Raw genomic sequence first — 114584 nt, forward strand, 5'->3', positions numbered from 1 at the left:
GTGCTGGCCCTGGCCGTCGTCTACGCGCTCTTCCAGTACGTCTTCCCCTGGGCGGAGCCGCTGCTCCCGTTCGGTGACGTGACGGTGGACGGCGAAGGCACCGGGGCGGGGGCGGCCCGATGAGCGCTCGCATCCTCGTCGTCGACAACTACGACAGCTTCGTCTTCAACCTCGTGCAGTACCTCTACCAGCTCGGCGCCGAGTGCGAAGTGGTGCGCAACGACGAGGTGACCACGGCACACGCCGAGGACGGCTTCGACGGGGTCCTGCTCTCGCCGGGCCCCGGCACACCCGAGCAGGCGGGCGTCTGCATCGACATGGTGCACCACTGTGCGAGGAGCGGCGTCCCCGTCTTCGGCGTGTGCCTGGGGATGCAGTCGATGGCCGTGGCCTACGGCGGAGTCGTGGACCGCGCGCCCGAGCTGCTGCACGGTAAGACGTCGCCCGTGCTCCACGAGGGAAAGGGAGTGTTCACCGGTCTCCCGTCCCCCTTCACCGCGACGCGCTACCACTCCCTCGCCGCCGAACCGGCCACGGTCCCGTCCGAGCTGGAGGTGACGGCGCGCACGGCCGACGGCATCATCATGGGCCTGCGCCACCGCGCGTTCGAGGTCGAGGGGGTGCAGTTCCACCCTGAGTCGGTGCTCACCGAGCACGGGCACCTGATGCTCGCCAACTGGCTGGAGCGGTGCGGGGACGCGGGTGCCGTCGCGAGATCGGCGGGGCTCGCTCCGGTGGTGGGCAAGGCCGCAGCGTGACCGCACGCCGACCCGAACCCGATGCCGGACAGGAAGGTCCGCACGCCCCGGGGGCGTACGAGGCCGACGGCACGTTCGAGTCGGCGGTGGAACGGCTGGCGGACCCGCTGAACGACCCGTTGCCGGGGCGGCACGCATCGCCCCGGTTCCGGGCGGAGACGCCGGCGTCCGGCCGGCTGGTCCATGAGGCGCCCCCGGCGGCGGCTCAGCAGCCCCCTCAGGGCCGCCGGCGGCGTCCGGAGCCCCCGGGCGAGTGGTACGACCCGGAGGGGTACGCACGGGACTGGTACGGGCAGCCGGGGCCGGAACCCGCCCCTCGGCCGTCACCGGGACCGGTCACGGCCCCGGCGGTGGCGGACGAGACCGTCGCTCTGCGGACGGTCGCCGCGCGTACGGCGCCCTTCCCCCAGGCGGGAACCTCCGCACCGGACGAGCCGGTCACGGCCGTCATGCCGGTCACCACCGTCACGCCCGACGTGCCGCTCCAGGACGACGCCGGCGCGCAGGACCCGGAGCCCCGGCCCGCCGAGCTCGCGCCCGAACCCCTGCCGACGGGTGGGCGGGCGGAGCGCCGCCGGGCCGCGAAGGGGCGCGGAAGACGGCGCGGGGAGACTCGGCGCCCGGCGGACGCCGGAGCGGCCCCCACGGCCCCCACGGGGTCCGCAGCGGAGCCCGCCGTACCGATGTCACGTCTGGAGGCCCGGCGCGCCGCCCGTGCCGCCAAGGACAGCCCGGCGGTCGTGGCCAGCCGGGTCGTCGGCGAAGTGTTCATCACCCTCGGGGTGCTGATGCTCCTGTTCGTCGCCTACCAGCTGTGGTGGACCAACGTCCGTGCCGATCAGATCGCCGGGCGCGAGACGCACAAGATGCAGGACGGCTGGGCGAACGGGGCCCGCTCGCCCGGGGTGTTCGAGCCGGGACAGGGGTTCGCCATCATGCACATCCCCAAGCTCGACGTGGTGGCGCCGATCGCCGAGGGCATCAGCAAGGAGAGGGTCCTCGACCGGGGCATGATCGGCCACTACGGCGAGGGCAAGCTGAAGACCGCCATGCCGTCGGCGAAGCAGGGGAACTTCTCGGTGGCCGGTCACCGCAACACCCACGGCGAACCGTTCCGCTACATCAACAAGCTGAAGCCCGGTGACCCGATCGTGGTGGAGACACAGGACGCCTACTACACCTACGAGATGACCAGCATCCTTCCGCAGACGTCGCCGTCCAACGTCTCGGTGATCGACCCCGTGCCGCGGCAGTCCGGTTTCACCGGCCCCGGCAGATACATCACGCTGACCACCTGCACCCCGGAATTCACGAGTACGTACCGAATGATCGTGTGGGGCAAGATGGTCGACGAGCGGCCGCGCAGCAAGGGGAAGCCCGACGCGCTCATCGGCTGACGCGGGCTGGACGACATCACGACAGGGGCGGGTGCGGTGGCAGCGAGGACCGAGCAGGAAGAGCGCACCGAGGAGTCGGCGCCGCCGGTGCGACGCGGGAGCCGCCGTCCCGTCGCGACGGTCGTGAGCTTCTTCGGCGAGCTGCTGATCACCGCGGGGCTGGTGCTGGGCCTCTTCGTCGTCTACTCGCTGTGGTGGACCAACGTCCTCGCCGACCGTGAGGCCGGCAAGCAGGGGGACACCGTCCGCGGCCACTGGGCCGAGGGCCGGGGCCCGGGCGAGCTCGACACGAAGGACGGCATCGGCTTCCTGCACGTGCCCGCGATGAAGAACGGCGAGGTACTGGTCAAGAAGGGCACCGATACCGAAACGCTCAACAACGGCATCGCCGGTTACTACACGGATCCCGTGAAGTCGGCCCTTCCCTCGGACGCCCAGGGCAACTTCACGCTCGCCGCCCACCGGGACGGCCACGGTGCCAAGTTCCACAACATCGACAAGGTGCGGAAGGGCGACGCGATCGTCTTCGAGACCAAGGACACCTGGTACGTCTACAAGGTCTACGCGGAGCTCCCCGAGACGTCGAAGTACAACGTCGACGCGATCGCCCCGGTGCCGAAGGAGTCGGGCGTGAAGAAGCCCGGCCGCTACATCACGCTGACGACCTGCACGCCCGTCTACACGTCGAAGTACCGCTACATCGTGTGGGGCGAGCTGGTGCGCACGGAGAAGGTGGACAGCGACCGCACGAAACCGGCGGAGCTGCGCTAGGCCGTGTTCCGAAAGTAGCGTCGTCTGCCCGGAGGGCAGGCCCGGCGGCGTCTGGTGCGTGTGATCGCAAGGCGGAGGGGCGTTCCGATACTGGATGTATCGGAACGATCCCGGCAACGCGGCGAGTGCGCGTACCAGGCGTCGCCGGGCAGGCGGGACTTTCGGAACACGGCCCAGGTCCGCCCGGGCGACGCTGTCGGGCGGAATGCGAGGGGCCCCGGTCACCGTGGTGGTGACCGGGGCCCCTGTCTGTCCCGGGACAACCGGCGGAACGTCCGCGCCGGCCCTAGTTCGACGGCCCGCCGAAGAAGCCGCCGCCCCCGCCGCCGTTGTTGCCGCCGCCGTCGCCACCGCCACCACCCGGCAGGGTCTGCACGGTGACCGCGCTGTTCTTGTCGACCATCTCACCCACGCCGGGCTGGAAGCCGAGGACGCGGGCCTGGTCGCTCTTGTCGCCCTGGACGTCGCCCAGTTGCAGACCCGCCTGGGCCAGCAGTCCCTTGGCGTCGGCAAGCGTCTTCCCCGTCAGGTCGGGGACCGCTACCTTCTCCGGCTCCGGCGGGCCCTTGGAGACCTTGAGGACGATCTGGACGTCCTTGGCCTCCTTGCCCGGACCGCTCGGCGTCTGCTCGACCACCGTGTCCTTGGGCTGCGTCGAGTCGACGTCGGTCCGCGAGACGTTCGTGAAGCCGATGCCCTTGAGCTGGGCCTCCGCGTCCGCGTAACTCCGGGTGCGTACGTCCGGCAGGTCCAGCAACGCCTGCTTGGCCACCGTCAGCGTGATCTCGCTGTCCTTGGCGACCTTGGAGCCGCCTTCCGGGTCCTGCTTGATGACCGTGTCCGGGGTCGCCTCGGACTCGGCCGAGGTGATGTTGACCGTGAAGCCCTTGTCCTCCAGCTCCTGCCGGGCGGTCTCCTCGGACTTCTCCAGGACGTTCGGGACCTCGACCTTCGGTGCGCCGGTGGAGACGACGACCTCTATGGTCTCGCCCGTCTTCATCTGACCGTCCGCCGGGGTCTGGCTGCAGATCTTGCCCTCGTCCTGGTTCTCGCAGGGCTCCTTCGCGCCGACCTTCAGGACGACCTCGGCGTTGTCCGTGAGCCGCTGGGCCTCCGGGACCGTGGAGCCGACCAGCTTCGGTACGTCGAGGGTGCCGCTGCTGCCCTCGTTGTCGCCGAAGACAGAACGGCCGATGAGGATCGCGCCGATCAGCACCAGGATGCCCGCGACGATCAGCAGGATCGTCGACGTGTTGTTCTTCTTCTGCTGGCGGCGGCGGCCGGGCCGGTCGTCGTGTCCGTAGCCGCCGTCGTCCGGGTTGACCGGGGGCAGCATGGAGGTCGGGGCGCCGCCCGGGTCCGTCTGGCGCAGGGCCGTGGTGGGCTGGTCGTTGCCGTAGCCGTCGTAGCTCCCGTAACCCGCCGCTCCCATGGCCGCCGTGGCCGCGACCGGCTGCCCGTCGAGGCAGGCCTCGATGTCGGCGCGCATCTCGTCGGCCGACTGGTAACGGTAGTCGGGGTCCTTGGTCAGCGCCTTCAGCACGATCGCGTCCATCTCGGGCGTGATCTCGGGGTCGAAGTTGCTCGGCGGCTGCGGCTCCTCGCGCACGTGCTGGTAGGCGACCGCGACGGGCGAGTCCCCGACGAACGGGGGCCGTACGGCCAGCAGTTCGTAGAGCAGGCAACCGGTCGAGTACAGGTCGGAGCGGGCGTCGACCTGTTCGCCCTTGGCCTGCTCCGGGGAGAGGTACTGGGCGGTGCCGATGACGGCGGCGGTCTGGGTCATCGTCATGCCGGAGTCACCCATCGCGCGGGCGATACCGAAGTCCATGACCTTGACCTGACCGGAGCGCGTCAGCATGACGTTCGCCGGCTTGATGTCGCGGTGGACGATCTGGGCGCGGTGGGAGTACTCCAGGGCCTGGAGGATCCCGACGGTCATCTCGAGCGTGCGCTCGGGCAGCAGCTTGCGCCCCGAGTGCAGAAGCTCTCTCAGGGTCGATCCGTCGACGTACTCCATCACGATGTACGGGATGGAGACCCCGTCGACGTAGTCCTCGCCGGTGTCGTAGACGGCGACGATCGCGGGGTGGTTGAGCGAGGCGGCAGACTGGGCCTCACGGCGGAACCGGGCCTGGAAGGACGGGTCGCGGGCGAGATCGGCCCGCAGTGTCTTCACGGCGACGGTGCGGCCGAGCCGGGTGTCGTGAGCGAGGTATACCTCGGCCATGCCACCACGGCCGAGCACCGAGCCCAGCTCGTACCGGCCGCCGAGGCGACGCGGCTCTTCCATAACTGATCCAGCCCTCTCCGTCAGTCCCGACCGCACCCGTGTGTGGTCCGGCGGTGCGCTGTTCGCACTCACGCTACCGGGCACGCCCGGCGTGATCGGCCCGCACCCGTCAGCTGATATCCGACCGGTATCCCAATGTGCTGGTGTGGACGGACGTTGTGACGAGTGTCACTTCTTTCCGTCGAGTACTGCCTTCATCACACTCTTGGCGATGGGGGCGGCCAGCCCGCCGCCGGAGATGTCGTCGCGGTTGGCGTTGCCGTCCTCGACGACCACGGCGACGGCCACGGGGGAGCCGCTGTCGGTCTTCGCGTACGAGATGAACCAGGCGTACGGCTTCTCACTGTTGTTGAGGCCGTGCTGCGCGGTTCCGGTCTTGCCCCCGACCGTCACCCCGTCGATCTGCGCGTTCTTTCCCGTGCCGTCCTCGACCACGGTCTCCATCATCTGCTGCAGCTTCTGGGCGTTCTCCCCCGAGAGCGGCTGGCTCAGCTGCTCCTTCTCGTGGGTGTAGATGACGTCCAGGTTGGGAGCCTGCCGCTGGGCGACCATGTACGGCTGCATGAGCTTGCCGTCGTTGGCGATCGCGGAGGCCACCATGGCCATCTGGAGAGGGGTGGCGCGGTTGGACGCCTGGCCGATGCCCGCCATCGCGTTCTGCGGGCGGTTGTCCTTCGGGTAGACGCTCGCGTCCGCCCGGACCGGTGTGAAGACCTCTTCGTTGAAGCCGAACTTGTCGGCCTGCTCGATCATCTTGTCGTTGCCGAGGTCGTCGCTCATCTTGCCGAAGACGGTGTTGCAGGACCAGCGCAGCGCCTCACGGAGCGAGGCGTCCTTGCACGGGATGCTGCCCTCGTTCTGCAGCAGGTTCGTCGACAGGGGGAGCCGCCAGGGCAGGGGCGAGTCGGTCTTCGCGTCGATGTCGGTGTAGAGGCCGTTCTCGAGCGCCGCGGCGGCCGTGACGACCTTGAACGTCGAGCCGGGCGGGTAGGTCTCCCGCAGGGCCCGGTTCAGCATCGGCTTGTCCTCGTCCTTCAGGAGCTTCTGCCGGGCGTCGGAGTCCTTGAGGGAGTTGCCGGCGAAGACCGAGGGGTCGTACGAGGGGGTGCTGGCCAGCGCCAGGATGGCGCCGGTCTGCGGGTCGAGCGCGGCGACGGCGCCCTTCTTGTCGCCCAGCCCCTCGAACGCGGCCTTCTGCGCGTCACCGTTCAGAGTGGTGACGATGTTCCCGCCGGTCTTCTTCTCGCCCGTGAACATCGAGAGCGTGCGGTCGAAGAACAGCTGGTCGCTGTTGCCGGTGAGGATGCCGTCCTCGATGCTCTCCAGCTGCGACGAGTCGAAGGCCTGCGAGGAGTAGCCGGTCACGGGCGCCCACATGGGGCCGTTCTTCCAGACCCGCTTGTACCGGAAGTCGCTGTCCTTGGTCTCGACGGAGCCGGTGACCGGTTCGCCGTCGACGATGATGTTGCCGCGTTCGTGCGCGTAACGCTCGATCTGGACGCGGCGGTTGTGTTCGTTGGCGTTGAGCTCGTCGGCCCTGACGTACTGCAGGTAGTTGGTGCGCACGAGCAGAGCCAGGACGAGGAGGCCGCAGAACATCGCGATGCGGCGGAGCGGCTTGTTCACGGTCGGACCACCTGGGTCATCTCGGCGTCCGGGGAGGGCGCGGGGGCCGGGGCGGGGCGTCGGGCGGTGTCGCTGATTCTGATCAGGATGCCGATCAGTGCCCAGTTGGCGATCACGGACGAGCCACCGGCCGCGAGGAAGGGCATGGTCATACCGGTCAGGGGGATGAGCCCCATGACACCGCCGGCGACGACGAAGACCTGGATGGCGAAGGAACCGGACAGGCCGATCGCGAGCAGCTTGCCGAACGGGTCACGGGCGGCCAGTGCCGTACGGACGCCACGCTCGACGATCAGGCCGTAGACGAGCAGGACGGCCATCATCCCTGCCAGGCCCAGTTCCTCACCGACGGTGGCGAGGATGAAGTCGGAGTTGGCTGCGAAGCCGATCAGGTCGGAGTTGCCCTGGCCGAGGCCCGTGCCGAGGGTGCCTCCGGAGCCGAAGGCCATCAGGGACTTGGCCATCTGTTCGCTGGCGGCCTCCTTGCCCCAGCCCGCGAACGGGTCGAGCCAGGCGGTGACGCGGTCCTGCACGTGCGGCTCGAACGTGGCCACGCCGACGGCCCCCGCGGCGGACATCAGCAGACCGAAGACGATCCAGCTGGTGCGCTCGGTGGCGACGTACAGCATGACGACGAACATGCCGAAGAACAGCAGCGAGGAACCGAGGTCCGTCTCGAAGACGAGAATGAGGATCGAGAAGGCCCACACCATGAGGATCGGCCCGAGGTCGCGGCCGCGGGGAAGGTAGAGCCCCATGAAGCGGCGGCTGGCCAGGGCGAGTGCGTCCCGCTTGACCATGAGGTAGCCGGCGAAGAAGACCGCGATGATGATCTTCGCGAACTCTCCCGGCTGGATCGTGCCGACACCGGGGATCTTGATCCAGATCTTGGCGCCGTTCACGGCGGGGAAGAACATCGGGAGGATCAGGAGGAACAGCGCCACCAGCATGGAGATGTAGGTGTAGCGCTGCAGGATGCGGTGGTCCTTGAGGGCGACGAGTACACCCACCATCAGAGCCACGCCCACGGCCGAGAACATCAGCTGCTTGGAGGCCGCAGGGGCGAACGTCGTCAGTGCCTGGAAGCGTTCCGACTGGTCCAGACGCCAGATGAAGGCCAGCCCCAGCCCGTTCAGCAGCGTGGCCAGCGGCAGCAGCAGCGGGTCCGCGTACGGGGCGAACCGCCGCACGGCGAGATGGGCCACTCCTCCGAGCAGGGCGAGGCCGAGTCCGTAGCCGAGCATGCCGGCGGGCAGTTCGCCGTTGAGGGCGAGGCCCACGTTGGCGTAGGCGAACACCGAGATCAGGACGGCGAACGCGACCAGCGCCAGTTCGGTGTTGCGGCGGCTCGGTGCGTCGATCGCGCCGATCGTGGTGGTGTTGGTGACAACGCTCATGGTACTGAAGGCCCCCTACGGCTTTACTGCTTACCGCACTGCGGGACCAGCTTCTTCTCTTCCTCCGAGAGGCTGGGGCCGGGAGTGGGGGTCGCGGTCTTCTTGTCGCCCTTGGCGGGGGGCGAGGCGGATGTGCTGTCTGCGTTCTCGTTCTGGTTCTTGGCGGCTTCCGCCTCGGCCGCGCGGCGCTGCGCGTTCTTCTTGCACGCGGAGGCCTGTGTCTCGAGCTCGCCGACCTTCTGGCGGGCGTCTGCGAGGTTGCCCTCGGCGATGGTCGCCTCCACCTGCTTGCGCTGGTAGGGCGGGAGGTACTTGAGTTCGATCTCGGTGCTCTCCTCGACCTCGGAGAGCGACACCCACGCGAGGTCCTGGCTGATGCCGCGGAACAGCGCGACGTTCTCGTCCTTCGTACCCACGTAGAACTGCGTCTGGGTCCAGCGGTAGCCGCCGTAGACGCCACCGCCGATGACGGCCAGCGCCAGCACGACGTAGACCGACCGCTTCAGCCACGTGCGGCCGCCGCGGGGCTTGACGAAGTCCTCGTCGGTGTACGCGTCGAGGGCGCTGTCCGGACCGGAGCCGTAGCCCATGTCGTCGCCGCTGCCGGGAGGGCCGAAGCCTCCGGAGGGTGGCGGGGCGGAGCGGCCGAGGCCCGCCGCGCGGCCTGCGGGCGTCTCCATGGCGCGGCCGTCGTTCTGTGCGGCCTGGTTCTCGGCGACGGCGCCGACGACGACCGGGGTGTCATGGAGCTGCCCGGCCAGGGTGTCGTTGCTGTCGACGTCCAGCACGTCGGCGACGATGCAGGTGATGTTGTCCGGGCCACCGCCGCGCAGGGCGAGCTGGATGAGCTCCTGGATCGTCTCCTGCGGGCCCTGGTAGCTGGCGAGGGTCTCCTCCATCGTCTGGTGGGAGACGACGCCGGAGAGACCGTCCGAGCAGATCAGGTAGCGGTCACCCGCGCGGACCTCGCGGATGGAGAGATCGGGCTCCACGTGGTCGCCGCTGCCGAGCGCCCGCATCAGCAGGGAGCGCTGCGGGTGGGTGGTGGCTTCTTCCTCGGTGATCCGCCCCTCGTCGACCAGGCGCTGCACCCAGGTGTGGTCCTGGGTGATCTGCGTCAGGACGCCGTCGCGCAGGAGATAGGCGCGCGAGTCGCCGACGTGGACGAGGCCGAGGCGCCGACCGGTCCAGAGCAGGGCGGTGAGCGTGGTGCCCATGCCCTCCAGCTGGGGGTCCTCCTCGACCATGACCCGCAGCTGCTCGTTGGCCCGCTGGACCGCCGTGCCGAGCGAGGTGAGGATGTCGGAGCCCGGCACGTCGTCGTCGAGCTGGACGAGCGTGGAGATCACCTCGGAGCTGGCGACCTCACCGGCCGCCTGGCCGCCCATGCCGTCGGCGATGGCCAGAAGGCGGGGGCCGGCGTAACCGGAGTCCTCGTTGCCCTCCCGGATCATGCCCTTGTGCGATCCGGCGGCGAAGCGCAGCGACAAGCTCATGCGCACCTCGCCCGTCGGCTCGCCGGTCGACTGTCGCGCCAGCCGGTCTCGAGCCACACTGCCCACCCTCCGGTCGGGAGCCGCACCGGGTCCTTCGTCAGGACCGCCGCGGCTCGCTCGCTCCGCTCGCTCATTGTCGTACTACTTCCGCAGCTCGATGACGGTCTTACCGATGCGGATCGGCGCGCCCAGCGGAACAGGTGTCGGGGTGGTGAGCCGGGTCCGGTCGAGATAGGTGCCGTTGGTGGACCCGAGATCCTCGACGATCCACTGGCCGTCACGGTCCGGGTAGATCCTGGCATGCCTGCTGGACGCGTAGTCGTCGTCCAGCACGATCGTTGAGTCGTGCGCACGGCCCAGCGTGATGGTCTGGCCCTGGAGCGCGACCGTGGTGCCGGTGAGCGTCCCCTCGGAGACGATCAGCTTGGTGGGGGCCCCACGCCGCTGGCGCCCGGGCTGCTGGCGCTGCTGAGGAGGTGCCGCTTGCTGTTGGCGGGCCTGCTGCGGGCGCGTGTCGGCGGCAGTGCGGCGTGAGCCGCGCTGCGTGACGCGCGTTCCGAACAGGTCGCTGCGAATGACCTGAACGGCCACGATTACGAATAGCCACAGAACAGCCAGGAAACCTAGCCGCATGACCGTCAGGGTCAGCTCTGACATTGCCCCCGCTTCACCCTTCGGCTTGCCGGTAAACGATGGTGGTGCTGCCCACGACGATCCGCGAGCCGTCGCGGAGCGTAGCGCGGGTGGTGTGCTGCCCGTCCACCACGATGCCGTTGGTGGACCCGAGATCCTGGATCGTCGAGGGCGTTCCGGTCCGGATCTCACAGTGCCGGCGCGATACGCCGGGGTCGTCGATCCGCACGTCGGCGTCGGTGCTTCGTCCCATCACCAACGTCGGGCGGGAGATCTGATGGCGGGTGCCGTTGATCTCGATCCAGCGCCGCACCTGGGCGTCCGCCCCGGGGCCGGACGCGGGCGGGCGCCAGTCGCCGGAAGGGCCGGCGGGACGCCCCGCGCCCGGCGGCGGGGCCGAGGGCATGGGCGGGGGGGAGGAGGCCGGGGGGTAGCCGTAACCGCCCGGTGCCTGAGGAGATGCGGGGCGGTTCGGCGGGGCGTAGGGCGCGGGACCGCTCTGCTGCCCCTGCTGTGACGTACTCGACGCGAGAGTCCGGCTGCGTACGCGGTAGAGCCCCGTGTCGAGGTCGTCCGCCTTCTCCAGATGCACCTTGATCGGGCCCATGAAGGTGTACCGCTGCTGCTTGGCGTAGTCCCGGACGAGGCCGGAGAGTTCGTCGCCGAGCTGCCCCGAGTAGGGGCTGAGCCGCTCGTAGTCGGGCGTGCTGAGCTCGACGATGAAGTCGTTGGGGACGACGGTCCGCTCGCGGTTCCAGATCGTCGCGTTGTTGTCGCACTCGCGCTGGAGCGCGCCGGCGATCTCGACCGGCTGCACCTCGGACTTGAAGACCTTGGCGAAGGTGCCGTTGACCAGACCTTCGAGACGCTGCTCGAAACGCTTCATGACTCCCATGGGGCACCTCCTCCGGTGTCGTCATCCCTGTACTGCTTACTGATCGTATCCACGCGTCGGGAAATCGGCTGGTTCCCCTTGTCTGCACAGTGGATGAGTGTCACCTCTCACACGGATCGTAGAGGTGCCCTCCCGACAGTGTCCCGCACTCCGCGTGTACTCAGGAGGAGTGGGGGCGGCCTCTTCGGGTTCCCGGTGCCCGTCGCGGGTTGCGCGAAACAACGGATGTGAATCCACCCTGTCCAGCGTGCTAATCTTCCGGATGTCGCCAGGCGCTCGCACCACACGGTGAGAGAGTCTGAAAACACCACTCATGCGCGAGTGGCGGAACGGCAGACGCGCTGGCTTCAGGTGCCAGTGTCCTTAGGGACGTGGGGGTTCAAATCCCCCCTCGCGCACAACGGGCGGTTGCTTGCAACTGCCGGGTTGGTTCGACAGAGCCCCCGCTTCGGAGAGATCCGAAGCGGGGGTTCTTCGTTGTGGCCCTTCAACTGCCCCCGGTGATGGCCTCCGGATGCCCGGCGAGGGACGGCCGACGCGGGAGTCCCGGCGCCTGCCTGTGCGAGCATCGTCCCGATCCACGGGTGGCGACCGCCCCGTGGGGCACCGGGGTCGCCGAGGCGCGGAAGGTCGTCACCGAGGTCGCTGCAGCCCGGGGCCGCCGCTCGAGGTGACGAATGTCGCGCCGCGGGCGGACGGCGGTCCGACCGGCCAGGGCTCCTTCTTGCCGCTGAGGGCTGACGGCTGACGGCATCGGGTCGGACGATGGTGGGCTTGAGCGGGTCGAGGATGCGCGGTGCGCTGAGGAGCGCGCACGCGTGTCGGCACTTCCCGCTCGGAGGCGTGGGCCGAGGGGACGCTCACGGCGCGGGAGCCTTCCGCGAAGGTGCCAGCTGGGGAGGTGTCCGCCGAGGGGGAGACGAGGGAGGCTGCGGCCGTCGGAGGCGGCCGGCAGGGGTCTCGGGCGAGGGCTGTCCGAAGGACGCTGTCCGACGGGTGCCCGGTGCCGACGGCACGGGCCGCGCGGGTTGTCCACAGGCCACGACGACCGGCGCGGCGCAGTTGTACGGTCGTGCGCAGGTGAGTTCGGCGGGACAGCGACAAGACGGGGGAGGCGGCGCTCCATGAGTGAGGCCGAGGTGACGGTGCCGGCGCGGAGTGCGGCAGCGGGAGGAGCGCGCATTCCGGTCGTGCCCGGATTCGCGCGGCGCGCGGCCGGAGGGCGTCCGGCGGAGGATCCCGGGAGATCACCGAAGGCCGCCGGCAAGGCGCTGCGGCACCAGGTGCCCCGCTCCGCCCATCGATCGCTGGTGCTGCCCGCCGGCCGGCCCGACGCGGTCCAGGCGGTGGAGGAGTCGAACCGGGGCCGCGTGCCCGCCCTGACGCCGATCCGGGTGGGGCGGATGGCCGCCACCCCGTTCGCCTTCCTACGCGGCTCGGCCGGGCTGATGGCCCACGACCTGACCGGCACACCGGTCACCGGTGTCGGTGCACAGCTCTGCGGTGACGCGCACGCGGCCAACTTCGGGCTGTACGGCGATGCGCGCGGCAATCTGGTGATCGATCTCAACGACTTCGACGAGACCGTGTTCGGCCCGTGGGAGTGGGACCTCAAGCGGCTCGCCACGTCGCTGGTCCTCGCCGGCCGCGAGGCGGGCGCGGACGAGGACACCTGCCGGCAGGGCGCGTACGACACGGTCGGTGCCTACCGGCGCACGATGCGTCTGCTCGCCGGACTGCCCGCCCTCGACGCGTGGAACGCCATCGCGGACGAGGAACTCGTCTCGCACACGGACGCGCGGGATCTGCTGGGCACACTGGAGCGCGTATCGGCCAAGGCCCGCAACAACACCAGCGCCCGCTTCGCCGCCAGGTCCACGGAGGAGTGCGAGGACGGAGGACGCCGCTTCATCGACGCCCCGCCCGTGCTGCGCAGGGTGCCGGACGCGGAGGCGGCGGCGGTCGCGGCCGGTCTGGAGGGCTACCTCTCGACGCTCTCGGAGGACCGGACCCCGCTGCTGGCCCGCTACGCGATCCACGACGTGGCCTTCCGCGTGGTCGGCACGGGCAGCGTCGGCACCCGGTCCTACGTCGTGCTGCTGCTCGATCACCGTGGTGAGCCGCTGGTCCTGCAGGTGAAGGAGGCGAGGCCCTCCGCCCTCTCCCCCTACCTCCCCCAGGCAGGTTTCGAGGTGCCGGAAGTGGCGCACGAAGGGCGCCGTGTGGTGCTCGGGCAGAAGCGGATGCAGGTGGTCAGCGACATACTGCTCGGCTGGGCCGAGGTCGAGGGCAGGCCCTTCCAGGTGCGCCAGTTCAGGAACCGCAAGGGAAGCGTGGATCCGACAGCGCTCGCGGCGGACCAGGTGGACGACTACGGGCGGATGACCGGTGCCCTGCTGGCCCGGGCTCACGCGCACAGTGCCGATCCCCGGCTGCTCGCGGGCTACTGCGGGAAGAACGCCGAGCTGGACGACGCCGTGGCCGATTTCGCGGTGCTCTACGCCGACCGTACGGAGGCGGACCACGCCGAGCTCGTGCGGGCGGTCCGCAGCGGTCGCACGGCCGCCGAACTCGGTGTCTAGCGGGCCTCCGGCGGGTCTGCTGCCCCCGCGCGTCCCCGCGGTGCGGGCCGTGGCCATACGCTGGACGGGTGAGTCAAGAAGCCACCGGGGTGCCGACCACCCGGAACGACGTAGACGCGCAGGACCGGGACCAGTGCCAGGGCCGGCCCGAGGACCGGCCGAGCGAGCCGGAGTACGCGCACCCCGCGTCCCCGGCCGAGCTGCCCGACGGTCCGGACGGCGAACCGGCGGCCGGACACCACCCCGGGGCGACGCCCGGTGACGAGGTCGGTGGCGGGCCCGGGGCCGGCGGAGACGCCGGTCGCGGCGCCGATGGCGACGACCGTGGCGCGCCTGCGGACCCGTCGGGAGCCCCCCGGCCCGAGGAGCGGCTCGCGAAGGCTGTCAGGGCGGCCGAGCAGGCTCTGATCGAATTCGAGATCGCGGTGGAGACCTTCCGCGTGGAGGTCGACAACTTCTCCCGGCTGCACCACCAGAAGCTCGGTCCGATGTACGCGCGCCTGGACGAACTCGACGCGCAGATCGCGGAGGCGCGGGCCGCGAAGACCGGCGATCCGGAGGACCTGCGCAAGGCCGAGGAGGCGCGGGCGATCGTCATGCCGATGCCCGGGGTCGAGGAGCTCTTCCACGACTGGATGGACTCCGACGGGCTGTCACCGGAGGCGGCGGCCATGCTCACGGAGCAGCCTGTCCGGCCGCCGAAGCGCGTCAGGCCCAGCGAGGAGGCGCGCAAGCTCTACAGGGAGCTGGCACGCCTGTCCCACCCGGACCTCGCCTCGGACGAGACCGAGCGAACGAGGCGCGACGAGTTCATCGCGCGTGTCAACGCCGCCTACGGGCGTGGTGATGTCGCGCTCCTGCAGGAACTGGCAGCGGAGTGGGCGGCGGGCCCGGCCGCTCCGGAGTTGCAGCTGAGCGAGAGCGAGGAGCTCTACGCCCGGCTGGAGTGGCTGAGCCGCCGCAAGGAACTGCTCACCGCTCTTGCGCGGGAACTGGAGGAGAGCGCGATCGGCTCCATGCTGCGGATGGCCCCGGACGACCCCGACGGGCTGCTGGAGGACATCGGGGAGAAGCTCCTGGCCGAGGTGGCCCAGCGCGAGGCGGAGTTGACGGCACTGGTGCAGTAGCGTTTCCGGAGACCCTGGCGCGTACGTACGAGAGAAGGCATGACCCATGAATTTCGCTCCGCTGCCCTCGGTGGACGTAGCGGCGGTGCCGGCGGACGGCCTCGTGCTGGACGTCCGGGAGAACGACGAGTGGGCGGCGGGGCATGTCGAGGGCGCGCTCCACATCCCCATGAGCGACTTCGTGGGGCGCTTCGGTGAACTGACCGAGGCAGCCGATCACGGGCGGCGCGTCCATGTGATGTGCCGGGTCGGCGGCCGGTCCGCCCAGGTCACCCAGTACCTGGTGCAGCAGGGCATCGACGCGGTGAACATCGATGGCGGGATGCTCGCCTGGGACGGAGCGGGCCGTCCGATGGTCACGGACAGCGGAAACCCCGCCTTCGTCCTCTGACTCCCGCTGCCGCTCCGGCCGTTACCTGCTTCTTCCCCTGCCCTGCTTCCGCCCCTGCTCCTGCTTCTGCTTCCTGCCCCTGCCGGGGTGGCGCAGTGGCGCGGAGGTTGACTGGTCCGGGGGCTGGCAGCGGGGCCGGGGGCCGGCGGCGGGGGCTGGGAGCGGGCGCCGGACGTGGGGACGTGGGCGCCGACCGTGCGGGCTGTTCGTGCGGGCCGCTCGTCCCGAGCGTCACGCAACCGTGTCGGTCGCGTAGGGCTCGCCCCCGGAGGCGAGCGTCGCCCCGCTCCGTCTGTACCTCCTGAGGAGCCGAACGGCCCAGGCGTACGGATCACGAGCGGACGGATCACGAGCGTGTGGGTCACGAGCGTACGGATCACGAGCGGACGGATCACGAGCGTGTGGGTCACGAGCGTACGGATCACGAGCGGACGGATCACGAGCGTGTGGGTCACGAGCGTACGGATCACGGATACGGATCCACGAACGTTGTTGGCTCGGGGGTTGTGATCACGGGCGAAGGCCTCCGGGGGTGGTGGGGCTGTCCAGGACTGCACCGCAGCACCACACCCGGAGGTTCGTGTTCGACCGTCCTGCCCGGCCGACTGTTCGTAGCAGCCGCGCACGGCCGGTCATGGCAGGCGGGGGCACGGCCGGTCAGCGGTCGAAGTCGATCTCCACCTCCGGGGTGAGGGGGTGCGACTGGCAGGCGAGTACGAAGCCGGCTTCTGTCTCCTCGGGCTCGAGGGCGAAATTCCGGTTCATCCGCACCTCGCCCGACACCAGGAAGGCGCGGCACGTGCCGCAGACGCCGCCCTTGCAGGCGTAGGGGGCGTCGGAGCGGCCACGCAGGACCGTCTCCAGCAGTGATTCGCCGTCCTGGACCGGCCAGCTGCCGGAGCGGCCGTCAAGCGTCGCCGTGAGCTTGCTCTCCGCCGGAGCGGTCACCCGGGCAGCGGTCGGCGCAGCTGTCTTCTCGTCGGCGACGTGGAAGATCTCCTGGTGGATCAGGGCGCGCTCGACGCCGAGCGTCCGCAGGGCCCTCTCAGCCTCCCGCACCAGACCGAACGGTCCGCACAGGAACCAGCCCGCCACATCCGGAACCGACACCAGCGCGGGCAGGAGCCCACCCAGCCGCTCCCGGTCCAGGCGGCCGGAGGTGAGCCCGGCGGCCTGCTCCTCCCGTGACAGCGCGGTCACCAGCTGGAAGCGGTCCGGATAACGGTCCTTGAGGTCGGCCACCTCGTCGAGGAACATGGTCGAGGCCGCTGTCCGATCGCTCCGGATCAGGCAGAAGCGTGCTTCCGGCTCACGCGCCAGCAGCGTTGCCGCGATGGACAGCACCGGTGTGATGCCGCTGCCCCCGACGATCGCCGCGAAGTGGCCGGGGCGCGGGCGAAGGACGAAGCGGCCCATCGGAGGCATGGCCTCCACCTCGTCACCGACCGTCAGTTCCTTGAGGGCGTACGTGGAGAACACCCCGCCGTCGACCATGCGGATACCCACCCGCAGCTCGGGAGGGTTCGGCTGCTCGGCAGCAGGCGCACAGATCGAGTACGACCTGCGGATCTCCTCGCCACCGGCGCCGTACCGCACGTTCAGATGCTGGCCCGGTGTGTGGCGGAAGGTCTCGCGCAGCGCGGGGGGCACGGCGAAGGTGACGGCCACCGCGTCGTCCGTGATCCGTTCGATCGCGCTGACCCGGAGCGGATGGAACATCTACAACTCCTTGAAATGGTCGAACGGTTCGCGGCAGGCCACGCAACGGCGCAGCGCCTTGCATGCCGTGGAGGAGAACCGGCTCAGCAGCTCCGTGTCCGTGGAACCGCAGTGCGGACAGCGCACCGAGAGGGTCAGCGGCACGGGCCCCGACGGCCCGCCCGGCCGCGGCGGCGCTATGCCGAACTCGGCCAGCTTGCGGCGCCCCTCGTCACTGATGTCGTCCGTCGACCACGCCGGGGCCAGCACGGTGACCACGGACACCTCCGCCACGCCGTGATCGCGCAGCACCCGCTCGATGTCGGCGGACATGGCCTCGATCGCCGGGCAGCCCGTGTACGTCGGTGTGAGCTGGACCGTGACGTGGTCGGGCCCGTCCATCCGCACCCCGCGGAGCACACCGAGCTCGTCCAGGGTGAGGACCGGCAGCTCGGGATCCGGAACCGAGCCCGCGAGCCGGTGGAGCTCCGCCTCCAGCAAGGTCTCCGTCACCATGACGCCCCCGGGTGGCTGCGGTGCAGGTGCTGCATTTCGGCGAGCATGCGCCCGAACGGCTCGGTGTGCAGGCCCTGTCGGCCGGCTCCCGCGCTCCACGCGCTGCTCTGTGGGCCTGACGGAAGGCGCAGGGTGGCCCGCTCGACCACGGAAGTGACGGCGGACGACCAACTGCCGTGCAGCGACTCCCCGTCGACGTCGAGTCCCTCCACCGGTCGGAACAGCTCGCCGGTGAACCGCCACAGAGCGTCGAGTCCGTTCTGCATGCGCTCGTGGCTCTCGGCCGTGCCGTCACCCAACCGCAGGACCCACCGCTCGGCGTGGTCGCGGTGGTAGGCGACCTCCTTGACGGCCTTCGTCGCCAGGTCGGCGAACTCCCCCGTCCCTGCGGCCAGCTGCTCGTACAACAGATGCTGGTAGACCGAGAAGTACAGCTGGCGCGCGATGGTGTGGGCGAAGTCGCCGTTCGGCTGTTCCACCAGCTGGACGTTGCGGAAGGACCGCTCCTCGCGGAGGAAGGCCAGTTCGTCCTCGTCCCCGACGGACGAGAGCAGCATCCTTGCCTGGCCCAGCAGGTCCAGGGCGATGTTGGCCAGCGCCACCTCTTCCTCGAGGACCGGGGCGTGACCCGCCCACTCCCCCAGCCGGTGCGACAGCACCAACGCGTCGTCGCCGAGGGCGAGGGCCGCGCTCACAGGTGCTTCACCCCTTCCGGGATCTCGTAGAAGGTGGGGTGGCGGTAGGGCTTGTCCCCGGCCGGTTCGAAGAAGGAGTCCTTCTCGTCGGGCGAGGAGGCCGTGATCGCGGTCGACGGGACCACCCAGAGGGAGACGCCCTCGGAGCGGCGGGTGTACAGATCGCGGGCGTTGCGCAGGGCCATCTCGGCGTCCGGCGCGTGCAGGCTGCCCGCATGGGTGTGGGACAGTCCGCGGCGGGAACGCACGAACACCTCCCACAGGGGCCAGTCGGTCGAGCTGCTCATGCGGTCGCCTCCACGGGCTCTGCGGCCGCTCCGGACGTCCCGGGCCGTTCCGCGTGTCTGTCTGCGTATGCCGCTGCCGCGTCGCGGACCCAGGCGCCCTCTTCATGGGCCCTGCGTCGCTGGGCGAGCCGTTCCTCGTTGCACGGGCCGTTGCCCTTGAGTACCTCCTGGAACTCCGTCCAGTCGATCGCCCCGTAGTCGTGCTGGCCGAGCTCCTCGTTCCACCGGATGTCGGGGTCCGGCAGGGTGAGGCCCAGCGCCTCCGCCTGCGGGACGCAGATGTCGACGAAGCGCCGGCGCAACTCGTCGTTGGAATGGCGCTTGATCTTCCAGGCCATCGACTGTGCCGAGTGGGCGGACGCGTCGTCGGGGGGACCGAACATCATCAGGGACGGCCACCACCAGCGGTTCACCGCGTCCTGCGCCATTTCGTGCTGGGCAGGAGTGCCACGGCTGAGGGCCAGCAGCAGCTCGTACCCCTGGCGCTGGTGGAAGGACTCCTCCTTGCAGATCCGGACCATCGCCCGGGCGTACGGGCCGTAGGAGCAACGGCACAGCGGTACTTGGTTGGTGATTGCGGCGCCGTCCACCAGCCAGCCGATTGCCCCCACGTCGGCCCAGGTGAGCGTCGGGTAGTTGAAGATCGATGAATACCGCTGACGGCCGGCGTGCAGCTTGTCGAGCAGCTCCTCGCGGCTTGTCCCCAGGGTCTCCGCCGCGCTGTACAGATACAGCCCGTGCCCTGCCTCGTCCTGCACCTTCGCCATCAGGATCGCCTTGCGGCGCAACGAGGGTGCCCGGGAGATCCAGTTTGCCTCGGGCTGCATGCCGATGATCTCGGAGTGCGCGTGCTGCGCCATCTGGCGGACGAGGGAGGCCCGGTACGCGTCGGGCATCCAGTCCCGCGGCTCGATCCGATCGTCGGCCGCGACGGCGGCGTCGAAGGCCTCGGCGCGCGCCGCGTCCGCCGCTGCCCCGTCCGCCGCCCCCTGCGTCGCTTCCTCCGCGGTCACTGCCGTCATCCCGGACTCCCTACCGACCGATCGTTCGGTTCCTTGGCTTCAATGGTGAGTCGGAGGCCCGTAGGGTGTCAACCCTGTGGATGACTGAGCGGTGATCGACGGTGATCGGGGCGGGATGGATTCGGACCACGGTGGGCGTGCTGACGGCGAGAAGCGTGCCTGGCCGGAGATACCCCGCCGGAACGGCGCCGGTTCGAGCGGCGGGCCCGGGCCCGAGGTGGTCGCCCCGCCTCCGGAGCAGACGGACACCGCGGCGGATGCGGCCGCCGAACCCGGGGGCATACCGGGTCCTGAGCCGTACGGCAGACGCGATTCCGTGCCGGACCCGGCGACGGCTCCGAGCACGGCCCCTTCACGGCGGGAGGGCCGGGGAATAGCCGGCCTGTCACTTCCGTACCAGATCGTCGCGGCCCTGGCGCTCTCCGTGATGGGGCTGGTGGCCTGTGGTCACCTCGCCATGGTGTTCCTGCACGTGGCCCCGTCCAACACACTGACGAAGCAGCACGGCGAGCGCATCGACGACTGGATCTATCCGGAATTCGAACAGAACTGGAAGCTCTTCGCCCCCAATCCGCTGCAGCAGAACATCGCCGTACACGTGCGGGCCGAGGTCGAAGGGGCGGACGGCCGCATCACCACGCGCTGGATGAGCCTCTCCCACGAGGACGGCCAGGCGATCCGCGGGAACCCCCTTCCCAGCCACGTCCATCAGAACGAGCTGCGCCGGGCCTGGGACTTCTACACCGGGTCTCATGACGACGAGAACCGCCCCCGTGGCCTGCGAGGAGAACTGTCGGAGCGCTACATCCGGCGGATCGTGATGCTCCGCCTCTCCGAGCATGACTACGGGGGCACGGTCGAGCGAATCCAGGTGCGTTCCTCGGTCCGTTCCGTCGGTGCTCCGCCGTGGAGCGCAGAGAAGATCAGCACCGAGCCGAACTACCGGGTCCTCCCGTGGTGGACCGTGACCCCGTCGGACCTGCCGGAGGCCGGCGCGGATCAGGTGTCGAGCGGCGCAGAGGCGGAGAAGTGAGCACATCCGCCGAGCCGCGCGGCGGCGTCCGGAACTCCGACCGCTCCCTGGCCCGCGCCATCCAGCGGGTCACTGCCGAACCGCTGGGCGTGTACCAGAGCGCCGTCGTCCGTATCGGTGTCTCCGCCACCTACCTGTTGTTCCTGCTGCGCGAGCTGCCGAACCGCCACGAGATGTACGGCCCCGACGGCCCGTGGCGCTGGGACATGGCGAGGGAACTCGTCGCCGGTAACGACGCCTTCACCGTCCTGATGTGGTCGGACAGCATGTTCTGGTTCGAGAGCGTCTACGGACTCACGCTGATCTCCGCCGCCCTTCTGATGCTCGGCTGGCGGACCCGCGTCACCTCGGTCGTGTTCATGGCCGGTGTGCTCTCGCTGCAGAACCGCAGCATCTTCATGGGGGACGGTGGCGACAACGTCATCCATCTGATGGCGATCTATCTCGTGCTCACCCGCTGCGCACGGGTCTGGTCGCTGGACGCGCGACGCGCCGCACGGGACGCCGCACACCGCGCGGCGGGGCACGGGCCCTCACGGGATGTCGTGGGCCCGGCCCTGTGGGCCGTATCCGGTACTGTCCTGCTGCCCGCCATGGTGATGGACGGACTCGGCGGAACCTGGTGGCTGCGGACGCTCCTGTGCGTGCTGTGGCTGGGCAACGGCCTCTGGTGGGCCCTGCGCCGCTACGCACCCGACCGTGAGCTCCGCACCCTGCTCGACGTCCTGGCCAACCTGGCCCACAATGCCGCCCTTGCGGTGATCATGGCCGAGGTCTGCCTGATCTACGCGACCGCCGGCTGGTACAAGATCCAGGGATCCCGCTGGCAGGACGGCACGGCCCTCTACTATCCGCTCAAGCTCGACTACTTCACCCCGTGGCCGGCGCTCTCCGGTCTGCTCGCGTCCAGCGCGCTGGCCGTCATGGTGCTGACGTACGCCACGGTGATGGTGCAGGTCGCCTTCCCCTTCACCCTGTTCAACCGGCGGGTCAAGAACGTTCTGCTGGTCGTCATGATCGGGGAGCACGCCGGGATCGCCGTTCTCCTCGGACTCCCCTTCTTCTCGATGGCGATGATCGCGGCGGACGCCGTCTTCCTGCCGACAGGGTTCCTGTTGTGGCTGGGCGGCAGGGCGACCCTCGGCCGGCAGCGGCTCGTCTCCCGGGCGGGGGGCGGGGCCAGGGTGCCGGGACAGCGGCGGACGGACGACGGTGATCAGGAGCCCCTGGGGCACGGCCGGGACGGGGGCCATACGCTCGTCGGGTGACCAGCGAGACCGGTAGTGCAGAAGAGCCTCGGACAGCAGCAGCAGCGGCGGCGGAACCGTCCACGGCGGCCGGACCGCCCGGGGGAACGGGTCGCTCCACGGTGTCGGACCCGCCCGCGGAGCCCGATCCGTCCGCGGAGCCCCTCCAGTACGACGACGGGTACGGCACCGGGATCGGGGTCGGCCCGCACCCCTTGCCCTGGCCAGAGGGGGAGCGCTACGACGCCGAACTGCTCGCCCTGGGCGACCGGCGCAACGTGGGCGATGCCTACCGGTACTGGACGCGTGAGGCGATCGTCGCCGATCTCGACCTGCGACGGCACGACTTCCACGTGGCGGTGGAGAACTGGGGCCACGACTTCAACATCGGCTCGGTGGTGCGCACGGCCAATGCCTTCCTCGCCAAGGAGATCCACATCGTGGGCCGGCGGCGCTGGAACCGGCGGGGTGCCATGGTCACCGACCGCTACCAGCATGTGCGTCACCATGCCGAAACCGCCGACCTGACCGCCTGGGCGGCCGCCGAGGGGCTGCCGATCATCGGTATCGACAACCTCCCCGGCGCCGTGCCCCTCGAACGCACGGTTCTGCCCCGGCGGTGCGTGCTGCTCTTCGGTCAGGAAGGCCCGGGGCTGACGGAGGAAGCACGCCGGCACGTATCGGTCGTGTGTTCCATCGCACAGTTCGGATCGACGCGGTCGATCAACGCGGGAGCGGCGGCGGCCATCGCCATGCATGCCTGGGTCCAGCGGTACGCGGACATCCCGGAGCCGTCGAGCGGGTGAGCGATGTGAGCGGGGGAGCCGCTCGTCCCCCCCGCTCACCCGGTCGGCACGCATCCCCGCCGGGGGAGGGCACGGCGAGGCCTGACGGGCGTCAGGCCTGGCGGCGGACCTCCACCACACGGAACCGGTTGGAGACGAACGCTCCGTCGCACAGCGCCGCATTGGCCGCCGGGTTGCCGCCCGAACCGTGGAAGTCGGAGAAGGCCGCCGTCTGGTTGACGTACACCCCGCCGGTGAGGTTGAGCGAGAGCTGGGCCGATTCGTCGAAACAGACGTCCTCCACCGCGCGCTCCACCTCCGGGGACGTGGTGTACGCGCCCACCGTCATGGCGCCCTGTTCCCGGATGGTGCGGCGGAGCAGATCCAGTGCGGCGGTCGTCGACTCGACGGCGACAGCGAACGAGACCGGCCCGAAGCACTCGGAGAGACAGGCCGACCCGCCGTCCGGATCGGTGCCGTCGAGTTTGATGAGCACCGGGGTGCGCACGACCGCCTCCGGGAAGTCGGGATGGGCCACCTGGCGGGACGGGAGAGCGACCTCGCCCAGCCCCGCGGCCTGGTCCAGGCGCGCCCGCACGTCCGGGTTCACCAGGGCGCCGAGCAGTCCGTTGGCGCGGGCGTCGTCGTCCAGGAGGCCGGTCATGGCCCCCGCGATGTCCGTGACCACGTCCTCGTAGGTCTTGTGGCCCGTGTCGGTCGGCACACCGTCCCGGGGGATGAGCAGGTTCTGCGGGGTGGTGCACATCTGACCGCTGTAGAGGGACAGCGAGAAGGCCAGGTTGGAGAGCATGCCGCGGTAGTCGTCGGTGGAGTCGATGACGATCGTGTTGACGCCGGCCTTCTCCGTGTAGACCTGCGCCTGCCTGGCGTTGGCCTCCAGCCAGTCGCCGAAGGCGGTGGAACCCGTGTAATCGATGATCTTGATCTCGGGGCGCAGGGCCAGGGTCTTGGCGATGCCTTCGCCGGGCCGTTCGGCGGCCAGTGCGACGAGATTGGGGTCGAAACCCGCCTCGGCCAGCACTTCGCGGGCCAGCTGGACGGTGAGCGCGAGGGGCAGCACCGCCCGCGGGTGCGGCTTGACCAGGACCGGATTGCCGGTGGCCAGGGAGGCGAACAGGCCCGGGTAGCCGTTCCAGGTGGGGAAGGTGTTGCAGCCGATCAGCAGCGAGACACCCCGGCCGACCGCGTGGTAGGTCTTGTGCAACCGGAGCGGGTCGCGCTTGCCCTGGGGCTTCGACCAGTCGGCGGTGTGCGGCGTGCGCGTCTGCTCCGCGTAGGCGTACGCCACCGCTTCCAGACCGCGGTCCTGGGCGTGCGGGCCGCCTGCCTGGAAGGCCATGACGAACGCCTGCCCGCTCGTGTGCATCACGGCATGGGCCAGCTCGTGCGTACGTGCACTGATCCGCGCGAGGATCTCCAGGCAGACCAGGGCCCTGGTCTCCGGTCCTGCCGCCCGCCAGCCGCCCATGGCGGCGATCATCGCCGGGAGCAGCACGTCCGGGTCGGCATGCGGGTACTCGACGCCGAGCTTCGGCCCGTACGGCGAGACCTCGCCGCCGGTCCAGCCGTCGGTGCCGGGCTGGCCGAGATCCAGTCGGGTGTTCAGCACGGCGTCGAACGCGGCCTTGCCCTCCGCCGCGCCCAGGCTGCCGGCCGGGCCGCCCTCGCCGTAGGCCTTCGGATGCTCGGGGTGCGGCGACCAGTAGGCGCGCGTGCGGATCGCGTCGAGTGCCTGGTCGAGCGTCGGACGGTGGGTCTCGGACAGCTTCTCGGGGGAAAGCTCGGCGGCCATGACGGACCAACTCCTCGTCGAGCCGGGCAGGGATGTGCGGACGGAGTTAGAGTAACCGAACGATCGGTCGGGACAAGGGGCCCCGAAGGACCTGTGGACAACTCATGGGGGAGGATCGCGGTCATGACCACGGCCAAGCGGGACACGTACACTCCGGAAACCCTCCTCACCGTTGCCGTCCGTGTCTTCAACGAACGCGGCTACGACGGCACCTCCATGGAGCATCTGTCCAAGGCGGCCGGAATCTCCAAGTCGTCGATCTACCACCATGTGGCCGGCAAGGAGGAACTGCTGCGCCGTGCGGTGAGCCGGGCGCTCGACGGCCTGTTCGGCATCCTGGAGGAGCCGGGGGCGACGCGGGGGCGGGCGATCGCACGGGTCGAGTACGTCACGCGCCGCACGGTCGAGGTCCTGGTGGGCGAACTGCCCTACGTCACGCTGCTGCTGCGGGTCCGGGGGAACACGAACACCGAGCGCTGGGCCCTGGAGCGGCGCAGGGAGTTCGACCAGCGGGTGTCCGAACTGCTCAAGGCCGCCGTCGCGGACGGTGACCTGCGGGCCGACGTCGACATACGCCTGGCCACCCGGCTCCTGTTCGGCATGGTGAACTCCCTGGTCGAGTGGTATCGCCCGCAGCCGGGCGGACCGTCGGAGTGGGAGCAGCTGGCCGACACGGTCGTGCAGCTGGCTTTCGAGGGGATGCGGGCCAGCCGCTGAGCCGCCGGTCGGTGGCCTGTGCGGGCCCGCCCGGCCGACCCGCCCCCGCCGTTCCGGGCGGAAACGGCTCGCGTCGATGCGCCTAGGTGAGCTCGGCCGGCCGGTCCGGGCGCGGGCCGAGGTCGGTCTCCTCGAAGACCAGCAGGGTGCGGGTGGAGAGCACCTCGGGCATGGCCTGAATCCTGGTCAGGACCAGTTCCCGCAGCGCCCGGTTGTCCGGGGTGTGCACGAGGAGCAGGACGTCGAAGTCGCCGCTCACCAGGGCGATGTGGGTGGCGCCCGGCAGTGCCTCGAGCTGCTCGCGCACCGTGCGCCAGGAGTTCTGGACGATCTTCAGCGTGATGTACGCCGAGGCGCCCTGCCCTGCCCGTTCGTGATCCACACGGGCGCTGAAGCCGCGGATCACCCCGTCCTCCACGAGCCGGTTGATGCGGGCGTACGCGTTGGCGCGCGACACGTGGACGCGTTCGGCGACGGCTCGTATCGAGGCCCGGCCGTCCGTCCGCAGGATGCGGAGGATGTCGCGGTCCACCGCGTCGAGCGGCCTGGCGGGCGACACCTGGTCGGGGTCCGTGCCGTCGGCGGCCATTTGTTCAGCGGCCATCTGCCCGTACCTCCCTGTTGTGGACGACCTGCCCCCATCCCAGGCTGTGGAGAACCGTTTGTCCACAGGCTGACGCTGCCTGTAGCCAAAATGCCTCCACGACCGAACAATCGGTAGGTGAGGAACACCGCACCCGGCGCCTCGCTCCCGTCTCGATATTTCCGCAGATTTCGACACCCTTGATGTATCTCGATGCCAGGAGGTGCTTCACATGACGGTCCAGGAGTTGCCCGGCGCGGCCGCTTACCGGCCCACACCGCCCCCGGCCTGGAAGCCGCTCACCGATCCTGCGCCGCTGCTCCCGGACCCCGAGCCGTACCGGGTGCTCGGAACGGACGCCGCGGCCCACGCCGACCCCGAGCTGCTGCTGCGGCTCTACGGCGAACTGGTGCGCGGCCGGCGCTACAACACCCAGGCCACCGCCCTGACCAGGCAGGGCCGGCTCGCCGTGTACCCGTCGAGCACCGGTCAGGAGGCCTGCGAGGTCGCGGCAGCGCTCGTCCTGGAGGAGCGTGACTGGCTCTTTCCCAGTTACCGCGACACGCTTGCCGCCGTGGCGCGTGGCCTGGACCCGGTCGACGCACTGACCCTGCTGCGCGGGGACCGGCACACCGGGTACGACCCGCGCGAGCACCGCATCGCCCCGCTGTGCACCCCGCTCGCCACCCAGCTGCCGCACGCCGTGGGGCTGGCTCACGCGGCACGGCTGAAGGGCGACGACGTCGTGGCGCTGGCCATGGTGGGTGACGGCGGGACGAGCGAGGGTGACTTCCACGAGGCTCTCAACTTCGCCGCGGTCTGGCGTGCTCCGGTCGTCTTCCTCGTGCAGAACAACGGCTTCGCCATCTCCGTGCCCCTGGCCAAGCAGACCGCCGCCCCGTCCCTGGCCCACAAGGCCGTCGGGTACGGCATGCCGGGCCGGCTGGTCGACGGCAACGACGCGGTCGCGGTGCACCAGGTCCTGGGCGAAGCGGTGGCCCGGGCCAGGCGCGGAGGGGGGCCGACGCTGGTCGAGGCGGTGACGTACCGCATGGAAGCCCACACGAACGCCGATGACGCCACCCGTTACCGCGGCGACAGTGAGGTCGAGGCGTGGCGTCAGCACGATCCGATCCTGCTTCTGGAGCGGGACCTGACCGGGCGGGGACTGCTGGACGAGGAGCGGATCGGGACGGTGCGGGAGGCGGCGGAGCGCATGGCCGCTGGACTGCGTGAGCAGATGAACGCCGATCCGGTGCTCGATCCCATGGACTTGTTCACCCACGTCTACGAGCAGCAGACAGGGCAGCTGCGCGAGCAGGCCGCCCGGCTGCGGGACGAGCTGGAAGCGGAGCACGACGAGAGCGGCGCGGAGGAGAGGCGATGACCACCGCTGCGGCGACGGCCGGTGAGCGTGCGGGCGCGGTCAGGCCTGCCACCATGGCGCAGGCGCTCGGTCGCGCGCTGCGCGACGCGATGGCCGAGGACCCGACGGTGCATGTGCTCGGCGAGGACGTCGGCACCCTCGGCGGGGTATTCCGTGTCACCGACGGCCTGGCCAAGGAGTTCGGCGACGACCGGTGCACGGACACGCCACTGGCCGAGGCGGGCATCCTGGGTGCCGCCGTCGGGATGGCGATGTACGGCCTGCGGCCCGTGGTGGAGATGCAGTTCGACGCCTTCGCCTACCCGGCGTTCGAGCAGCTGGTGAGTCATGCCGCCAAGATGCGGAACCGCACCCGGGGAGCCATGCCCCTGCCGATCACGGTGCGCGTTCCGTACGGCGGGGGAATCGGGGGCGTGGAGCACCACAGTGACTCCTCCGAGGCCTACTACATGGCGACGCCCGGTCTGCACGTCGTCATGCCGGCCACGGTCGAGGACGCGTACGGCCTGCTGAGGCAGTCCATCGCTTCCGACGATCCGGTGGTCTTCCTGGAGCCGAAGAGGCTCTACTGGTCGAAGGCGGCCTGGTCGGCGGAGGCACCGGCCCCGGTGGAGCCGATCGGACGGGCCGTGGTGCGCCGCCCCGGGCGCAGCGCCACCCTGATCACCTACGGCCCGTCCCTCCCGGTGTGTATGGAGGCAGCCGAGGCCGCCATCTCCGAGGGCTGGGACCTCGAGGTGGTCGATCTGCGCTCGCTGGTGCCGTTCGACGACGAGACCGTCGCCGCGTCGGTACGGCGCACGGGGCGCGCGGTGGTCGTCCATGAATCATCCGGATTCGGCGGCCCGGGCGGCGAGATCGCGGCACGGGTCACCGAGCGGTGCTTCCACCACCTCGAAGCGCCGGTGCTGCGGGTCGCCGGGTTCGACATCCCCTATCCCCCGCCGATGCAGGAGCGCCATCATCTGCCCGGCGTGGACCGGGTGCTCGACGCGGTGGCCCGTCTTCAGTGGGAGGCCGAGAGCTGATGGCCCAGGTACTCGAGTTCACGTTGCCGGACCTCGGTGAGGGACTGACCGAGGCGGAGATCGTGAGGTGGCTGGTGGAGGTCGGCGAGGTGGTCGCCATCGACCAGCCGGTCGTCGAGGTCGAGACGGCCAAGGCCATGGTGGAGGTGCCGTGCCCGTACGGCGGCGTCGTGACGGCGCGGTTCGGTGAGGAGGGCACGGAGCTTCCCGTCGGGGCCCCGCTGCTGACCGTGGCGGTAGGAGCGACGGGCGCGGACGCGGGCCCCACTCCTGCCGACACCGCCTCCGGGGCGGCCTCCGCGCCGGTGTCCGGTGATGCCTCCGGTGCGGTTTCCGAGCCGGCGGGTGAGTCGTCCGGAAACGTACTGGTGGGCTACGGCACGGGAGCGCCCGCGGCGCGGCGCCGCAGAGTCAGGCCTCCGTGCGTCACGGCTCGCCCTGCGGCCCCGCGGACGGTGCCGGAACGGCCTTCCGCCCCCGCCCCTGCCCCGGAGGTCCTGGGACCCGTGGCCGTTGTCTCCCCACTGGTGCGGAAGCTGGCCAGGGAGCACGGTCTCGACCTCCGGCAGGTCCGGGGTTCGGGGCGGGACGGGCTGATCTTGCGTACCGATGTCGAATCCGCGATCAGGAAGGGTGACCAGGAGCGTGCCGACGCCCCGACGGCCCCGGTCACCGGCCCGGCACCGGTGGTGGCCGGCGAGCGCGTCGCGCTGCGCGGAGTCCGGGGCGCGGTCGCGGACAAGCTGGCGCGCAGCCGGCGGGAGATTCCGGATGCCACGTGCTGGGTCGACGCGGACGCCACCGAACTGATGGCGGCAAGGGCCGCGATGAACGGCGACGGAGGCGATGGAACGGCACCCAAGGTGTCGGTGCTCGCGCTCCTGGCCCGTATCTGCACGGCGGCACTGGCCCGGTTCCCCGAACTCAACGCCACGGTCGATGCCGAGGCCCGCGAGGTCGTGCGCCTGCCGGAGGTCCATCTGGGCTTCGCGGCGCAGACGGAGCGGGGACTGGTGGTGCCCGTCGTCCGCGGGGCCCACGCTCGCAACGTGGATTCGATCGGCGCGGAGATCAGCCGGCTGACGGAGGTGGCGCGCGCCGGGAAGCTGACGCCCGCCGACCTGACCGGCGGCACGTTCACACTGAACAACTACGGGGTGTTCGGGGTCGACGGCTCGACACCGATCATCAACCACCCGGAAGCGGCGATGCTCGGGGTCGGCCGTATCGTGCCGAAGCCCTGGGTACACCAGGGAGAGCTGGCGGTGCGGCAGGTCGTGCAGTTGTCGCTCACCTTCGACCACCGGGTCTGCGACGGCGGCACCGCGGGGGGATTCCTGCGGTATGTGGCCGACTGCGTGGAGCAGCCGGCGGTGTTGCTGCGCACGCTGTGACCGACGGTGGTCCGCCGTGACCGGACACGGCCGGACCGCCGGCCGGACCGCCCCGGCCGGGCCCCCGGCCCGATCGCCCCGGCCGGAGTGTGTCCGACCCGTGCGGACCGTGTCCGGCCCCCGGCCGGGAAGAGTCCGCGCCCGTGCGGGCCGGGGCGTACGGGCGGGTGCCGGCCAGGGCCGGGGGCGTGCGCGACTGGCCGGCCAAGGCCGTGCCGGCCGTCCGTCCTTGCGGGCGCCGGTTCCGGGATCGAGTTCCCTCCCCGGGGTGATCGGCGGATCGGGGGGCCCGCATACTCGGGGCATGACCGCGTATGACGCCATCGTCCTTGCCGGAGGAGCCGCCGAGCGGCTCGGGGGAGCCGACAAGCCCGGGCTCCGGGTGGGTGGACGGGCGCTGCTGGACCGCGTGCTCGCGGCGTGTGCCGACGCGGGTACCACCGTCGTGGTGGGCGGGCGCAGGCCCACCAGCCGTCCGGTCCTCTGGACGCGCGAAGTCCCACCCGGCGGGGGGCCGTTGGCAGCGCTCGGGGCTGGGATACGGCACGTGAGCGCGGAAACCGTGCTCGTGCTGTCCGCGGACCTGCCGTTCCTGGACGGGGCGACCGTCCGCTCGCTGCTGGACGCGGTCCGTACGGGAGCCTGCGAAGGCGCTGTGTGTACGGACCCCGACGGTCGGGACCAGCCGCTCGTCGCGGCCTACCGAGTGGAACCGCTGCGTCGCGAACTCGCGCTCCTGGCAACGGAGCACGGCAGTCTCGCGGGGCTGCCGCTGCGGTTGCTGACGGCCGAACTCGCCCTTGAACGGGTCGAGGCGGGGCCTCTGGCCTCGTTCGACTGCGACACCTGGGAAGACGTAGCTGCCGCCAGGGCGCGTATCAGGGACCATGGGACCGTGCTGGATGAATGGATCACCACAGTCAAGAGCGAACTGGGCATCGAACTCGACGTCGACACCGGCGTCCTGCTCGACCTCGCCCGTGATGCCGCGCACGGTGTCGCCCGGCCCGCCGCACCGCTGACCACCTTCCTGGTCGGATACGCGGCGGCCAAGGCGAGCAGCGGGGCGAGCCCGGAGGACGCGGCCGCCGCAGTGGCGGACGCGGCCCGCAAGGCCGCCGCGTTGGCCCTGCGCTGGGAGGAAGAGACGGAGGCCGGCGGCGGGACCGGCACGCCATGACGGTGCCGGGAGGCGAGACGGGGGATCCGCTCCCGGCGGATCGGACGGGTGGGCGCCCGGCCGACGCCGCCCGGCGATCCCCGGACGCCCGGAAAGTCTCTGCCGCCGCCCAGCAGCCCCGAGCCGCCGACCCGGTCCGCACGGCCGAGGATGCCCGGACCGCCGAGGGCACCCGTGAGCCCGACGGGCTCGGTGCCGTGAAGGCCGGGACAGCTGCAGGAGTACGCGAGCCGGTGGAAGCCCGGACGGCTGCAGAAGTCGCCGAGCCGGTCGAAGCCGGGACGGCCACGGAAGCCCGTGCCGCAGAGAAGGCGCGGACGTGCCGGACAACCCGTACCCCCGCAGAAACCCGTACTTCCGCAGAAACCAGTGCCGCACAGGCCCGTGCCGCAGCAGAAGCCCGTGCCGCCGCCGAGGAAGCCCGTGCCGCAGCAGAAGCCCGTGCCGCCGAGGCGGAGCGGGCCGTCGAGCAGGCTCTGGCTCTGGTCGGGCCCCAGGCCCCCTCCGCGCACTCCATGTCCGGCCGGCCCCAGCCCTCGGAGCCTGTCGAGCCTTCCCCTCTCTCCGCTCCGTCCACCCCGACGGCATCGGGTGAGAATCCCCCTGCCGCCGACGTGTCCCCGGCTGCCCGCAGCAGCGCCCAGGTGCTGGCTACGCACGCCTCCCGCAGTTCCTCCCGTTCGCCCCACTCATCCCACTCATCCCACTCGCCCCATTCGCACCCGGCCACGTCGTGGAGCGGCGCGCGCGCCTTGGCCGAGCGCCTCGGCCGGTCCGCCCCGCGGGCCGCTCACCGGCTTCCCCTGGACCGGGCACTCGGCCACGTCCTGGCCGAGGCCGTCGTCGCCCTCACCGATCTGCCGTCCTTCGACACGTCGGCCATGGATGGCTGGGTGGTCGCTGGGCCGGGCCCGTGGTCCGTACGGGAAGGCGGCGGGGTCCTCGCCGGGCACAGCAACGCCGTACCGCTGCCCGACGGCACAGCGGTCCCCATCGCCACCGGCGCCCGCATTCCCTCCGAGGCCACCGCCGTCATCCGTAGCGAACACGCGCGCGTGGACGAGACCAAGGGGCTGCTCCACGCGACTCGCGAGGTCGTTCCCGGGCAGGACGTCCGGCCGCGCGGCCAGGAGTGCCGGTCAGGCGACCAACTTCTGCCTGCCGGGACTCTGGTGACACCGCCCGTCCTCGGCCTGGCGGCCGCGGCGGGATACGACGCCCTGGTGGCCGTGGGCCGGCCACGCGTCGACGTCCTGGTCCTGGGCGATGAACTGCTCACCTTCGGACTGCCGCGTGAGGGGCTGATCCGGGACGCCCTCGGCCCGATGCTGGGACCCTGGCTCCGTGCCCTGGGAGCGGAGGTCACGGACCCCAGGCGCCTCGGGGACGACGCGGACGCTCTCCGCCGAGCCCTCACCACATCCGACGCCGATCTGATCATCACGACCGGCGGCACCGCGGCCGGGCCCGTCGATCACGTGCATCCCGTTCTCGCCGCTACCGGCGCCGAGTTGCTGGTCGACGGGGTAGCCGTTCGCCCAGGCCACCCCATGCTTCTGGCCAGGTTCGCCGACGGGGGCCCCTACCTGGTGGGTCTGCCCGGCAATCCGCTCGCAGCCGTGTCCGGGCTCCTGACGCTGGCCGAACCCTTGCTCCGCGGAATCGCAGGCCGCCCCGCTCAGGTAGCGTTTCGAGTGCTCGTGCACGAGGAGGTCCAGGGACATCCGCACGACACCCGGCTCGTCCCCGTGGTCCACCGGGAGGACGGGGTCGTGCCCCTGCACTACAACGGTCCCGCGATGCTCCGGGGGATCGCCGCTGCCGACGGGCTGGCTGTGGTGCCCCCGGGCGGGGTACGGTCCGGCACCGAGGTGGAGATCCTCGATCTACCGTGGGCCTCGGCAACGCCGTGGACTGAAGGGTGTTTCACGTGAAACTTCCCGGCCACGACGCGATGGCCAGGCGCGCCGACGAATACGTGGTGCCCACCCGGGTGCTCCTGCCCCGACGGGTGGTCGACAGGCCGCTGCGGCAGGTCGCCAAGCGACTGGCGATGGCCTTGGCGGTACTGGCCGCGACGGTCTTCATCGTCTGGGCGGACCGGGGCGGGTACCACGACAACGCCGACGAGAAGGTCGACTTCCTCGACGCCGTCTACTACGCGACGGTGACGCTGTCGACGACCGGCTACGGCGACATCGTGCCGTACAGCGACTCGGCGCGGCTCGTCAACGTGGTGCTGGTGACGCCGCTGCGTGTGCTGTTCCTGATCATCCTGGTCGGCACCACCCTCGAGGTCCTGACGGAACGGACCCGGGAGGACTTCCGGCTGAACCGTTGGAGAACCAACTTGCGTGAACACACAGTTGTCGTGGGCTTCGGTACCAAGGGCCGCTCGGCAATCCAGACGCTCTGTGCCACCGGGCTGAAGAAGGACCAGATCGTCATCGTCGACCCGGCCGGCAAGGTGATCGAGGCGGCCAACGCCGAGGGATTCGTAGGCGTGGTGGGCGACGCGACGCGCAGTGACGTGCTGCTACGGGCGGAGGTACAGAAAGCGCGGCAGGTCATCATCGCCACTCAGCGCGACGACACCGCCGTACTGGTCGCCCTGACGGCGCGGCAACTCAACCGTGGCGCGAAGATCGTCGCCGCCGTGCGTGAGGAGGAGAACGCGCCGCTGCTGCGTCAGTCCGGCGCCGATGCCGTGATCACCAGCGCCAGCGCGGCAGGCCGTCTGCTGGGGCTCTCCGTCCTCAGCCCGAGCGCCGGCACGGTGATGGAAGACCTCATCCAGCAGGGCAGCGGCCTCGATCTCGTCGAACGGCCGGTGATAAAGGCCGAGGTGGGAAAGAGCGTCCGGGAGACCGACGACCTGGTGGTCAGCGTCCTGCGCGGACACCGGTTGCTCGGTTACGACGATCCGGCGGCCAGCCCTCTGCAGCTGACGGACCGTGTCATCACGATCGTGCGGGCCTCGCCGCTCCACGTGCCCTCGACGAACCATCCGCCGCAGTCCAATCAGCGGTCGTAGAAGGACCAGATGCCCCGGACGGGTCGCAGCTGGCCTGACGCGCCCGGAAGGCGGTACGGAGTAGCCTCGCCGCCATGCATGCGATCACGATCCCCGAACCCGGTGGCCCCGAGGCACTCGTATGGACCGAGGTACCCGATCCCGTAGCAGGCGAGGGCGAAGTCCTCGTCGAGGTCGTGTCCGGTGCGGTCAACCGGGCCGACGTCCTGCAGCGGCAGGGTTTCTACAACCCTCCGCCCGGCGCGTCCCCGTATCCCGGCCTGGAGTGCGCGGGCCGCATCGCGGCGCTCGGTCCGGGTGTGACCGGATGGTCCGTGGGCGACGAGGTGTGCGGGCTGCTGGCGGGCGGTGGCTACGCGGAGAAGGTGGCCGTACCGGCCGGACAGCTGCTGCCCGTGCCCGCCGGAGTGGATCTCGCGGTGGCCGCCGCGCTTCCCGAGGTCACCGCGACGGTCTGGTCCAACGTCTTCATGGTGGCCCATCTGCGGCCCGGCGAGACCCTGCTCGTCCACGGCGGCTCCAGCGGCATCGGCACCATGGCGATCCAGCTCGCCAAGGCGGTGGGGGCGCGGGTCGCGGTGACCGCGGGTGGCCCCGAGAAGCTGGCCCGGTGCAAGGAACTCGGCGCCGACATCCTCATCGACTACCGCGAGCAGGACTTCGTCGACGAACTGCGCAGGGCGACGGACGGCGCGGGAGCCGACGTGATTCTCGACATCGTCGGGGCGAAGTACCTGGACCGCAATGTGCGGGCGCTGGCGGTGAACGGGCGGCTCGCGATCATCGGTATGCAGGGCGGAGCCAAGGGCGAGCTGAACCTGGGCGCCCTGCTGAGCAAGCGGGCCGCCGTCACAGCCACCTCCCTGCGAGCCCGGCCGCTCGCGGAGAAGGCCGCGATCATCGCCGCGGTACGCGAGCACGTCTGGCCGCTCATCGAGCAAGGTGTCGTCAAGCCCGTCGTGGACCGTACGGTGCCGATGGCGGACGCTGCGGAGGCCCACCGGGTGCTCGAGTCCAGCACCCACATCGGCAAGGTGCTCCTGCTCGCCCCGACGGCCTGACGGAGACACGGCGGCCGTGCCCTGAGCCCGGCGTGCCGAGAACCGATACGACCGGCCACCGAGGCCGGCGTACCGGGGCACGCCTGCGGTACGGCCTACGCGCCGGGGTCCGGCACACCCTGAGGGTGTGCCGGACCCCGGCGCGTAGGTGCGACACAGGACGCCCACCGCACGCGCCTCCGCGCGGTGTCGCCCCGAGCCCGCCGTGAACGGCTACAGGTACGGGCCGGAACGAGCCGGGCCGTGCGGGTCAGGGCCGCCTTCCTCGTCCTCGTGGAGCGCACCCGGGGGAAGGGCGCGGCGCATCTGCTCCAGCTGCGCCCTGGCCGCCATCCGCTGGGCGAACAACGCCGTCTGGATCCCGTGGAACAACCCCTCCAGCCAGCCGACCAGCTGGGCCTGGGCGATCCTCAGCTCGGCCTCCGAGGGAACGGACTCCTCGGTGAACGGCAGCGAGAGCCGCTCCAGCTCCTCCACCAGCTCAGGCGCCAGGCCGTCCTCGAGCTCCTTCACCGAACTGGCGTGGATCTCCTTGAGCCGCACCCGGCTGGCCTCGTCGAGAGGAGCGGCCCTGACCTCTTCCAGAAGCTGCTTGATCATGCTGCCGATGCGCATGACCTTGGCGGGCTGCTCGACCATCTCCGTCACCGGGACCTCACGCGACTCGTCGTCGCCGCCCCCGATAGCCATTCCGTCCTGCCCCACCACGAGGACCTGGGGGTGCTCCTGCGACCGGTCATTCCTCGGCATCTCCATGTAGCCATTGTCTCGCACACCTGCTGCACCACACGGTGGTGCCCCCGGAAACGCATGATCCACCTTTCCGGGGGCGCCGGATCAGCCGATCAGGCCGTGGACGCCTCCGCCCCGGCAGGGCCCCGGGCGAGCCACCTGACGTCATCGGGGTGCGGCGGAACGACCGTCTCGACACGTTCGGCCGCCGCCTTCCACGCGCCCAGGGCCGCGCCCGCGTCCGCGCACAGCGCACTCGCGTCCAGCTCGCCGGGCAGCTCGATCCTGCCGGTGACCGTCCACGTCTGCCCGGAACCACGTAGGGCCGTGCGCGAGCCGACGTGCATCCCGGCGGACTCGGGGATTGGCTCGCCCGCGACGACCTCTCCGCACCGTGCGGGTACTCCCCTTCGAGCAGGTCGAGCAGGTCGAGCAGGTCGAGCAGGTCGAGCAGGTCGAGCGCGTCCAGCAGGTCCAGCAGGTCCAGCAGGTCCAGCAGGTCGAGCCTGCCGCAGGCCGCCGGCTCGGAGGGTGCGCAGTTCGACGAACGCGCAGTGGTCGCGTCCCCCCGGTCAGCCCGTCCGGCGCATGCGGAAGGCGAGGAATCCCAGGCCCAGGCCGACCGAGGCGAGCCCGCTGCCCAGCGTCAGCAGCGGGACCTGCCGCGCGGCCGATCCGTCCAGCGCCTGCCGTTGCCGGGACGACTTCCCCGGCTCGGGGAAAGCGCCGGGCGGTGGGGTGAAGGCGGGCACCTCGTCCGGGTCCGGTTCCGGTGGTACCTCGTCGGCGGGGGGCGTCTCGGAGCGCTCGAGTTCCACGGGTGTCAGCGACCGCCCCGGCCTGGGACGGCCTTTCCCCGCCTGCCTCCCGGCCATGGGGGAGTCCTCGGCGGACGGACCGGTGCCGGGGGGCCGCGGGGACGGCGACGACGACGGCCGACCGGGGGCGGCGGCCCCCGGCGTGCGCGGGGGGAGGGCGCGCGTGGGGAGGGTGCGCGCGGAGAGCGCGTGGGCGGCCGGAAGGCCCCGTGCCGCGGAGGCGTACGCAGAGGTGGCAGCTGACGACCGTACGTCCCCGTACGCCGTGGAGACCGGCCCGAGGATCAGCCCGGCGGCCATCGCCAGACCGGCCACGCATCGTGACGGCCGTGAAGCCAGGAGTCCCGGAGGCATGAGACCAGCGTCACACGCACCAGGGGGCCCGGCATTTCGGGCACCTGCGCGCCACCCGGCCCCCGGCGGGCATCCGGCACCCGCGCGCGCTCAGCGGGGCCGCTGTCAGGAAGGAGGCCGGAGCCGGAGGCAGTCGGAGGCGTCGGAGCCCGTCAGGAAGGCAGCACACGCACGTACGCGGCCGCACGCACGCAGCGCATACGCGGCACGCACCCAGCCGTCAGGCCGGGTCGCCCGTGGCGATCCGGAGCTCGAAGTGGGCGCCCCGCTCCGCCACAGCCGTACCCGGCGTGGGGAACTGGTCGATGACCTGGTCCTCCGCGTAGGTGTTGCCCTCCACCTCGATCACCTTGACGGTCCAGCCCGCCGCGTCGGCGCACGCCTTCGCGGAGAGGATGTCCTTGTAGACGAAGTTCGGCGCCTGCACCTTCGCGGGGTCGTCCGTGTCCTCCATCGCGTCCGTGCACTTCTCGGTCTCCATCGTCCGGTTCCGCTCCGGGGGCTTGTGCTCCCCCGCCGCCGCGGACTCGCCGGTACCGGGGTCGCCGCCCTTGCCGGAGTCGGAGTCGTCGCGCATGTTCAGGAAGGCGATGAGGCCGCCGACCGCGATCAGCGCCACCACGATCGACCCCACGACGACCGGCATGTTCGACCGGGAACCGCCCCGTCCGCCCGTGGGCTGCGGGGACGTCGTGTACGGAGGCGGGGTCCGGTGCCCCACGGTGGCGGGGGACGCGTACGGCTGGGCCGCCTGCGGGTAGCCGTATCCCGGCGTGGGAGCGGGGGTCGGCACCCCGTAGGGGCCGGGCTGCGACTGGGGGTGGTGGGGCTGCGGCTGGTAGGGCGTCTGCACGCCGTGCGGAGAGGGGGTGGCCTGGTCCACGGGCGGGAAGACCGCAGAGCCGACGCCCGAGCCGCTGTTGACCGGCGCACCGCCGCCGATGATCACCGGAGCACCGGCCGGACCGCTCGCGTTCAGCACGCGGGTGATCTCGTCCTGCATCGCCGCGGCACTGGGGAAGCGCTCGTTCGGGTTCTTCCTGAGCGCGCGGGCGACGAGTGCGTCCATCGCGGGGGTGAGGGACCGGTTGATGCTCGACGGGGCGACCGGCTCCTCCTGGACGTGCGCGTACGCGATGGCGAGCGGCGAGTCCGCGTCGAAGGGTATGCGTCCCGTGAACAGCTGGAAGAGCATGATGCCGACCGAGTACAGGTCGGACCGCGCGTCCACCCCGCGGCCCAGCGCCTGCTCGGGGGAGAGGTACTGCGGCGTACCGACGACCATCCCGGTCTGGGTCATCGAGGTGACGCCCGACTGCATGGCGCGGGCGATGCCGAAGTCCATGACCTTGACGACACCGCGCTTGGTCATCATGACGTTGCCGGGCTTGATGTCGCGGTGGACCAGGCCCATCTCGTGGCTGGTGTCCAGGGCGGCGAGCACATCGGCCGTCACCTTGAGCGCCTTGTCGGCGGGCATGGCGCCGTACTGCTGGATGTCCGACTGGAGTACGGAGCCGAGCGGCTGTCCCTCGACGTACTCCATGACGATGTACGGCATGAGCGCGCCGCCCAGCTCGTCCTCGCCGGTGTCGAACACCGAGACGATGTTGGTGTGCTGCAGCTTGGCAACGGCCTGGGCCTCGCGCCGGAAGCGCTCACGGAAGGACTGTTCGCGCCCCAGTTCCGTGTGCAGCGTCTTGATGGCGACCTGGCGGTCGAGTGCCGAGTCGTACGCCAGGTAGACCGAGGCCATGCCGCCCTCGCCGAGCAGGTCGCGCAGCTGGTAGCGGCCGCCGGCCACGGAACCGCCCGCGTAGCGCCCGTGTGCGCCGTCGTGGCTCATGACTTGCATCCCCCTCGGCGCCCGACGGACGCGGTGATCCCTGTTACGGGCCAAGTCTGCCCGAGGGGTCCGACACGTCAAGCCGGGTGCCCGTTCCGTGACCGTACGCACGAGAAGCGTCTCGGAAGCGTTACAGGATTCGCATGGAATTTGCGTGCCCGCCACGCCAGCCGATTGGATGGCCCGTCACTCTGGAAACCGGTGTGTCCCCCGGAGGCTGTAGCGTGACGTGGCAATGCAGCAAAGCACCGTGAGAACCCGCGCACGCGGGGACAGATACGACGGCGAGGACTGATGGCACCCGATTCCGAAGCAAGCGGCGGCGGAGTTTCGGATGGCACCGACTCCTGGGGCGTCGGTGGCGTGGTCGGGGACGGCCGCTACCGCATGACCCACCGGCTTGGCCGCGGCGGCATGGCCGAGGTCTTCGCCGCGGAGGACGTCCGGCTGGGACGCACGGTAGCGGTGAAACTGCTCCGGTCCGATCTCGCCGAGGACCCGGTCTCCAAGGCCCGTTTCACCCGCGAGGCACAGTCCGTCGCGGGGCTCAACCACCATGCGATCGTCGCCGTGTACGACTCCGGTGAGGACGTCGTGGGCGGGGCGACCGTTCCCTACATCGTGATGGAGCTGGTCGAGGGCCGCACGATCCGCGATCTGCTGATCAGCGCCGAGGCCCCGCCGCCCGAGCAGGCCCTGATCATCGTCTCCGGCGTGCTGGAAGCCCTCGCGTACTCGCACCAGCACGGCATCGTGCACCGGGACATCAAGCCGGCGAACGTGATCATCACCAACTCCGGTGCGGTCAAGGTCATGGACTTCGGTATCGCCCGCGCGCTGCACGGCGCCCAGTCGACGATGACCCAGACGGGCATGGTCATGGGCACCCCGCAGTACCTCTCCCCCGAGCAGGCGCTCGGGAAGGCGGTCGACCACCGGTCCGACCTGTACGCCACCGGCTGCCTGCTCTACGAACTGCTCGCCCTGCGGCCTCCGTTCACCGGTGAGACGCCGCTGTCCGTCGTGTACCAGCACGTCCAGGACATCCCGGTTCCGCCGTCGGAGGTCGCGGGCAGCGTGCCGCCCGAGCTGGACGGCCTCGTCATGCGCTCCCTCGCCAAGGACCCGGACGACCGGTTCCAGAGCGCCGAGGAGATGCGCGCCCTGGTCCAGTACAGCCTGCAGATGCTGCAGGTCCAGGGCGGTCACACGGGGACGTGGAACACGGGCCCGGTCGTGGCGGGGCACGACGGCGGCCACACGGCGGCGATGAACATCGGCGGCGGTACGGCCGCCATGGCGCACCCCCTGCACGGGGACACCTCGCAGGGGCCGATCCTTCCGCCGATGAACCCCGACGACGGGGCGTACACGGGCGGTTCGCACAGCGGCGGCGGACGCGGGAAGATGTGGCTGTTCGTCCTGCTGGCCCTGATCGCGATCGGTGCGGGCGTCGCCTTCGCCATGCAGGCGGCGGACCAGGGAGACACGAAGAAGAAGCCGCCCGCCGCGCCGTCGTCCTCGCCGTCGCCGACCGAGACGAAGTCCTCCCCGGAGCCGTCGGACGAACCGTCGGACGAGTCGTCGCACGAGACCGGCAACTCCACGGGCGGGAACTCCTGGCCCGACAAGGAGCCGTCCTGGACCCCGAGTGACACGGCTCCGACCCAGCCGACCCGCGAGCCCACGGACACCCCGACGACGTCCGACCCGGGCACGAGCGGGGGCGGCGGTTCGACGACCGACGGCTCCACCGGGGACACGGGCACCACCGGCGACACGGGCACCACCGACGGCGGCACCACCACCGAGGGCACGACCGACGGCAGCGGCACCACGACCGACGGCGGCAGCGGCGGTACACCGGCCGGGACCTCAACGGGCGCCGTGGCGGGTACGACCACCGGGACCGGCACGGGAACGACCCCCTGAACAGCGTCCGGGCCTTCACGGGGCCTCACCCCGTGAAGGCCTCGGCGACCGCGTCGTAGGCGCGGGTCCACCACACGGCCAGGGCCGACACCGCAGGGAACTGCGGGTCGGCCCTGCGGTCGTGGAGGCGGTAACGCCAGCGCAGTATCCAGAAGTCGTTGAGCCGCTCCCACCAGACCCGGTGCACCGCGGCCGCCAGTTCGCCCGCGCCCGCGCCGGCCGAGCGCCGGTAGGCGCGGGAGTACGCCCGCACCTTCTCCAGGGCCAGTTCGCCGTTCGGCCGCACGAAGAAGATCGCCGCCGCCCGTACGGCCTCCTCCGCCCGCGGCTGCACACCGAGCCGGTCCCAGTCCACGATCGCGACCGGGTCGGCGCCGCGGTAGAGCAGGTTCAGCGGGTGGAAATCGCCGTGCACCCAGCCCCTGGCGGCGCCCCCGGGGGTGGGTGGACGACGGTGGGCGTGCTGCTCCAGCAGGGCGCGGCGCTCGACCAGACGGTGCACGGCGAGCTCGTCGAACGCGTCGCGCGGCCCCCTGCCCCGCGCCGCCGCCAGTAACTCGTCGATCAGCGTGAACGTGTCGGCGGGGTCCGGGCTCCGCTCCTGTGCCGGAGGCGGCGGGGCCGCCTCCATGACCCGTTCCAGGCCGGTGTGTACGGCTCCGAGGAGCGCCCCGAGCCGCCGGGACTGCGCCGTCGTCAGGTGGGCGCCGTCCCGGTGGAGACCGTCGACCCAGGGGTGCAGGGCGTAGCGCCTGCCGTCGATGACCGTAACCGTCTCACCCTCCGTGGCCGCGAGCGGCGGGGCGACGGGAACACCGAGTGAGTGCAGCTGCTGGGTGGCCCGGTGCTGCCGGACGATGGTGGCGTGGTCGCCGCTCGCGTCGTCGAGGTGGTGCTTGTCGAGATGGTGCTTGAGGAAGTACCGGCCACGGGTGGTGGAGACGCGGTAGCCGTGGTTGAGCAGGCCCTTGGTCAGGGGCTCGCAGCTGAGGGGTTCACCGGTACCGGGGTAGCGGCGCAGGACCTGGCCGACCGGAGGCACAGGCGGGTGGGTCACAGATGAGCGCGGCACTCGACACATGTTAGGTGACGCTATGTGGCTGGTTTTACGGACTTGCGTCGAAGTTCCATGTGTGCATATGGATCACATGCGGATCGAGACGCAGGTACACCGGATCGAAGGGCTCACCGTTCACCGTCGCCGGGCCGGAGCCGAGACGCGCGCGTTCCCCGGGCCCCGGGCGCACGATCTCCGCGGGCCCGGTGACCTGCACCGACCACAGTTCGGCGGGCTCGCCGGGATCCCCGGGCCGGCCGGCCTCCCGCGCGTCGCAGTTGTCCGCCCCGTACGCGATGACGCTGCCGTCGCACGACTCGTGGTGGCCGAGACCGCGGTGCATCCGCAGGAGCACCCGGTTCTCGACGACGATGTGCCGGGCCACGGCCAGGTGGGGCAGGGCCCGCATGCTCGTGGCCAGGCGGCCGTAGCGGACGCGGCCGAGGAGTTCGATGGCACGGAGTTCGTCGGAGGGGCCCAGGGACAGCATGCGTTCCACTGTCCGTGACCTGTAGGAGCCGGGTAAGGGTCCGCCGCCCCCGGTGGGGCGGGACCAAAGTCCCGGGAAGCGCGCTCGCGCCGGGGCGCCCCGCCCGCGGCTCAGCGCTTCTCGGCCTGGAGGCGCGCCACGTAAGCCGCCGCCTGGGAGCGCCGCTCCATACCCAGCTTGGCGAGCAGGCTGGAGACGTAGTTCTTGACGGTCTTCTCGGCGAGGTGCAGCCGCTCCCCGATGACCCGGTTCGTCAGCCCTTCCCCGATCAGGTCGAGGATCCTGCGCTCCTGGTCGGTCAGGCCGGCGAGCCGGTCGTCGCCCTTGCCGTCCTTGCCCTCCCGGAGCCGCTCCAGCACACGTGCCGTCGCCACGGGGTCCAGCAGGGACCTGCCGGCCGCCACGTCCCGGACGGCGTTCAGCAGTTCGCTGCCCCGGATCGCCTTGAGCACGTACCCGGACGCGCCGGCCATGATCGCGTCGAACAGGGCTTCGTCATCGGCGTAGGAGGTGAGCATCAGGCAGTGGACGCCCTCGTCCCGGGAGCGGATCTCCCGGCATACCTCCACGCCGCTCCCGTCCGGCAGCCGGACGTCCAGGACGGCGACATCGGGCCGCGTCGCGGGGATCCGGGCGAGCGCGTCCGCTGCCGTACCGGCCTCGCCGACGACCTCGATGTCCTCCTCGACGGAGAGCAGCTCATGCACGCCCCGCCGGACGACTTCGTGGTCATCAAGCAGAAATACAGTGATTTTTCCATCTTCGCGCACGCTCGCAGTCTCACACACTCCTTTCCCGTCCGCCCTTCCCTGCCGCCGACGGCCGGGATAACGTGCCGTTGTTCCGGCGGCCTGTGCGGCCGTTACCAGTGCTGTGACCAGCAGGACTTCGCGATTTTCACGATTTACTTGGAAATCCAAGCAAAATCGCAGGTCACAAGGTGTTTCGCAGTTATGCGAAGCACTGGGTAACGTGCCTATGACAGGGTGCTCGCCGGGGCACCTGTCACGCCTGTTCCGGACCGAGCGGCACCCACCCCGTGCCCGGGTCCCCTCACAGGCGAGCCGCACTGGTTCCCGGCCATCCCGGGGGCCGGACCGACGGAGGAGCACGTACGTGACCGTGGAGAGCACTGCCGCGCGCAAACCGCGACGCAGCAGCAAGCGGACCAGCGCCGCGAAGACGCCACAGAGTTCCGAGCCCCAGCTGGTACAGCTGCTGACGCCGGAGGGCGAACGCGTCACGCACCCGGACTACGAGATCGACCTGAGCGCGGACGACCTGCGCGGTCTCTACCGGGACATGGTCCTGACCCGCCGCTTCGACGCCGAGGCCACCGCGCTGCAGCGTCAGGGCGAGCTGGGCCTGTGGGCCTCGCTGCTGGGCCAGGAGGCCGCGCAGATCGGCTCCGGCCGGGCGCTGCGCGACGACGACTACGTCTTCCCGACCTACCGGGAGCACGGCGTCGCCTGGTGCCGAGGCGTCGACCCGACCAATCTGCTCGGGATGTTCCGGGGGGTGAACCACGGTGGCTGGGACCCGAACACGAACAACTTCCACCTGTACACGATCGTCATCGGCTCGCAGACCCTGCACGCCACCGGCTACGCCATGGGCGTCGCCAAGGACGGCGCGGACTCGGCCGTGATCGCGTACTTCGGTGACGGAGCCTCCAGCCAGGGCGACGTCGCCGAGGCCTTCACCTTCTCCGCGGTCTACAACGCCCCCGTCGTGTTCTTCTGCCAGAACAACCAGTGGGCGATCTCCGAGCCGACCGAGAAGCAGACCCGGGTGCCGCTCTACCAGCGCGCCCAGGGCTTCGGCTTCCCCGGCGTCCGGGTCGACGGCAACGACGTGCTCGCGTGCCTCGCCGTCACCAGGTCGGCGCTGGAGCGCGCCCGCCGGGGCGAGGGTCCGACCCTCGTCGAGGCGTTCACCTACCGCATGGGTGCCCACACCACCTCCGACGACCCGACCAAGTACCGGGCGGACGAGGAGCGGGTGGCGTGGGAGGCCAAGGACCCGATCCTCCGTCTGCGCACGTACATGGAGAAGCAGGACCTCGCCGACGCCGCGTACTTCACCGCGCTGGAGGAGGAGAGCGAGACCCTCGGCAAGCGGGTCCGCGAAGCGGTGCGGGCCATGCCCGACCCGGACCCGCTGGCGATCTTCGACCACACCTACGCCGACGGCAACCCGCTGGTCGACGAGGAGCGCGCGCAGTTCGCCGCCTACCAGGCATCGTTCGCCGAGGAGGGCAACTAGCCATGGCCACCCAGAAGATGTCCATCGCGAAGGCGCTCAACGAATCGTTGCGCAAGGCTCTCGAGACCGACCCCAAGGTCCTGGTCATGGGGGAGGACGTCGGCAAGCTCGGCGGGGTCTTCCGCATCACGGACGGCCTCCAGAAGGACTTCGGCGAGGGCCGGGTCATCGACACCCCGCTCGCCGAGTCCGGCATCGTCGGTACGGCGATCGGCCTGGCCCTGCGCGGCTACCGCCCGGTGGTCGAGATCCAGTTCGACGGCTTCGTCTTCCCCGCGTACGACCAGATCGTCACGCAACTCGCCAAGATGCACGCCCGTGCGCTGGGCAAGGTCAAGATGCCGGTCGTCGTCCGCATCCCGTACGGCGGTGGCATCGGCGCCGTCGAGCACCACAGTGAGTCGCCCGAGGCCCTCTTCGCCCATGTGGCGGGCCTGAAGGTCGTCTCCCCGTCCAACGCCAACGACGCCTACTGGATGATGCAGCAGGCGGTCCAGAGCGACGACCCGGTCATCTTCTTCGAGCCCAAGCGGCGCTACTGGGACAAGGGGGAGCTCGACACCGAGGCCATCCCCGGCCCGCTGCACAAGGCCGCCGTGGCCCGCGAGGGCTCCGACCTCACGCTGGCGGCGTACGGCCCGATGGTGAAGGTGTGCATGGAGGCGGCCGCCGCCGCGCAGGAGGAGGGCAAGTCGCTCGAGGTCCTGGACCTGAGGTCGATGTCCCCGATCGACTTCGACGCCGTCCAGGCCTCGGTCGAGAAGACCGGCCGCCTGGTGGTGGTCCACGAAGCACCGGTGTTCTACGGCTCCGGGGCCGAGATCGCGGCCCGGATCACCGAGCGCTGCTTCTACCACCTCGAAGCACCGGTACTGAGGGTCGGCGGCTACCACGCCCCCTATCCGCCGGCCCGGCTCGAGGACGAGTACCTGCCGGGTCTCGACAGGGTGCTCGACGCCGTCGACCGCTCGCTGGCGTACTGAGGAGAGGGTCCGTGACGACGATGACCGAGACGTCTGCCCGTTTCCGTGAGTTCAAGATGCCCGACGTGGGCGAGGGACTGACCGAGGCGGAAATCCTCAAGTGGTTCGTCCAGCCCGGCGACACCGTCACCGACGGACAGGTCGTGTGCGAGGTCGAGACCGCCAAGGCCGCGGTGGAACTGCCGATCCCGTTCGACGGGGTGGTGCACGAGCTGCGCTTCCCCGAGGGCGCCACGGTCGACGTGGGCCAGGTGATCATCGCGGTGGACGTGGAGCCCGGCAGCGGTGACGCCCCGGCGGCCCCCGCGGCCGCGCCGGAGCCGGTGCGGGAGCCCGTGGCGGAGCCCGTGCCGGAGGCACCCAAGGGCCGCCAGCCGGTGCTGGTCGGTTACGGCGTGGCCGAGACCTCCACGAAGCGGCGCGCCCGCAAGGGGGCCGGGGTCCCGGGACCGGCCGCCGCCGCCGTGCAGGCCGAGATCAACGGCCGCGGTGCCGCCGTACCGGAGAGCCGTCCGCTCGCCAAGCCGCCGGTGCGCAAGCTGGCCAAGGACCTGGGGATCGACCTGGCGACGGTCACCCCGACCGGCGAGGGCGGTGTCATCACCCGCGAGGACGTCCACGCGGCGGCGGCCCCGGCCCCCGCCGAGGTCCCCGCGCAGGCCCCGGCGGCGCCCGCCTCCCCCGCACCTGCCGCCGCCCCCGTGGCGGAGGCCGGCCGGGAGACGCGCGTCCCCATCAAGGGCGTACGCAAGGCCATGGCCCAGGCCATGGTCGGCAGCGCCTTCACGGCGCCGCACGTCACGGAGTTCGTGACCGTCGACGTGACGCGCACGATGAAGCTGGTGGCGGAGCTCAGGGAAGACAAGGACATGGCGGGGCTGCGGGTCAATCCGCTGCTGATCATCGCCAAGGCCCTCCTCGTCGCGATCAGGCGGAACCCCGGGGTCAACGCCGCCTGGGACGAGGCCGGCCAGCAGATCGTGCAGAAGCACTACGTCAACCTGGGCATCGCGGCGGCCACCCCGCGCGGTCTGATCGTGCCGAACATCAAGGACGCGCACGACAAGACCCTGCCCGAACTGGCCGAGGCACTGGGCGAACTGGTCTCCACGGCACGCGAGGGCAGGACCTCCCCGGCGGCCATGGCCGGCGGCACCGTGACCATCACCAACGTCGGCGTCTTCGGTGTCGACACGGGTACGCCGATCCTCAACCCGGGCGAGTCCGCGATCCTCGCGGTCGGGTCGATCAAGCCGCAGCCCTGGGTCCACAAGGGCAAGGTGAAGCCCCGCCAGGTGACCACGCTGGCGTTGTCGTTCGACCACAGGCTGATCGACGGTGAGCTCGGCTCCAAGGTGCTCGCCGATGTCGCGGCGATCCTGGAACAGCCGAAGCGGCTCATCACCTGGGCCTGACGGCCGCAGCCGGAACGAAGGAGGGGCCCGTCCGTGCGGCGGGCCCCTCTTCCGTACGTACGGACCTACTTCTTGAAGGAGTAGTCCAGCAGCTTCTTCGCGTCGGCCGACCGGGTGGTCGCGGAGGTCGCGGTGAGGACCGTGCCGATGACCGTCCTGCCGTTCCGGGTCGCGGCGAAGACCAGGCAGTACTTGGCCGTCGGGCCGGAACCGGTCTTCACGCCGATCGCCCCGCTGTAGCTGCCGAGCAACGGGTTGGTGTTGGTCCACGACATGTAGCGGTAGCCGCCGCTCTTCGTGGTGACCTTCTGCTTCGTCGACTTCGTCTTGACGATCGCGCGGAAGGTGGAACTCTTCATGGCACCGCTGGCGATCTTCGTCAGGTCGCGTGGCGTCGAGTAGTTGGACCCGCTGCTGATGCCGTCGAACGAGTCGAAGTGCGTGTTCTTCAGACCGAGGCTCTTGGCACTGGCGTTCATCTTGCCGATGAAGGACTTCACCCGGGCGGCGCGCGTGGTGCCGGAGCCGAACTTGTCCGCCAGGGCGTACGCGGCGTCGCAGCCCGAGGGCAGCATCAGCCCGTACAGGAGCTGACGGACCGTGACCTTGTCGCCGACGATGAGCCGGGCCGAGGAGGCGTTCTTGGAGACGATGTAGTCGCTGTACGCCTTCTGGATCGTGACCTTGGAGTCCAGGTTCAGGTTCTTCTGGGCCAGCACCACCTTGGCCGTCATTATCTTCGTGGTGGAACCGGTGGAGCGGCGGGTGTCCGCGGCTTTGGTGTAGAGCGTCTTCGCGGTGCCGTTGTCCATCACGAACCCGCCCTTGGCGGTGATCGACGGCGTGGGCGGCGTCGCTGCCTGAGCTGTGGTGGCGAACGCGCTGCCGGCCAGGACGGCGCCTGCGGTGAGGGCCACGGTGGCGGCAACGTTTGCGCGGTGTATGCCCTTAAGACCGATTTTCAAGTCAAACGCTCCAAATACCCCTGTTTGGCGGCCACATGAGGGTGCCGCCCCGTGGTGAGACTCATGAACCGGGGAGATGGATGTACTGGGAGCGGTGACTTCGGATGTCGTGGCTGTGTGAGAAGGGAGTGCGGCCGACGGGGTGGCCGCCGTGTGCGCGCGGCGGCCGTGGTGGTGTCCCGCATCGCGGACGGGTCCCACCATGCGTGCATGTTGTATCTATGCTGTGCGCATGCCTGCCGCACCCCTGGTCACCGCCGAACCCGCGAAGAACCCCGTCAAACAGCCCCCGGCCGCCGAGCGCGTCTACTCCCACGTCAAGAAGGCCGTACTCGACCGCCGCTACGAGGGCGGCACCCTCCTCACGGAGGGCGACCTGGCCGACGCCGTCGGCGTGTCCCGCACGCCCGTACGGGAAGCGCTGTTGCGCCTGGAGGTCGAAGGGCTGATCAAGCTCTACCCCAAGAAGGGCGCTCTCGTGCTCGCCGTCTCCGCCCAGGAGATCGCCGACGTAGTGGAGACCCGGCTGCTCGTCGAGGAGTTCACCGCCCGCAAGGCCGTGCCCGCCTCCGCGCAGCTGATCGCCCGCCTCGAGCAGCTCCTGGAGGAGCAGCGGCAGCTCGCCGAGGCCGGCGACCTGGAGGCCGTCTCCGTCAAGGACCGCTGCTTCCACGCCGAGATCGTCAAGAACGCCGGCAACGAGATCCTCTCCCGGCTCTACGACCAGCTCCGCGACCGCCAGCTGCGCATGGGCGTCGCCGTGATGGAGGCGCACCCCGGCAGGATCGCCGCCAACATCACCGAGCACGGCGAGCTCCTGGACGCCATCAGGAACGGTGACGCGGACGGTGCCGCCCAGGTGGTACGACGCCACGTGAGCCGGGTCAAGGTCCTGGTCCGAGGTGATGACCGGTGACCTCCCCCGCCCCCACCCTCTCCCTGCCCGGCGATCCGCCCGGCGGCCGGCGTGCCGCCTGGATCTGGGGCATCGGGGTCGCCGTCTACTTCGTCGCCATCATCTTCCGTACGAGTCTGGGGGTCGCCGGACTCGACGCGGCGGACCGGTTCGACGTCAACGCCTCGGCCCTGTCGACGTTCTCGATCCTCCAGCTCCTCGTCTACGCCGGCATGCAGATACCCGTCGGCCTGATGGTGGACCGGCTGGGCACCAGGAAGGTCCTCACCCTCGGCGCGGTCCTCTTCACCCTCGGCCAGCTCGGTTTCGCCCTCTCCCCCTCGTACGGCATGGCGCTCGCCTCGCGCGCGCTCCTCGGCTGCGGTGACGCGATGACCTTCATCAGCGTGCTGCGTCTCGGCGCCCGGTGGTTCCCGGCCCGGCGCGGGCCGCTGATCGGACAGGTCGCCGCACTGTTCGGCATGGCGGGCAACCTCGTCTCGACCCTCGTCATCGCCCGGGCGCTGCACGGCTTCGGCTGGACGGCCACCTTCGCGGGCAGCGCCGTCGCCGGCGTCGTCGTGCTCGTCCTGCTGCTGCTCTTCCTCAAGGACCACCCCGAAGGCCACGAACCGCCGCCCGCCCGGCACGCCGGCGCCTCGTTCGTCCGCAGGCAGATCGCCGCCTCGTGGCGCGAGCCGGGCACCCGGCTCGGCATGTGGGTGCACTTCACCACCCAGTTCCCGGCCATGGTCTTCCTGCTCCTGTGGGGCATGCCCTTCCTGGTGGAGGCCCAGGGACTGAGCAGGGGGACGGCCGGTGAGCTGCTCACCCTCGTCGTCCTCTCCAACATGGTGGTGGGGCTCGTCTACGGACAGGTCATCGCCCGGCACCACGCGGCACGCGCCCCGCTCGCCCTCGGCACGGTCGGGCTGACCGCGTTGCTCTGGGCGTCCACGATTTTCTACCCCGGTGACCACGCGCCCATGGGGCTGCTCGTCACTCTGTGCGTGGTGCTCGGCTCCTGCGGCCCCGCGTCGATGATCGGCTTCGACTTCGGCCGGCCGGCGAACCCGCCGGAGCGCCAGGGCACCGCCTCGGGGATCGTCAACATGGGCGGGTTCGTCGCCTCGATGACCACGCTGTTCGCGATCGGCGTGCTGCTGGACGCGACGGGCGACAACTACCGCGTCGCCTTCGCCTCGGTCTTCGTCCTGGAGGCGATCGGCGTCACGCAGATCCTGCGACTGCACGCACGCGCCACGCACAGGGAGCGCGACCACCACGTCGTCAGCCGGGTGGAAGCCGTGCACGTGCCCGTCTGACCGCTGTCCGGGGGCGCCCCCGCCCGGTCCCGGCCGGGCGGGCGCCACCGGCCGGCCCACCCGCGGGCCCGGCGGCCGGCCCGCCTCGGCACCACGGAGTCACGCCGGCACCGCACCGCGGAGCGGCTGCTACGGCCTCACGGTGTCACGGCGAAGTTCTGGAGGATCGCGGCCGCCAGTTCCTGGTCGCCCTCGATCTTGATCCGGTCCTCCACCGCGTGCGGCCGGACCCGGCCGCACGCCAGCCGGTAGTACGTCTCCCAGTCCATCGCCAGCGTCGCGGCGGGACCCAGTGACGGCGCACCGTCGACCGACCCGCGGCCGTCACCGTCCACACGGACCGTGCGCAGGAACTCGACGGGGCCGTGCACGTCGAGGACGACCGCCGAGTTGTGCGGTGCGCCCGCGTCCTTGGCGACCACCTTCGGCAGCCCGGCCAGCAGCGTGTCACGGGCGACCAGGGCGCCGGGGGAGTCCAGGTTGCCGGGCTGACCCAGCGTCGTACGCAGGTCCTGCTCGTGCACCCAGACGTCGAAGGCCCGCAGGTGCAGGGCGAGTTCCAGGGTCTGCTCGGCGCCGAGCGGTGCCCGCACCATGGTCTCGGGGGCACGCGACTCGTTGCGCAGCTGGCGCATGCGCCGGATGAGCGTGTACTCGAGCTCCGAGGTCATCTCCGGTGCCGTGTGGTGGCGCCGGACGTCGACCTGCATCTCCATGTAGCGCTGGAAGTCGTTCTGCACGTGGTAGAGGTCGCGCGGCAGGGTGTGGATCGGCCGTGGGTCGCCGAGCTGCTCGCACTCCATGCCGATGATGTGCGAGACGATGTCGCGCACCGACCAGCCCGGGCAGGGCGTACGGCGGTTCCACTCCCCCTCGGCGAGCGGCTTGACCAGCTCGGCTATCGACTCGATGGAGTGGGTCCAGGCGTCGGCGTAGGTCTGGAGGCTGGGATGGACGGTCACGGGACCCCTCGTGCGGTTCTGCGGTGCATGGGCTGGAGAGCAGGGAGTGCCGGCGGGCTGGCCGGCACTGACGGCGCTGTCTGCGGGCTGCGTGGGAGGTTCGCTCGCTAAGTTACGCTGCGAGCAGGCACCCCGGCAGTGCTTTCGTGTGACGATCGTAGGCCCGCGTTGACGGTCCCCACGCCAGGACGGTGGTAGTGTGCACGCCTCCCTCATCCAGATCGCAGTAAACCCGGACGAGTCGGTCAATTCCCGTAGGGAGCGAGCGGCTTCGCTGGTCGTGGCCCAGCGCGGCGTGGATCTGGTGGTCCTTCCGGAACTGTGGCCGGTCGGCGCCTTCGCCTACACGGCGTTCGCCGACGAGGCCGAACCGCTGCGGGGTCCCACCCACGACGTGATGGCGAAGGCCGCCGCCGAGGCCGGGGTCTGGTTGCACGCGGGTTCCTTCGTGGAACGCGCCGAGGACGGCACGCTGTACAACACCTCGCTCGTCTTCTCGCCCGAGGGCGAGCGGACCTCCGTCTACCGCAAGATCCACCGTTTCGGTTTCGACAAGGGCGAGGCGGTGATGATGGGCGCGGGCGAGGAACTCGTGACGGTCGCCCTGCCCCGGACCACTCTGGGTCTGGCCACCTGCTACGACCTGCGCTTCCCGGAGATGTTCCGGGGACTGACCGACGCCGGGGCAGAGACCCTCGTCGTCGCGGCCGGCTGGCCCGAGCGCCGCCGTTCGCACTGGACCCTGCTGGCCCGGGCGCGGGCCGTGGAGAACCAGGCGTACGTCCTGGCCGTCGGCTCGTCGGGAACCCACGCCGGTGTCGAGCAGGCCGGGCACAGCATCGTCGTCGATCCGTGGGGCGAGGTCCTCGCCGAGGCCGGCGCGGCCGAGGAGGTACTCACCGTGGAGTTCGACCCGGCGAAGACCGCCGCCACACGCGAGCAGTTCCCGGCCCTCAAGGACCGCCGTCTCGGACTCGCCCCGCCGCGCTGACCGGGCGGACCGGAGGACGCCCGCGTTTCACGTGAAACCGGACGCGGGTCGCCGTGGCCCTCACTCTTCGTCGCGCTCCTTGTCGGCGAGGACGATCACACACACCGCCACCGCGACGAGCAGGGGCACATCGGCGTCCTCCCGGACGATGTCGATGCCGTACGTGTCCCGGACGGTGAGCTGGCGCCGGGAGATCCGGGCGAGCAGCTCGCCGTCGTACTCGACGGCGAACTCGCGGTCCAGGATCTTCCCGCTGACATCGAGTTCGGTGCCGTCCACCAGGGTCACCCGGTAGTGGTTCCGCAGGAGCGAGAGCCGCTTCCGCCTGATCCGGGCGAGCGGCTCCCCGTCGCGTTCGACGACCATCGTGTCCCGCAGACTCACCAGCTTCCGGCGGAACTCCACCCGTACCCGGCCGTCCTGGTCCTTCAGCTCGAAGGTGTCACGGAGGCGCATCGCCTTGCCGTCGACCAGGAAGAGCCTGTGCCCGTCCGCGTCCTCGATCCAGTAGTCGTCTCCGACGGCGAACAGACGCTCACGCACGAGAAGTCTCATGGATCACAGGTTCCACGACGCCTCACCGGAATGCGCGCAGGACCTCGTGATGTTGACTGGTGTCATGACAGCACGTGCACGCGTCCGCGCCCCCGAACTCACCGGCAAGGGCGGCTGGCTCAATACGGGTGGTCGGCAATACACCCTCGCCGACCTGCGAGGACGCATCGTCGTCCTGGACTTCTGGACGTTCTGCTGTGTGAACTGTCTCCACGTCCTCGATGAGCTGCGCGAGCTCGAGGAGAAACACCGCGACACCGTGGTGATCATCGGCGTCCATTCGCCGAAGTTCGTGCACGAGGCCGAGCACCAGGCCGTGGTCGACGCCGTCGAGCGCTACGAGGTGCACCACCCCGTCCTCGACGACCCCGAGCTCGCCACCTGGAAGCAGTACGCCGTACGCGCCTGGCCCACGCTCGTCGTGGTGGACCCGGAGGGCTACGTCGTCGCCCAGCACGCCGGTGAGGGGCACGCGCACGCCATCGAGAAGCTCGTGGAGGAGCTGGAGGCCGAGCACGCCGCGAAGGGCACCCTGCGCCGCGGGGACGGCCCGTACGTGGCTCCGGAGCCGGTCGCCACCCATCTGCGCTTCCCGGGCAAGGCGCTCCTGCTGCCCGACGGCGGCTTCCTGGTCTCCGACACGACCCGCCACCGCCTGGTCGAGCTGGACGCGGACGGCGAGACCGTACGCCGGCACATCGGCTCCGGTGAGCGCGGCTTCGCCGACGGGGGCCCGGAGGACGCCAGGTTCAGCGAACCGCAGGGCCTCGCCGTCCTGCCCGACGGCCGCATCGCCGTCGCGGACACGGTCAACCACGCGATCAGGGCCCTGGACCTCGCCACGGGTACGACGACCACGCTCGCCGGCACGGGGCGCCAGTGGTGGCAGGGCTCCGCCACCGACGGGCCGGCCACGGAGGTGGACCTGTCCTCCCCGTGGGATGTCGCCTGGTTCGACGGCCGGCTGTGGATCGCCATGGCCGGGGTGCACCAGCTGTGGACGTACGACCCCGGCCGGGGCACCGTGCGCGTCGCCGCGGGGACGACCAACGAGGGACTGGTCGACGGGCCGGGCGCCGAGGCCTGGTTCGCCCAGCCGTCCGGTCTGGCCGCAGCCGGTGACCGGCTCTGGGTCGCCGACTCGGAGACCTCCGCGCTGAGATACGTGGACCGCGAAGGCGCCGTCCACACCGTCGTCGGCACCGGGCTGTTCGACTTCGGCCACCGGGACGGCGCGGCCGGCCAGGCGCTCCTCCAGCACCCCCTCGGCGTCACCGCCCTGCCCGACGGCTCCGTCGCGGTCAGCGACACGTACAACCACGCCCTGCGGCGCTACGACCCGGAGACCGGCGAGGTCACCACGCTGGCCACGGACCTGCGGGAGCCGAGCGACGCCGTGCTCGTCGACGGCGACCTGGTGGTCGTCGAGTCCGCCCGGCACCGGCTGACCCGGTTGCGGCTCCCCGAGGAGGCCGTGCGGGTCGCGGACCGGGCCCACCGCACCCGGCGGGCGGCCACCGACATCGCCCCCGGCACCCTCCGGCTGGACGTCGTCTTCCAGGCGCCCGCCGGGCAGAAGCTGGACACCCGGTACGGCCCCTCCACCCGGCTGCTGGTCTCCTCGACCCCGCCCGAGCTGCTCGCCGGGGGTTCCGGCCCCGGCACGGACCTGGGCAGGGACCTGGTGCTGGCGGACGGAGTCACCGAAGGGGTCCTGCACGTCTCGGCGATGGCGGCGTCCTGCGACGACGACCCGGCGAACGAGTACCCGGCCTGCCATGTGCACCAGCAGGACTGGGGCGTCCCCGTACGCGTCACGGCCGACGGGGACGCCAGGCTGCCACTGGTGCTGGCCGGGCTGGACGAGCGGGGCTGACGGCTCAGAAGTCGTCGGCGCCGGCGCGCAGCTCGTACGTCCAGTAGCCCGTCGCCCACTTCGCGGGGTCGACGGCGATGCCCTCGGAGCCGGGAGCCTTCACCACGGCCATGCCACCGTTGCCCTGGAGCGTGACGGAGAAGTCCTTGACGGCCTCCACGTCCTCGTCCATGCCGCCGTCCGACAGCTTCACCAGCGCGTATGCGGGGGCGCCGGCCGTGAGCACCACGGGGGCCGCGGGCTTGCTCCTGGCGACCGCCGGTGCGATGCCCCGGGCGTTCTCCAGGAAGCGGACCTCGGGGAAGCCCTCCATCCGGCAGCTGTGGCCGGAGGTGTTCTTCGCCGTCAGGACGAGGTGGGTGAAGGGCGGGCCGTCCTGCGTCGCCGCGCTGATCTTCAGGTCCTTGGTGGTGCAGACGGAGGCGGAGGAGGACGAGGAGGAGCCGCCGGTGCCCTTGGCGGCTGCGGTGGTCGCCCCGCCGGACGTCTTCGTGCCGGCGGCCTGCGCGGTGCCGGTGTCCCCGGCGTCCCCGGTGGTGCCGGCGTCCTTCGTGTCCTTCCCGGTCTGCGCCGTGGACGCCGCGGGCTTCGAGGCGGCCGCGGGGCCGTCGGACTTCGTGCCGGTCCCGTTGTCACCGCAGGCGGTGAGGGTCAGGGCGAGAACCGCGGTGGTCGCGGCGGTGAGGACGGTGGTGCGGTTACGGAACGTACGCATGGAGATTCCCCCGGAAGTAACGGCGCGGCGATCGCCTGGTCGAGCGATCCGCCGCCGGCCTGCTGACATCCATCAGTCTGGGCTCCGCCGCTCACGTATCGCTGCTGTCCCGCTGACGTTCCGCTGACGTGGCGCCGCGTGAGCGGTCAGCACTCGCCGGCGAGCCTGCGGCGGGCCTGCTCGTACCGTCCGCGGTACTCCTCCCGCGGAGTCACCCGCAGCAGGGCCTCCAGGGCTCCCACGGCGCCCTCGTCGTAACCGGCCTCCTCCGCGACCCCCGCCGCCCGGTCCAGCAGCCGGATCCCGTCCTCCGTCCCGCCGAGCGCCAGACGGGCCTCCCCGGCCACGGTCAGCAGCAGCACCCGGCGTGCCGCCTCCTCGTGCTCGGGCCCGAGGTCGAGTGCCGTCCGGGCGGCTTCCAGCGCCTCCTGCGGCCGGTTCGCGGTGAGCAGCATCCGGGCGAGGTGCTGCAGCCCGAGCATCTCGGTATGGCGGTCCCGCTCCTCGCGGGCCAGCCGGACAGCCAGTCCGCAGCCCTCCAGGGCGGTGGCGGTTTCCCCCTGCCCGGCCTGGACGACGGCCAGGTTGATCAGCGCGGTCGCCTCGCCGAGCCGGTCACCTGCCTGCCGGGCGAGTCCGGGCGAGCGCTCCAGCAGGGCGACGGCCTCGGCGGTCCGGCCCTCCTCGGTCAGCACCCAGCCCAGGAGGTTGAGCACCCGCGACTCGGCGGCGGGGTCGTTCTGGGTGCGGGCGGACTCCAGGGCGAGGTGCAGGAGCGGTGTCCAGCTGTCCCGGACCCGCCACACGACCTGCGGCCACTGGAGCAGGATGATCCGCCAGGCCCGGTCGTGGAGCCCGGCGGTGCGGGCGGCGACGGCGGCCAGGGCCAGGTCGTCGCGCTCGGCCGCCAGCCAGTTCATCGCCGCCGCCCGGTCGGTGAAGTCCCTGACCGCCGACGGACGGTGGTAGTCGTCCGGCAGGACGAAGCACGGCTCGCCGCCCGGCTCGGCGGTGTCGGCCGCCGCGAGGGCGGTGGCGATGTAGTGGTCGAGGACCCGGACGAGGGTCTCGGGCCCGGCCTCGGGTTCGATACCGCGGGCGTAGAGGCGTACCAGGTCGTGCAGTACCCAGCACCCGGGAGCCGTCTCGTTCACCAGGTGGGCGGCACCGAGCCGCTCCAGCGCGGCGGCCGCCCGCACGGGATCCGTGCCCGCGAGCGCGGCGCAGGTGTACGGGTCGACGTGGTTGCCCGGGTGGTGCCCGAGCCGGGCCAGCTGGTGCACCGCGTCCGGCGGCAACTGCTGGACGGTCAGCCGCAGAGCGGCCGACACCCCGGTGTCGTCCACTTCCAGGTAGGTCAGGCGGTTGCGCTCGTCGGCCAGCTCGTCGGCCAGGCCGGCCAGGGTCCATCGGGGGCGCCCGGCCAGCCGGGCGGCGGTCACGCGCAGGGCGAGGGGCAGCCCGCCGCAGAGTTCGGCGAGCCGACGGGCCGCCACCGGTTCGGCACGTACCCGCTCGTCGCCGATCACCCCGGCCAGGAGGGCGGTGCCGTCGTGCGGTTCGAGGGTGTCGAGGGGGACGGGACGGGCCGCGTCGGAGGCGATGAGGCCTTCCAGCCGGTGGCGGCTGGTGACGAGCGTGACGCAGCCGGGGCCGCCGGGGAGAAGGGGGCGGACGGTGGCGGAGTCGCGGGCGTTGTCGAGTATCACGAGCAGCCGGCGCCGGGAGGTCAGGGAGCGGAACAGCGCGGCGGCGGCGGGGACGGACTCCGGGACGTGGCGCGGCAGGACGCCGAGCGCGAGCAGGAACTCGCGCAGGACGTCGGTCAGGGCGGCTTCACCGGTCTCGCTGAACCCCCGCAGGTCGGCGAAGAGGCGGCCGTCCGGAAAGGCGGCCGGGCTGTGGTGGGCCCAGTGCAGGGTCAGCGCGGTCTTGCCCACCCCGGCCGGGCCGGTGACCAGGCAGACGGGTGCCTCACCCGCCGCCGCCCGGGTCAGCGCGGCGAGTTCGGACGTACGCCCGTGGAAACCGCGGGGAGGGCGGGGCAGCAGGTCGGTGGGGTGCGCGAACTCGGCGGAGCGCACGGCCTGGAGGAGGTGCGGCGAGGGGAGCCCGTCCGCGTCCCCGGCCGGACCGGCCGCCTTCCCGGCACCGGGCACGGCCCGCAGGGGGGTGGCCGCCGTATCGGCGGGGCCCACCGCGGGCAGGGCCGTGAGCGTCGTCCGGCCTCCTCCGGCCGAGCCGGGGCGAGCGGCGTCCCCGGCCCCGGCCGGTCTCCGTTCCCGTCTCCGCTCCCGCGCGGGTTCCGGTTCCCGTCCCGTCTCCCGTACGCCGTCGGGCACCGGGCCGCCCCGCAGGATCAGCGCGTACGCGTCGGCGAGTCCGGGTCCCGGGTCGATGCCCAGTTCGTCGGCGAGCAGCCGCCTGGTGCGGTGGAACCAGTCGAGCGCCTCCGACTGGCGCCCCGCCCGGTAGAGCGCCCTTATCAGGGCGGCGGCGAGCGACTCCCGCATCGGGTGGGCGACGGCCTCCGTCCGCAGGACGGCGGCGGCGCGGTGGTGCTCGCCCAAGGAGGTGTAGGCGTCGGCGAGGTGTTCCACCGTCGCCAGCCTCGACTCCTCCAGCGTGTGCGCGGCGGCTTGGAGCGGGGGCCCGGCGAACACTCCGCTCAGGGCCGGTCCCTGCCACAGCGCCAGTGCTTCGTGGAGCATCACGACGGTGTCGTCGGCGTCGCGCTGCCGGCGGGCCAGCATGAGGAGTTCCTCGAACCGCTGGAAGTCCAGGAGGCTTTCCGGCACCCGCAGGACGTAGGCGTCCCCGAGCGTCACCAGTTCCACGCCGTACGCAGAGGCATCCGCGCCCACCAGGAGCGCGCGGAGCCGTGAGACGTGACCCTGGATGACGCTGCGGGCGTGCAGCGGGGGTTCGTCGTCCCACAGGGATTCCGTCAGCCGGGTGACCGACACCGGGGTGTTGGCGGAGAGCATCAGCGCGGCCAGCAGACTGCGGCGCTTGGCGGGCCCGAGGGGGAGCGGCCCGGTGAGGGTGTCGACGGAGACCGTGCCGAGCAGCCGGAACTCCACGAGCGGCTTTCCTTCCGGGTGGGACGCACCCGGGGCCCGGGCCGGCCCTCAGAATATCGGGGTCGTCGCCGAACCGGCGGGGGGTCGCGCCGGACCGGTGGCACCCGGCCGGCCGACGGCCCGGGTCACGGGTAGCGGCGCTCCTCCTCCGTCACGACCGTGGTGGTGGGCGGCACGACCATGCGGCGGCGCCGCGCGATGCTCACGTAGACGAAGACCCCGACGAGTCCGACGAGCATCATGATCCAGCCGACCAGGTCGACGTTGACGGTGTCCATCTGCCAATCGGTGGCGAACGCGAGTATCGCCCCGGCACCGATCAGGAGAATGCATCCTCCGAGTCCCATGATTTCCGCCTCCTCGACGGCCCGGTGACTCCGGGCCGGTGTACGTGTCGCGTACCCGGCCCGGCAACAACCATGTCCCTAAAGAGGACTGACACCGGGAAAGGTCAGCCGGCGAGGAACGCCGCGATCGCCTCGGCCAGGAGGTACGGGTCGTCCGCGCCGCACAGTTCGCGGGCGCTGTGCATCGACAGGATCGCGACGCCCACGTCGACGGTCCGGATGCCGTGGCGGGCCGCGGTGATCGGGCCGATCGTCGTGCCGCAGGGCATGGAGTTGTTGGAGACGAACGTCTGCCACGGCACGCCCGCCTTCTCGCAGGCGGCCGCGAACAGGGCACGGCCGCCGCCATCGGTCGCGTACCGCATGTTGACGTTGACCTTGAGGATCGGCCCGCCGTTGACGACCGGGTGGTGGGTCGGGTCGTGCCGCTCCCCGTAGTTGGGGTGGATGGCGTGGCCGGTGTCCGAGGAGAGGCAGACGGTGCCCGCGAAGGCGCGGGCGCGGTCCTCGTAGGAGCCGCCGCGGGCGAACACGGAGCGCTCCAGGACGGTGCCGAGCAGCGGGCCGTCCGCGCCGGTGTCGGACTGGGAGCCGTTCTCCTCGTGGTCGAAGGCGGCCATGACGGGGATGTACGGGAGTTCGCCGTCCGGCTGTCCGGCCACGGCGGCCAGGGCGGCCGTGGCGGCGTGGACGGAGAGCAGGTTGTCCATGCGGGGGCCGGCGAGCAGCTCACGGTCCCGGCCCAGGTAGGCCGGCGGCTCGACGGGGTGCGGCATCAGGTCCCAGCCGGTGACGTCGTCCGGGTCGACGCCGGCCTCCTCGGCGACGAAGCGGATGAGGTCGCCCTCCGCGACGTCACCGAGCCCCCAGATCGGCTGCATGTGCTTCTGCCGGTCGAGCTTGAGCCCGTCGGTGTTGGCCGACCGGTCCAGGTGCACGGCCAGCTGCGGCACGCGCAGCAGCGGCCGGTCGATGTCGACCAGCCGGTGCGTGCCGTCGCGCAGCGACAGCCGTCCGGCCAGGCCGAGGTCCCGGTCGAGCCAGGTGTTGAGGAGGGTGCCGCCGTAGATCTCGACGGCGATCTGCCGCCAGCCGTACGAACCGGTGTCGGGCAGCGGCTTGACCCGCAGGTTGGGGGAGTCGGTGTGCGCCCCGGCGATCCGGAACGGGGTGTGCGCCTCCGCGCCCTCGGGCACGTACCAGGCGACGATCGCTCCGCCGCGCAGGACGTACTTCCCGCCCGTGGACGCGTCCCAGGCCGCCGTCTCCTCGACCTGCCGGAAACCGGCCTTCTCCAGCCGGGCCGCCGCGGCTGCGACGGCGTGGTACGGGGAAGGTCCGGCCATCAGGAAGGTCATCAGGTCGTCGGTGTGCCCGCGGTCGAAGCGGAGGCGTGAGCTCATGTTCTTCACTGTAACGACGGGGGGCCGAAAGGATTCACCGCAGGCCGCTCCGGCCCGGGGCACGGGTACGGCCCGTCCCCGGCGGGGGCGGGCCGTACGCGGCGGGGCGGGAGGAGCGTCAGAACGCGTCCTCGTCCAGCTCCATCAGGGAGTTGTCCACGGACTCGGCCAGGGCGCGCTCGGCCGAGACGCGCGGCAGGATGTCGGTGGCGAAGAACTTCGCGGCGGCGATCTTGCCCCGGTAGAAGGCGGCGTCCTTGGCGGAGGCCGTGGGCAGCTTCTCGGCGGCCACGGCCGCGCCCTTGAGCAGCAGGTAGCCGACGACGACGTCACCGGAGGCCATGAGCAGGCGGGTGGTGTTGAGGCCGACCTTGTAGATGTTCCTGACGTCCTCGCCGGTCGCGGTCAGGTCGGTGATCATCGTGCCGACGATCGCCTCCAGGTCCACCGCGGCCTTGGCGAGGTTGTCCAGCGCGCCGGACAGCTCCTCGTGGTCCTGGGCGCCCGCGAGGAACTTCTTGATCTCCTCGGACAGGGCGTTCAGGGAGGCACCCTGGTCGCGGACGATCTTCCGGAAGAAGAAGTCCTGGCCCTGGATCGCCGTGGTGCCCTCGTAGAGGGTGTCGATCTTGGCGTCCCGGATGTACTGCTCGATCGGGTACTCCTGGAGGTAGCCGGAGCCGCCGAAGGTCTGGAGCGACTGCGCGAGCTGCTCGTAGGACTTCTCGGAGCCGTAGCCCTTCACGATCGGCAGCAGCAGGTCGTTGAGGCCGTGCAGCGCCTTGGCGTCGTCGCCGGCGGCCTCGGTGACCTGGATCGCGTCCTGCACGGAGGCGGTGTACAGCACGAGGGAGCGCATGCCCTCCGCGTACGCCTTCTGCGTCATGAGGGCCCGGCGCACGTCGGGGTGGTGCGTGATGGTGACCTTGGGCGCCGTCTTGTCCATGAACTGCGACAGGTCGGTGCCCTGGACGCGCTCCTTGGCGTACTCCAGCGCGTTGAGGTAGCCCGTCGACAGGGTGGCGATGGCCTTCGTACCGACCATCATGCGGGCGAACTCGATGATGCGGAACATCTGGCGGATGCCGTCGTGCTTGTCGCCGATCAGCCAGCCCTTGGCGGGGTGCCGGTCGCCGAAGGTCATCTCGCAGGTGTTGGACGCCTTGAGGCCCATCTTGTGCTCGACGTTCGTCGCGTAGACGCCGTTGCGCTCGCCGAGTTCGCCGGTGGTCCAGTCGAAGTGGAACTTCGGGACCAGGAAGAGGGAGAGGCCCTTGGTGCCCGGGCCGGCGCCCTCGGGGCGTGCCAGCACGTAGTGGAGGATGTTCTCCGACATGTCGTGCTCGCCCGAGGTGATGAAGCGCTTGACACCCTCGATGTGCCAGGAGCCGTCCTCCTGCTCGACGGCCTTCGTGCGGCCGGCGCCGACGTCCGAGCCGGCGTCCGGCTCGGTCAGCACCATCGTCGAGCCCCACTGCTTCTCGACGGCGATCTCGGCGATCTTCTTCTGCGCGTCGTTGCCCTCGTCGAAGAGGATGCCGGCGAAGGCCGGGCCGGAGGAGTACATCCAGACGGCCGGGTTCGAGCCGAGCAGCAGCTCCGCGTAACCCCAGATCAGGGAGCGGGGGGAGGTGGTGCCGCCGATCTCCTCGGGCAGGCCCAGGCGCCAGTACTCGGAGTCCATGAACGCCTGGTAGGACTTCTTGAAGGAGTCCGGGACCGGCGCGGTGTTGGTCTCGGGGTCGAACACCGGCGGGTTGCGGTCGGCGTCGGCGTACGAGTCGGCGAGGTCGTTCTCCGCGAGGCGGGTGACCTCGTCGAGGATCGACTTCGCGGTGTCGACGTCCATCTCCGTGAACGGGCCGGTGCCGTACAGCTTGTCGCGCCCGAGGACCTCGAAGAGGTTGAACTCGATGTCGCGGAGATTCGACTTGTAGTGCCCCATGGGAAGGCTCCGTAATCAATAGCAGTGGCGCGCAGCGCCCCGTGGAGGAGTGAGGACCGGGCGACGGCTGGCGTGGGCGTGTCAGCTCACTTCACGATGATGCTACCCGTCAGTAATAAGACGCAACCCCTCAAGGTGCAGATGTGTCCGATTACTCTTTGCCGCATGTATGGCTACGACCAGAACCCGGGCGCGCAGCAGCAGATGGGTGGCGGCTACGAGCAGCCGCTGTACCCGGAGCCCTCGCCGCCGTCCCTGGCCGACGCGGTTCGGGCCTTCACGACCGGTTCGCTGTCCGCGGAGGACTTCCAGCAGATCTTCGCGACGTCGAAGGTCTACTGCCCGCGCGGCGACAACCCTGGTTTCCTGGCTCTCCACAACACCCAGCAGCCGGTGATCCCGATGTTCACCACGCTCAAGGAGCTCCGGCGGTACGCGGGCAAGGAGTCGAAGTACTTCGTGATCACCGGCGCCGAGGTGATCGATCTCCTTCCGACCGGCTACGGCTTCGTGCTGGACATGGAGGGCGACCACCGCATGGTGTTCGACGCCAAGGCGGTGGAGCAGATGGTCGACTTCGCCATGCGCCGCATGTACGGCTGAGCGCCGCGGCGTGCGGGCGGCGGGCCCGGTCCGGGAGGGGGAACCTCCCGGACCGGGCCTTCTCGCTGTCCGGGCCGCGGGAATGAACGTCGCCTTGCGGGATGTTCACGGTTCAACTAAATTGGACGCAAGACCTCCGGAGGTGGCTCCCATGCCCGCAGTGACCGTCGACAACCCGCTGACCCTGCCCAAGGTCGCCGCCCCGGCCGATGCCGTGGCCCGACCCGTGCTCACGGTCACGACCGCCCCGTCCGGCTTCGAGGGGGAGGGGTTCCCGGTGCGGCGCGCGTTCGCCGGGATCAACTACCGGCACCTCGACCCGTTCATCATGATGGACCAGATGGGTGAGGTGGAGTACGCGGCGGGCGAGCCGAAGGGGACGCCCTGGCACCCGCACCGCGGCTTCGAGACCGTCACCTACATCATCGACGGCAGCTTCATCCACCAGGACAGCAACGGTGGTGGCGGCGCGATCGAGAACGGTGACACGCAGTGGATGACGGCCGGTTCGGGCCTCCTCCACATCGAGACGCCCCCCGAGCACCTCGTCATGTCCGGTGGTCTCTTCCACGGTCTCCAGCTCTGGGTGAACCTGCCGAAGGCCGACAAGATGATGGCCCCGCGCTACCAGGACATCCGGGGCGGACAGGTCCAGCTCCTCGCCTCCCCGGACGGCGGCGCGCTGCTGCGTGTCATCGCCGGTGACCTCGACGGCCACGAGGGACCGGGCATCACCCACACCCCGATCTCCATGATCCACGCCACCGTGCGGCCGGGTGCCGAGGTGACGCTGCCGTGGCGCGAGGACTTCAACGGCCTCGCGTACGTCCTCGCCGGGCGCGGGAGCGTCGGCGTGGAGCGGCGCCCCGTCCACATGGGGCAGACCGCGGTCTTCGGCGCCGGGTCCTCGATGACCTTCCGGGCCGACGAGACGCAGGACGGCAACACCCCGGACCTGGAGGTCGTGCTGCTCGGCGGGCGTCCGATCCGTGAGCCCATGGCGCACTACGGGCCGTTCGTGATGAACACCCAGGCCGAGCTCCAGCAGGCCTTCGAGGACTTCCAGGCCGGCCGCCTCGGCACGGTGCCCGCCGTGCACGGCATGTGACGGAAGGCGGAGCGTACGGGTGACGGCTCGTCACCCGTACGCCCGTACGGGCGGGACACCGTTGCCCCCGCGTGTTCGGGTGGGAGGGTGCCTACCCGCAAGCGCCTCCTGCCCGACAGCGCCCGGCGGACGGCCGCCTGGTGCGGTGTCCTGCTCCTGGTGGCCGGTGTCGCGGCGGTTGCCGTCTGGCTGGTCGTCGCCCTCAAGACGGCGGTCACACCGGTCCTCCTCGCCCTGCTCGGTACGGCGCTGCTCGGACCGGTCCACCGCCGGCTGACCGCCGGAGGGCTGAACAGGTCGCTGGCCGCCGGGCTGACCTGTGCGGCGCTCGTCGCGGTGGTGGGGGGCGCCGGATACATCGTCGTCACCGCGCTCGTCGACAGCGGCGGCCAGATCGTGGCCTCGCTGAAGCAGGCCGGTCAGTGGGTCGTCGACCACCTGGACGTCGCCGGCGTCGCCGACGTGAACGACCTCGCGGCCAACGCCAAAACCCTCGTCGGCAAGTTCGGCGCGAGTGCCGCGGGCGGTCTGCTCACCGGCATCAGCGTCATCGGCTCCCTCACCGCCACCGCCGTCCTGGCCCTGCTGCTGACCTTCTTCTTCCTGCGCGACGCCGACCGCGCCGCCCACCTCCTGCGCACCGTCGCCCCGCGCGGCACCGCAGACGTGGTGGAAGCGATGGGGCGCAGGGCTTTCGGGGCGGTCGAAGGGTTCATGCGGGGCACCACCCTCATCGCGCTGATCGACGCGGCGTGCATCACGGCCGGACTGCTGATCCTGCGGGTCCCGGGCGCCGTGGGCCTGGGGGCGCTGGTCTTCGTGGGTGCCTACATCCCGTATCTGGGGGCCTTCGTCTCCGGCGCCGTCGCCGTCCTGGTCGCCCTCGCCGACCGCGGGTTCGTGATCGCGCTCTGGGCGCTGGGCGTGGTGCTCGCGGTCCAGGTGCTGGAGGGGCACGTGCTGCAGCCGGTCATCCAGAGCCGCACGGTCCACATGCACCCCGCCATGATCCTCATCGCGCTGACCGCGGGGGCGAGCGTGGCGGGCCTGCTGGGCATGCTGCTGGCGGTGCCCCTGTGCGCGGCGGCGTTCGGCATCATCGGCGAGCTGCGGAAGGACGACGGGGCCCCGGAAGGCTCATGACGTGCCGGCCAGGCGCAGTTCCGCGGGATCCTCCGACTCGTACAGCTCGAACCAGATGCACTTCCCCTCGCCCTGCGGGTCCACCCCCCACGCGTCGGCGAGCATCTCCATCAGCATCAGCCCGCGCCCACTGGACGCCATCTCGCCGGGCCGCCGCTTGTGCGGCAGTTCGTCGCTGGCGTCGGCCACCTCGACGCGCAGCCGCCGCTCCCCCCGCTCGCCGGTCAGCTCGGCGACCAGCAGCGCGTCCCCGTCCGTGTGGACGAGGACGTTGGTGGCCATCTCGGAGACCATGAGCACCGCCGAGTCGACCTGCTCTCCGTCGGACCAGTCGTGCAGCAGCGCGCGCACCTGCTCGCGGGCGGCGGAGACCCGCTCGGGTTCCGCCTGGGCGATGATCATCGCGGAACGGCGCCCCGGCTGCCGGCGCGTCCGCGTCCCCTCGCGGCGCAGCACCAGGACGGCGATGTCGTCCTCGCGCCGGTCCACCAGGGGGCCGGTCAGGTAATGCGAACCCGGGCCGTGCACGGCCTGGACCAGCGCGTCGGCGAGCGCCTCCAGCTCCTCGGTGGGTTTCTCCAGGATCGGCCGGAGCCGGGTCCACCCGGTTGCCATGTCGTGCCCGCCGGTCTCGATGAGCCCGTCCGTGCACAGCATGATCGTCTCTCCCGGCTCGAGGAGGACCTGCGTCGTCGGATAGTCGGTGTCCTTCTCGATGCCCAGGGGAAGGCCGCCCGCGGTCTGCCGGATCGCCGCGGTGCCGTCGACGCTGACCACCACCGGATCCGGATGGCCAGCGCGGGCGATGTCGAGGTTGCCGGTGTCCGGGTCGGCCTCCGCGTACAGGCAGGTGGCGAAGCGTGCCGCGGTGAGTTCGTCCTCGCCCTCCACGGGGACGTACGCGTCGTTGAGCCCGGCCAGGAAGCGCGAGGCCCGGGAGAGCACCGCGTCGGGGCGGTGGCCCTCGGCGGCGTAGGCGCGCAGCGCGATCCGGAGCTGGCCCATCAGCCCGGCGGCCCGGACGTCGTGGCCCTGGACGTCGCCGATGACGAGGGCGATGCGGCCGTTGGGGAGCTGGATCATGTCGTACCAGTCGCCGCCGACCTGGAGGCCGCCGCCGGTCGGGATGTAGCGCGCGGCCACGCTCAGCCCCGGGATGCCGGGCCCCAGGGACGGCATCATCGCCCTCTGCAGCCCCATGGACAGCGCGCGCTCGGTCTCGGCGGCCCCGGCCCGGGTCAGTGCCTGGGCCAGCATCCGGGCCACGGTCGTCAGTACGGAGCGCTCGTCGGGCGAGAAGGCCACGCTGTGCCGGAAGCCGGCCATCCAGGCACCCATGGTGCGGCCTGACGCGACCAGCGGCAGGAAGGCCCACGAGCGGCGCTCGAAGGGCCGGTCGAGCGGCCAGGTGACGGGGAAGCGCCTGCGGTACTCCTCGGGGGAGGAGAGGTAGATGGCCTGCCCGGTCCGGGCGGCCTCGGCGGCCGGGTGGTCGGTGTCCAGCGGCATGTCGGTGAACGGCTCCGCGTCACCGTCGCCCGGCCCGTAGTGCCCGATCACCGACAGGCGGTCGCCCGTCACCCCGAAGACGGCGAGCCCGTTCGGGGAGAACCCGGGCATGGAGAGCGAACCCGCGACCCGCAGCACCTCCTCGGTCGACGCGGCCTCGGCCAGGGCCCGCCCCGCGTCCAGCAGGAAGGCCTCGCGCGAGCGGCGCCAGTCACCGGTGAGGGGTGTGCGCACCGCGGTGGCGTCCGAGGCGTGGGCGACCTCCTCCAGGGTGCCCATGAGGACGTACTCGTCAGGGCCGGCGGGCGGCCCCACGGGGACGGGCTTCGACCGGCTGCGTACCGTGCGCAGGACCGTTCCCCCGTCGTCCACCACGCGCAGGCGGGCCTCGGCGACCGTGTCCTCGGCGATGGCGAAGTTCACCACGCCGTCGACCTCGTCCCAGTCGGCCGGGTGGAAGCGGGGGCGCACCTCGGCCCCGGGGCGGACCGTGGGCTCGGCGGGCAGTCCGAGCAGCCGGGCCGCCTCGGCGTCGAGCGAGACCGTACCCGCCGAGCTGTCCCAGCTCCACAGCCCGGTTCCGATCGCAGCCAGGATCTCCTCGGTGCGCATTGCCCCACTTTATGAAGATATTCTTCGCGGACGCCACCGAGGGGCAGCCGCCCGATGACCGTTCGGGCACGTGACCGGCCTTCTCCGGCGGCCGTCCCGGAGTCCCGCGGCGTCCACGGCAACGAAGGGGCGCGCCGACGGGCGGTAGCCTGGGGTGTCAATCCACCCCGAACCGCGAAGACTGGATGAACGACGATGCATCGGTACAGGTCCCACACCTGCGGCGAGCTCCGCGCCTCTGACGTCGGCACCGACGTCCGGCTGAGCGGCTGGCTGCACAATCGCCGAGACCTGGGCGGCATCCTCTTCATCGATCTGCGCGACCACTACGGACTGGTCCAGCTCGTCGCCCGTCCCGGCACCCCCGGTAACGACGCCCTGGCGAAGCTGACCAAGGAGACCGTCGTACGGATCGACGGCAAGGTCTCCGCGCGCGGCGCCGAGAACGTCAACCCGGAGCTGCCGACCGGTGAGATCGAGATCGAGGTCACCGAGGTCGAGGTGCTGGGCGAGGCCGGCCCGCTGCCCTTCACGATCAACACCGAGGACGGCGTGAACGAGGAGCGGCGCCTGGAGTACCGCTTCCTCGACCTGCGCCGCGAGCGCATGCACCGCAACATCATGCTGCGCTCGGCCGTGATCGCCTCCATCCGCTCCAAGATGGTGGCCCTCGGCTTCAACGAGATGGCCACGCCGATCCTGACCGCGACGTCCCCCGAGGGCGCCCGCGACTTCGTCGTCCCGTCCCGGCTGAACCCGGGCAAGTTCTACGCGCTTCCCCAGGCCCCGCAGCAGTTCAAGCAGCTGCTGATGATCTCCGGCTTCGACCGCTACTTCCAGATCGCGCCCTGCTTCCGTGACGAGGACGCCCGCGCCGACCGCTCGCCCGGCGAGTTCTACCAGCTCGACGTCGAGATGTCGTTCGTGGAGCAGGAGGACGTCTTCCAGCCGATCGAGAAGCTGATGACCGAGCTCTTCGAGGAGTTCGGCAACGGCCGGCACGTCACGTCGCCCTTCCCGCGCATCCCGTTCCGCGAGGCGATGCTGAAGTACGGCAACGACAAGCCGGACCTGCGCGCCCAGCTGGAGCTCGTCGACATCTCCGACGTGTTCGCGGACTCCGGGTTCAAGGCGTTCGCGGGCAAGCACGTCCGCGCGCTGCCGGTCCCGGACACCGCCGGCCAGTCCCGGAAGTTCTTCGACGGCCTCGGTGAGTACGCGGTCGAGCACGGCGCCAAGGGCCTCGCCTGGGTCCGCGTCGGCGAGGACGGGACGCTGGCCGGCCCGATCGCCAAGTTCCTCACCGAGACGGACGTCAAGACGCTCACGGAGCGCCTCTCCCTCGTCCCCGGCCACGCGGTCTTCTTCGGCGCGGGCGAGTTCGACGAGGTATCCAAGATCATGTCAGCCGTCCGCGTCGAGGCCGCCAAGCGCGCCGGCCACTTCGAGGAGGGCGTCTTCCGGTTCTGCTGGGTCGTCGACTTCCCGATGTACGAGAAGGACGAGGAGACCGGGAGGATCGACTTCTCGCACAACCCCTTCTCGATGCCCCAGGGCGGCCTGGAGGACCTGGAGACGAAGGACCCGCTGGACATCCTCGCCTGGCAGTACGACATCGTCTGCAACGGCATCGAGCTGTCCTCGGGCGCCATCCGCAACCACGAGCCCGAGCTGATGATCAAGGCCTTCGAGATCGCCGGGTACGACCGCGAGACCGTCGAGCACGAGTTCGCGGGCATGCTCCGCGCCTTCCGTCTCGGCGCCCCGCCGCACGGCGGTATCGCCCCGGGCGTCGACCGCATCGTGATGCTCCTGGCCGACGAGCCCAACATCCGCGAGACGATCGCCTTCCCGCTCAACGGCAACGCCCAGGACCTGATGATGGGTGCCCCGACCGTGCTGGACGAGGCGCGGCTGCGCGAGCTGAACATCCAGCTCCGCAAGCCGGCCGCATCGGCCAAGGACAAGGCCGAGACGAAGGAAGCCGCCGCGAAGTAGGTGCTTCCCTCCCGCTTCGGTTCCACGTGAAACAGCCCCCGGCCTGCCGGGGGCTGTTCTCGTGACAGGGCTCCCGGGCGGTCCGGGCACCCGCGGGCAGGTGCCCGGACCGCGGGCACACGGACAGAGGCCCGGGTACAGCCGGATGGCCCCCGTTCCGGTTCGGCGGTGCCGGGCCCGGCAAAGACTGGCACCGAAGGAGACCCACCGCCCTGCCACCGAGGAGTCCCGCACCGTGTCCGTCCCTCGTCGCCCGTACGTCCTTCTCGTCGCCCTGTTCCTTCTGGTCATCGGCTGCTCCGCCGGTGCGGTGAAGACGGCCGCGCCCCGTGGTGCGGCAGGCCCCGAGGTCTCGCCGACCCCGTCGCCGTCCCCGGTGGTGCTCGCCCCGCCCCGGGAGATCCCGGCGCTGGGCCCGCTGACCAGGGGACGGATCCCGGCCACCGCGCGGCAGGCCGTCGTGGTGACCGGGGAGGGCCGGGACCTCAACCGTTCCTCGGTCGTGCTCTACTCCCGCGACGATCCCGCACTCGGCTGGAGACCGGAGGCAGGGCCCTGGCCCGCCCACAACGGCATGAAGGGCTGGACGGATTACCACATGGCAAGTGATCTCCGGTCCCCCGTCGGGGTGTTCGGGCTCACCGACGCGGGCGGCCGTCTCCCGGATCCCGGCGCGCTCCTCCCGTACGACGAACAGCCACGCTTCCGTGTGAGCGGGGAGGGTTTCATGGGAGAGCCGCTGGAGGGGTCCTTCGACTACGTCGTCGCCATCAACTTCAACCGGATTCCCGGTGCGAGCCCGCTGGACCGTACCCGGCCGCTCGGTGAGGAGCGGGGCGGTGGCATCTGGCTCCACGTGGACCACGGCGGTCCCACCCAGGGCTGCGTCTCGCTCCCCGAGGACCGGATGAAGGAGCTCCTTCGCACGCTGGACCCGGCGAAGTACCCGGTGATCGTCATGGGGGACGCCGTGTCGCTGACCCGCTGAGAGCCGACGGACGGACACACACAGGAGCCCGGTACCCGACACGTCGGGTACCGGGCTCCTGTGCGCAGGGCAGCCCGGGAGGGCGTTCCCCTCCAGCATACGCCCTCGGGCGCGTTTCGAAAGTCCCGTCTGCCCGGCGACGCCTGACCAGTATCGAGGCGACCCTCCGCCTTGTGATCGCACGCACCGGACGCCGCCGGGCCTGCCCTCCGGGCAGACGACGCCACTTTCGAAACACGCCCTAGGCGGGCTTCTCCTCCAGGCGCGGGAACAGCACCGCGCCCTTGGTCACGGTCGCGCCCGCGGGCAGCTGCCCCCAGTGGCCCGCGTCCTGCACCGGCTGGGCGGCCAGGGCGCCGAGGGAGGCCTCCGCGCCGAGGGAGTCCCACAGCTTCTGCGAGGTGTCCGGCATCACGGCGTTCAGCAGCACCGCGACACCGCGCAGCGACTCGGCCGCGGTGTACAGGACGGTCGCGAGGCGGGCCTGGCCCTCGGGCGACTGGTCCTTGGCGACCTTCCACGGCTCCTGCTCCGTGATGTAACCGTTGACCTGCTTCACGAAGTCGAAGATCGCGAGGATGCCGCCCTGGAAGTCCAGCTCCTCGCCGATCTTCCGGTCGGCCGCGTCGACGGCCCGCGCGAGGCCCTCCTGGACCGCCCGCTCCGCGTCACCCGCGGCCGTGGCCTCCGGGAGGGCGCCGCCGAAGTACTTGCCGACCATGGCGGCCACGCGCGAGGCGAGGTTGCCGTAGTCGTTGGCGAGCTCGGAGGTGTAGCGGGCGCTGAAGTCCTCCCAGGAGAACGAGCCGTCGCTGCCGTAGGCGATGGCCCGCAGGAAGTACCAGCGGTAGGCGTCCACACCGAAGTGCGAGGTCAGGTCCTGGGGCTTGATGCCCGTCAGGTTCGACTTCGACATCTTCTCGCCGCCGACCATCAGCCAGCCGTTGGCGACGACCTTGCCGGGCAGGGGCAGGCCCTGAGCCATCAGCATCGCGGGCCAGATGACGGAGTGGAACCGGAGGATGTCCTTGCCGATCAGGTGCACGTCCGCCGGGAAGGTGCTGTCGAACTTCTCCTGGTTGGCGCCGTAGCCGACCGCCGTGGCGTAGTTCAGCAGGGCGTCGACCCACACGTAGATGACGTGCTTCGGGTCCCACGGCACCGGGACGCCCCAGTCGAACGTGGAACGGGAGATCGACAGGTCCTGCAGGCCCTGCTTGACGAAGTTCACGATCTCGTTGCGCGCCGACTCGGGCTGGATGAAGTCCGGGTTGGCCGCGTAGAACTCCATGAGCCTCGGGCCGTACTCGCTGAGCTTGAAGAAGTAGTTCTCCTCCTTGAGGATCTCCACCGGCTTCTTGTGGACCGAGCACAGCTTCGTGCCGTCCTCGGCCTCGATCAGGTCGCCCGGGAGCTTGTACTCCTCGCAGCCCACGCAGTACGGGCCCTCGTAGCCGCCCTTGTAGATCTGGTCCTTGTCGAACAGGTCCTGCACGAACTCCTGCACACGGTCGGTGTGCCGCTTCTCCGTCGTGCGGATGAAGTCGTCGTTCGCGATGTCGAGGTGCTCCCAGAGGGGCTTCCAGGACTCCTCGACGAGCTTGTCGCACCAGGCCTGGGGCGTGACGTCGTTCGCCTCGGCCGTGCGCATGATCTTCTGACCGTGCTCGTCCGTGCCGGTGAGGTACCACACCTTCTCGCCGCGCTGACGGTGCCAGCGCGTGAGCACGTCGCCTGCGACGGTCGTGTAGGCGTGGCCCAGGTGAGGAGCGTCGTTGACGTAGTAGATGGGGGTCGATACGTAGAAACTCTTCACGCCGTCGCCCCCTTGCTTCTCGGATCCAGTGGCCGCCATGGTCGAAATCCTAACGGCCCGGGGACGAGCTCCTCACCTCGATAAGCGCCGCCCCTGCCGCGGAGGGCCCGGCCGTAGGGCGGGTCCCGTTCCACCTGCTCCTACGGCGTTCCGGTCGTTCCGGCGCGGTGCCGGGCCGGGCGGGGCGGGCGCCACGGCCCCGGGCCGTCGGCCGTACGGCCCTGTCCTGCGTCCCGCGGTGCCGCGGTCACGGCGCCACCGCCCCCGGGCCGGGGGCGCCGTGACCGTATGCCTGCCGGTGGATCAGTCCTCGGTGACGAAACCGCGGGCTACGGCCCAGGCGGGCAGGCCGGCGAGCACGGCCCGGTAGAAGGCCGCGTCGGCGACCTCGCGGGGGGCGGGGCCGGCGTGGAAGAACCCGGCGTTCTCGACGTCCAGCCTCCGCAGGAAGTCGAAGCCCTTGGCGTCCTCGTCACCGAAGGCGACGAACTGGAAGAACAGCGGCAGCCGTGCCGCGTCCGCCAGCGCCTGTTTGGCCGCCTGCTTGGCGTCCGGGGCGCCGTCCGTCTGGAAGATCACGAGTGCCGGTCCGGTGGCCCCGGAGTTCTCGTAGTGCGCGACGATCTCCTCGACGGCCCGGTGGTAGTTGGTACGCCCCAGCCGGCCGAGGCCGGCGTGCAGCTCGTCGATCCGGCCCTCGTGCGCGCCCAGGTCGACGGCGCCGGTGCCGTCGATGTCGGTCGAGAAGAAGACGACGGGCACGGTGGCGGCCCCGTCCAGGTGCGCGGCCAGCGCCAGGGTGCGGTCCCCGAGGTGCTGGGCGCTGCCGTCCTTGTAGAACGGCCGCATGGACCCGGACCGGTCGAGGACCAGGTACACGGTGGCCCGCAGTCCGGTCAGTCCGTGTGCCTTGAGCCCGGCCTGTGCCGCCTTGTAGGGGGCGACGAGCTGGGGCGCGGCGGCCTTGACCCGTGCCAGGGTGACGGCGGGCCCGGACGCGGTGGAGGACTTGGCCTCAGGGGCGGGATCGGCCTCGGGAGTGGCCTCCGCCTCTGCTGGAGCGGGGGTGGGCTCGGCGGCCACGGGCTCGGTTTGCGGCGCCTCGGCGGCCTCCGGCTTCGGGGCCTCCTCGGCCGCGTGCGGGACGGCGTCGGAGGCGGCTTCCGGCTCCTTGTCCGCCGCCGGGGTGCCGGCAGGGGCCTCGGGAGTGTCAGCACGGGTCTCCGCTGCGGGCTCCACGGCGTCCGCGGCGTCCGTGGTCTCCGGGGTGGCCACGGTCGTGTCGGCCGTGTCGCCGGCGGGCACCGCTGCGGAGGCGGCCTCGGCCGGTGCGGCCGTTTCGACGGCGTCCCTGGCCGACTCGCCGCTCTTCGGTGCGGCGGCGGGCTCGGTCGCCTCGGCCTGCGGCTCGGCGGCCGGCTCAGCGTCCGCCGCCGCGTCGGTGTCTGCGGTGGGTTCGGCTTCGGCCTCGGGGGTCGGGTTCGTGCCTGCGGTCGGCTTCGCCTCTTCGGTCCCGGGCTTCGTGTCCGCCGCCGTGTCTGCGGCCGCGGTGGGCTCTGCTTCCGCTGCGGGCGTCGCGTCTGTGTCCGCGGTGGGCTCCGCTCCCGCCGCGGGCGGGACGGTTGCGTCCGCGGCCGGCTCCGCCCCGGCCTGTGGCTCAGCGTCCGCCGCCGCGTCGGTGTCTGCGGTGGGTTCGGCCTCGGCCTCGGGGGTCGGGTCCGTGCCTGCGGCCGGCTTCGCCTCTTCGGTCCCGGGCTTCGTGTCCGCCGCCGTCTCCGCGGCCGCGGTGGGCTCTGCCTCGGTCGTGGGCGTCACGTCCGCCTCCGCGGCCGGCTTCGCCTCCTCGGCCGCCGGCTCCGGCTCCGGGTCGATGTCGATCGTGATCGGTGCGAGGGTGGCGGGCTCGGGAGCGGTGGCCGATTCCGCCTTCTGCGGATCCGGGCCGGTGCCCGCGTCCGCGTCCGGCTTCGTCACGTCCGGGTCCTCTCCCTGCGCCGGAACCTTGCTTGTGCGCTTGGGAGTTGATGTGACGGCTGCCTTGTCGAAGGCCGCCGCCACCAGGTCCGAGGCCGGTCCGCCGTCACGCCCTTCCTCGGACCGGTCCGAGGAAGGGGAGGCCGGGGCCGGTACCGAGGCCTTCGCGGGCTCGGCCGCCGAAGTGGTCTCCGGCTCCGGCTCCGTGGGCTGGGTGCGCTCGGCCTGGGGCGGGACGGTGGCCGTGGTCGGCTCGTCCTGCTCCGTGCGGCCGAACACCTTGCGCAGCAAGCTCCGAATGCCCATGGGCGAGGCCTTTCGCATGAGTTGGGTGCGATAAATGTCCGTACTGCGGGAATTGATCCCTGGCCAGGGCGGATACGTAAGGTTAGCGGCCGGATCCGGCCGTTCGGTGGTGCGGCCCGCCCCGGCGTCGGCCGGGCTTCCCGGGCGGCCCGTGAGGAGCGGTGTCCCCGACTTCACCCGCCGTTCACCGGCAGTCCCACCCGCTGCGTGGAAGCCCGCCTACCGTCACGCAGGACACACAGACGGAGGGACGAAAACGTGCGCACCATGCTGCCGCTCATCGGCTCGCACCCGGGCGGGCGGTCCGCGCTGACCTGCCGCTACCGCTGCGGTGACGCCTGCTTCCAAGAGGTTCCGAACACCAGTGGAAACGAGTACGCCGGTGACATCATCGCCGGTGCCCTGTCGCGCCGGTCGATGATGCGGGCCGCCGCGGTGGTGACGGTCGCCGCTGCCGCCGGGGCCACCGCTCTCGCCGGTCCGGTCGCCCCGAGGGCGCAGGCCGCGCCGCTCGCCGGTCACCCCGGCAGGCCGGTACCGGGCGCTTCGGGCGCCCGGGGCCTGCGCTTCTCCCCCGTGGCGCCCAACACGGACGACAAGGTCACCGTTCCCGAGGGCTACGGCCAGAACGTGGTGATCCGCTGGGGCGAACCGATCCTGCGCGGCGCTCCCGCCTTCGACCCGGACAAGCAGTCCGCCGCGGCGCAGGCGGGCCAGTTCGGTTACAACAACGACTTCCTCTCCCTGCTCCCCCTCCGCGGCGAGCACGGCCGCCAGGTGCTGGTCGCCAACCACGAGTACACGGACGAGACCCTGATGTTCCGTGGCTACGACCCGGCCGCCCCGACCCGCGAGCAGGTCGAGATCGCCTGGGCCGCGCACGGGCTCTCCGTCGTGGTGGTCCAGGAGGAGAACCGCACCGGAAAGCTCGGCCCGGTCAACCGCCACCCGCTGAACAGGCGCCTCACCGCGACCAGCGAGTTCCGGCTCACCGGCCCCGCCGCCGGCAGCCCGCTGCTCCGTACGTCCGCGGACCGCACGGGCCGCAAGGTCCTCGGCACGCTCAACAACTGCGCGGGTGGCACCACGCCGTGGGGTACCACGCTGCACGGGGAGGAGAACTTCAACCAGTACTTCGCCCACGGCTCCAGCGCCACCGACAAGCGGTACGGCATCGGTACGGCGGCCACGGAGCGCAAGTGGGAGCGGTTCGACCGGCGGTTCGACCTGGCGCAGGAGCCCAACGAGGCGCACCGCTTCGGCTGGGTCGTCGAACTCGACCCGTACGACCCCGACTCGACGCCCCGCAAGCGCACCGCGCTCGGCCGCTTCAAGCACGAGGCGGCCCAGCCCCGGCTGACCGCGGACGGCCGCCCCGTCGTCTACATGGGGGACGACGAGCGGTTCGACTACTTCTACAAGTTCGTCTCCGGCAAGCGGATGAAGAAGGGCAACTCGCGGGCCGCCCGCGAGCACAACCTCACGCTGCTGGACGAGGGCACCCTGTACGTCGCCAAGCTGACCGGTGACTCGCCGGCCGCGGAGTTCGACGGCACGGGCAAGCTGCCTGCCGACGGCGAGTTCGACGGCAGCGGAGTCTGGATCCCGCTCGCCACGGGCGACGTCTCGCACGTGCCCGGGATGACCGCCGACGAGGTGTACGTCTTCACGCGTCTGGCCGGTGACAAGGTCGGAGCCACGAAGATGGACCGCCCCGAGGACGTCGAGCCCTCGCCGCGTACCGGCCGCGTCTACATCGCGCTCACCAACAACACCGACCGCGGCAAGCCGGGCAAGCCCGGGGTCGACGAGGCCAATCCGCGCAACGTCAACAAGCACGGCCAGATCCTGGAGCTCGCGGAGCACTGGGACGACCCGGCGGGCGACGGCTTCGCCTGGCGGCTCTTCCTCGTCGCGGGCGACCCGGACGACCCGGCGACGTACTTCTCCGGGTTCCCGAAGGACAAGGTCAGCCCCATCTCCTGCCCGGACAACGTGGCCTTCGACGACCACGGCAACCTGTGGATCTCCACGGACGGCAACCAGCTGGGATCCCACGACGGGTTGTTCGGTGTGGCGACGCAGGGTGAACGCCGGGGTGAGCTCAAGCAGTTCCTGACCGTACCGACCGGCGCCGAGACCTGTGGCCCGCTGATCCAGGACCGCAGGGTCCTCGTCGCCGTGCAGCACCCGGGCGAGGTGGACGGGGCGTCCGTCGAGAAGCCGGCGAGCACCTGGCCGGACGGGCCGGGCCGGATCGTGCGGCCGTCGGTCGTCGCGGTCTGGCGCAAGGACGGCCGCGACATCGGCGTCTGAACGTCGCACCACTGCGCCCCCACCGCCCCACCGCCCGCCTGCCCCGCCGGGCCGGTGGGGCGGTGGCGGTCCGCCGGGCCGTGGGCCGTACCCGGGAGACCGCACGCCGGGTTCCTCGCCGGACTACAGTCGGGTCCATGGTTTCCGGTGAGGCGCCGCAGGCGGAGGGAAGCGTCCGGGTCGACGTCTGGATCTGGTCGGTCCGGCTGACGAAGACCCGGTCGCAGGCTGCCGCAGCCTGCCGGGCGGGGCACGTGCGGGTCAACGGCGAGCGGGCCAAGCCCGCCCAGGCGCTGCGCACGGGCGACGAGGTGCGCCTCCGGCACGCGGGCCGGGACCGGATCGTCGTCGTCTCGAAGATCGTGAAGAAGCGCGTCGGGCCGCCGGTCGCGGTGGAGTGCTTCGTCGACAACAGCCCGCCCCCGCCGCCGCGTGAGGCGCTGCTCCAGGTCCCCGTCCGCGACCGGGGCACAGGCCGTCCGACCAAGCGGGACCGGCGGGAGATGGAGCGCCTCCAGGAGCGGCGGGACAAGCCCTGACGGGCTGATCAGCTCTCGTAGCCCTCCACCTCGTCGGCGGGGCGGACCCGGGCCGCCGACGGGTCCTCGCCGTACTCGTTGAGTGCCCGCCGCTGCCTGAGCAGGTCCCAGCACTGGTCCAGCCGTATCTCCACCTCCCGCAGGCGTGCCCGCTCCTCGGCGGAGAGGCCGTCCAGGGTCGAGCGGGAGCGCAGGTCGCGCTCCAGAGAGATCAGCTCGTCGATGCTCTCGAAGATGTCCTGGTCACCCATGAGGCTCTCCCGGTTCGGTGTCCTGGTGTTCCGCGGTGTCCGGCGGTGATGCGCTGCCCGGCAGGTCAGAGGGTGAAGACGGTCTTCCCCCGCGCCCCGCCCGCGCGGCTCCGGAGCAGTGCCTGCGGGGCCTTCTCGAGGGGGAGCTCCATGTCGACGGGCACCCTCAGCTCTCCCCGCGCCGCGGCGGCGGCCAGCTCGTCGAGCAGGCGGGCCGTCGGGGCGAACCGGAAGTCGACCCGGGCGACCCCCCGCGGCGCGGCTGCCCCCCGGGTGGTGACCGCGACACCACCCTCGCGCACCAGGGCGGCATGCGCGGCGAAGGCGGCCGGACCGGTGGAGACCAGGTCGACGAGGGCGTCGGCCCCGGCCGGGTACAGCTCCCGCACCGCCCGCTCCAGCTCCCCGGCCGCGAGGGTCGTGTCGACGGTGGCCGTGGCGCCGAGGGCCTTCATCCGTCTTCCCTCGTCGCCCCGCACCGCCGCGACGACCGCCAGGCCGCGGGCGGCGGCGAGCTGGGTCAGGAAGCTCCCGACGCCGCCCGCCGCACCGACGACCAGCAGGTTCCGTCCGCTGTGCACCGCCGTGCCGCCCAGGATCTGTGCGGCGGTACCGCCCGCCGTCGGGAGCGCCGCCGCGAGCCGGAGCGGCAGCTCGCGCGGGACGAGGGTGACCGGGGAGTCCTGCGGGACGCACACGTACTCGCTGTAGGCGCCGCACCGGCCCGGAGGCTGTACCGTGACCCGGCCGAAGACCGGGTCCCCGACCCGGAAACGGTTGTCTCCGGGGCCGATCATGTCCACCCGGCCCGCGAAGTCGGCCCCCACGATCAGGGGGAACGCCGCGGAGAACCCCCCGTCCGGGGGCCGGCCGGGGGGTTGCGCGTCGAGCGGGTTCAGCGCCGCGTACTCGACCTTGACCCGGACGTCGCCCGCCCCGGGGTCCGGCTTCGGTACCTCGACGAGGCACGGCTCCGCATCGAACGCGCTGACAGCGATGGCTCGCATACGGCCGGCCTCTCGGTCGCCCCCGACTCTCACGCCTCCACTCTCGCCCGGCCCGTGCACCCGCGCATGTCGGGCCGCGCACCCGCCCCCTGCCGTGTCCCGCGCGCTCACGGGGTACCCCGGCCGCGCGCCCTCACCCGGCCGACGCCGTACGTCTCCGGGACGCCAGAGCCCAGCCCAGCCCCCCGGCGACCACCAGTACCGCCCCGGCCAGGAGCACGGCCCACACCGTCGTCCGCAGCGAGGCGGTGAGTGCGTCGTACACGGCGGCGGCGGCGTCCCGGTCGCTGCCGGGCACCTGGTCCAGCACCCGCGCACGGCCCACGGCCACCGCGATGCGCAGGACGACCGCGCCGAGGACGAGACCGCCCCCGGCCACGGCGGCGGTCCGGAGCCCGGCCCGTATACCCCCGCGGACGACCGCGAGCCCGAGGACCACCACCAGCAGCACCAGCGTGCCGACGGCCGGCCAGACGCTGCCGTACCGCAGCCAGCGGAAGGAGGTCCGCAGTTCGTCCGCCCGGTCGGCGGACAGGACGGTGATCGAGATGTGCCGGACGGGGATCTGGTCGGCGAACGGCACACCGTTGTCGACCAGTTCCCGCTTGACCTCCTGGACGACGGGCGCCAGGTCGATGGTCACCGCCTGGCCGCTGTCCTCGTGCAGCGCCTCGGTCACCGCCTTGTGCGCCGTCCGGTTCGCGGCGTCCCAGGCCCGCCGGAAGGCCTCGGTCGTCGTGAAGGAGCGCGCGGTCCGCCGCAGGAACTCCTCCACGGTGTCCTGGAAGGGCCCGACGTCGATGTTCTTCATCGCCTCGTCGGTGATCCGCGTGGCCACGGTGCGCTGCACGTCCGGGTCGGAGGCCAGCGGCGAGACGGCGGCGACGTACCGGTCGGGGTCGTCGAGCTCCAGGTCGACCCAGGCGGACAGGGCGCTCACCGGGACCAGCACGGCAAGCAGGACGAGCAGTACCGCCGACAGAACCGCTGTGAGATACGTCCGCACAGCCCCAGCCAACCCCCTGGGGCCGCCGCGTGCCGCTCGGCGGTGGGCCGTTCGAGTTGCCGGGCGGCGCGGCCGGGTGTGGGCTGGAGTGACAGAGCGACGGGGGAGAGGGAAGGGGTTGCCGGCCATGGCCACTCACGCAACGATGCCGACGCGTGGACGACGTACGCGCGCACCCTCCACGGTCCGGCACGGACACACCCCGCTCGGCTGGGCGGTGCCCGTCACGCTGGGCGTGATCCTCGGCTTCTGGGCCTTCTTCATCCGGCGGGACGGCGGGGTGACCACGAACGGCCAGATCTGGCTCGGCGTGGTCTCCGGTGTGGCCTTCGCCGCCCTCTGCTTCGCCCTCGGCCGGGTGCAGCGGGCGCTGCCCCGGGAGCTGAGCGCCGCGGCGTACGGCGCCCTGTCGGGGGGCGCGATCGGCTTCCTGTACAGCCTGCACGACAACAGCGTCCTGGCGTCGACCACCCTCGGACTCGTGATCGCCGCAGGCGTGACGTGCATGGCCTACTACGTCATCTACACGCACATGGAGTGAGCGCCGGTGCTCCTCGGTTCCCGGACATCACGAGGCCGGTTCCCGGGCGACCGCGGGACCGCCTTCAGGGGGTTCCCGCGGATGCGCGGCCGCCGGGAGTCGCGGGGCACGACCCGGTCGTGTCAGTCGTGGACGACCGTGACCGGGCAGGAGGCGTGCTGGGTGACGTGGAGGCTGACCGAACCCAGCAGGGTGGCCTTGAAGCCGCTGTAACCGCGCGCGCCGACGACCAGCAGGTTCGCGCCCCTGGCCCGCTCCAGCAGGGACAGTGCCGGGTTGCCGATGACGACGATCTTCTCGACCTTCGACGCGCCCTCGGCGCCCAGGGCCTCCTCCAGCGCCTCGGTGAGGGCCACGCGCGCCACGGCCTGCGGGTCGAAGTCCTCCGGCATGCCGGGCATCATCGACGCCCAGCTGGTCGCCGGGTACTCCCAGCTGTTGACCGCCTCGACCGTGTCGCCGGTCAGCTCGCCCTGACGGACCGCCCAGCGCAGCGCCTTGATCGACGCGTCCGAGCCGTCCACACCGACGACGATCCTGCCCATGTCTGCCTCCACCTGGTGTCGAGCATGTGCGCCATGCACCTCACGATGCGTCTATCGGTGACAACTCTAGTCAAACCGGACCCCGGTGTGCCGGGCGGGTACCGGGCCCGCTCAGCCGGCTCGCAGCCCGGCGAGCTGCTCCTCGAACGGCACGACCGCGTCCTCGCCGTCGTCGAGCGTCGGTTCCCGGGTCGCTCCGGAGACGGTCCGCCCCGTGACCGCTGAGGCGAGTTCACCGCCCGCGCGCCGGATCCGGGACGGCAGCCCCTCGGTGTACTCGTCGCCGGACGAGCCCCAGTCCTCCGACGCCGCGTACACGGACGTCGGCAGGACGACCGCCCGGAGGTAGGTGAAGAGCGGGCGCAGGGCGTGTTCCAGGACCAGGGAGTGGCGGGGGGTGCCGCCGGTCGCCGCGACGAGGACGGGCTTACCGGTCAGGGCGGTGGGCTCGACGAGGTCGAAGAACGACTTGAACAGTCCGCTGTACGAGGCGGTGAAGACGGGCGTCACGGCGATCAGCCCGTCGGCCCCGGTCACGGCGTCGATCGCCTCCTTCAGGGGGCGGGGCGGGAAGCCGGTGACCAGGTTGTTGGCGATGCCGACGGCCAGGTCGCGCACTTCGACGACCTGGACCTCGACCGGGCGGTCCTGATCGGCGGTCAGCCGTTCGCGGGCGGCCCCGGCGAGCCGGTCGGCCAGCAGCCGGGTGGACGAGGGGCTGCTGAGCCCGGCCGCCACGGCCACGATCTTCAGGGGGGCGGTGGTGAGCGCGGTCATCGGAGCTCCTTCGGGTTGGCCTCGGCGGCGGTACGGGCGGCGGTGACCGCCGGGTGGACGGGCGCGTCCGGCACGCCGGCCGGGCGCAGGGCGGCGAACTCCTTGCGCAGCACGGGCACGACCTCCTCGCCGAGGATGTCGAGCTGCTCCAAAACCGTCTTCAGCGGCAGTCCCGCGTGGTCCATCAGGAACAGCTGGCGCTGGTAGTCGCCGACGGCGTCCCGGAAGGACAGGGTCCGCTCGATGACCTCCTGCGGCGAGCCGACGGTCAACGGGGTCTCCCGGGTGAAGTCCTCCAGGGAGGGGCCGTGGCCGTAGACCGGGGCGTTGTCGAAGTACGGGCGGAACTCCCGCACGGCGTCCTGGGAGTTCTTCCGCATGAACACCTGACCGCCGAGGCCGACGACGGCCTGCTCGGCGGTGCCGTGGCCGTAGTGGGCGTAGCGCCGGCGGTAGAGGTCGACCATCTTCTTCGTGTGCTCCATGGGCCAGAAGATGTTGTTGTGGAAGAAGCCGTCACCGTAGTAGGCGGCCTGCTCGGCGATTTCCGGGGAGCGGATGGAGCCGTGCCAGACGAACGGCGGTACGCCGTCCAGCGGGCGCGGGGTCGAGGTGAAGGACTGCAGGGGTGAGCGGAACTTGCCCTCCCAGTCGACGACGTCCTCGCGCCACAGCTTGTGCAGGAGTGCGTAGTTCTCGATCGCGAGCGGGATGCCCTGGCGGATGTCCTTGCCGAACCAGGGGTAGACCGGCCCGGTGTTTCCGCGCCCCATCATCAGGTCCACGCGCCCGTCCGCGAGGTGCTGGAGGGTGGCGTAGTCCTCGGCGATCTTCACCGGGTCGTTGGTGGTGATCAGGGTGGTGGAGGTGGAGAGGATCAGCTTCTCGGTGCGGGCGGCGATGTAGCCGAGCGTGGTCGTCGGGGAGGACGGGACGAACGGCGGGTTGTGGTGCTCACCGGTCGCGAAGACGTCGAGCCCCACCTCCTCCGCCTTCTGCGCGATCGCGAGGGTCGCCTTGATCCGCTCGTTCTCGGTCGGTGTCCGGCCGGTCGTGGGGTCGGTGGTGACGTCCCCGACGGTGAAGATCCCGAACTGCATGGCGCCCGCCTCCAGTTTTAGTTGAACCTTGAACTATGTTGGACACACTCTACAACGGGGGTGCCCCCTCCTCCTATTCCGCAGGACACGGGGGCACCCGGGGGGGCCGCGTACCGTGGGGGCGCCGGCCGAGGCGACAGGCGAAGGAGGCGGGCCGGACGGGCGACGGCGAACGCCGGAAGGAGCGGGGCGTGGCCCTGCGCGTCTTCGTCCCCGTCCTCGCGACGCACCTCTGCGGCTCCGTCGTGCTGCTGTTCTCTCCGGGCGGCCACGCGGACCGGTGGGGGCCCGCCTTGCGCCCCCATCCCGACCGGGCCCGTTCCGGTCCGGCCCGGACGGCGGCCCCCGGCTGTCTCCCCCCGCGTGACGCCCGCCGGGCCGCCGAAAAGCCCGGGCCCGCATACCCGGGCGAGGTACAGTGGCGCCATGACCTCCGTACCGTGCCGTAACTGGTGGCGCTCCTCCTAGGAGCGGCCGCCTCTTCCGCACGGAACCAGGGCCGTTCGATCTCGGACGGCCCTTCTTGCTGCCCCGGTGTCCTTCGGCGGGCCGTCCTCCACGCACACGCCACCAGCGAGGAGACCCCGTGACCATCACCGACGACCTTCCCGTCAGCCCCGCCGAGCGCCGCAGCGCCGAGCTGGAACGGCAGCTCGCCGAAGCCCCCGGCCGGTTCCGCGTCCTCACCGGGGACCGGCCCACCGGCGCCCTCCACCTCGGGCACTACTTCGGCACCCTCCACAACCGGGTCCGCCTCCAGAACCTCGGTGTGGACGTCTTCGTGCTCATCGCCGACTACCAGGTGCTCACCGACCGGGACGTCGCCGAGCGGCTCACCGAACACGTCGAGGGACTGCTCCTGGACTATCTGGCGATCGGGCTCGACCCCGCCCGTACGACCGTCTTCAACCACAGCGCGGTCCCGGCCCTCAACCAGCTGATGCTGCCGTTCCTCTCGCTCGTCTCCGTCGCGGAGCTCGGCCGCAACCCCACCGTGAAGGACGAGATCGCCCACTCCCGGCAGGCCGCCGTGAGCGGACTCATGTACACCTACCCGGTGCACCAGGCCGCCGACATCCTGTTCTGCAAGGGCAACCTCGTGCCCGTCGGGCAGGACCAGCTGCCCCACCTGGAGATCACCCGTACGATCGCCCGGCGGTTCGACGAGCGGTACGGAGCCGTCTTCCCGGAGCCCGACGCGCTGCTCTCCGCCGCACCTCTGCTGCTCGGCACCGACGGCACCAAGATGAGCAAGAGCCGCAACAACTCCGTCGCCCTCGGCGCGAGCGAGGACGAGACCGCCCGGCTGATCAAGGGGGCGACGACCGACGCCGACCGGCACATCACCTACGACCCCGAGGCGCGGCCCGGGGTGTCGAGCCTGGTGCTGCTGGCCGCGCTCTGCCTGGACCGGGACCCGCACGCCGTCGCCGACGAGATCGGTGACGGCGGCGCCGCCGTCCTCAAACGGACGGTGACGGACGCGGTGAACAGCCGGATGGCCCCGATCCGGGCCCGGCGCGCGGAGTACGCGAAGGACATGGGGTACGTCCGGTCGGTGCTGCGCGCCGGCAACGAGCGGGCGAACGCGATTGCCGAGGCGACCCTGGACGAGGTGCGCGACGCGATGGGCACACCTCGCTGAGGTGACGGGGCGAGCAGGGCGGGCGCCTCCCGGCCGGTCCGGAGGGTGGGGCAGGCGTCAGCGGGTCAGCGTGCGCTGCCGGCCCAGCAGCTCGGCCAGACCCCGCCGGGTCGCCGCGATGACCACCCGGTCCTGCGGCTGCAGTACGTAACCCGGATGCAGGTCCCAGACCAGCCCCGCCGGACGTTCCGGGCCGGCGGGGCCGCCGGCCGGGTGCGCGGGGTCGTACGGCGGGGTGGCGGCCAGGTCCGGTACGCGGTCGGCCGGCGGCGTGGCGTCCAGGGCCAGGACCCGCCAGTACCCCGGGCGGAACGCCTGCGCGACGGTGCGGCCCTCCAACGGGGGATGGCCCGCCACCACCAGGGCGGCGAACAGCATCACCTTGCGCTCGACCGGCACCGCGCCCAGGATCTGCCGGCCCATCATGGCGCCCGCGAACGAGGGGGCGGCCAGGTGGGACACGGAACGGGAACGGGTCAGGGCCTGCGGGTGGGCGGTGCGCAGGGTGCGGTAGACGGCGGTGGCGAACTCGTCGTCGAACAGGCGGAGGGCCACCCGGAGGTCCGGCTTCACCGAGCGGGCGTACAGCGCGGCCTCGAGGTTCGTCGTGTCGGCGCTCGTCAGGGCGAGCAGCGCGCGGGCCCGATGGATCTTCGCGGCCTCCAGCACCCCCTCCTGGGTGACGTCACCGATGACGGTCGGCACACGCATGCTGCGGGCCAGCGGGATGCCGCGCGCCTCCGGGTCCTCCTCGACGACGACCACGGGGATGTCCAGCTCGCGCAGCCGTACCAGGACCCTCGTACCGATCTTGCCGAGACCCAGGAGCACCACGTGGCCGGAGAGCCCGCGGGGCGGCCGGCGCAGGGACGAGGCGGTGCGCAGCGAGCCGAACGCCTCCAGGACGGCGGCAACCAGCAGGGGCAGCAGGAGGAGCCCGGCCGTACCGGAGAGCAGCTGGATGATCTGGCGGGAGGAGGAGTCCGTGTCCTCGACCGCGGGGTCGCCCATGGCGAGGAGGTCGAGGAGCGTGAGGTAGGCGGCGTGCAGCGGGCTGTCCCCGGTGGTGATCACCGAGGCGACGGCCAGGGCGACCACGGCCGCCGCGACGCCCGCCGCCGACCACCGCAGCCGCCGGGAGAAGATGTGACCGAGCGGGGCGCCCCGGCCGCCCATCCGGGTGGGGGCCCGGTCGGGTCCCGCGTGGCTGATGGCTTCCAGGACCACCGTGCCCCGGCCGGTGGCGGCGGCCACGGTCGCCTCGTCGGGCAGGAGCCGGGGGCCCTCGTCGCCGCTGCTGTCGGAGCCCTCGGCGCCGGCCGGGTTCTGGGTGGTGGAGGAGAGCAGGGCCAGTGTGCACAGGCCCGGATCGGCGAGTTCGCCCTGCCGGGGCGGGGTGCGCTCGGCGGCGCGCAGGAGCAGCCCCTCGGCCTGGATCACCTTGCTGCTTCCGGTCAGGGCGGTGGCGGCCAGGGCGGGCGCGGCGGTGTCGGCGTCGGACAGGACGGTCGTCGAGGCGTCCAGCGCGGCGGTGTCGATGCCGGGCATGGCGACGGCGGCGGCCTGGTCGAGCAGGGTCTCCAGGTGCTGGCCGAGCTTGCGGTTGTAGAGCCGGATGACCAGGCGCAGCCGGGGGTTGAGCCGCCGCGCGGTGAGCGCGGCCCGGATGTTGCGCTCGTCGTCGTCGTAGACGAGGGCGAGGGCGGCGGCCCGGTCGACGCCCGCGTCCTCGAGCACCTCGTCGGAGGGCTCGGGCGCCTCCATGATGTGGACGGCCTCGACGCCCGCGTTCGTGTCGTCGTCGCCCGTGCCCCCGCTCGTCCCGTTGCGGTTCATCGCCGCCGACATCCGGCCGAACAGCGTCGCGGCGCGGGCACGTTGGGTCAGTGGCAGTTCGGGCCGGGCGGCCTCCCGCCCGGGCGGGAGCAGCAGGGTGACCCGTTCCCCGTACACGTAGCGCAGTTCCACGGCGAGCCGCCGGGCGAGCGCGTCGTCACCGCACACGACCATGTGGCCGCCTGCGTAAGGGCGTTGGGGCTGATGAGGAAGTGGGGGCACGAAACCCAGCATGCCTTGTCCTGCCTTCGTCAGTCCCGTGAACCCCGGGCTCGGCCGGTGCCGGCCGGAAGAGGGCGGGGGTCGCCCGCCCTCTCGATCGCCGTCTCGACGGCCGCGATCCGGTCCGCGAGCAGACCGAGCGCCGCGACCGCGCGCGTCATGGGGTCGCCGTCGGGGCCGCCGAGTGCCTGACCGCGGACGTACGAGGCGGTGATCTCCCCCCAGCGGACGGCCTGTTCGGGGGTGAGTGTGCCGCGCAGGGCGGCCAGCTTGAGCAGGTTGGCCTCGGCGCCGGTGGTCAGGGTCTGTGCCTCGCCCGTGTAGTGGTCGCCGATGACGGCGGCCAGTTCGGCCTCGTTCATGACGGGCACGATCCGCTCCGCGATCTTGTTCATGTTGCGGTAGGAGCCCTGCAGCCGGAACGGCGGCTCGGTGCGCGTGTCGTCCGTCCGGGCCGCCGACGCGATGTACGCGGCGTTCACCGCGAGCACCGTGTCCCGGGCGGTGAGCAGATGGCTCAGGACCGCGAGGATCCGGTCCAGCTCGGCCGGGGTGTACGGGTGCTCCAACCGGTCCGCGCCGACGGTGCCGCCCGGGCCGGAGGCCATCCGCAGGAGCAGGTCGAGGTCGCTCCGGGAACGGCCCGCGAGCGGGGCCAGGACCGGATTGGCGGTGAGGGCGTTCTCGACGAAGCTCAGCGCGAAGACGTCCTCCCGGCCGCTCAGGACCTCGCCGAGATTCCACACGTCGGCCCGGTTGGCGAGCATGTCGGGGACGCGGAACACCTCCCCGGACTCGGTGTACGGATTGCCCGCCATGACCACCGCGAACCGCTTACCCCGCAGGTCGTAGCTGCGTGCCTCGCCGTCCCGTACGCCTTCCATGCGGCGGGTGGCGTCACAGAGCGGGATGAACTTCTGGAGCAGCTCGGGCGAGGTGTGCTGGATGTCGTCCAGGTGGAGGAGGACGTTGCTGCCCGCCTCCAGAGCGAAGTTGATCTTCTCGATCTCCTGCCGGGCGGTCACACCGGGTGCCTGGGCCGGGTCGAGGGAGGTCACGTCACGTCCGAGGTTGGGGCCGCTGACCTTGACCAGGACCATGCCGAGCCGGTCGGCGACGTACTCCATGAGCGTGGTCTTGCCGTAACCGGGCGGCGAGACGAGCAGCAGGAGCCCCTGGGAGTCGGTGCGCCGGTCCGCGTCGGCGGTCCCGAGCTGCTTGGCGAGGCTGTCACCGACCAGCGGGAGGTACACCTCGTCCAGCAGCCGGTTGCGCACGAACGCGGGCATGACGCGCGGCCGGTGGTCCTCCAGCCGGAGCCGGGCCCGCTCCGCGTCGGCCAGGGCCGTACGCAGCCGCCGGTAGGCCCGGAAGCCGGGTACGGTCGTCGCCCGGAACTCGGCTGTGCGGGCCAGGAGTTCGTCGAGCCGGATGGTGAGCCGCCCCCGGTCGGTGCGCGGGTGGCCGCCGAGGAGCCCCTCCACCGTCGCGGTGAGCGGGGCGTCGCACCCGTACCGCTCCAGACCGGGGCACAGCTCCACGGCGACGGCCTCCGCCAGGTCACCGTCGTCCGGCGCCGTGCCGCTCGCCGCGGCGTAGGCGGCAAGCCAGCCCTCCACGAGCTGGCGCCGGGCCGGGAGGTCGTCGCCCAGGGCGGCCAGGTCCTCGTCGTACGCCGATGTGCCCGCGGCCCGGCGGAACGCGTCCAGGAAGGTGCGGGCCGCCGTGCTCGTGACGAAGCCGGCGGGCCCGCCGGTCAGTTCCTCGAACAGGTACTCCGCCACCGCGCCCCCGGCGCCCATCGCCGCCGCCCACTCCGCCTGGAGGGCGGCGACGGCGGGGGCGAGGCCGAACGTGTCACGGGCCCGCGCCAGGGACACCGCCCGGCGCGACCAGGACGCGCGCAGGCCGTCATCGGCGGTGTGCGCCCAGAAGAGCTGGGCCTCGGCGCGTACGGCGGGTGGGAAACGCAGCAGCCCGGCGCCCGCGTGCAACCGCAGGAGCACGGTCAGGACGGCGGTGGCGTCCTCGTCGTGCACCCCGCGCTCGTACCCCTCGTCGTACGCCGCCGCGGCGGCCTCCCGCACGAACGCGGCCAGGTCCCCCACCTTGCCCAGGGTGTCCGCGCCGTGCTCCTCCAGGAGGCGGGTGGCCAGGTGCTCCGCGCGGGAGACGTCCCGCGACTCGGAGGGCAGGACCTGGTCCCAGTACGGGCGGGTCGCGGCGAACGCCGGGTCGCCGACCGGAGCCCGGTAGTCCGTGCCGGTCAGTGCGAACGCGAGCCCGTCGCCGTGCGGGACGAGGGTCAGGTCCAGGGGCTGGGTGTTCACCGCGAACCGGTGGCGGCCCAGCCGGATCGCCGAGCCGCCGTCCGTGTACAGCTCGCCCCGGTCGCGCAGCGCCCGCCCCGCCTCCTGCCGGGCCGCCTTGAGCCGGCCGTCGAGCTCCTCGGCGCGTACCGGGTCACCGAGCTCGCGCAGCTCGTCCGCGGTGCGGCGGACCTTGGCGACCATGGGATCGGAGGTGAAGTAGGTGTGGACCGCGTCCAGGTCCTCCAGGGCGGACAGCCGCCGGGCGACCGTCTCCAGGACCCGGACGGCTGAGTCCGCGAGCCGCTCCGCGCGCCGGGCGCGTGCGTCCTGGAGCGTCTGCTTACGGGACGAGAAGGCCTCGTACACCTCGGTGCGGCGCTCGGCCAGCCGGCCCAGGAAGTCGTCGTACTCGGCGAACCGCGACTCCAGGTTCTCCAGCTGGAGCAGCACCCGTGCCAGCTGTTCGTCGCAGGCGCCGGGGGAGTCCGCGGCGGCCAGCGCACCCGTGACGGACTGCCCCAGCAGGGCGAACTCGGCGGCGAACTCGGCCCGGCCCTCGGTGGCGAGCAGCTCCCCACGGCGGGCGTCGAGCGTCGCCCTGGCCCGGTTGGCGCCGCCCAGGACCTCGGCGACGCGCTCCAGGACCGAGGTACGGACGGTGGTGTCCGCGATGTCGATCCCGGCGACGACGTCGGTGACGGTCGCCAGGCCCTCCGTGATCTCCGCGAGCCGCTTTCGGACCTCCGTCGCCCCGGCGGCGGTGGTGAGCGCGCCGGCTTCCTCGGTGAGCCGGGCGAGGTCCTCGTGGTACCCGGTGAAGGCGTCCTCGCGGGCGAGGAACGCGACGGCCTGCCGGGCCGTGGACGTGAGGTCCCGCCCGGTCTGCTCGGACAGGGCAGCGACGCGGTCGGTGTCGGCGTACCGCATCTCGCCCAGCGTCGCCAGGTGGCCGTGTTCGCGCCGGAGTTCGGTGAGCCGGCCGACCCAGGCGGCGGCGGAGCGCGGGGCCTCGCCGCGGATGCGGCGCACCAGGGCGGTGAGCCGGGCCTCCGCCGCGTCCAGGGCGTCGGCGGCCTGCCGGGTCAGCTCCCGCACGGTCCCGAACTCGGCCAGCACCGCGTCGGCGGTGGCCCTGAGGTCGGCCAACGGCTCGCCGAGCGTGCCCAGTTCGGGGTCGGTGAGCCAGTGGTAGCGGTCGGCCACGCGAGTACAGTCGGCGACGAGCCGGCCGTGGACGGCGGCGGTCGGAGTCATCTCCCGGACCCCCTGCGCCAGGGCGAGGCAGTCGGAGATCCCGCGTACCAGGTCGGCGTTGCCGGTCCGGGCCAGCGGTCCCGTACCGGCGGGGCGGGAGGCGGCGTACGTGTCGGAGACGTACGGCGTCTGCCAGCGCTGCACCGGATGGACCCGGCCCGGCCCGTCCTCGCCGCCCCTGAGCAGGAGAAGGGTGCCGTCGTCCAGGAGGGCGTACCCCCGGCCGAGCAGCGGCGCGGCGACCTCCTGGCGGATCAGGTTGTACGGGAGGAGCAGGGTACGGCTGTCGTCCCCGGACCGGAAGACGTACAGGACGTCCTCGCCGTTGGGGGAGCGGATCGCGCCCTCGAAGACCGGGTCGACGAGCTCCTCGGCGGTGTCGAAGGTCTTCACGGTCCCGGTGGTGAGGTAGTAGCCGCCGGGGAAGACGATTCCCTGGTCCTCGGGCAGCCGGTGGCAGGACCGGCCGACGGCGTCGAGGCGCCGCACGTCCGCGAGCAGCGTGTTGTAGACCAGGTACCGCCAGTGTTCCTCCTTGTACGGGCGTACCCGCAGCAGGATCAGCGGTCCGGCCTCGGCGTACTCGACGTCGGCGTCGGCGAGGGACTGGAGCGGTTCGTCGACGGGCTCCTCGTAGATCCCGTCGGGCGACTCGGTGTCGTCGGTGGTCCTGACGGTGAGGGTGCCGCCCAGTGTGTCGACGTACACGGTGTCGCGGACGGCGATGTGCGGGTGGCGTCCGGAGCGGTACGCGTCCCGGCCGGCCGGGATCCACGCGAAGTCGTGCGAGGGCGGGAACACGTGGTCCCGCTCGCCCCTGGCGTCCAGGAACGCGCCGGGCGCGCCGTCCGGGCCGAGCGCCCAGCGCAGTACGCGGATGTCCTCGGCGGTCTCGCCGGTCCGGAACACGGCGAGCAGACGGCCGTTGACGCGGCGCAGCCGGACCAGCCGGGCGTCGCGGTAGTAGCGGTGCACCCCTGCGAACTCCCGGACGAAGGCCTCGTCGTCGAGGAGCCCGCCGTCCACCGGCTCCAGGCCGGGTTCGCGCAGGACGAGTACGTCGCCGACCTCCGCCTCACCGCGTGCCCCGGGTCCGCGCTCGAAGCCGAACAGCAGCCGTCCGCCGACGGCCACCAGGTCACGGGCGACGGAGGCGTGCTCGGTGCGCACCTGCTCGGTGGCGAGGAGCCGCAGCCCGGTGGACCCGAATTCCGCGGTCCGCCGCGCGTTGAGCGCCTCCGCCCGCCGGACCAGCTCATCGGCCTGCGCACCGAGCCGGCGCCGGAGCACTTCGTAGGCGCCGGCGTCGGCGTGCGCCCCGGTACCGGTGTCGGCCGCGGTCCCGGGTCCGGTACCCGCGTCGGTCCCGGGTCCGGCCTCGGTCCCGGCGTCGGTGAGTGTGCTGTGGCGGTCCATGCGTACGGCTCCCTACGAGATCAACAACCAACAACGCGCGTGCGGGTGGCGCCCGCAAGCCCCTCCCCGGACTCCGGGCCGGGCCCCGGCCTCCGGCGGGCGGCGGACGGGACCGGGTGCAGGTGTCCCCGTCCGTCCGCACGGCCGTGGCCAGCGGCCCGTGACCACACGACCGGCCGTGGTGGCAGGGCGAGCGGCCGCGCTCGGCCCACCCGGCCCTAGGGCGGAAACCCGGCCCCAGGGGGCCCGCGTCGAGGGTCCTGCCCCCCTCGGACGGGATCCGGCGGCCAAAACCGGGGTCCGACCGCGACCGGCCGGCCCGGCGCCGGGACGGGACCCCGGCCAGGAGGCCCCCGCTGAGGGGCCTGCCGCCGGACGGGGATCCGCCCCCAGGGGCCGGGACGGGAGCCCCGGCCTTGAGGGGACCCGCGTCGAGGAGCCCGCCCCCGTCGGACCGGATCCGGCGGCCGGGTCCGGTCCGGCCACCCGGACCCGGATCCGGCTGCGAGCGGCCCACCCGGCGCCAGAGCGGAAACCCCGGCCCCGAGGGGGCCCGCATCGAGGGGCCTGCCCGAGTCGGACGGGATCCGGAGGCGAGGACCGGGGTCCGGCCACCCGTACCGGGCCCCCCGGGGCCGGACGGCAGCCCCCACTAACCGACGACCGCCCCGTTCCGTACGGCCGCACCCGAGCCGGAAGCCGTACCCGGCCCCGTACCCGTGCCGGAGCCCGTTCCCGGGCCCGAGGCCTCCGCCGGGGACCCGGACGACGCCGTGCCCGCGGCCGTCCCGCCCGTCCCGCCCGTCAGCGAGGACACCGTCATCCCGGCGAGCCCCAGCTTCTCCGCCGCCGCGAGCAGTTGCCCGACCTGCCCGGACGCCGTCCCGGAGGACGACCGCATCAACTGCGTCAGCAGCGCCGAGACCGTCAGGTTCCGCACGTCCCCCGAGGTGACGGAACCCAGGACCCGGGTCAGGTCGTCCGTGAACGACCCGGTCCCGTCCAGCCACGGACCGGCCAGCGCCCGCGCGGTCCGCGAGTTGTCCACGAACCCGTCCACGCTCCGCCCCAGCGAGACCGACGAGACGAGGCGGTCGAAGAAGACCGAGTCGCCGCCGACGATGTCGATGTCCGCGTGCTCCAGCCCCGTGGCCAGCACCGTCGCCTGAGCTTCCGCGACCTGCCGCTGGACGTCGAACTCCGCCAGCCGGATCTCCTTCTCCGCGGCCAGCCGCAGCCGGTACTCCTCGTGACCGCGCGACGCGTCGTCCAGTGCCGCCATCGCCGCGGCCTTCTGCGTGAGGCCCTCGGCCTCGGCCTTCAGCTTCTCGCCGATCAGGGCCGCGTCGGCGGTGGCCTGGGCGCGCGTACCCTCCGCGGCCGCCAGCGCCTTCAGCCGGGAACCCTCCGCCTCGGCCTTGAGCCGCGCCTCCGTGGCCTGCGCCTCGGCGCGGCCGGCCTTCTCCGTGACGTCCGCCTCCGCCTCGCGGACCCGGACCTCCGCCAGTCCCGCTGCCGCGCTCTCCGCCTGGACGCCCTCCGCCAGCCGCAGCTTCGCCCGCGCGTCCAGGTCGGCGGTCTTCAGACGGGCGTCCGCGAGGGTCAGCTGCTCCGCAGCACGGTGCGTCGCGGCGGCCTCCGCGGCCTCCGCCGCCTTGATGTCCTTGACCAGCTTCTCCTGCGCCTCGGCCTCGGCCGCGATGATGACGGACCTACGGGTGCGCTCCGACTCCTCCACGGCCCGCAGGGTCAGGATCGACTCCTCCTGCTCGGCGACCGTACGGTCCACCGCGATCCGCTCCCGGATCACGTCGGCGACCTCGCGGCGCTCCACCTCGACCTCCTTCGTCGCGGCGATCCGGGTGAGCTCGGTCTCGCGCTCGCGGCCGATGACCTCCAGCAGACGGTCCTTCTCGATGCGCTCGTTCTCCACGGCGATGACCCGCTCGCGGTTCTTCTGTGCGACGGCGACCTCCCGGGCCTGGTTCTCCCGCTGGATGCCGAGCTGCTCCTCCGTACGGATGAACGCGCCCTGCGCGCCGAGCCGCTCCTCCTCCTGCACCCGGGCGGTGGCCGCCTCCTCGCGGGCCCGCAGGGTCTCGACCTCCCGGCGCTGCTTGATCTCGGCCTCGGCCTGCCGGCGTTCCAGTTCGAGGATGGTCTCGCGGGCGTCGACGTCCTGCCGGGTGATCTCCTTCTGCTCGGTGCGCTGGAACTCGTTGGTCCGCACGTGCTCGATCGCCGTCAGCTCGGTGATCTTCCGGATGCCCTGCGCGTCGAGGATGTTGGCGCCGTCGAGCTGTGCCATCGGCGTCTGCTCGAGGAAGTCGATGGCGGCGTCGTCGAGGTGATAGCCGTTCAGATCGGTCCCGATGACCCGGATGATCCGGTCCCGGAACTCCTCCCGCTTGGTGTAGAGATCGACGAAGTCGAGCTGCTTGCCCACCGTCTTCAGGGCCTCGGAGAACTTCGCGGCGAAGAATTCCTGGATCGCGGCCTTGTCGCTCGCCCGCTCCGTACCGATGGCCTGGGCGACCTTGATGACGTCCTCGACCGTCTTGTTGACCCGTACGAAGAACGTGATGTGGATGTCGGCGCGGATGTTGTCCTGGCAGATCAGCCCCTCGCGCCCGGTGCGCCGGATCTCGATCGTCTTCACCGAGATGTCCATGGTCTCGGCCTTGTGCAGCACGGGCAGGACGACCGCACCGGTGAAGGTGACGTCGACCTTCTTCGTCTTGGAGATGATCAGCGCCTTGCCCTGCTCCACCTTGCGGAACAGGCGGGTGACGACGAGGACCAGGGCGAGGGTGATGAGCAGGACGACGGCGATGAGCAGGCCGACGCCCAGGGAAATGGCATCCATGGCAGTCCTTGGCGGCTGGAGGGGACGGAAGTCCGGAAGGGGCGCGCCGCGTCAGGGCGCGCGGAACCACGGGCCCGGGGCCCGGAAGGAAGCGGTACGGCGGTGAGGCGGGAGGCGGCGGCCCGGCCGGTCAGCGGGCCTCGCGTGGCACGGGTCTCGGTGCGAGCGCCGCGTCGTACGCCGCGATCCAGAAGAACTCGCCCTCGGCGTCGTAGGCGTACAGGAGTCCCGTACTGCCCGACGCGAGCACCTCGCCCGGATCCGGTGGACCCGGCTGCCGCACCTGCACGATCGCGGTCGAGCCGTCGGCCGCCACGACCTCCGCCTGCCCGAAGTCGGAGCTGACGGAGCCTGTGCGGACCGTGCAGACCTGGCCCACGAAGTCCTGACGTGAGGGCGGGGGTTCCGCAGGAAAGTAGCGGCGGAAGCGGTGCACGACCACGCGGACGACCCCCAGGGCGATCAGTAGCGCCCCCGCCAGTACGAGGACGTGGAGCGCGGCCCGAGCGGTACCGGTGACACCGCTGCGGAGCACGAGGACGGACCCCGTCAGGCTGGTGAACCAGGAGACGAGGACGAGCAGCGACACGGACACGGCGACCGGGACCCCGCCGAGACCGGCAGAGTCGGCGTCGAGGTCGGTGTCGAAGGAGTCGGGGCCGGTGACGCCGGCCAGCACCAGCAGCCAGAAGCAGACGACGACGACCAGGGCGGCACCGAAGAGGACGGCCGGAAAGGTCAGTGCCGCGGAAAGGAATTCGCTCATCGGTCCACCCCCTGCGCCATCGCGCCTCTGCTTACGGCTCCCGGAGGCGGCGGTGGGGCGGAGGCGTGGGAGGGGCACCGGCGCCGCAGGACCGCGAACGGTCCCGCGACAACCGGTTCTGCTCCCCCGTTCCCCCCGTGTTCCCCCGTGTATCCCCCGTGTTTCCCCCGTGTGTTGCTGCCCTGATGGTGTCAGCCGGGGCGCTCCCACGCACTGCCGGAATCCGGCAAACTTCACAGGGTCGTCCTGCCGGGCACCGGCAGCGGTCCGGGGGGTCGGCGGAACGACGGCGCAGTTGTCGGCAGACAGGAGTGAGTGGTGGCGGAACCCGAGATCCCCGAAAGATTCCTGGGGGACCATGCCCGCGTACTGGCCGAGGTCGCCGAGACGGGCCGCAGGCTGACCCGGGACGAACTGGAGACCCGGCGCGCCCTGGGCCGTGAGGCCGCCGAGGCCGGGCACCAGTTGCGCGCCCTGGTGAGCCTTCATCTGAAGGCGACGCGAACCGGCTGGCCGGGCGCCGCCGTCGGGGCGGGCACCGTCGAGAACGTGCTGGCCGCCGTGGAACAGGCGGTCGACGCCTTCGCCGAAGGCTTCGAGCGGGCGCAGCGGCTCACCGTGCGCCGCGAGGAGGCGGCGCGGCGGGAGTTCATCGACGACCTGCTCTACGGGCGCAGCGACCTCGGCCGGCTCGCGGAGCGCGCCACCCGCTTCGGGCTGCGGCTCTCGCGGGCCCACGCCGTCGCGGTGGCGGCGGGCCCCGAGGCGTACACCGAGAGCGACGCCGTCCCCCGCAGCGTGGAGGCTGCCCTGCTCGCCCGCTTCGGCGGCCGGAAGATCCTGCTGACGACTAAGGACGGGCGCCTCGTCTGCATCGCACCCGGGAGCCAGCCCGACGTCCTGCGGTACTTCGCGAAGCAGGCACACGCGGCGACGGACGGCGGCCAGGTCGCGGTCGGCCGCCCCCACGACGGTCCCGGCGGGGTCGTCCACTCGTACGACGAGGCGCTCGACGCCCTCGATCTCGCACGGCGGATGGGGCTGGACGATCCGGTGCTGGACGCCGCCGACCTGCTGGTCTATCCGGTCCTGACCCGGGACCGGCAGGCCATGGCCGACCTGGTGCGCAGCGAACTCGGCCCGCTCAAGCAAGCGCGGGGCGGCGCGGAGCCGTTGCTGCGGACGCTGTCCGTGTACTTCGACGCCGGCTGTGTGGCTGCGGAGACGGCCCGCCGGCTGTCGCTGAGCGTGCGCGCGCTGACGTACCGGCTGGAGCGCATCCACCAGCTGACGGGCTCGGACCCGGCCGACCCGATGCACCGTTACACGCTGCAGACGGCGGTGATCGGCGCCCGGCTGCTGGACTGGCCGGCGAACGAGCTCTGACCGCGCGTGATCGGCCCGCTGGTGCGCGCGCCCCGGGGGATCTCGACGGGGACGACGCCGCTGCCGGAACGCGGCCCCGGCGGGGGCGTATGCGGGACCGGGTGGGACGAGGGGGTGGCCGGGAGCGCGAAGGGGGGTGTTGCGCTCCCGGCCTGCCGGGCGCGGACCGGGGGTGGGCCGGTCCGCGGTCATCCGGCGGTGAGTTGGGTACGACGGGCGGCGCCGTCGTACCGGTGGTGGTGCCGTACCGGGGACTGCTCCGGAGGTCCCGTCCGCCCGGCGCCCGGCCTGCGCGTTCCGGTGATGCCCGGCACACGCCCGCCGCGTCGGCGGTGTCCTCCGGCACGTCCGGTGCCGGCACGCTCCCCTGCCCGCCACCGCGGGCACCGGACGCCGTCGTGCCCGCCGGACGGACGGCGTGCGCGGGACAGCCCTTAGAGGTCGAACTCGTGCGGCGGCAGGTCGAGCGCGTAGCAGGCCTCGCGCACGACAGCCTGTTCCGACTTGTCGAAGTCGCCGTCGGCGCCGCCGATGACGATGCCGATCTGGATGACGGCACGCGCCTCGGCGGGCTTCTTCCTCGCCTTGGCGACCTCCTGGAGCACGCTGACCTTGCCGAAGGCGAAGTCCGCGGTCAGCTTGTTCACATAGTCGTTGAACCGGCGCTGGAGGTCCTCCGCGGGGAAGTTCCGCAGGACGTCGTTGCTCGCGATCAGTGCGGCCACACGCTGCCGCTCGGAGGGGTCGATGGAGCCGTCGGCCGCAGCGACCAGGGCGCACATGGCCATGCTCGCGTCCCGGAACGCCCCGCTCTTCAGGTCGTTCTTCTTCGCCTCCAGCTGCGTCTGCATCGTCGACGCGGATTCCTTGATCCGATCCCAAAGGGCCATGACGTCTCCATACGTTGCGTTGCCTTGTGGTGCGTGCGCCGCGTGCGTACCCGCAGCCGCGGCGGGTGGTGCCCGCGGCGCGGGAACCAGTCGAACTCTACAGCCGTGTAGAAGTTAGCAGGTATGCCGCCCGCCGGGCCGGGAATCCGGGCACTCAGTAGGATGCGGCGATGGACAGGCCCACAGGCGCGGACAGCCGCGACACCTCGCACGGCCCGCGGCTGCCCAGGCGGGGCCAGGGCCAGCTGGAGTCCCAGGTCCTCACGGTGCTGCGGTCGGCGGACGGCCCCGCGACGGCGGGCTGGGTGCAGGAACACCTCGACGGTGACCTCGCGTACACCACGGTCATCACGATCCTCTCCCGCCTCTACGCGAAGAGCGCCGTGACCCGCACCCGCCAGGGCCGTTCCTACGTCTGGACCCCCGCCTCCGACGAGGCCGGTCTCGCCGCCCTGCGGATGCGCCGCGTCCTGGACGGCGAACGCGACCGGGAGGCCGTCCTCGCCCGCTTCGTGTCGGCGCTCTCGCCCGGCGACGAGGCCCGGCTGCGCGCACTCCTCGCCCGCGCCACCGGGCCCGGCGACGCCGGTGAGCCCGCAACGGAAGACTGAGGGCGCGGCACACCATGGGTGTCTTCGTCTACCTCCCGCTCGTGCTGCCGCTGACCGCCCTGCCGATGGCCCGCCTCGCGGAACAGCACCTGCACCCCAGGAGCGCCACCAGGCTGCTGGCCGCCGTCGGCACGACCCTGGCACTGTGCAGCACCCTGTGCCTGGCCTTGCTGATGGTGGTCGGCACGGCCCAGCTCCCCGGCAACCCGCTGCCCGACGGCTGGTCCGACCCGGAGGTGCGCGCCGCCGTCCCGTACGAGGAGAAGGCGGGGCTGGTCGCCATCGGCGTCCTGGGAGCGGTGGTGGCCGCCTGCGGCGCGACCCTGGTCCGGCACGCCCGGACCAGGATCCGCGCGGTCCGCGCCCTGCCGCCGCCGTCCGCGGGGCACACGGCGACGCTGCGCGCGGAACTCCCGGGCGAGCCCACGTCGTCCCGGGACACGGACGGGGCGACGCCGGACGTGGCGGTGGTCGCGTCCCCCGACCCGTACGCCTACGCCCTGCCCCGTACGCGCGGCCACGGCGGCCGGGTCGTGGTGTCCACCGGCATGCTGACGTGCCTCGACGGCTCCGAACGCCGCGCGCTCGTCGCCCATGAGCGTGCGCACCTGGCGGGCGGCCACCACCGCTACCTGCTGGCGGTCCAGCTCGCCGCCCGGGCCAACCCGTTCCTGCTGCCGCTCCGTACGGCCGTGGCGTACAGCACCGAACGCTGGGCGGACGAGGAGGCGGCGCACGCGGTCGGCAGCCGCCGGACCGTCGCCACGGCGGTCGGCAAGGCGGCCCTGTTCTCGAACCGTCCGGCGGGGCCCGACCCCGAACGGGCCACGCTGCCCGCCTTCGCCGCGGCCGGTCAGGTCCCGCGCAGGGTCGCCGCGCTGCTCGGCCCCGTGCCGTCCACCGGCCTGTGGCCGCCGCCCTCGGCGCACCTGGGGGTCGCGGCCATGCTGGCGACCGCGGGAACCGCGGCGTCCGCGCTGTCGTCGCTCAACGCGACGGTGATGCTCGTGCGCATCCTGCACGCGGCCACGCCGCTCTGAGTCCGAGCGCCCCGGCATCCCGGCCGGCAGGCCCGGCCCACGGATGAGCCTGCCGGCCCGGCGAAGGGAACCGGCGCACCCGTGTGTTCCGGACGACGCCGAACGGCTGCCGCGTCGCCGACACCACCGCAGGCCGCCGGAGGGAGGGCGCCGCGCTCGTGGAACGCCTCGCCCCCAGGCGGCGCACGGCCCTGGGCGACGCGCTGACGGCCTCCACCGAGGAGGGCGGCGAGGAACCGCACCGGAGATCCACCCGCTCGTGCGGACGCAGGCCCGGCCGGGAACCGGTCCGGCGCGGCCGGAGCCGAACCGGACCGGCCTGACGGCAGGCCCGACGGGGTCGGTACCTGAAGGCTGTCCCGCATCCCGCATCCCGCATCCCGCATCCCGCATCCCGCATCCCGCGGCGGGCGGGCGGCGTCGGCCAGGGCGCCTGCCGCGTCTGCCGGAACCTCCACGCGCACGCAGCGTCCGGACGGACCTCCGCCGTGCGCCGCAGCATGTCCGGCACCGCGCGGGGGCCCACCGGGAACCGCGGGCCGGCTCTCAGGGACGCTTCCCGTCCTGCCCCGCGGGTTCGGGCGTGAGCCCGTCGTGGGACGGCGTCGGGTCGATGGGTGACGGCGTGAGCCCGTCGTGGGACGGCGTCGGGTCGATGGGTGACGGCGTGAGCCCGTCGTGCGACGGCATCGGGTCGATGGGTGACGGCATCGCGTCGTCGGCTGCCACGGTCACGGCCGGATCTGCACCGGCGCCCTTGGCGGTGCCCTTCCCCTTGCCCGCGACCAGCGCCTGCACCCGGGACGCGACCGGTTCGGTCCACCGCGCCGTGAGCGGCCCGGCGATGACGAGGATCAGGACGTACGCGGTGGCGATCGGCCCGATCCGCGGCTCGGTCGCCACCGCCAGACCGGCGATCACGATCGAGAACTCACCCCGCGCGACGAGCGTGCCGCCCGCGCGCCAGCGCCCCCGCGGGCCGATCCCGGCCCGCCGGGAGGCGTACCAGCCGGTGCCGATCTTGGTGAAGACGGTGACGATCGCCAGCAGCGCGGCGGGGAGCAGCACCGGCGGTATCTCCGCCGGGTCGGTGGACAGCCCGAAGAACACGAAGAAGACGGCGGCGAACAGATCCCGCAACGGTGTCAGCAGCTTGCGGGCGCCCTCCGCGACCTCACCGGACAGGGCGATGCCCACCAGGAACGCGCCGACCGCGGCGGACACCTGCAACTGCTGCGCCACACCCGCCACCAGGACGGTGAGCCCGAGGACCACGAGCAGCAGCATCTCCGGGTTGTCGGACGACACCGCCCGGCTGATGAGGCGCCCGTGCCGCAGCGCCAGGTACAGCACGAAGCCGACGGTCCCGAGCGCGATCAGCAGGGCGATACTGCCCCCGGCCAGGCCGACCCCGGCCAGCATCGCGGTGAGCAGCGGCAGGTAGACGGCCATCGCGAGGTCCTCGATGACGAGGACACCGAGGATGACGGGCGTTTCGCGGTTGCCGAGCCGCCCCATGTCCGTCATCACCTTCGCGATCACGCCGGACGACGAGATCCAGGTCACCCCGGCCAGTGCCACCGCCCCCACGGGGCCCCACCCGAGCATCAGTCCGGCGGCTGCGCCGGGGGTGGCGTTCAGGACGAAGTCCACGGCCCCGGACGGGTACTGCGTCTTGAGGCTGGTGACGAGTTCGGAGGCGCTGTATTCGAGTCCGAGCAGGAGCAGGAGGAGGATGACGCCGATCTCCGCCCCGATGGCGGTGAACTCCTCACTGGCGCCGAGCGGAAGGAGACCGCCCTCCCCGAAGGCGAGTCCCGCCAGCAGGTAGAGGGGGATCGGTGAGAGCCCTATCCGCCCGGCGAAGCGTCCGATGATGCCGAGCCCCAGGATGACGGAGCCAAGCTCCACCAGCAGTGCGGTCGTGTCGTGCACGGTCAGCCCTCCGCGATGATCTCGGAGAGCGTGTCGACGCCCTCACGCGTGCCTACGGCGACGAGCGTGTCCCCGATGGCCAGCCGGAAGTCCGGCCCCGGCGACGGATGCGCGCTGTGGGTGCGCAGGACGGCCACGATGGACGCCCCGGTACGGGTACGTGCCCGGGTGTCCCCGAGCATCCGCCCGCCGTAGGGGGACCGGGCCCCGAGCGGAATGTGCTCGGTGACGAGGTCGATCCCCTCGGTCCGCACGGCGTCGATCGGCGCGGCGTCGATGAGGTGGGCGAGCCCGGTGGCCTCCGCCGGGGTCAGGGGTACGGAGAGGCGGCACGAATCAGGATCGTCCTTCTCGTAGAACCCCAGGAACCGGCGACCGTCGTGGTGCACGACGACGGAGATGTGCTGTCCCGACTCGGTGGTGTAGTCGTACTGGACGCCGACTCCCGGCAGCGAAGTGCGGTGGGTCCCCATGGTTTCCTCCCCAGGAGCGCGGCGACGTGCGGCGCGTTTTGGTGATCTCTTTAGCTCCCCATTACCCTAACCGGCCCCCTCCGGCCCCCGGGGGCCTCGCGCTGTCGGAGGGAGGCGACCGACGGCCCGATCCTGCGGTACCTGCGGCTTCTGCAGGGAGGCCCTGTCTGCAATCACACACCGGCGGGCGCCCGCGACGCAGCGGGGCCCGGCGGGAGGTGAGGATGTCCCGCCGGGCCCCGGTGGAGCGCAGGGGTGCGTCAGTCCGTGACCTCGATCTTGCCGTGCGCGGACCCGTGCCCCGCCGCGGATCCCGACCCCGCCGCGGGTACGGCCGCCGGTTCCGGCGCGGAGGTGCCGGCTGCCTTGCCCCGGAGGTTCTGGAGCAGGGCGGCGAGGTCGACGCCCGTGGTGGAGCTCAGGAGTTCCATGCCCTGGGCCACGTTGTCGGTGACCGTGCGGGAGAGCTGGCTGGCACCGTCCGTGGAGATGACCGTCATCTTGTCGATGGCGCTCAACGGCTCGGACGCCTTGGCGACGACGTGCGGGAGCACCTCGACCAGCATCTGGAGGACGGCGGCGTCCCCGTACTGCGCGAAGGCGTCGGCCTTCTTCTGCATGGCCTCGGCCTCGGCGGCGCCCTTCGCCGCGATGGCTGCGGCCTCGGCCTCACCTTCTGTGCGCACGGCGTCGGCGAGGGCCGAGCGGTGCAGCTTCTCGCCCTGGCCGGTGAGGCGGGAGCGCTCGGCGTCCGCCTCGGCCTCCTTGACCTGGGCGATACGGCGGGCCTCGGCCTCCTGTTCCGCCCGGTAGCGGGCGGCGTCGGCGGGCTTGCGGACCTTGGTGTCGAGCTCGCGGTCCGTCAGGGCGGCCTGGCGCTGGGCGACCTTCTCCTGCTCCGCGAGGACCTCCTGCTGGCGGGCCGCTTCGGCGAGAGGGCCGGCGGCGTTCGCCTTGGCGGCCGCGGCCTCCGTCTCGGCCTTGATCTCGGCCTGCTTGAGGTAGAACGTCCGCTCGGCGACGGCTATCTCCTCGGCCGCCTTCAGCCGGGCCTGCTCCGAGGCGCGCCGGGCGATGGCCTCGGCGATGTCGGCCTCCTGCTTGGCGCGGGCGGCCTCGGGCCGTCCGAGGTCCTCGAGGTAGGAGCCCTCCGTGGTGATGTCCTGGATCTGGAAGGCGTCCAGGATCAGGCCCTGGCCGGACAGGCTGGCCTCGGCCTCCTCGGCGACCTGCCCGGCGAACGCGGCGCGGTCGCGGATGATGTCCTCGACCGACATGCGGCCGACGATGGCGCGCAGGGCGCCCGACAGCACTTCCTGGGTGAAGCCGACGATGCCGTTCTGCTGCTGGAGGAAGCGCTGGGCGGCGGCGCGGATGGCGTCCTCGCTGCCGCCGACCTTGACGATGGCGACGCCTTCGAGGTTGGACTTCACCCCGCGCAGGGTGACGGCCCCCCGGACGGCCACGGGGATGTGCCGGCTGGAGAGGTCCAGGGTGAACTTCTGCTGGACGAACGGCACGACGAAGACGCCGCCGCCGACGACGACCTTCTGGCCGCTGTTGTCGATGCTGGTGCGCCCGGTCACCGGGTCGGTGGACTTCTTGCCCCGGCGGCCCGTGATGATGAAGGCCTGGCTGGGGCCCGCGACCTTGTACCGGGTGATCACGGCGAGGGCCAGGAGAACGACGAGAACGACGACGCCGACGACGGCGGTCACTACTGGACTCATGAGGTGTGTCCCCCCTGCCTCCCGGAAGGGCGGCAGTTGTTTCGAACTGTGCGGACTGCGGACGGACGTGCGGATCGGCGGTGGGCGCTCAGCGCTCGACGGGGCGGACCGTGACCGAGGTGGTCGACAGGGTGGCCTCCACCCAGACTTCCGCACCCCGCTCCACCGGCACCGCGCTCTTCGCGGAGAACTTCACGGTCTGGCCGGCGAGGCGCAGCAGGACCTCGCCGTAGCCGTCGGCCGGGATGGGCGTGACGACGGACCCCGAGGTGCCGACGAGATCCTCCCCGCGCGGTGTCGCCGTGGTCTGATCCCGCATCAGGGCCCGGCTGAACTTCCAGGTCAGCCAGGCCGCGACGACTCCGGCGGCGGCCCCGGCCGCGACGGCCGCAGGCGTGCCCACGCCGGTCGTGCCGAGGACGATCGCGCCACCGAAACCGAGCATGGAGAGGAAACCGGCGATGACGGGCAGAGAGAGCAGGCCGTCGAAGAAGCCGTTCAGCACGCCGCCCAGCGCGTCGCCGAAGAGCCCTTCGAGGAGTCCGTCGAAGATCAGGGAGAAGGTGAGAAGCGCGATGCCGGCCATGCCGAGACCGAGAAGAACGGTCATGTGATCACTCCCCCTGGTGCTTCGATCTCCCCCGAGACGTTTCCGTCGAACTGGCTGAAGGGTCCCATACGCGACCCATGAGTGGTACTGCCGGAACCCGGCAGTCTTCACGCGCTCTTGATGCCGGAAAGCTTCTCCGCGAGCGTGTCGGACGACTGGAACGTCGCCCCCAGCAGCGCGACGTGCTTCCACCGCAGCACGCCGTCCGGCCCGATCACGAAGACGGCGCGCCGCACGCCGATGCCGGGCGCCGCGACACCGTACGCCCGGGCGGTCTCCCGCCCCGTGTCGGCCAGGAGCGGCATGCGCAGACCGTGGGCGCGGGCGAACGACTCATGACTGTCCACACCCTGTGGACTGATTCCCCAGACCTCGGCGTCGAGCCCTTCGAACACGTCGAGCCCCGAGGAGTAGGAACAGAGCTGCTTGGTGCAGACGGCCGTGTTGTCACCGGGGTAGAAGGCGAGGACGACGTTGCGGCCGCGCGCGGCGGAGAGCGCGTAGTCGCGCCGCTCGAACGCGTCGCCGTCCAGGACGCCGCCGGGAAGGACGAAATCGGGTGCCAGGTTGCCGGGCCGGGGTCCTGATGCCATATCGGGCTGCTCCTCAATCCGTACGCGCGAGGGCGCGTGACTCGTACAGTGAACGGCACTTTCCACGCATCGACACATCCGACCCATCCGTACGCCGCTCGGCACCGAACCACGCAGAGAGGACCGGACCCGGTCCGGACCCGCAGAGGAGGCACAGGTGACCGGACGACCTCTTTCCGCGGCGGTGCTGATCCTCCACGGCGGCTACGAGACGGGGATCGCCCCGCCCCCGCCCGGCGTCCTGAACCTGCCGGGCCTGCGGATGGTGCCGATCACCCGCGCGGTGGCCCGAGCCGTCCGGGGCTCCGGCGTCCGCATACGGGTGCGGGCCGTCCGCTACACGCACCGGGGGTGGAACGGGACCCGCCGGGACCCGCTGCACGACACCGTCCGCGCCCTGGACGCCCTGCGGCAGGAGGCGGGCACCGTCCCGGTGGTCCTCCTGGGCCACTCGATGGGGGCCCGCGCCGCTCTCCAGGCGGCCGGCCATCCGCTGGTCCGCTCGGTGGTGGGCCTGGCCCCGTGGTGCCCGCCCGGGGATCCGGTCACGCAGCTCGCGGGACGCGACGTCGTGCTGCTGCACAGTACGCGGGACCGGGTGACGAGCCCCGACGCCTCCCAGGCACTCACGGCCCGGGCCCGGCACGCCGGTGCCCGTACCTGCCTGGTCACCGTCCCGGGCAGCGACCACGCGATGCTCCGCCGCGCCCCGGCCTGGCACCACCTGACCACCACACTCGTCCGCGGCCTGCTGGGACTCGGCGCGCTCCCGGACGCCGTCGACGCGGCCCTGCGGCTGCCGGCCGACGCCTTGCCGACCGACGGCACGATGACCTTGGACAGCCTGCCCCGGGGACCGGGCGGCAACGCGCTGCGCGGCGCTGCCCCGCGCTGACTGCCGGGCGGGTCCAGTACGGACGGCGGCGACGGCCGTGGGTCCCGGGGGCGGTGCGGAGATGCGGAGCGCGGGGTGGCGGCTGACCATGGGACGGAGGGCGGCCGGGCCGCCCCCCGGACGCGGTTTCCTCCGCCGACCGAGCCCACCCGTTCCGGGAGGTTCCCTTGCAGGGTGAAGAGGACACCGAGGCCGACCCGCCGCCGTTCGACCCGGCCGTGCTCGACGTCCTCCTGGGAGGTACGACGGCAGGCGTGGGGGTGCTCGACACGGAGCTGCGTTTCCTCTACGTCAACCCCGCACTCGAGCGGCTCGACGGACTTCCCGCCCGTGAGCACCTGGGCAGGCCCATCGGCGAGGTACTCCCGGAGGTCGACGCCCGTGAGGACGTGCTCCGGGCCGTGCTGAGGGACGGCCGCCCGCGCGAGGCCGTGTCCAGCGGGCAGACCTGGGCGCCCTCGGCGCTCGAACGCCGGTACTGGCACGGGGCGTACCACCGCCTGGAGGAGAACGGGCGGATCCGGGGCGTCGTCGTACTCGTGCTCGAGATCAGCAAGGCCCAGCACCAGCAGGAGCAGCTGGAGCGCGCCAGGCGTCACCTGGCGTTGCTGGACACCGCGGCCGTCAGCATCGGCACGACCCTCGACATGGACACCACCTGCCGGGAGCTCGCCGAATTCGTCGTGCCGGCGCTCGCCGACGTCGCCGCCGTCGAAGTGTGCCCGTCGGACATCGGGCACACGGTGCGCCACGCGCCGCCCGGTGTCCTCCGGCTGAGGCGGTCCGCGCTCGTGGCGGTCCCGGAACTGCAGGCGGCCGCAGATCAGTTCGGTCGCCCCGGGGAGTACATCGACTACCAGGAGGACGCGCCGGTACCGCGTTGCCTGGAGGCGAACCTGCCACGGATCGAGGACCTCGCCGGCGAGGAACAGCTCACCCGCTCGGAGCTCACCAGGAAGCGCGTCGAAGCGGCCCGTGCCGTCGGTATGCACGCGGCGGTCATCGTTCCGCTCACCGTGCGCGGCCGTCCGCTGGGCTGCCTGAGCCTCGCCCGGGCCGAGGGGTCGCCCCCCTTCACCGACGAGGACGTACTCGTCGCGCGGGAGCTGGCGGGACGGGCAGCCGTCGACCTGGATCACGCCCGCCACTACGCCCATGAGCACACGATCGCCCGCGAGCTCCAGAACTCCCTGCTGGCCGAGCCGAGAGGGCCCCAGCCGCACGTCGAGGTGGTGACCCGCTACCTGCCGGCCGACCAGGGCGCGCTGGTGGGCGGCGACTGGTTCGACGTCATCCCGCTGCGGGGCGGGCGCCATCTGAAGGCGATGGGCGACGTCATGGGCCATGGTGTGGAGGCGGCCGTCGCCATGAGCCACTACCGCTCGCTGCTGCGTCTGCTGGCCGAGGACGACCAGCCGCCGCACCTCATCCTGGACCGGCTGGACAGAGCGGTCGAACGCTCAGGGGTCGACCGGGCGGCGACCTGCCTGCTCGCGGTCGTCGACCGCTCCCGGGGGGTCTGCCACATCTCCAGCGCCGGCCACCTGCCGCCCGTGTTCATCGATCCGGGTGCCTCCGCCGCCCGGATCGCCGAACTGCCGGTCGGCCCGCCGCTCGGGATGGGCTTCGGCGCGTACACGACGACGACGGTGCCGTGCGGCCCGGGCACGGTGCTCCTGATGTACACCGACGGGCTGGTGGAGCGCCGGAACGAGGACATCGACGTGTCCGTCGGACGGCTCGCGAGCGTCACCCTGCCGTCGAGCGGGCGGCTCGACGACCTGCTGGAGGAGGTCATCGGCAGGTTCGGGCGGGACGCGGAGGACGACATCGCCGTCCTGGCCTCACGGATCAGGGACGCGGAGAAGATCTGAACGGGCCCGTTGTCAGTGGCTGCTGGGACCATCACGACCATGGAACCTCTCCTCCTCGCCGACATCGAAGCCGCCGTCCGCACCGGTTGGGACGCGGACACCACCACGCCCGAGCACCGGCCGCGGTGGAATCCCGGCAACCCCGCCCGTGACCAGTGCGGAGTCACCGCCCTCGTGATCAACGACCTGCTGGGCGGCGAACTGATCCGCGGCGAGGTGCGCGTCGACGGGGAGCGCGTCGACTACCACTGGTGGAACCGGCTGGGCATGGGTGTCGAGATCGACCTGACACGCGAGCAGTTCGCCCCGCACGAAGTCGTCTGCGCGGGTGTGGTGATCGAGCGGCCGGCGCAGATCGTACGGCTCCGCGAGGAGTACGAGCTGCTGCGCGACCGGGTGCTGGAGCGGCTGCGCGGCCGGACCCGGACCGGCGGGACGGCCCGGTCTGCCTGACCGCCCGGGGAGCCCGGGCCGTCGTGAGCCGCCCGGGAAGGGGCCGGCCCGGATTCAGCCGAGTTCCAGGCTGGTGATGCCGAAGACGCCCGCCCGGTCCATGTCGGGTACGGCGTCCGTGTACATCCGTGCCGTGTCGAACGAGGGTGTCAGTCCGAGCTGCTCCGCGAGGCGGACGGCCTGCGGGTTGATGTCGGGGACGTCGATCGCGACGGCTCGCTCCGGTGCCGTGGCGGCGAGCGCGCTGACGAGTGCGGCGGCCACGCCGGGGGAGTCGGCGTGCACCGGTCCGATGCGCGAGGCCTCCCTGCACTCGCGCAGCACGGCGAGGCCCACGGGCTTCCCGTCACGCACGGCGGCGAGAGCGGTGCGCCGGGGTGCGGTGATCCAGGAGGCGAGGAAGCTGTCGCGGGCTTCGGGGAAGAAGCGCCGGTCGTACGCGGTGAGGAGGGCGAACGGCAGGACCCCGGCATCGGTGAGGACGACGCCCGGAGGCGGCGCGATGTCCCGGGGGACGGCGCCCTCGTACCGGGCGTTGCTCCAGGCGACACGGAAACCGGACCTGCGGTAGTTGTCCTGCTGGGCGGGCACGCCGTCGAGGCCGACGGTGCGCCCGTGAAGCCGGGCCATACCCGCCTGCCAGGTTCGCAGGCCGTACCCCCTGCCCCGCAGATCCGGCCGGGTCAGGTAGAAGCCCAGGAATCCGAAGCCGGCGCCGTACCGCACCACGGAGACCGAGCTGATGGGCTCGCCGTCGAGCCGGCCGACGAGGAAGCCGCACGGATCGGCGACGAAGAACGCCTGCCCGTCGGTGAGGCCCGGATTCCATCCCTCCGCGTGGGCCCAGTCCCCCAGCACGGTGATGTCGTGGGCGCTCGCGGTCGTGATCGCGAAGTTCTGCCCGAGACGTTCGTACCCGGCATGCGACCCGTTCAACGACCGTGCCGGTCGTGACGTCGACGCAGCCGGCGCAGCACGACGAAAGCGGAGGTGGCCAGAGGCAGGAGCCCGGCCACGGTCCTCGCGGTGCTCGGCCTGCCCCGCGCGCCCCGGGCCCGGCGCATCTGCCTGACGGTACGGACGACGGCGACCGCTACGCCGCCCGGACCGGAGATCAGGCCGACTGCGGAGTTCTTCGGAGTCCTGGGCATCTCCATGCCTCCTGGTGCGTACATGCGCGGCCCCCTCGTCCACGTAACCGGCTGCGGGGCGGGACCGCAATCGGGGCCGTACGGGTGAGCGGCGGCCCCGATGGACGGATCCGCCGGCCGGGCGGAGGCGGAAGGCCGGGGGCCGGTGGCCGCCGGTGACGCGCCGGGTGGCCCACCGGTGGGCTCCGTGCCGCTCGCGCCGGTCCGGTCGGGGGCGGCGGCTTCCGGGGCTGGGGCCGGCATAGAAGTAGCCCTTCACGACGGGGGATGCGTGAAGGGCTACCCGTGCAGTATGACCGCTCGAGGGCCCCCCGACAACTGACCGGCCGGTCAGCCGGGTCGCGCGGACCGGCAGGTCGGAGGCGGCACGGCGCCTTCGGTCGTCGGTGCGTGTGCCGCGAGGGGGATGTCCCCGACGCCGGGAACCTGATATAGCGGCGATAGACATGACCTACCCGTACGCCTAGGCTTTCTCGTGCAGCCAGGCCATACCGGTGGCCGGTGCGCAGCAGAAGAGGTGCAGATGCCCCCGGAGACTTCCTCGCACGCCACGGATCGTCTCGACGACGACGACTACCCCGCTTTCACCATGGGGCGAGCCGCGGAGATGATCGGCGCGACGCCGGGTTTTCTCAGGGCGATCGGTGAGGCCCGGCTGATCACGCCCCTGCGGTCCGAGGGCGGTCACCGCCGTTATTCGCGCTACCAGCTGCGCATCGCCGCCCGCGCCCGCGAACTGGTCGACGGCGGCACGCCGATCGACGCGGCCTGCCGCATCGTGATCCTGGAGGACCAGCTCGAGGAGGCCCTGCGGCTCAACGAGGAACTCCGGCTCGACGAGGTTCCCCGGAAGCCGAGGGCGGGCCGGGGCGGTACCGATTCCTGACCGGCGGACGGGTACATATCTGATTCCGCCGGCACAGAATTACGCGCAATGAGCGATGAATTTTTATGCCGTGCACGGTGGAGCGCCGCCGGAGTGATATGGCTTACCGCCCGGCTGCGCCCGAATCGTGCTACGGTTGGGATCAGTTGCAGTTGTGGTTCCCAAAACTTCAAGTGCTCTCGCCGGTTTCACTCCGGTGGGCGCACTTTTGTATTTCCGGTCTCTTCCGGACGGGGCAATCATTTGCGGCGACGTAGGGCTCGCACAGTGTGGGCCCACGGGCAACGCCCCGAAGGAGATATGGCATGGCTACTGGCACCGTGAAGTGGTTCAACTCGGAAAAGGGCTTCGGCTTCATCGAGCAGGAGGGTGGCGGCGCTGACGTCTTCGCCCACTACTCGAACATCGCCGCCCAGGGCTTCCGTGAGCTGCAGGAAGGCCAGAAGGTGAACTTCGACGTCACGCAGGGCCAGAAGGGCCCGCAGGCCGAGAACATCACCCCCGCCTGATCACCGTCAGGCGTACTGCGTAGCTGGGGCCCGCACCTTGGGGTGCGGGCCCCAGCTCGTTGTGTTCCCCGGCCGTGGCCGGCGCTGGACCGGTAGACGATTCCGGTGGGCGCGGGCCGGGCCGGAGCAGTGAATTGCAGTCATCCTGAAGCGCCGCAACGAGCCGGTTCATCCGGCGGGCGCGCTTCGTTCTTCGTTATTTCACCGGCTCGTTCTTGCGATTCTTGGCGCCGTACATGGCTGCAGCCGCCCGGAAAGAATCCCTCGACACGTGCCATTCGAGGGAAGGTTCTCCATTGAACCGCGATCGCACAGCTCGCACGAACGACCGATTTTCCCGGACCCGCTCCGGCGGGGTTTCCGGCAGCCGCACCGCCAACGGTTTCCGTTCGCAGGGATCCGCCCGCCAGGCCGCCCCCGGCTTCCAGGGCCGCTCCGGCGGACCGAAGCGTTCCGGTGGTTACGGGCGCCGCCCGGCCGCCGTCACGGGTGAATTCGCGCTGCCGGTGACCATCACGCCGGCCCTCCCCGCCGTGGAGACCTTCGGCGACCTGGACATGCCCGCACCGCTGCTGGCGGCGCTGGGTGCCGAGGGCATGACGGTGCCGTTCCCCATCCAGGCGGCCACCCTGCCCAACTCGCTGGCCGGCCGTGACGTCCTGGGCCGCGGCCGTACCGGATCGGGCAAGACGCTCGCCTTCGGACTGGCCCTGCTGGCCCGCACCGCGGGCAACCGCGCCGATGCCCGCCGTCCGCTGGCCCTGGTCCTCGTCCCCACGCGGGAGCTCGCGCAGCAGGTCACCGACGCGCTGACCCCCTACGCCCGGTCCCTCAAGCTGCGGCTGGCCACGGTCGTCGGCGGGATGTCCATCGGCCGCCAGGCCAGCGCGCTGCGCGGTGGCGCGGAGGTCGTGGTCGCCACCCCGGGCCGGCTGAAGGACCTCATCGAGCGCGGCGACTGCCGGCTCGACCGGGTCGCCATCACCGTCCTGGACGAGGCCGACCAGATGGCCGACATGGGATTCATGCCCCAGGTCACCGAGCTGCTCGACCAGGTCGGCCCCGACGGGCAGCGGATGCTGTTCTCGGCCACCCTGGACCGCAACGTGGACCTCCTCGTCCGCCGGTACCTGCACGACCCGGTCGTCCACTCGGTCGACCCGGCCGCCGGTGCGGTGACGACGATGGAGCACCACGTGCTCTACGTCCAGGGCGCCGACAAGTACGCCACGACCACCGAGATCGCGGCCCGTGAAGGCCGGGTGATCATGTTCCTGGACACCAAGCACGCCGTGGACAAGCTCACCGACCACCTGCTGAACAGCGGGGTCCGGGCCGCGGCGCTGCACGGCGGCAAGTCCCAGCCGCAGCGCACCCGCACCCTGGACCGGTTCAAGACGGGCCATGTCACGGTGCTGGTCGCCACGAACGTCGCCGCCCGCGGCATCCACGTCGACAACCTCGACCTCGTCGTCAACGTCGACCCGCCCAGCGACCACAAGGACTACCTGCACCGCGGCGGCCGTACCGCCCGCGCCGGGGAGTCCGGCAGCGTCGTCACGCTGGTGCTGCCCAACCAGCGCCGCGAGATGAGCCGTCTGATGGCCGACGCCGGGATCACGCCGCAGATCGCGCAGGTCCGCTCCGGCGAGGCCGAGCTCAGCCGCATCACCGGCGCCCAGGCGCCCTCCGGTGTCCCCGTCGTCATCTCGGCCCCGCCGACGGAGCGCGCGAAGAGTTCCGGTCCTCGGGGCCGGCGTGGCGCGCGGCCGGGCCAGGGCCGCCGCTCCAACGCGGGTACGCCGACGCCGCAGGCGCGGGCCGCCGCGGCACAGCGCCGGTCCAACCGGGCCGCGTAGTCACCGGGCCCGCCGGTCCGGCGGGCCCCGTCCGGTTTTCTCCACGACCCTGTTGAGGCACCATGCGCTGTGTCATCGCCCGCTTCCCCTTCGACCTCTTCAAGAACGAGGTGGAGGACTCGATGAAGGGCATCAAGCCCGAACCCGTCACCGGTGACGCCGTGGTCATCAGCCGCCGCGTGTATCCCGTCAAGCAGGTGGGTGAAGTGATCACCCGGCAGGACCGCCGCGACTTCAGCGCGGCCGAGGTGACCCGGGCGCTGACGCGTCTCGGCTTCACCTGCCGGCCCGCGGAGCCTCCCGCACCGGCGGTGCCGTTGACCCCGCTGGAGACCGCGTCGGCTCTGCTCGGCACCCCCGGGTCCGTCTGACCGGTACGCGTCTGCGACCCGCACCCCCGTGCCCGCCAGGGCCGGGGGTGCGGTGCGTGGCACAGCCGCCTGGGATGCGGGGTCCGTACGCGAGGCCGTGCGCACGGGCGTGCTCAGGGGCGCAGGACGACCTTGCCGACCGTCCGGCGTGCCAGCAGGTCCGCGTGGGCGCGCCGGGCCTCCGCGAGCGGATAGTCCGCGCCGGTCACGGGCTTCAGCCGGTCCGCCGCGACCAGGGCGAGGAGTTCCCCGAGCGGCCCCTCCACGGCACCGGGAACGGCCAGCGTGGGGCGGAGCCAGAACCCGACGACGGAGGCGTTGAGGCGGCCGAGCCGGGCCGGGTCGACGGGGGTGAAGCCGGTGCGGGCCGCGCTGCCGTACGTCACGAGGCGGCCGAAGGAGGCGAGCGAGCCGAGCGCCTGCTCGAAGAGTTCGCCGCCGACCGCGTCCAGGATGACGTCGGCCTTCTCCTGGAGGGGGTAGGTGACCACCGCGTCCGCGCCGAGGTCCAGGACCAGCCGCTCCTTGGCCGGGGTGGAGACCTGTGCGAGAACCCTGCCCGCCCCGAACCGGCGGGCCAGCTGGACCGCCAGGCTGCCCACGCCACCGGCCGCGGAGTGCACGACGACGCTCTCCCCGTCCCGCAGCCGTGCCGAGGTGCGCAGCAGGTGCCACGCCGTCAGCCCCTGCACCAGGAGGGCCAGCGCCTCGGCCGCGTCCAGGGTCTCGGGGATCTCGTGGACCGCGGACTCCTTGGCGAGAACCTGCTCCGCGTATCCGTGGGAGACCCGGGCCAGGACCCGTCTCCCGTCGGGAGTACGGCCCACGACCTCGCTGCCCGGCACGTAGGGGAGGGCGTCGGCGGCGAGGTAGGAACCGTCCACCTGGTGGGTGTCCGCGAAGTTCACCCCCGCCGCCTCGACGGTGATCAGAATGTCACCGGGGCCCGGGACGGGAGGGGGCAGCTCAACGGGGTTCAGGACTTCGGGACCACCGAAGTGGTCGAACTGGATGGCGAGCATGCCGCACGGTACCGCGCGGGATCGGGCGTCGGCCGGATCGGGGGTGAGGCCCGTTCGTCCGGTGGAGCACCCGGACGAACGGGCCGACCGAAATACGGCAAAACGGCACATCCGGTCTGTTATGGGGCTTGCTGCGTCACGCCCCCCGCGCACACAGGATGCCGGCCGTTCCCGCGCGAAGGGCCCCCGGAGCCCGGGTGCCGCCTACGAACCGGGTGCCGAAACGGCTGTCGACGTAGGTGGCCACAGGGGTTGTCCACAGACGTGGTCGCGGCCGGACATGCCTGCGAGACTGCGCGCATGAGCGATCTCCTGAACGGCAAAGTCGTCCTCGTCACCGGGGCGAGCAGTGGTATCGGCGCGGCGGCGGCGCACGTGTTCTCCAGGGAAGGCGCGACGGTCGTGCTCGCCGCGCGCAGGGAGGACCGTCTGGCCGCGCTGGCAGGCGAGTTGAGGGACAAGGGAGCGCAGGCGTCGCACGTCGTCTGTGACGTCAGGGTGGCCGAAGACGCCGCCAGGGCGGTCACGTTCACGGTGGACACCTACGGGCGTCTCGACTCCGCCTTCAACAACGCGGGGCTGGGCGGGGACCGTACCCCTATGCACCTCATGGGAGATGACGTCTACGACGCCGTCATGGACACCAACGTCCGTGGGGTGTGGAACTGCCTCCGGCACGAGATAGCGGCCATGCTGGCAGGCGGTGCGGGCGGTTCCATCGTCAACACCACCAGTGTGGGCGGGTTGGTGGCGATACCCGCCGCCGCCCCCTACATAGCGGCCAAACACGCGGTGGTCGGCCTCACCAGGGCCGCGGCGGACGAATACGCGCAGCAGGGCATCAGGGTCAACGCCGTGGCCCCGGGCACCACCCGCAGCGAGATCACGGCCGACTGGTTCGGCCGCAACCCCGGTCTGGAGGACATGGTCAACAGCATGACGCCGCAGGGGCGCACGGCCGAGCCGGTGGAGATAGCGGCGGCCGCGGCCTGGCTGCTCAGTGATCGCTGCCCGTTCCTCACGGGCACGGTCCTGCCGGTGGACGGCGGCTTCGTCAACCAGTGAGCCGGCGCGGCGCGCGGCCGGCCGTCAGCCGCACGGACCGCTCAGCCGGCCACGGAAGACCGTTCTGCCGTCCTGCACTCCGGTGACCAGCACGGCCGTCTCGCCGGGGGCGCCGGTGGGCACGGCCTCCGCCTCGATCCAGCAGGGCCGGTCGAACTCGGTGTACCGCTCGAAGGTGGTGGCGATCGTGGTCGGCTCGAAGGGAGTCGGATGCAGCGTCGCGTGCGCCGCCTGGTGGGCGGCTTCCATCAGGACGAGCCCGGGGACGTGGTCGACGGGGTGGTCGAAGAGCAGGACGTTGTCCACGTCGTTGCGCAACTGCCAGTGCCGGGGCCGGTCACCGGGAGCGAGCACCACATCGGTGGGCGTGGCACGGCCGACGGTGCGGGGGGCCACCGGTTCGGGGAGGGGCCAGGTGTTCCATCCGGCGCTCAGCCGCTCGCCACGCAGCCGGCGATAGGCGCCCGGGGAGATCCACCCGAACTGGCAATCCGCCCGCGCCACCAGGTCGTTGTCATGGAAAAGGCGGATATCCATTCCCAGGGAGCTGACGGACCGGCCGCGTTTCTTCTGTTCCGCGAGGGAGATCCTGACCGTGAGGGGGCAGGATTGCCGGGGGGAGGCGGACACGCTGAATCCGGGGGCGACGGTGAAGTCGAAGGAGTCCAGGAGCGTGTGATGGGACAGGGGGACGCCGTACTCCGCGTGCGCTATGGCGAGACCGCTCTGCCGGATGGTCTGGACGAGCACCCGGGGGTCGTACGGCATCCCGTCCTGGGGCACCGGCCAGTGGGCGGTGAGTGAGAACTCGCCATCTTCCAGGCGGTCCCAGCCGCTGATCAGAACGGCGTCGGCGCGACTGAGGTGGACGTACTCCTTGGGGACGCCGACCGGGTCTTCTGCCCTGCTGCGCGGTGTCTGCGGGCACAGAGGTACGTCGGGCACGGCCCCCCCGGACATGTCGCAAAATGGTCA

98 protein-coding genes and 1 tRNA gene (1 of these 99 running past the window's edge) are annotated in these 114584 nt (G+C 71.7%); 48 read left to right on the forward strand and 51 right to left on the reverse strand.

Translation table 11 applies throughout. The features are described from left to right. The 4 genes in view from BA175_RS14370 to BA175_RS14385 are tightly spaced (at most 36 nt apart) and all read left to right on the forward strand, a layout consistent with a single transcriptional unit that may run on beyond the window. Positions 1 to 123 carry the 3' portion of a hypothetical protein gene (locus BA175_RS14370; protein WP_069171657.1) on the forward strand. 63 nt of this gene lie to the left of the window's left edge, so only the last 123 of its 186 coding nucleotides appear in the window; its start codon lies beyond the left edge, outside the window; the stop codon is at positions 121 to 123. Next, a complete protein-coding gene (locus BA175_RS14375; protein WP_069171658.1) occupies positions 120 to 758 on the forward strand; it encodes an aminodeoxychorismate/anthranilate synthase component II in 639 nt (212 codons plus the stop codon). Before BA175_RS14370 ends, BA175_RS14375 begins: the two co-directional genes overlap by 4 nt. After that, positions 755 to 2155: a class E sortase gene (locus BA175_RS14380; protein WP_069171659.1), complete on the forward strand. Its 1401-nt coding sequence runs from the start codon at positions 755 to 757 to the stop codon at positions 2153 to 2155. Before BA175_RS14375 ends, BA175_RS14380 begins: the two co-directional genes overlap by 4 nt. Before the next feature lie 36 nt (positions 2156 to 2191). After that, positions 2192 to 2926, forward strand: a complete 735-nt coding sequence (locus BA175_RS14385; RefSeq protein ID WP_069171660.1) for a class E sortase — start codon at positions 2192 to 2194, stop codon at positions 2924 to 2926. Between the two features lie 286 nt (positions 2927 to 3212). Here the strand turns inward: BA175_RS14385 and pknB are convergent, their stop codons facing one another. The 6 genes from pknB to BA175_RS14415 form a co-directional block, all read right to left on the reverse strand. After that, positions 3213 to 5219 carry a Stk1 family PASTA domain-containing Ser/Thr kinase gene (gene pknB, locus BA175_RS14390; RefSeq protein ID WP_069171661.1) on the reverse strand — a complete coding sequence of 669 codons (2007 nt, stop codon included), beginning with the start codon at positions 5217 to 5219 and terminating at the stop codon, positions 3213 to 3215. Between the two features lie 168 nt (positions 5220 to 5387). Continuing rightward, entirely contained in the window at positions 5388 to 6845 is a 1458-nt protein-coding gene (locus BA175_RS14395; protein WP_069171662.1) for a peptidoglycan D,D-transpeptidase FtsI family protein, read from the reverse strand. After that, on the reverse strand, positions 6842 to 8242 hold the full coding sequence (locus BA175_RS14400) for an FtsW/RodA/SpoVE family cell cycle protein (RefSeq protein WP_069171663.1): 1401 nt from the start codon (positions 8240 to 8242) through the stop codon (positions 6842 to 6844). The genes BA175_RS14395 and BA175_RS14400 overlap by 4 nt, the downstream gene beginning before the upstream one ends. Before the next feature lie 23 nt (positions 8243 to 8265). After that, on the reverse strand, positions 8266 to 9738 hold the full coding sequence (locus BA175_RS14405) for a Stp1/IreP family PP2C-type Ser/Thr phosphatase (RefSeq protein ID WP_069171664.1): 1473 nt from the start codon (positions 9736 to 9738) through the stop codon (positions 8266 to 8268). 141 nt (positions 9739 to 9879) lie between these two features. Beyond that, positions 9880 to 10395 carry an FHA domain-containing protein FhaB/FipA gene (locus BA175_RS14410; protein ID WP_069171665.1) on the reverse strand — a complete coding sequence of 172 codons (516 nt, stop codon included), beginning with the start codon at positions 10393 to 10395 and terminating at the stop codon, positions 9880 to 9882. 10 nt (positions 10396 to 10405) lie between these two features. Then, the gene (locus BA175_RS14415) at positions 10406 to 11266 is read right to left on the reverse strand and encodes an FhaA domain-containing protein (RefSeq protein WP_069171666.1); all 861 of its coding nucleotides are present in this window, start codon (positions 11264 to 11266) and stop codon (positions 10406 to 10408) included. A gap of 315 nt (positions 11267 to 11581) precedes the next feature. Between BA175_RS14415 and BA175_RS14420 the strand changes: the two genes are divergently transcribed. The 4 genes from BA175_RS14420 to BA175_RS14435 all read left to right on the forward strand — a co-directional run bounded on the left by BA175_RS14420 (position 11582) and on the right by BA175_RS14435 (position 15366). Beyond that, positions 11582 to 11664, forward strand: a tRNA-Leu gene (locus tag BA175_RS14420). Positions 11665 to 12390: 726 nt separating this feature from the next. After that, positions 12391 to 13848, forward strand: coding sequence for a DUF2252 domain-containing protein (locus BA175_RS14425; protein ID WP_069171667.1), 1458 nt, complete (start codon positions 12391 to 12393; stop codon positions 13846 to 13848). Positions 13849 to 13916: 68 nt separating this feature from the next. After that, the gene (locus BA175_RS14430; protein WP_069171668.1) at positions 13917 to 14975 is read left to right on the forward strand and encodes a J domain-containing protein; all 1059 of its coding nucleotides are present in this window, start codon (positions 13917 to 13919) and stop codon (positions 14973 to 14975) included. Between the two features lie 46 nt (positions 14976 to 15021). Then, the gene (locus BA175_RS14435; RefSeq protein WP_069171669.1) at positions 15022 to 15366 is read left to right on the forward strand and encodes a rhodanese-like domain-containing protein; all 345 of its coding nucleotides are present in this window, start codon (positions 15022 to 15024) and stop codon (positions 15364 to 15366) included. 657 nt (positions 15367 to 16023) lie between these two features. Here BA175_RS14435 and BA175_RS14440 read toward each other — a convergent pair. Genes BA175_RS14440 through paaA form a run of 5 tightly spaced genes read right to left on the reverse strand, consistent with a single transcriptional unit; the run spans position 16024 to position 19584 of the window. Next, entirely contained in the window at positions 16024 to 17085 is a 1062-nt protein-coding gene (locus tag BA175_RS14440; RefSeq protein WP_069171670.1) for a 2Fe-2S iron-sulfur cluster-binding protein, read from the reverse strand. Beyond that, a complete protein-coding gene (gene paaD / locus BA175_RS14445; RefSeq protein ID WP_069171671.1) occupies positions 17086 to 17580 on the reverse strand; it encodes a 1,2-phenylacetyl-CoA epoxidase subunit PaaD in 495 nt (164 codons plus the stop codon). Continuing rightward, positions 17574 to 18275 carry a 1,2-phenylacetyl-CoA epoxidase subunit PaaC gene (paaC, locus tag BA175_RS14450; RefSeq protein WP_069171672.1) on the reverse strand — a complete coding sequence of 234 codons (702 nt, stop codon included), beginning with the start codon at positions 18273 to 18275 and terminating at the stop codon, positions 17574 to 17576. The genes paaD and paaC overlap by 7 nt, the downstream gene beginning before the upstream one ends. Further along, on the reverse strand, positions 18272 to 18562 hold the full coding sequence (gene paaB / locus BA175_RS14455) for a 1,2-phenylacetyl-CoA epoxidase subunit PaaB (protein ID WP_069171673.1): 291 nt from the start codon (positions 18560 to 18562) through the stop codon (positions 18272 to 18274). The genes paaC and paaB overlap by 4 nt, the downstream gene beginning before the upstream one ends. Then, positions 18559 to 19584, reverse strand: coding sequence for a 1,2-phenylacetyl-CoA epoxidase subunit PaaA (gene paaA, locus BA175_RS14460; RefSeq protein WP_069171674.1), 1026 nt, complete (start codon positions 19582 to 19584; stop codon positions 18559 to 18561). The genes paaB and paaA overlap by 4 nt, the downstream gene beginning before the upstream one ends. A gap of 115 nt (positions 19585 to 19699) precedes the next feature. Here paaA and BA175_RS14465 point away from each other — a divergent pair, with 115 nt between their 5' ends. From BA175_RS14465 to BA175_RS14475, 3 genes are all read left to right on the forward strand, one after another. Next, on the forward strand, positions 19700 to 20617 hold the full coding sequence (locus BA175_RS14465) for a DUF5819 family protein (protein WP_069172116.1): 918 nt from the start codon (positions 19700 to 19702) through the stop codon (positions 20615 to 20617). Then, complete coding sequence (locus tag BA175_RS14470) at positions 20614 to 21885, forward strand: HTTM domain-containing protein (protein ID WP_069171675.1); 1272 nt, start codon at positions 20614 to 20616, stop codon at positions 21883 to 21885. The genes BA175_RS14465 and BA175_RS14470 overlap by 4 nt, the downstream gene beginning before the upstream one ends. A gap of 101 nt (positions 21886 to 21986) precedes the next feature. Beyond that, positions 21987 to 22670 (forward strand): TrmH family RNA methyltransferase, encoded by a 684-nt coding sequence (locus BA175_RS14475; protein WP_069171676.1) that lies wholly within the window; start codon positions 21987 to 21989, stop codon positions 22668 to 22670. Between the two features lie 91 nt (positions 22671 to 22761). Here the strand turns inward: BA175_RS14475 and paaN are convergent, their stop codons facing one another. Next, the gene (gene paaN, locus BA175_RS14480; RefSeq protein ID WP_069171677.1) at positions 22762 to 24462 is read right to left on the reverse strand and encodes a phenylacetic acid degradation protein PaaN; all 1701 of its coding nucleotides are present in this window, start codon (positions 24460 to 24462) and stop codon (positions 22762 to 22764) included. A 123-nt stretch (positions 24463 to 24585) separates the two neighbouring features. On the opposite strand from paaN, the gene BA175_RS14485 reads away from it, so the two are divergent. Next, a complete protein-coding gene (locus BA175_RS14485; protein WP_069171678.1) occupies positions 24586 to 25179 on the forward strand; it encodes a TetR/AcrR family transcriptional regulator in 594 nt (197 codons plus the stop codon). An 82-nt stretch (positions 25180 to 25261) separates the two neighbouring features. Here the strand turns inward: BA175_RS14485 and BA175_RS14490 are convergent, their stop codons facing one another. Beyond that, complete coding sequence (locus tag BA175_RS14490) at positions 25262 to 25783, reverse strand: Lrp/AsnC family transcriptional regulator (RefSeq protein WP_069171679.1); 522 nt, start codon at positions 25781 to 25783, stop codon at positions 25262 to 25264. A 211-nt stretch (positions 25784 to 25994) separates the two neighbouring features. Between BA175_RS14490 and pdhA (BA175_RS14495) the strand changes: the two genes are divergently transcribed. From pdhA (BA175_RS14495) to BA175_RS14525, 7 genes are all read left to right on the forward strand, one after another. Continuing rightward, positions 25995 to 27149, forward strand: a complete 1155-nt coding sequence (gene pdhA / locus BA175_RS14495) for a pyruvate dehydrogenase (acetyl-transferring) E1 component subunit alpha (RefSeq protein WP_069171680.1) — start codon at positions 25995 to 25997, stop codon at positions 27147 to 27149. Then, a complete protein-coding gene (locus tag BA175_RS14500; RefSeq protein ID WP_069171681.1) occupies positions 27146 to 28177 on the forward strand; it encodes an alpha-ketoacid dehydrogenase subunit beta in 1032 nt (343 codons plus the stop codon). Before pdhA (BA175_RS14495) ends, BA175_RS14500 begins: the two co-directional genes overlap by 4 nt. Continuing rightward, on the forward strand, positions 28177 to 29571 hold the full coding sequence (locus BA175_RS14505; protein ID WP_069171682.1) for a dihydrolipoamide acetyltransferase family protein: 1395 nt from the start codon (positions 28177 to 28179) through the stop codon (positions 29569 to 29571). The genes BA175_RS14500 and BA175_RS14505 overlap by 1 nt, the downstream gene beginning before the upstream one ends. Before the next feature lie 304 nt (positions 29572 to 29875). After that, a complete protein-coding gene (locus BA175_RS14510; protein ID WP_069171683.1) occupies positions 29876 to 30751 on the forward strand; it encodes an NTP transferase domain-containing protein in 876 nt (291 codons plus the stop codon). Positions 30752 to 30984: 233 nt separating this feature from the next. Continuing rightward, a complete protein-coding gene (locus BA175_RS14515; protein ID WP_438947329.1) occupies positions 30985 to 32685 on the forward strand; it encodes a molybdopterin molybdotransferase MoeA in 1701 nt (566 codons plus the stop codon). Then, positions 32682 to 33785: a potassium channel family protein gene (locus BA175_RS14520; protein WP_069171685.1), complete on the forward strand. Its 1104-nt coding sequence runs from the start codon at positions 32682 to 32684 to the stop codon at positions 33783 to 33785. Before BA175_RS14515 ends, BA175_RS14520 begins: the two co-directional genes overlap by 4 nt. A gap of 74 nt (positions 33786 to 33859) precedes the next feature. Further along, positions 33860 to 34846, forward strand: coding sequence for an NAD(P)H-quinone oxidoreductase (locus BA175_RS14525; protein ID WP_069171686.1), 987 nt, complete (start codon positions 33860 to 33862; stop codon positions 34844 to 34846). Positions 34847 to 35059: 213 nt separating this feature from the next. Here BA175_RS14525 and BA175_RS14530 read toward each other — a convergent pair whose 3' ends face one another. The 4 genes from BA175_RS14530 to BA175_RS14545 form a co-directional block, all read right to left on the reverse strand. Then, positions 35060 to 35602, reverse strand: coding sequence for a bacterial proteasome activator family protein (locus BA175_RS14530; protein ID WP_069171687.1), 543 nt, complete (start codon positions 35600 to 35602; stop codon positions 35060 to 35062). Positions 35603 to 35691: 89 nt separating this feature from the next. Then, positions 35692 to 35925, reverse strand: a complete 234-nt coding sequence (locus tag BA175_RS14535; protein ID WP_069171688.1) for a hypothetical protein — start codon at positions 35923 to 35925, stop codon at positions 35692 to 35694. Positions 35926 to 36150: 225 nt separating this feature from the next. Continuing rightward, positions 36151 to 36396: a hypothetical protein gene (locus BA175_RS14540; protein ID WP_254667868.1), complete on the reverse strand. Its 246-nt coding sequence runs from the start codon at positions 36394 to 36396 to the stop codon at positions 36151 to 36153. A 574-nt stretch (positions 36397 to 36970) separates the two neighbouring features. Continuing rightward, positions 36971 to 38596: a protein kinase domain-containing protein gene (locus tag BA175_RS14545; protein WP_069171689.1), complete on the reverse strand. Its 1626-nt coding sequence runs from the start codon at positions 38594 to 38596 to the stop codon at positions 36971 to 36973. Between the two features lie 294 nt (positions 38597 to 38890). On the opposite strand from BA175_RS14545, the gene BA175_RS14550 reads away from it, so the two are divergent. Next, positions 38891 to 40528, forward strand: coding sequence for a protein kinase domain-containing protein (locus BA175_RS14550; protein ID WP_069171690.1), 1638 nt, complete (start codon positions 38891 to 38893; stop codon positions 40526 to 40528). 25 nt (positions 40529 to 40553) lie between these two features. Here the strand turns inward: BA175_RS14550 and BA175_RS14555 are convergent, their stop codons facing one another. The 3 genes from BA175_RS14555 to BA175_RS14565 all read right to left on the reverse strand — a co-directional run bounded on the left by BA175_RS14555 (position 40554) and on the right by BA175_RS14565 (position 42845). Beyond that, the gene (locus BA175_RS14555; protein ID WP_069171691.1) at positions 40554 to 41609 is read right to left on the reverse strand and encodes a phosphotransferase; all 1056 of its coding nucleotides are present in this window, start codon (positions 41607 to 41609) and stop codon (positions 40554 to 40556) included. Between the two features lie 25 nt (positions 41610 to 41634). Continuing rightward, the gene (locus BA175_RS14560; RefSeq protein ID WP_069171692.1) at positions 41635 to 42075 is read right to left on the reverse strand and encodes a pyridoxamine 5'-phosphate oxidase family protein; all 441 of its coding nucleotides are present in this window, start codon (positions 42073 to 42075) and stop codon (positions 41635 to 41637) included. A gap of 110 nt (positions 42076 to 42185) precedes the next feature. Then, a complete protein-coding gene (locus BA175_RS14565) occupies positions 42186 to 42845 on the reverse strand; it encodes a response regulator (protein WP_069171693.1) in 660 nt (219 codons plus the stop codon). Positions 42846 to 43191: 346 nt separating this feature from the next. Between BA175_RS14565 and pdhA (BA175_RS14570) the strand changes: the two genes are divergently transcribed. Genes pdhA (BA175_RS14570) through BA175_RS14580 form a run of 3 tightly spaced genes read left to right on the forward strand, consistent with a single transcriptional unit; the run spans position 43192 to position 46738 of the window. Then, positions 43192 to 44340 (forward strand): pyruvate dehydrogenase (acetyl-transferring) E1 component subunit alpha, encoded by a 1149-nt coding sequence (pdhA, locus tag BA175_RS14570; RefSeq protein ID WP_069171694.1) that lies wholly within the window; start codon positions 43192 to 43194, stop codon positions 44338 to 44340. A gap of 2 nt (positions 44341 to 44342) precedes the next feature. After that, complete coding sequence (locus BA175_RS14575) at positions 44343 to 45323, forward strand: alpha-ketoacid dehydrogenase subunit beta (RefSeq protein ID WP_069171695.1); 981 nt, start codon at positions 44343 to 44345, stop codon at positions 45321 to 45323. 11 nt (positions 45324 to 45334) lie between these two features. Then, positions 45335 to 46738 carry a dihydrolipoamide acetyltransferase family protein gene (locus tag BA175_RS14580; RefSeq protein ID WP_069171696.1) on the forward strand — a complete coding sequence of 468 codons (1404 nt, stop codon included), beginning with the start codon at positions 45335 to 45337 and terminating at the stop codon, positions 46736 to 46738. Positions 46739 to 46803: 65 nt separating this feature from the next. On the opposite strand, the gene BA175_RS14585 is transcribed toward BA175_RS14580, so the two are convergent. Next, the gene (locus BA175_RS14585) at positions 46804 to 47703 is read right to left on the reverse strand and encodes a D-alanyl-D-alanine carboxypeptidase family protein (protein WP_079159546.1); all 900 of its coding nucleotides are present in this window, start codon (positions 47701 to 47703) and stop codon (positions 46804 to 46806) included. 232 nt (positions 47704 to 47935) lie between these two features. On the opposite strand from BA175_RS14585, the gene BA175_RS14590 reads away from it, so the two are divergent. Then, positions 47936 to 48619, forward strand: coding sequence for a GntR family transcriptional regulator (locus BA175_RS14590; protein WP_069172118.1), 684 nt, complete (start codon positions 47936 to 47938; stop codon positions 48617 to 48619). Next, positions 48616 to 49923 (forward strand): MFS transporter, encoded by a 1308-nt coding sequence (locus BA175_RS14595; RefSeq protein WP_069171698.1) that lies wholly within the window; start codon positions 48616 to 48618, stop codon positions 49921 to 49923. The genes BA175_RS14590 and BA175_RS14595 overlap by 4 nt, the downstream gene beginning before the upstream one ends. A gap of 137 nt (positions 49924 to 50060) precedes the next feature. Here BA175_RS14595 and BA175_RS14600 read toward each other — a convergent pair whose 3' ends face one another. Next, positions 50061 to 50885, reverse strand: coding sequence for a maleylpyruvate isomerase family mycothiol-dependent enzyme (locus BA175_RS14600; protein ID WP_069171699.1), 825 nt, complete (start codon positions 50883 to 50885; stop codon positions 50061 to 50063). Between the two features lie 199 nt (positions 50886 to 51084). Here BA175_RS14600 and BA175_RS14605 point away from each other — a divergent pair, with 199 nt between their 5' ends. Beyond that, positions 51085 to 51876, forward strand: a complete 792-nt coding sequence (locus tag BA175_RS14605) for a carbon-nitrogen family hydrolase (protein ID WP_069171700.1) — start codon at positions 51085 to 51087, stop codon at positions 51874 to 51876. Positions 51877 to 51936: 60 nt separating this feature from the next. Here the strand turns inward: BA175_RS14605 and BA175_RS14610 are convergent, their stop codons facing one another. Continuing rightward, a complete protein-coding gene (locus BA175_RS14610) occupies positions 51937 to 52431 on the reverse strand; it encodes an LURP-one-related/scramblase family protein (RefSeq protein WP_069171701.1) in 495 nt (164 codons plus the stop codon). A 64-nt stretch (positions 52432 to 52495) separates the two neighbouring features. Here BA175_RS14610 and BA175_RS14615 point away from each other — a divergent pair, with 64 nt between their 5' ends. Beyond that, positions 52496 to 54307, forward strand: a complete 1812-nt coding sequence (locus tag BA175_RS14615) for an NHL domain-containing thioredoxin family protein (RefSeq protein ID WP_069172119.1) — start codon at positions 52496 to 52498, stop codon at positions 54305 to 54307. A gap of 4 nt (positions 54308 to 54311) precedes the next feature. On the opposite strand, the gene BA175_RS14620 is transcribed toward BA175_RS14615, so the two are convergent. From BA175_RS14620 to BA175_RS14640, 5 genes are all read right to left on the reverse strand, one after another. Beyond that, positions 54312 to 55022 carry a DUF4232 domain-containing protein gene (locus tag BA175_RS14620; protein ID WP_069171702.1) on the reverse strand — a complete coding sequence of 237 codons (711 nt, stop codon included), beginning with the start codon at positions 55020 to 55022 and terminating at the stop codon, positions 54312 to 54314. Between the two features lie 146 nt (positions 55023 to 55168). Continuing rightward, the gene (locus BA175_RS14625; RefSeq protein ID WP_069171703.1) at positions 55169 to 58105 is read right to left on the reverse strand and encodes an AfsR/SARP family transcriptional regulator; all 2937 of its coding nucleotides are present in this window, start codon (positions 58103 to 58105) and stop codon (positions 55169 to 55171) included. A gap of 125 nt (positions 58106 to 58230) precedes the next feature. After that, positions 58231 to 58452, reverse strand: coding sequence for a DUF6458 family protein (locus BA175_RS14630; protein ID WP_069171704.1), 222 nt, complete (start codon positions 58450 to 58452; stop codon positions 58231 to 58233). A gap of 104 nt (positions 58453 to 58556) precedes the next feature. Continuing rightward, on the reverse strand, positions 58557 to 59855 hold the full coding sequence (locus tag BA175_RS14635) for a M18 family aminopeptidase (RefSeq protein ID WP_069171705.1): 1299 nt from the start codon (positions 59853 to 59855) through the stop codon (positions 58557 to 58559). Between the two features lie 118 nt (positions 59856 to 59973). Further along, positions 59974 to 61800 carry an acyl-CoA dehydrogenase gene (locus tag BA175_RS14640; RefSeq protein ID WP_069171706.1) on the reverse strand — a complete coding sequence of 609 codons (1827 nt, stop codon included), beginning with the start codon at positions 61798 to 61800 and terminating at the stop codon, positions 59974 to 59976. A 165-nt stretch (positions 61801 to 61965) separates the two neighbouring features. On the opposite strand from BA175_RS14640, the gene BA175_RS14645 reads away from it, so the two are divergent. The 3 genes from BA175_RS14645 (at position 61966) to BA175_RS14655 (ending at position 64654) form a co-directional block, all read left to right on the forward strand. Continuing rightward, positions 61966 to 62403: an SseB family protein gene (locus tag BA175_RS14645; RefSeq protein ID WP_069171707.1), complete on the forward strand. Its 438-nt coding sequence runs from the start codon at positions 61966 to 61968 to the stop codon at positions 62401 to 62403. A gap of 151 nt (positions 62404 to 62554) precedes the next feature. Beyond that, the gene (locus tag BA175_RS14650; RefSeq protein ID WP_069171708.1) at positions 62555 to 63511 is read left to right on the forward strand and encodes a pirin family protein; all 957 of its coding nucleotides are present in this window, start codon (positions 62555 to 62557) and stop codon (positions 63509 to 63511) included. Positions 63512 to 63598: 87 nt separating this feature from the next. After that, positions 63599 to 64654 carry an AI-2E family transporter gene (locus tag BA175_RS14655; protein WP_069171709.1) on the forward strand — a complete coding sequence of 352 codons (1056 nt, stop codon included), beginning with the start codon at positions 63599 to 63601 and terminating at the stop codon, positions 64652 to 64654. Here BA175_RS14655 and BA175_RS14660 read toward each other — a convergent pair. Next, positions 64649 to 66775: an ATP-binding SpoIIE family protein phosphatase gene (locus tag BA175_RS14660; protein WP_069171710.1), complete on the reverse strand. Its 2127-nt coding sequence runs from the start codon at positions 66773 to 66775 to the stop codon at positions 64649 to 64651. The genes BA175_RS14655 and BA175_RS14660 overlap by 6 nt on opposite strands. 195 nt (positions 66776 to 66970) lie before the next feature. Between BA175_RS14660 and aspS the strand changes: the two genes are divergently transcribed. Together aspS and BA175_RS14670 are read left to right on the forward strand one after the other, a co-directional pair. After that, positions 66971 to 68773, forward strand: coding sequence for an aspartate--tRNA ligase (gene aspS / locus BA175_RS14665; protein ID WP_069171711.1), 1803 nt, complete (start codon positions 66971 to 66973; stop codon positions 68771 to 68773). A gap of 235 nt (positions 68774 to 69008) precedes the next feature. Then, the gene (locus tag BA175_RS14670; protein WP_069171712.1) at positions 69009 to 69761 is read left to right on the forward strand and encodes a L,D-transpeptidase family protein; all 753 of its coding nucleotides are present in this window, start codon (positions 69009 to 69011) and stop codon (positions 69759 to 69761) included. A gap of 241 nt (positions 69762 to 70002) precedes the next feature. Here BA175_RS14670 and metG read toward each other — a convergent pair whose 3' ends face one another. Further along, a complete protein-coding gene (gene metG / locus BA175_RS14675; RefSeq protein WP_069171713.1) occupies positions 70003 to 71616 on the reverse strand; it encodes a methionine--tRNA ligase in 1614 nt (537 codons plus the stop codon). A gap of 264 nt (positions 71617 to 71880) precedes the next feature. Then, positions 71881 to 73392, reverse strand: coding sequence for a VWA domain-containing protein (locus BA175_RS29625; protein WP_438947334.1), 1512 nt, complete (start codon positions 73390 to 73392; stop codon positions 71881 to 71883). A gap of 723 nt (positions 73393 to 74115) precedes the next feature. Here BA175_RS29625 and BA175_RS14685 point away from each other — a divergent pair. Both BA175_RS14685 and BA175_RS14690 read left to right on the forward strand, forming a co-directional pair. Beyond that, positions 74116 to 76173, forward strand: a complete 2058-nt coding sequence (locus tag BA175_RS14685) for a PhoX family protein (protein WP_069171714.1) — start codon at positions 74116 to 74118, stop codon at positions 76171 to 76173. Positions 76174 to 76310: 137 nt separating this feature from the next. Next, complete coding sequence (locus BA175_RS14690) at positions 76311 to 76712, forward strand: RNA-binding S4 domain-containing protein (RefSeq protein ID WP_069171715.1); 402 nt, start codon at positions 76311 to 76313, stop codon at positions 76710 to 76712. Between the two features lie 8 nt (positions 76713 to 76720). Here the strand turns inward: BA175_RS14690 and BA175_RS14695 are convergent, their stop codons facing one another. The 3 genes from BA175_RS14695 to BA175_RS14705 form a co-directional block, all read right to left on the reverse strand. Continuing rightward, positions 76721 to 76963 carry a DUF2630 family protein gene (locus tag BA175_RS14695; RefSeq protein WP_069171716.1) on the reverse strand — a complete coding sequence of 81 codons (243 nt, stop codon included), beginning with the start codon at positions 76961 to 76963 and terminating at the stop codon, positions 76721 to 76723. 65 nt (positions 76964 to 77028) lie between these two features. Continuing rightward, entirely contained in the window at positions 77029 to 77970 is a 942-nt protein-coding gene (locus BA175_RS14700; RefSeq protein ID WP_069171717.1) for an NADP-dependent oxidoreductase, read from the reverse strand. A 133-nt stretch (positions 77971 to 78103) separates the two neighbouring features. Further along, positions 78104 to 78976: a hypothetical protein gene (locus BA175_RS14705; protein WP_069171718.1), complete on the reverse strand. Its 873-nt coding sequence runs from the start codon at positions 78974 to 78976 to the stop codon at positions 78104 to 78106. A gap of 127 nt (positions 78977 to 79103) precedes the next feature. On the opposite strand from BA175_RS14705, the gene BA175_RS14710 reads away from it, so the two are divergent. Next, a complete protein-coding gene (locus tag BA175_RS14710) occupies positions 79104 to 79517 on the forward strand; it encodes a hypothetical protein (RefSeq protein ID WP_069171719.1) in 414 nt (137 codons plus the stop codon). 122 nt (positions 79518 to 79639) lie between these two features. On the opposite strand, the gene BA175_RS14715 is transcribed toward BA175_RS14710, so the two are convergent. The 3 genes from BA175_RS14715 to BA175_RS14725 form a co-directional block, all read right to left on the reverse strand. Further along, positions 79640 to 80062 carry a universal stress protein gene (locus BA175_RS14715; protein ID WP_069171720.1) on the reverse strand — a complete coding sequence of 141 codons (423 nt, stop codon included), beginning with the start codon at positions 80060 to 80062 and terminating at the stop codon, positions 79640 to 79642. Between the two features lie 111 nt (positions 80063 to 80173). Next, positions 80174 to 80839 carry an FMN reductase gene (locus tag BA175_RS14720; protein ID WP_069171721.1) on the reverse strand — a complete coding sequence of 222 codons (666 nt, stop codon included), beginning with the start codon at positions 80837 to 80839 and terminating at the stop codon, positions 80174 to 80176. Next, positions 80836 to 81939 carry an LLM class flavin-dependent oxidoreductase gene (locus BA175_RS14725; protein WP_069171722.1) on the reverse strand — a complete coding sequence of 368 codons (1104 nt, stop codon included), beginning with the start codon at positions 81937 to 81939 and terminating at the stop codon, positions 80836 to 80838. Before BA175_RS14725 ends, BA175_RS14720 begins: the two co-directional genes overlap by 4 nt. A gap of 35 nt (positions 81940 to 81974) precedes the next feature. Between BA175_RS14725 and BA175_RS31765 the strand changes: the two genes are divergently transcribed. Together BA175_RS31765 and trpS are read left to right on the forward strand one after the other, a co-directional pair. After that, positions 81975 to 82388, forward strand: coding sequence for a DUF6126 family protein (locus BA175_RS31765; protein WP_254667869.1), 414 nt, complete (start codon positions 81975 to 81977; stop codon positions 82386 to 82388). Between the two features lie 137 nt (positions 82389 to 82525). Then, the gene (trpS, locus tag BA175_RS14735; RefSeq protein WP_069171724.1) at positions 82526 to 83584 is read left to right on the forward strand and encodes a tryptophan--tRNA ligase; all 1059 of its coding nucleotides are present in this window, start codon (positions 82526 to 82528) and stop codon (positions 83582 to 83584) included. A gap of 57 nt (positions 83585 to 83641) precedes the next feature. Here trpS and BA175_RS14740 read toward each other — a convergent pair whose 3' ends face one another. The 4 genes from BA175_RS14740 to BA175_RS14755 form a co-directional block, all read right to left on the reverse strand. After that, a complete protein-coding gene (locus BA175_RS14740) occupies positions 83642 to 85654 on the reverse strand; it encodes an NAD-binding protein (RefSeq protein WP_069171725.1) in 2013 nt (670 codons plus the stop codon). Positions 85655 to 85671: 17 nt separating this feature from the next. Beyond that, on the reverse strand, positions 85672 to 90624 hold the full coding sequence (locus BA175_RS14745) for a DNA repair ATPase (RefSeq protein WP_079159548.1): 4953 nt from the start codon (positions 90622 to 90624) through the stop codon (positions 85672 to 85674). 652 nt (positions 90625 to 91276) lie between these two features. After that, entirely contained in the window at positions 91277 to 93490 is a 2214-nt protein-coding gene (locus BA175_RS14750) for a hypothetical protein (RefSeq protein ID WP_079159549.1), read from the reverse strand. 130 nt (positions 93491 to 93620) lie between these two features. After that, complete coding sequence (locus BA175_RS14755; RefSeq protein WP_069171726.1) at positions 93621 to 94256, reverse strand: hypothetical protein; 636 nt, start codon at positions 94254 to 94256, stop codon at positions 93621 to 93623. Positions 94257 to 94574: 318 nt separating this feature from the next. On the opposite strand from BA175_RS14755, the gene BA175_RS14760 reads away from it, so the two are divergent. Further along, positions 94575 to 95642 (forward strand): PucR family transcriptional regulator, encoded by a 1068-nt coding sequence (locus tag BA175_RS14760; RefSeq protein WP_069171727.1) that lies wholly within the window; start codon positions 94575 to 94577, stop codon positions 95640 to 95642. A gap of 434 nt (positions 95643 to 96076) precedes the next feature. On the opposite strand, the gene BA175_RS14765 is transcribed toward BA175_RS14760, so the two are convergent. Next, entirely contained in the window at positions 96077 to 96532 is a 456-nt protein-coding gene (locus tag BA175_RS14765; RefSeq protein WP_069171728.1) for a tellurite resistance TerB family protein, read from the reverse strand. Positions 96533 to 96702: 170 nt separating this feature from the next. Here BA175_RS14765 and BA175_RS14770 point away from each other — a divergent pair, with 170 nt between their 5' ends. Together BA175_RS14770 and BA175_RS14775 are read left to right on the forward strand one after the other, a co-directional pair. Further along, complete coding sequence (locus BA175_RS14770; protein WP_069171729.1) at positions 96703 to 97143, forward strand: BlaI/MecI/CopY family transcriptional regulator; 441 nt, start codon at positions 96703 to 96705, stop codon at positions 97141 to 97143. Between the two features lie 14 nt (positions 97144 to 97157). Next, complete coding sequence (locus BA175_RS14775; protein WP_069171730.1) at positions 97158 to 98183, forward strand: M56 family metallopeptidase; 1026 nt, start codon at positions 97158 to 97160, stop codon at positions 98181 to 98183. 546 nt (positions 98184 to 98729) lie between these two features. On the opposite strand, the gene BA175_RS14785 is transcribed toward BA175_RS14775, so the two are convergent. The 5 genes from BA175_RS14785 to BA175_RS14805 form a co-directional block, all read right to left on the reverse strand. Next, entirely contained in the window at positions 98730 to 100118 is a 1389-nt protein-coding gene (locus BA175_RS14785) for a cation:proton antiporter (RefSeq protein WP_254667870.1), read from the reverse strand. Positions 100119 to 100120: 2 nt separating this feature from the next. Continuing rightward, positions 100121 to 100591 carry a cation:proton antiporter regulatory subunit gene (locus tag BA175_RS14790; protein ID WP_069171732.1) on the reverse strand — a complete coding sequence of 157 codons (471 nt, stop codon included), beginning with the start codon at positions 100589 to 100591 and terminating at the stop codon, positions 100121 to 100123. 260 nt (positions 100592 to 100851) lie between these two features. After that, positions 100852 to 102321: a flotillin family protein gene (locus BA175_RS14795; protein ID WP_069171733.1), complete on the reverse strand. Its 1470-nt coding sequence runs from the start codon at positions 102319 to 102321 to the stop codon at positions 100852 to 100854. Between the two features lie 88 nt (positions 102322 to 102409). After that, entirely contained in the window at positions 102410 to 102931 is a 522-nt protein-coding gene (locus BA175_RS14800) for an NfeD family protein (protein ID WP_069171734.1), read from the reverse strand. 107 nt (positions 102932 to 103038) lie between these two features. Continuing rightward, a complete protein-coding gene (locus BA175_RS14805; protein ID WP_069171735.1) occupies positions 103039 to 103524 on the reverse strand; it encodes a peroxiredoxin in 486 nt (161 codons plus the stop codon). A gap of 157 nt (positions 103525 to 103681) precedes the next feature. Between BA175_RS14805 and BA175_RS14810 the strand changes: the two genes are divergently transcribed. The 3 genes from BA175_RS14810 to BA175_RS14820 all read left to right on the forward strand — a co-directional run bounded on the left by BA175_RS14810 (position 103682) and on the right by BA175_RS14820 (position 106746). Beyond that, entirely contained in the window at positions 103682 to 104419 is a 738-nt protein-coding gene (locus BA175_RS14810) for an alpha/beta fold hydrolase (RefSeq protein WP_069171736.1), read from the forward strand. 167 nt (positions 104420 to 104586) lie between these two features. Next, a complete protein-coding gene (locus BA175_RS14815; RefSeq protein ID WP_069171737.1) occupies positions 104587 to 106293 on the forward strand; it encodes a SpoIIE family protein phosphatase in 1707 nt (568 codons plus the stop codon). A 39-nt stretch (positions 106294 to 106332) separates the two neighbouring features. Then, on the forward strand, positions 106333 to 106746 hold the full coding sequence (locus BA175_RS14820) for a YunG family protein (RefSeq protein ID WP_069171738.1): 414 nt from the start codon (positions 106333 to 106335) through the stop codon (positions 106744 to 106746). A gap of 54 nt (positions 106747 to 106800) precedes the next feature. Here the strand turns inward: BA175_RS14820 and BA175_RS14825 are convergent, their stop codons facing one another. Together BA175_RS14825 and BA175_RS14830 are read right to left on the reverse strand one after the other, a co-directional pair. Continuing rightward, positions 106801 to 107682, reverse strand: coding sequence for a GNAT family N-acetyltransferase (locus tag BA175_RS14825; RefSeq protein WP_069171739.1), 882 nt, complete (start codon positions 107680 to 107682; stop codon positions 106801 to 106803). Continuing rightward, positions 107679 to 107897: a hypothetical protein gene (locus tag BA175_RS14830; RefSeq protein WP_069172122.1), complete on the reverse strand. Its 219-nt coding sequence runs from the start codon at positions 107895 to 107897 to the stop codon at positions 107679 to 107681. Before BA175_RS14830 ends, BA175_RS14825 begins: the two co-directional genes overlap by 4 nt. Before the next feature lie 523 nt (positions 107898 to 108420). On the opposite strand from BA175_RS14830, the gene BA175_RS14835 reads away from it, so the two are divergent. The 4 genes from BA175_RS14835 (at position 108421) to BA175_RS14850 (ending at position 111522) form a co-directional block, all read left to right on the forward strand. Continuing rightward, on the forward strand, positions 108421 to 108783 hold the full coding sequence (locus BA175_RS14835) for a helix-turn-helix domain-containing protein (RefSeq protein WP_069171740.1): 363 nt from the start codon (positions 108421 to 108423) through the stop codon (positions 108781 to 108783). A 305-nt stretch (positions 108784 to 109088) separates the two neighbouring features. Then, entirely contained in the window at positions 109089 to 109292 is a 204-nt protein-coding gene (locus tag BA175_RS14840; RefSeq protein ID WP_014155340.1) for a cold-shock protein, read from the forward strand. Positions 109293 to 109588: 296 nt separating this feature from the next. Then, on the forward strand, positions 109589 to 111151 hold the full coding sequence (locus BA175_RS14845; protein WP_069171741.1) for a DEAD/DEAH box helicase: 1563 nt from the start codon (positions 109589 to 109591) through the stop codon (positions 111149 to 111151). 62 nt (positions 111152 to 111213) lie between these two features. Further along, the gene (locus BA175_RS14850) at positions 111214 to 111522 is read left to right on the forward strand and encodes an SCO5918 family protein (protein ID WP_069171742.1); all 309 of its coding nucleotides are present in this window, start codon (positions 111214 to 111216) and stop codon (positions 111520 to 111522) included. Between the two features lie 113 nt (positions 111523 to 111635). On the opposite strand, the gene BA175_RS14855 is transcribed toward BA175_RS14850, so the two are convergent. After that, entirely contained in the window at positions 111636 to 112544 is a 909-nt protein-coding gene (locus BA175_RS14855; protein ID WP_069171743.1) for a quinone oxidoreductase family protein, read from the reverse strand. A gap of 300 nt (positions 112545 to 112844) precedes the next feature. Here BA175_RS14855 and BA175_RS14860 point away from each other — a divergent pair, with 300 nt between their 5' ends. Next, positions 112845 to 113609 (forward strand): SDR family oxidoreductase, encoded by a 765-nt coding sequence (locus BA175_RS14860; RefSeq protein ID WP_069171744.1) that lies wholly within the window; start codon positions 112845 to 112847, stop codon positions 113607 to 113609. Between the two features lie 24 nt (positions 113610 to 113633). On the opposite strand, the gene BA175_RS14865 is transcribed toward BA175_RS14860, so the two are convergent. Further along, on the reverse strand, positions 113634 to 114569 hold the full coding sequence (locus tag BA175_RS14865; RefSeq protein ID WP_069171745.1) for a ScbA/BarX family gamma-butyrolactone biosynthesis protein: 936 nt from the start codon (positions 114567 to 114569) through the stop codon (positions 113634 to 113636). Positions 114570 to 114584 lie beyond the last annotated feature (15 nt).

The sequence above is a fragment of the Streptomyces griseus genome, assembly GCF_001715295.1.
In the GTDB taxonomy this organism is placed as follows: domain Bacteria; phylum Actinomycetota; class Actinomycetes; order Streptomycetales; family Streptomycetaceae; genus Streptomyces; species Streptomyces griseus_G.

Excerpts from the sequence above, each read along its gene's own strand:
- metG (WP_069171713.1), bottom strand. The coding sequence starts at position 71,616 with ATGGCGGCCACTGGATCCGAGAAGCAAGGGGGCGACGGCGTGAAGAGT.
- BA175_RS14755 (WP_069171726.1), bottom strand. The coding sequence starts at position 94,256 with ATGAGCGAATTCCTTTCCGCGGCACTGACCTTTCCGGCCGTCCTCTTC.
- BA175_RS14530 (WP_069171687.1), bottom strand. The coding sequence starts at position 35,602 with ATGGAGATGCCGAGGAATGACCGGTCGCAGGAGCACCCCCAGGTCCTC.
- BA175_RS14855 (WP_069171743.1), bottom strand. The coding sequence starts at position 112,544 with ATGCTCGCCATCCAGTTCGACCACTTCGGTGGTCCCGAAGTCCTGAAC.
- BA175_RS14630 (WP_069171704.1), bottom strand. The coding sequence starts at position 58,452 with ATGGGACTCGGAGGATGCATTCTCCTGATCGGTGCCGGGGCGATACTC.
- BA175_RS14745 (WP_079159548.1), bottom strand. The coding sequence starts at position 90,624 with ATGGACCGCCACAGCACACTCACCGACGCCGGGACCGAGGCCGGACCC.
- pknB (WP_069171661.1), bottom strand. The coding sequence starts at position 5,219 with ATGGAAGAGCCGCGTCGCCTCGGCGGCCGGTACGAGCTGGGCTCGGTG.
- BA175_RS14650 (WP_069171708.1), top strand. The coding sequence starts at position 62,555 with ATGCCCGCAGTGACCGTCGACAACCCGCTGACCCTGCCCAAGGTCGCC.
- BA175_RS14715 (WP_069171720.1), bottom strand. The coding sequence starts at position 80,062 with ATGGGCAGGATCGTCGTCGGTGTGGACGGCTCGGACGCGTCGATCAAG.
- BA175_RS14610 (WP_069171701.1), bottom strand. The coding sequence starts at position 52,431 with ATGAGACTTCTCGTGCGTGAGCGTCTGTTCGCCGTCGGAGACGACTAC.
- BA175_RS14700 (WP_069171717.1), bottom strand. The coding sequence starts at position 77,970 with ATGCGAGCCATCGCTGTCAGCGCGTTCGATGCGGAGCCGTGCCTCGTC.
- BA175_RS14525 (WP_069171686.1), top strand. The coding sequence starts at position 33,860 with ATGCATGCGATCACGATCCCCGAACCCGGTGGCCCCGAGGCACTCGTA.
- BA175_RS14615 (WP_069172119.1), top strand. The coding sequence starts at position 52,496 with ATGACAGCACGTGCACGCGTCCGCGCCCCCGAACTCACCGGCAAGGGC.
- paaB (WP_069171673.1), bottom strand. The coding sequence starts at position 18,562 with ATGAGCAGCTCGACCGACTGGCCCCTGTGGGAGGTGTTCGTGCGTTCC.
- BA175_RS14710 (WP_069171719.1), top strand. The coding sequence starts at position 79,104 with ATGGCCACTCACGCAACGATGCCGACGCGTGGACGACGTACGCGCGCA.
- BA175_RS14510 (WP_069171683.1), top strand. The coding sequence starts at position 29,876 with ATGACCGCGTATGACGCCATCGTCCTTGCCGGAGGAGCCGCCGAGCGG.
- BA175_RS14550 (WP_069171690.1), top strand. The coding sequence starts at position 38,891 with ATGGCACCCGATTCCGAAGCAAGCGGCGGCGGAGTTTCGGATGGCACC.
- BA175_RS14620 (WP_069171702.1), bottom strand. The coding sequence starts at position 55,022 with ATGCGTACGTTCCGTAACCGCACCACCGTCCTCACCGCCGCGACCACC.
- BA175_RS14795 (WP_069171733.1), bottom strand. The coding sequence starts at position 102,321 with ATGAGTCCAGTAGTGACCGCCGTCGTCGGCGTCGTCGTTCTCGTCGTT.
- BA175_RS14375 (WP_069171658.1), top strand. The coding sequence starts at position 120 with ATGAGCGCTCGCATCCTCGTCGTCGACAACTACGACAGCTTCGTCTTC.
- BA175_RS14800 (WP_069171734.1), bottom strand. The coding sequence starts at position 102,931 with ATGACCGTTCTTCTCGGTCTCGGCATGGCCGGCATCGCGCTTCTCACC.
- BA175_RS14505 (WP_069171682.1), top strand. The coding sequence starts at position 28,177 with ATGGCCCAGGTACTCGAGTTCACGTTGCCGGACCTCGGTGAGGGACTG.
- BA175_RS14440 (WP_069171670.1), bottom strand. The coding sequence starts at position 17,085 with ATGTTCCATCCGCTCCGGGTCAGCGCGATCGAACGGATCACGGACGAC.
- BA175_RS14410 (WP_069171665.1), bottom strand. The coding sequence starts at position 10,395 with ATGTCAGAGCTGACCCTGACGGTCATGCGGCTAGGTTTCCTGGCTGTT.
- BA175_RS14590 (WP_069172118.1), top strand. The coding sequence starts at position 47,936 with ATGCCTGCCGCACCCCTGGTCACCGCCGAACCCGCGAAGAACCCCGTC.
- BA175_RS14490 (WP_069171679.1), bottom strand. The coding sequence starts at position 25,783 with ATGGCCGCTGAACAAATGGCCGCCGACGGCACGGACCCCGACCAGGTG.
- BA175_RS14575 (WP_069171695.1), top strand. The coding sequence starts at position 44,343 with ATGGCCACCCAGAAGATGTCCATCGCGAAGGCGCTCAACGAATCGTTG.
- BA175_RS14400 (WP_069171663.1), bottom strand. The coding sequence starts at position 8,242 with ATGAGCGTTGTCACCAACACCACCACGATCGGCGCGATCGACGCACCG.
- BA175_RS14635 (WP_069171705.1), bottom strand. The coding sequence starts at position 59,855 with ATGAGCTCACGCCTCCGCTTCGACCGCGGGCACACCGACGACCTGATG.
- paaD (WP_069171671.1), bottom strand. The coding sequence starts at position 17,580 with ATGGTGACGGAGACCTTGCTGGAGGCGGAGCTCCACCGGCTCGCGGGC.
- BA175_RS14405 (WP_069171664.1), bottom strand. The coding sequence starts at position 9,738 with ATGAGCTTGTCGCTGCGCTTCGCCGCCGGATCGCACAAGGGCATGATC.
- paaA (WP_069171674.1), bottom strand. The coding sequence starts at position 19,584 with ATGACGGCAGTGACCGCGGAGGAAGCGACGCAGGGGGCGGCGGACGGG.
- BA175_RS14750 (WP_079159549.1), bottom strand. The coding sequence starts at position 93,490 with ATGGATGCCATTTCCCTGGGCGTCGGCCTGCTCATCGCCGTCGTCCTG.
- BA175_RS31765 (WP_254667869.1), top strand. The coding sequence starts at position 81,975 with ATGTTGGACACACTCTACAACGGGGGTGCCCCCTCCTCCTATTCCGCA.
- BA175_RS14775 (WP_069171730.1), top strand. The coding sequence starts at position 97,158 with ATGGGTGTCTTCGTCTACCTCCCGCTCGTGCTGCCGCTGACCGCCCTG.
- BA175_RS14485 (WP_069171678.1), top strand. The coding sequence starts at position 24,586 with ATGACCACGGCCAAGCGGGACACGTACACTCCGGAAACCCTCCTCACC.
- BA175_RS14500 (WP_069171681.1), top strand. The coding sequence starts at position 27,146 with ATGACCACCGCTGCGGCGACGGCCGGTGAGCGTGCGGGCGCGGTCAGG.
- BA175_RS14725 (WP_069171722.1), bottom strand. The coding sequence starts at position 81,939 with ATGCAGTTCGGGATCTTCACCGTCGGGGACGTCACCACCGACCCCACG.
- BA175_RS14830 (WP_069172122.1), bottom strand. The coding sequence starts at position 107,897 with ATGCCCAGGACTCCGAAGAACTCCGCAGTCGGCCTGATCTCCGGTCCG.
- BA175_RS14790 (WP_069171732.1), bottom strand. The coding sequence starts at position 100,591 with ATGGGGACCCACCGCACTTCGCTGCCGGGAGTCGGCGTCCAGTACGAC.
- pdhA (WP_069171680.1), top strand. The coding sequence starts at position 25,995 with ATGACGGTCCAGGAGTTGCCCGGCGCGGCCGCTTACCGGCCCACACCG.
- BA175_RS14545 (WP_069171689.1), bottom strand. The coding sequence starts at position 38,596 with ATGAGCCACGACGGCGCACACGGGCGCTACGCGGGCGGTTCCGTGGCC.
- BA175_RS14765 (WP_069171728.1), bottom strand. The coding sequence starts at position 96,532 with ATGGCCCTTTGGGATCGGATCAAGGAATCCGCGTCGACGATGCAGACG.
- BA175_RS14555 (WP_069171691.1), bottom strand. The coding sequence starts at position 41,609 with ATGTGTCGAGTGCCGCGCTCATCTGTGACCCACCCGCCTGTGCCTCCG.
- BA175_RS14720 (WP_069171721.1), bottom strand. The coding sequence starts at position 80,839 with ATGACCGCGCTCACCACCGCCCCCCTGAAGATCGTGGCCGTGGCGGCC.
- BA175_RS14865 (WP_069171745.1), bottom strand. The coding sequence starts at position 114,569 with ATGTCCGGGGGGGCCGTGCCCGACGTACCTCTGTGCCCGCAGACACCG.
- BA175_RS14770 (WP_069171729.1), top strand. The coding sequence starts at position 96,703 with ATGGACAGGCCCACAGGCGCGGACAGCCGCGACACCTCGCACGGCCCG.
- BA175_RS14860 (WP_069171744.1), top strand. The coding sequence starts at position 112,845 with ATGAGCGATCTCCTGAACGGCAAAGTCGTCCTCGTCACCGGGGCGAGC.
- BA175_RS14560 (WP_069171692.1), bottom strand. The coding sequence starts at position 42,075 with ATGCTGTCCCTGGGCCCCTCCGACGAACTCCGTGCCATCGAACTCCTC.
- BA175_RS14840 (WP_014155340.1), top strand. The coding sequence starts at position 109,089 with ATGGCTACTGGCACCGTGAAGTGGTTCAACTCGGAAAAGGGCTTCGGC.
- BA175_RS14695 (WP_069171716.1), bottom strand. The coding sequence starts at position 76,963 with ATGGGTGACCAGGACATCTTCGAGAGCATCGACGAGCTGATCTCTCTG.
- BA175_RS14805 (WP_069171735.1), bottom strand. The coding sequence starts at position 103,524 with ATGGCATCAGGACCCCGGCCCGGCAACCTGGCACCCGATTTCGTCCTT.
- BA175_RS14690 (WP_069171715.1), top strand. The coding sequence starts at position 76,311 with ATGGTTTCCGGTGAGGCGCCGCAGGCGGAGGGAAGCGTCCGGGTCGAC.
- aspS (WP_069171711.1), top strand. The coding sequence starts at position 66,971 with ATGCATCGGTACAGGTCCCACACCTGCGGCGAGCTCCGCGCCTCTGAC.
- BA175_RS14535 (WP_069171688.1), bottom strand. The coding sequence starts at position 35,925 with ATGCACGTCGGCTCGCGCACGGCCCTACGTGGTTCCGGGCAGACGTGG.
- BA175_RS14660 (WP_069171710.1), bottom strand. The coding sequence starts at position 66,775 with ATGCGCACCGAGGAGATCCTGGCTGCGATCGGAACCGGGCTGTGGAGC.
- BA175_RS14465 (WP_069172116.1), top strand. The coding sequence starts at position 19,700 with ATGGATTCGGACCACGGTGGGCGTGCTGACGGCGAGAAGCGTGCCTGG.
- BA175_RS14820 (WP_069171738.1), top strand. The coding sequence starts at position 106,333 with ATGGAACCTCTCCTCCTCGCCGACATCGAAGCCGCCGTCCGCACCGGT.
- BA175_RS14850 (WP_069171742.1), top strand. The coding sequence starts at position 111,214 with ATGCGCTGTGTCATCGCCCGCTTCCCCTTCGACCTCTTCAAGAACGAG.
- BA175_RS14645 (WP_069171707.1), top strand. The coding sequence starts at position 61,966 with ATGTATGGCTACGACCAGAACCCGGGCGCGCAGCAGCAGATGGGTGGC.
- BA175_RS14740 (WP_069171725.1), bottom strand. The coding sequence starts at position 85,654 with ATGCTGGGTTTCGTGCCCCCACTTCCTCATCAGCCCCAACGCCCTTAC.
- BA175_RS14425 (WP_069171667.1), top strand. The coding sequence starts at position 12,391 with ATGAGTGAGGCCGAGGTGACGGTGCCGGCGCGGAGTGCGGCAGCGGGA.
- BA175_RS14835 (WP_069171740.1), top strand. The coding sequence starts at position 108,421 with ATGCCCCCGGAGACTTCCTCGCACGCCACGGATCGTCTCGACGACGAC.
- BA175_RS14415 (WP_069171666.1), bottom strand. The coding sequence starts at position 11,266 with ATGGGAGTCATGAAGCGTTTCGAGCAGCGTCTCGAAGGTCTGGTCAAC.
- paaN (WP_069171677.1), bottom strand. The coding sequence starts at position 24,462 with ATGGCCGCCGAGCTTTCCCCCGAGAAGCTGTCCGAGACCCACCGTCCG.
- BA175_RS14640 (WP_069171706.1), bottom strand. The coding sequence starts at position 61,800 with ATGGGGCACTACAAGTCGAATCTCCGCGACATCGAGTTCAACCTCTTC.
- BA175_RS14435 (WP_069171669.1), top strand. The coding sequence starts at position 15,022 with ATGAATTTCGCTCCGCTGCCCTCGGTGGACGTAGCGGCGGTGCCGGCG.